82 protein-coding genes, 3 tRNA genes and 1 pseudogene (1 of these 86 running past the window's edge) are annotated in these 81,164 nt (G+C 56.7%); 41 read left to right on the top strand and 45 right to left on the bottom strand.

Going from position 1 to position 81,164, the window contains the following annotated elements; genetic code table 11:
• The 4 genes and pseudogenes from J2T55_RS04160 to J2T55_RS04145 all read left to right on the top strand — a co-directional run.
• A pseudogene (locus J2T55_RS04160) lies at positions 1–120 on the top strand (IS5/IS1182 family transposase); the annotation flags it as partial.
• A gap of 225 nt (positions 121–345) precedes the next feature.
• A complete protein-coding gene (locus tag J2T55_RS04155; RefSeq protein ID WP_259054424.1) occupies positions 346–615 on the top strand; it encodes a hypothetical protein in 270 nt (89 codons plus the stop codon).
• 611 nt (positions 616–1,226) lie between these two features.
• Entirely contained in the window at positions 1,227–1,817 is a 591-nt protein-coding gene (locus J2T55_RS04150; RefSeq protein ID WP_259054423.1) for a PEP-CTERM sorting domain-containing protein, read from the top strand.
• 259 nt (positions 1,818–2,076) lie between these two features.
• Entirely contained in the window at positions 2,077–2,388 is a 312-nt protein-coding gene (locus J2T55_RS04145; RefSeq protein ID WP_259054422.1) for a BON domain-containing protein, read from the top strand.
• A gap of 102 nt (positions 2,389–2,490) precedes the next feature.
• On the opposite strand, the gene J2T55_RS04140 is transcribed toward J2T55_RS04145, so the two are convergent.
• Positions 2,491–2,676: a hypothetical protein gene (locus J2T55_RS04140; protein ID WP_259054421.1), complete on the bottom strand. Its 186-nt coding sequence runs from the start codon at positions 2,674–2,676 to the stop codon at positions 2,491–2,493.
• Positions 2,677–2,926: 250 nt separating this feature from the next.
• On the opposite strand from J2T55_RS04140, the gene J2T55_RS04135 reads away from it, so the two are divergent.
• A complete protein-coding gene (locus tag J2T55_RS04135; protein ID WP_259054420.1) occupies positions 2,927–4,183 on the top strand; it encodes a DUF2254 domain-containing protein in 1,257 nt (418 codons plus the stop codon).
• A gap of 181 nt (positions 4,184–4,364) precedes the next feature.
• Here J2T55_RS04135 and J2T55_RS04130 read toward each other — a convergent pair whose 3' ends face one another.
• Entirely contained in the window at positions 4,365–5,435 is a 1,071-nt protein-coding gene (locus J2T55_RS04130; protein ID WP_407660025.1) for a fatty acid desaturase, read from the bottom strand.
• A 525-nt stretch (positions 5,436–5,960) separates the two neighbouring features.
• Here J2T55_RS04130 and J2T55_RS04125 point away from each other — a divergent pair.
• Together J2T55_RS04125 and J2T55_RS04120 are read left to right on the top strand one after the other, a co-directional pair.
• A complete protein-coding gene (locus tag J2T55_RS04125; protein WP_259054419.1) occupies positions 5,961–6,125 on the top strand; it encodes a hypothetical protein in 165 nt (54 codons plus the stop codon).
• Between the two features lie 232 nt (positions 6,126–6,357).
• Positions 6,358–6,981, top strand: a complete 624-nt coding sequence (locus J2T55_RS04120) for a PRC-barrel domain-containing protein (RefSeq protein WP_259054417.1) — start codon at positions 6,358–6,360, stop codon at positions 6,979–6,981.
• 93 nt (positions 6,982–7,074) lie between these two features.
• On the opposite strand, the gene J2T55_RS04115 is transcribed toward J2T55_RS04120, so the two are convergent.
• The gene (locus J2T55_RS04115; RefSeq protein WP_259054416.1) at positions 7,075–7,983 is read right to left on the bottom strand and encodes a matrixin family metalloprotease; all 909 of its coding nucleotides are present in this window, start codon (positions 7,981–7,983) and stop codon (positions 7,075–7,077) included.
• A gap of 720 nt (positions 7,984–8,703) precedes the next feature.
• On the opposite strand from J2T55_RS04115, the gene J2T55_RS04110 reads away from it, so the two are divergent.
• The 6 genes from J2T55_RS04110 (at position 8,704) to J2T55_RS04085 (ending at position 13,256) form a co-directional block, all read left to right on the top strand.
• Positions 8,704–9,429: a peptidase gene (locus J2T55_RS04110; protein WP_259054414.1), complete on the top strand. Its 726-nt coding sequence runs from the start codon at positions 8,704–8,706 to the stop codon at positions 9,427–9,429.
• 11 nt (positions 9,430–9,440) lie between these two features.
• Positions 9,441–10,193 (top strand): N-formylglutamate amidohydrolase, encoded by a 753-nt coding sequence (locus tag J2T55_RS04105; RefSeq protein WP_259054413.1) that lies wholly within the window; start codon positions 9,441–9,443, stop codon positions 10,191–10,193.
• 43 nt (positions 10,194–10,236) lie between these two features.
• Positions 10,237–11,082 carry a transglutaminase-like domain-containing protein gene (locus J2T55_RS04100; RefSeq protein WP_259054412.1) on the top strand — a complete coding sequence of 282 codons (846 nt, stop codon included), beginning with the start codon at positions 10,237–10,239 and terminating at the stop codon, positions 11,080–11,082.
• Between the two features lie 116 nt (positions 11,083–11,198).
• On the top strand, positions 11,199–11,378 hold the full coding sequence (locus J2T55_RS04095) for a CsbD family protein (RefSeq protein ID WP_259054411.1): 180 nt from the start codon (positions 11,199–11,201) through the stop codon (positions 11,376–11,378).
• A gap of 469 nt (positions 11,379–11,847) precedes the next feature.
• Positions 11,848–12,063, top strand: coding sequence for a DUF3185 family protein (locus J2T55_RS04090; protein WP_259054409.1), 216 nt, complete (start codon positions 11,848–11,850; stop codon positions 12,061–12,063).
• Positions 12,064–12,077: 14 nt separating this feature from the next.
• On the top strand, positions 12,078–13,256 hold the full coding sequence (locus tag J2T55_RS04085) for an AI-2E family transporter (RefSeq protein WP_259054408.1): 1,179 nt from the start codon (positions 12,078–12,080) through the stop codon (positions 13,254–13,256).
• Positions 13,257–13,551: 295 nt separating this feature from the next.
• Here the strand turns inward: J2T55_RS04085 and J2T55_RS04080 are convergent, their stop codons facing one another.
• From J2T55_RS04080 to J2T55_RS04075, 3 genes are all read right to left on the bottom strand, one after another.
• Positions 13,552–13,839 (bottom strand): hypothetical protein, encoded by a 288-nt coding sequence (locus J2T55_RS04080; protein ID WP_259054407.1) that lies wholly within the window; start codon positions 13,837–13,839, stop codon positions 13,552–13,554.
• 478 nt (positions 13,840–14,317) lie between these two features.
• Positions 14,318–14,506 (bottom strand): helix-turn-helix domain-containing protein, encoded by a 189-nt coding sequence (locus J2T55_RS13225; RefSeq protein WP_407660029.1) that lies wholly within the window; start codon positions 14,504–14,506, stop codon positions 14,318–14,320.
• Positions 14,507–14,512: 6 nt separating this feature from the next.
• A complete protein-coding gene (locus tag J2T55_RS04075) occupies positions 14,513–14,731 on the bottom strand; it encodes a helix-turn-helix domain-containing protein (protein ID WP_259054406.1) in 219 nt (72 codons plus the stop codon).
• Positions 14,732–15,154: 423 nt separating this feature from the next.
• On the opposite strand from J2T55_RS04075, the gene J2T55_RS04070 reads away from it, so the two are divergent.
• On the top strand, positions 15,155–20,530 hold the full coding sequence (locus tag J2T55_RS04070; RefSeq protein WP_259054404.1) for a diguanylate cyclase domain-containing protein: 5,376 nt from the start codon (positions 15,155–15,157) through the stop codon (positions 20,528–20,530).
• A gap of 525 nt (positions 20,531–21,055) precedes the next feature.
• Here J2T55_RS04070 and J2T55_RS04060 read toward each other — a convergent pair.
• Positions 21,056–21,469, bottom strand: coding sequence for a plastocyanin/azurin family copper-binding protein (locus J2T55_RS04060; protein ID WP_259054403.1), 414 nt, complete (start codon positions 21,467–21,469; stop codon positions 21,056–21,058).
• A gap of 509 nt (positions 21,470–21,978) precedes the next feature.
• Here J2T55_RS04060 and J2T55_RS04055 point away from each other — a divergent pair.
• The 3 genes from J2T55_RS04055 to J2T55_RS04045 all read left to right on the top strand — a co-directional run bounded on the left by J2T55_RS04055 (position 21,979) and on the right by J2T55_RS04045 (position 26,095).
• Positions 21,979–23,982, top strand: coding sequence for an AsmA family protein (locus tag J2T55_RS04055; protein ID WP_259054402.1), 2,004 nt, complete (start codon positions 21,979–21,981; stop codon positions 23,980–23,982).
• A 69-nt stretch (positions 23,983–24,051) separates the two neighbouring features.
• Positions 24,052–24,387, top strand: a complete 336-nt coding sequence (locus J2T55_RS04050) for a 4a-hydroxytetrahydrobiopterin dehydratase (protein WP_259054401.1) — start codon at positions 24,052–24,054, stop codon at positions 24,385–24,387.
• A gap of 340 nt (positions 24,388–24,727) precedes the next feature.
• Positions 24,728–26,095, top strand: coding sequence for a nicotinate phosphoribosyltransferase (locus tag J2T55_RS04045; RefSeq protein ID WP_259054400.1), 1,368 nt, complete (start codon positions 24,728–24,730; stop codon positions 26,093–26,095).
• A 9-nt stretch (positions 26,096–26,104) separates the two neighbouring features.
• On the opposite strand, the gene J2T55_RS04040 is transcribed toward J2T55_RS04045, so the two are convergent.
• Entirely contained in the window at positions 26,105–26,644 is a 540-nt protein-coding gene (locus J2T55_RS04040) for an isochorismatase family protein (protein WP_310521972.1), read from the bottom strand.
• A 382-nt stretch (positions 26,645–27,026) separates the two neighbouring features.
• Between J2T55_RS04040 and J2T55_RS04035 the strand changes: the two genes are divergently transcribed.
• The 3 genes from J2T55_RS04035 (at position 27,027) to J2T55_RS04025 (ending at position 28,813) form a co-directional block, all read left to right on the top strand.
• Positions 27,027–27,416, top strand: a complete 390-nt coding sequence (locus tag J2T55_RS04035) for a phasin family protein (protein WP_259054399.1) — start codon at positions 27,027–27,029, stop codon at positions 27,414–27,416.
• Between the two features lie 11 nt (positions 27,417–27,427).
• Positions 27,428–27,832 (top strand): Hsp20/alpha crystallin family protein, encoded by a 405-nt coding sequence (locus tag J2T55_RS04030; RefSeq protein ID WP_259054398.1) that lies wholly within the window; start codon positions 27,428–27,430, stop codon positions 27,830–27,832.
• A gap of 246 nt (positions 27,833–28,078) precedes the next feature.
• Positions 28,079–28,813 carry a helix-turn-helix domain-containing protein gene (locus tag J2T55_RS04025; RefSeq protein WP_259054396.1) on the top strand — a complete coding sequence of 245 codons (735 nt, stop codon included), beginning with the start codon at positions 28,079–28,081 and terminating at the stop codon, positions 28,811–28,813.
• On the opposite strand, the gene J2T55_RS04020 is transcribed toward J2T55_RS04025, so the two are convergent.
• Positions 28,810–31,485 (bottom strand): bifunctional acetate--CoA ligase family protein/GNAT family N-acetyltransferase, encoded by a 2,676-nt coding sequence (locus J2T55_RS04020; protein WP_259054395.1) that lies wholly within the window; start codon positions 31,483–31,485, stop codon positions 28,810–28,812. The two genes, J2T55_RS04025 and J2T55_RS04020, sit on opposite strands and share 4 nt — an antisense overlap.
• Before the next feature lie 213 nt (positions 31,486–31,698).
• On the opposite strand from J2T55_RS04020, the gene J2T55_RS04015 reads away from it, so the two are divergent.
• On the top strand, positions 31,699–32,925 hold the full coding sequence (locus tag J2T55_RS04015) for a GGDEF domain-containing protein (protein WP_259054394.1): 1,227 nt from the start codon (positions 31,699–31,701) through the stop codon (positions 32,923–32,925).
• Here J2T55_RS04015 and J2T55_RS04010 read toward each other — a convergent pair.
• Complete coding sequence (locus J2T55_RS04010) at positions 32,910–33,290, bottom strand: MAPEG family protein (protein WP_259054392.1); 381 nt, start codon at positions 33,288–33,290, stop codon at positions 32,910–32,912. The two genes, J2T55_RS04015 and J2T55_RS04010, sit on opposite strands and share 16 nt — an antisense overlap.
• 39 nt (positions 33,291–33,329) lie before the next feature.
• The gene (locus J2T55_RS04005) at positions 33,330–33,791 is read right to left on the bottom strand and encodes a hypothetical protein (RefSeq protein WP_259054391.1); all 462 of its coding nucleotides are present in this window, start codon (positions 33,789–33,791) and stop codon (positions 33,330–33,332) included.
• A 226-nt stretch (positions 33,792–34,017) separates the two neighbouring features.
• Between J2T55_RS04005 and J2T55_RS04000 the strand changes: the two genes are divergently transcribed.
• Together J2T55_RS04000 and J2T55_RS03995 are read left to right on the top strand one after the other, a co-directional pair.
• On the top strand, positions 34,018–34,221 hold the full coding sequence (locus J2T55_RS04000; protein WP_259054389.1) for a hypothetical protein: 204 nt from the start codon (positions 34,018–34,020) through the stop codon (positions 34,219–34,221).
• The gene (locus J2T55_RS03995; RefSeq protein ID WP_259054388.1) at positions 34,211–34,585 is read left to right on the top strand and encodes a hypothetical protein; all 375 of its coding nucleotides are present in this window, start codon (positions 34,211–34,213) and stop codon (positions 34,583–34,585) included. The genes J2T55_RS04000 and J2T55_RS03995 overlap by 11 nt, the downstream gene beginning before the upstream one ends.
• Positions 34,586–34,598: 13 nt before the next feature.
• Here the strand turns inward: J2T55_RS03995 and J2T55_RS03990 are convergent, their stop codons facing one another.
• The gene (locus J2T55_RS03990; protein ID WP_259054387.1) at positions 34,599–34,856 is read right to left on the bottom strand and encodes a hypothetical protein; all 258 of its coding nucleotides are present in this window, start codon (positions 34,854–34,856) and stop codon (positions 34,599–34,601) included.
• A gap of 335 nt (positions 34,857–35,191) precedes the next feature.
• Between J2T55_RS03990 and J2T55_RS03985 the strand changes: the two genes are divergently transcribed.
• Positions 35,192–36,604, top strand: a complete 1,413-nt coding sequence (locus J2T55_RS03985; RefSeq protein WP_259054386.1) for a hypothetical protein — start codon at positions 35,192–35,194, stop codon at positions 36,602–36,604.
• Between the two features lie 221 nt (positions 36,605–36,825).
• Here the strand turns inward: J2T55_RS03985 and J2T55_RS03980 are convergent, their stop codons facing one another.
• The 18 genes from J2T55_RS03980 to J2T55_RS03895 all read right to left on the bottom strand — a co-directional run bounded on the left by J2T55_RS03980 (position 36,826) and on the right by J2T55_RS03895 (position 53,528).
• Complete coding sequence (locus tag J2T55_RS03980) at positions 36,826–37,014, bottom strand: hypothetical protein (RefSeq protein ID WP_259054385.1); 189 nt, start codon at positions 37,012–37,014, stop codon at positions 36,826–36,828.
• 48 nt (positions 37,015–37,062) lie between these two features.
• The gene (locus J2T55_RS03975; RefSeq protein ID WP_259054384.1) at positions 37,063–37,473 is read right to left on the bottom strand and encodes a hypothetical protein; all 411 of its coding nucleotides are present in this window, start codon (positions 37,471–37,473) and stop codon (positions 37,063–37,065) included.
• A gap of 1 nt (position 37,474) precedes the next feature.
• Positions 37,475–40,456 (bottom strand): phage tail tape measure protein, encoded by a 2,982-nt coding sequence (locus tag J2T55_RS03970; RefSeq protein ID WP_259054383.1) that lies wholly within the window; start codon positions 40,454–40,456, stop codon positions 37,475–37,477.
• 285 nt (positions 40,457–40,741) lie between these two features.
• The gene (locus tag J2T55_RS03965) at positions 40,742–41,089 is read right to left on the bottom strand and encodes a hypothetical protein (protein WP_259054382.1); all 348 of its coding nucleotides are present in this window, start codon (positions 41,087–41,089) and stop codon (positions 40,742–40,744) included.
• Between the two features lie 34 nt (positions 41,090–41,123).
• Complete coding sequence (locus J2T55_RS03960; protein WP_259054381.1) at positions 41,124–42,059, bottom strand: major capsid protein; 936 nt, start codon at positions 42,057–42,059, stop codon at positions 41,124–41,126.
• 18 nt (positions 42,060–42,077) lie between these two features.
• Complete coding sequence (locus tag J2T55_RS03955) at positions 42,078–43,133, bottom strand: S49 family peptidase (protein ID WP_259054380.1); 1,056 nt, start codon at positions 43,131–43,133, stop codon at positions 42,078–42,080.
• A gap of 341 nt (positions 43,134–43,474) precedes the next feature.
• On the bottom strand, positions 43,475–44,056 hold the full coding sequence (locus J2T55_RS03950) for a hypothetical protein (protein ID WP_259054379.1): 582 nt from the start codon (positions 44,054–44,056) through the stop codon (positions 43,475–43,477).
• Positions 44,057–44,090: 34 nt separating this feature from the next.
• On the bottom strand, positions 44,091–44,720 hold the full coding sequence (locus tag J2T55_RS03945; protein ID WP_259054378.1) for a hypothetical protein: 630 nt from the start codon (positions 44,718–44,720) through the stop codon (positions 44,091–44,093).
• A gap of 126 nt (positions 44,721–44,846) precedes the next feature.
• On the bottom strand, positions 44,847–45,638 hold the full coding sequence (locus J2T55_RS03940) for a hypothetical protein (protein WP_259054377.1): 792 nt from the start codon (positions 45,636–45,638) through the stop codon (positions 44,847–44,849).
• Between the two features lie 264 nt (positions 45,639–45,902).
• Positions 45,903–46,154 (bottom strand): hypothetical protein, encoded by a 252-nt coding sequence (locus tag J2T55_RS03935; protein ID WP_259054376.1) that lies wholly within the window; start codon positions 46,152–46,154, stop codon positions 45,903–45,905.
• Between the two features lie 129 nt (positions 46,155–46,283).
• The gene (locus tag J2T55_RS03930) at positions 46,284–47,876 is read right to left on the bottom strand and encodes a hypothetical protein (RefSeq protein WP_259054375.1); all 1,593 of its coding nucleotides are present in this window, start codon (positions 47,874–47,876) and stop codon (positions 46,284–46,286) included.
• A 21-nt stretch (positions 47,877–47,897) separates the two neighbouring features.
• Positions 47,898–48,077: a helix-turn-helix transcriptional regulator gene (locus tag J2T55_RS03925; protein ID WP_259054433.1), complete on the bottom strand. Its 180-nt coding sequence runs from the start codon at positions 48,075–48,077 to the stop codon at positions 47,898–47,900.
• A 105-nt stretch (positions 48,078–48,182) separates the two neighbouring features.
• Positions 48,183–49,397, bottom strand: coding sequence for a tyrosine-type recombinase/integrase (locus tag J2T55_RS03920; RefSeq protein WP_259054374.1), 1,215 nt, complete (start codon positions 49,395–49,397; stop codon positions 48,183–48,185).
• Positions 49,398–50,059: 662 nt separating this feature from the next.
• Positions 50,060–50,133 (bottom strand) — tRNA-Cys (locus tag J2T55_RS03915).
• A gap of 77 nt (positions 50,134–50,210) precedes the next feature.
• Positions 50,211–50,286 (bottom strand) — tRNA-Gly (locus J2T55_RS03910).
• Positions 50,287–50,355: 69 nt separating this feature from the next.
• Positions 50,356–50,913 (bottom strand): CDP-diacylglycerol--glycerol-3-phosphate 3-phosphatidyltransferase, encoded by a 558-nt coding sequence (gene pgsA / locus J2T55_RS03905; protein WP_259054432.1) that lies wholly within the window; start codon positions 50,911–50,913, stop codon positions 50,356–50,358.
• Between the two features lie 120 nt (positions 50,914–51,033).
• The gene (uvrC, locus tag J2T55_RS03900; RefSeq protein ID WP_259054373.1) at positions 51,034–52,881 is read right to left on the bottom strand and encodes an excinuclease ABC subunit UvrC; all 1,848 of its coding nucleotides are present in this window, start codon (positions 52,879–52,881) and stop codon (positions 51,034–51,036) included.
• Positions 52,881–53,528: a uracil-DNA glycosylase gene (locus J2T55_RS03895; protein WP_259054371.1), complete on the bottom strand. Its 648-nt coding sequence runs from the start codon at positions 53,526–53,528 to the stop codon at positions 52,881–52,883. The genes uvrC and J2T55_RS03895 overlap by 1 nt, the downstream gene beginning before the upstream one ends.
• Positions 53,529–53,658: 130 nt before the next feature.
• Between J2T55_RS03895 and J2T55_RS03890 the strand changes: the two genes are divergently transcribed.
• The 4 genes from J2T55_RS03890 (at position 53,659) to J2T55_RS03875 (ending at position 55,584) form a co-directional block, all read left to right on the top strand.
• Positions 53,659–53,961: a hypothetical protein gene (locus J2T55_RS03890; RefSeq protein ID WP_259054370.1), complete on the top strand. Its 303-nt coding sequence runs from the start codon at positions 53,659–53,661 to the stop codon at positions 53,959–53,961.
• 245 nt (positions 53,962–54,206) lie between these two features.
• Positions 54,207–54,428, top strand: coding sequence for a hypothetical protein (locus J2T55_RS03885; protein ID WP_259054369.1), 222 nt, complete (start codon positions 54,207–54,209; stop codon positions 54,426–54,428).
• A gap of 135 nt (positions 54,429–54,563) precedes the next feature.
• Positions 54,564–55,160 carry a tetratricopeptide repeat protein gene (locus J2T55_RS03880; RefSeq protein WP_259054368.1) on the top strand — a complete coding sequence of 199 codons (597 nt, stop codon included), beginning with the start codon at positions 54,564–54,566 and terminating at the stop codon, positions 55,158–55,160.
• Positions 55,161–55,305: 145 nt separating this feature from the next.
• Positions 55,306–55,584 carry a hypothetical protein gene (locus J2T55_RS03875; RefSeq protein ID WP_259054367.1) on the top strand — a complete coding sequence of 93 codons (279 nt, stop codon included), beginning with the start codon at positions 55,306–55,308 and terminating at the stop codon, positions 55,582–55,584.
• A 187-nt stretch (positions 55,585–55,771) separates the two neighbouring features.
• Here J2T55_RS03875 and J2T55_RS03870 read toward each other — a convergent pair.
• Positions 55,772–55,861: transfer RNA gene (locus tag J2T55_RS03870), tRNA-Ser, on the bottom strand.
• A gap of 297 nt (positions 55,862–56,158) precedes the next feature.
• Here J2T55_RS03870 and J2T55_RS03865 point away from each other — a divergent pair.
• The 3 genes from J2T55_RS03865 (at position 56,159) to pntB (ending at position 60,039) form a co-directional block, all read left to right on the top strand.
• Complete coding sequence (locus tag J2T55_RS03865) at positions 56,159–56,830, top strand: Bax inhibitor-1/YccA family protein (RefSeq protein ID WP_259054366.1); 672 nt, start codon at positions 56,159–56,161, stop codon at positions 56,828–56,830.
• A gap of 236 nt (positions 56,831–57,066) precedes the next feature.
• The gene (locus J2T55_RS03860; protein ID WP_259054365.1) at positions 57,067–58,623 is read left to right on the top strand and encodes a Re/Si-specific NAD(P)(+) transhydrogenase subunit alpha; all 1,557 of its coding nucleotides are present in this window, start codon (positions 57,067–57,069) and stop codon (positions 58,621–58,623) included.
• Positions 58,624–58,638: 15 nt separating this feature from the next.
• Positions 58,639–60,039 (top strand): Re/Si-specific NAD(P)(+) transhydrogenase subunit beta, encoded by a 1,401-nt coding sequence (pntB, locus tag J2T55_RS03855; protein ID WP_259054430.1) that lies wholly within the window; start codon positions 58,639–58,641, stop codon positions 60,037–60,039.
• A gap of 72 nt (positions 60,040–60,111) precedes the next feature.
• Here the strand turns inward: pntB and J2T55_RS03850 are convergent, their stop codons facing one another.
• From J2T55_RS03850 to J2T55_RS03825, 6 genes are all read right to left on the bottom strand, one after another.
• Positions 60,112–61,422, bottom strand: a complete 1,311-nt coding sequence (locus J2T55_RS03850) for a sensor domain-containing protein (RefSeq protein ID WP_259054364.1) — start codon at positions 61,420–61,422, stop codon at positions 60,112–60,114.
• 58 nt (positions 61,423–61,480) lie between these two features.
• Positions 61,481–62,752, bottom strand: coding sequence for a serine--tRNA ligase (gene serS, locus J2T55_RS03845; RefSeq protein ID WP_259054363.1), 1,272 nt, complete (start codon positions 62,750–62,752; stop codon positions 61,481–61,483).
• A 42-nt stretch (positions 62,753–62,794) separates the two neighbouring features.
• Positions 62,795–63,175 carry a fluoride efflux transporter CrcB gene (gene crcB, locus J2T55_RS03840; RefSeq protein WP_259054361.1) on the bottom strand — a complete coding sequence of 127 codons (381 nt, stop codon included), beginning with the start codon at positions 63,173–63,175 and terminating at the stop codon, positions 62,795–62,797.
• Between the two features lie 45 nt (positions 63,176–63,220).
• A complete protein-coding gene (locus tag J2T55_RS03835) occupies positions 63,221–64,552 on the bottom strand; it encodes a replication-associated recombination protein A (protein ID WP_259054360.1) in 1,332 nt (443 codons plus the stop codon).
• Complete coding sequence (gene lolA / locus J2T55_RS03830; protein ID WP_259054359.1) at positions 64,549–65,127, bottom strand: outer membrane lipoprotein chaperone LolA; 579 nt, start codon at positions 65,125–65,127, stop codon at positions 64,549–64,551. Before lolA ends, J2T55_RS03835 begins: the two co-directional genes overlap by 4 nt.
• Positions 65,128–65,286: 159 nt before the next feature.
• Positions 65,287–67,614: a DNA translocase FtsK gene (locus tag J2T55_RS03825; protein ID WP_259054358.1), complete on the bottom strand. Its 2,328-nt coding sequence runs from the start codon at positions 67,612–67,614 to the stop codon at positions 65,287–65,289.
• A gap of 295 nt (positions 67,615–67,909) precedes the next feature.
• Between J2T55_RS03825 and J2T55_RS03820 the strand changes: the two genes are divergently transcribed.
• The 5 genes from J2T55_RS03820 to J2T55_RS03800 all read left to right on the top strand — a co-directional run bounded on the left by J2T55_RS03820 (position 67,910) and on the right by J2T55_RS03800 (position 72,496).
• The gene (locus J2T55_RS03820; RefSeq protein WP_259054429.1) at positions 67,910–68,908 is read left to right on the top strand and encodes a zinc-dependent alcohol dehydrogenase family protein; all 999 of its coding nucleotides are present in this window, start codon (positions 67,910–67,912) and stop codon (positions 68,906–68,908) included.
• 20 nt (positions 68,909–68,928) lie between these two features.
• Positions 68,929–69,765, top strand: a complete 837-nt coding sequence (locus tag J2T55_RS03815; protein ID WP_259054357.1) for an alpha/beta hydrolase — start codon at positions 68,929–68,931, stop codon at positions 69,763–69,765.
• Positions 69,765–70,502, top strand: coding sequence for a metallophosphoesterase (locus J2T55_RS03810; protein ID WP_259054356.1), 738 nt, complete (start codon positions 69,765–69,767; stop codon positions 70,500–70,502). The genes J2T55_RS03815 and J2T55_RS03810 overlap by 1 nt, the downstream gene beginning before the upstream one ends.
• Before the next feature lie 106 nt (positions 70,503–70,608).
• On the top strand, positions 70,609–72,111 hold the full coding sequence (locus tag J2T55_RS03805) for an AbgT family transporter (protein WP_259054355.1): 1,503 nt from the start codon (positions 70,609–70,611) through the stop codon (positions 72,109–72,111).
• A 55-nt stretch (positions 72,112–72,166) separates the two neighbouring features.
• Positions 72,167–72,496, top strand: a complete 330-nt coding sequence (locus J2T55_RS03800) for a DUF1820 family protein (RefSeq protein WP_259054354.1) — start codon at positions 72,167–72,169, stop codon at positions 72,494–72,496.
• Here the strand turns inward: J2T55_RS03800 and J2T55_RS03795 are convergent, their stop codons facing one another.
• Entirely contained in the window at positions 72,497–73,477 is a 981-nt protein-coding gene (locus J2T55_RS03795; protein ID WP_259054353.1) for a histone deacetylase family protein, read from the bottom strand.
• 141 nt (positions 73,478–73,618) lie between these two features.
• On the opposite strand from J2T55_RS03795, the gene J2T55_RS03790 reads away from it, so the two are divergent.
• From J2T55_RS03790 to infA, 5 genes are all read left to right on the top strand, one after another.
• Positions 73,619–74,167 (top strand): hypothetical protein, encoded by a 549-nt coding sequence (locus tag J2T55_RS03790; protein ID WP_259054352.1) that lies wholly within the window; start codon positions 73,619–73,621, stop codon positions 74,165–74,167.
• A 33-nt stretch (positions 74,168–74,200) separates the two neighbouring features.
• Positions 74,201–75,355, top strand: coding sequence for a GNAT family N-acetyltransferase (locus J2T55_RS03785; protein ID WP_259054351.1), 1,155 nt, complete (start codon positions 74,201–74,203; stop codon positions 75,353–75,355).
• Positions 75,355–76,077: a leucyl/phenylalanyl-tRNA--protein transferase gene (aat, locus tag J2T55_RS03780; protein ID WP_259054349.1), complete on the top strand. Its 723-nt coding sequence runs from the start codon at positions 75,355–75,357 to the stop codon at positions 76,075–76,077. Before J2T55_RS03785 ends, aat begins: the two co-directional genes overlap by 1 nt.
• 12 nt (positions 76,078–76,089) lie before the next feature.
• Positions 76,090–76,809 (top strand): arginyltransferase, encoded by a 720-nt coding sequence (locus J2T55_RS03775; RefSeq protein ID WP_259054348.1) that lies wholly within the window; start codon positions 76,090–76,092, stop codon positions 76,807–76,809.
• Between the two features lie 87 nt (positions 76,810–76,896).
• Positions 76,897–77,115, top strand: a complete 219-nt coding sequence (gene infA, locus J2T55_RS03770) for a translation initiation factor IF-1 (RefSeq protein WP_259054346.1) — start codon at positions 76,897–76,899, stop codon at positions 77,113–77,115.
• Here the strand turns inward: infA and J2T55_RS03765 are convergent.
• The 7 genes in view from J2T55_RS03765 to J2T55_RS03735 are tightly spaced (at most 33 nt apart) and all read right to left on the bottom strand, a layout consistent with a single transcriptional unit that may run on beyond the window.
• A complete protein-coding gene (locus J2T55_RS03765) occupies positions 77,096–77,590 on the bottom strand; it encodes a low molecular weight protein-tyrosine-phosphatase (protein ID WP_259054345.1) in 495 nt (164 codons plus the stop codon). The genes infA and J2T55_RS03765 overlap by 20 nt on opposite strands.
• 21 nt (positions 77,591–77,611) lie before the next feature.
• On the bottom strand, positions 77,612–78,337 hold the full coding sequence (gene kdsB / locus J2T55_RS03760; protein ID WP_259054344.1) for a 3-deoxy-manno-octulosonate cytidylyltransferase: 726 nt from the start codon (positions 78,335–78,337) through the stop codon (positions 77,612–77,614).
• 14 nt (positions 78,338–78,351) lie between these two features.
• Positions 78,352–78,564: a Trm112 family protein gene (locus J2T55_RS03755; RefSeq protein ID WP_259054343.1), complete on the bottom strand. Its 213-nt coding sequence runs from the start codon at positions 78,562–78,564 to the stop codon at positions 78,352–78,354.
• 33 nt (positions 78,565–78,597) lie between these two features.
• Positions 78,598–79,599 carry a tetraacyldisaccharide 4'-kinase gene (gene lpxK / locus J2T55_RS03750; RefSeq protein ID WP_259054342.1) on the bottom strand — a complete coding sequence of 334 codons (1,002 nt, stop codon included), beginning with the start codon at positions 79,597–79,599 and terminating at the stop codon, positions 78,598–78,600.
• A 7-nt stretch (positions 79,600–79,606) separates the two neighbouring features.
• Positions 79,607–80,035: an ExbD/TolR family protein gene (locus J2T55_RS03745; protein WP_259054341.1), complete on the bottom strand. Its 429-nt coding sequence runs from the start codon at positions 80,033–80,035 to the stop codon at positions 79,607–79,609.
• Between the two features lie 11 nt (positions 80,036–80,046).
• Positions 80,047–80,670, bottom strand: coding sequence for a MotA/TolQ/ExbB proton channel family protein (locus tag J2T55_RS03740; RefSeq protein WP_259054340.1), 624 nt, complete (start codon positions 80,668–80,670; stop codon positions 80,047–80,049).
• Positions 80,671–80,703: 33 nt separating this feature from the next.
• Positions 80,704–81,164: the final stretch of a DNA internalization-related competence protein ComEC/Rec2 gene (locus J2T55_RS03735; protein WP_259054339.1), read on the bottom strand. 1,867 nt of this gene lie beyond the right edge of the window; 461 of the gene's 2,328 nt are visible here — the last part of the coding sequence; its start codon lies off the right edge, out of view — the gene reads right to left on this strand; it ends in the stop codon at positions 80,704–80,706.

Below are 81,164 nucleotides of genomic sequence, written 5' to 3'. Positions count from 1 at the left end.
GAAAACGCTTTTGCCCGGCTCAAGCACTTCCGCGCCATCGCCACGCGCTATGACAAACTGCAGCGAAACTATGCCAGTATGATTGCGTTGGCCTGTGCAATCATGTGGCTGCCCATGTGAAAGATCAACAGGCCCTAGTCTCGCTGATCCATAAATCAGCCTACACAGTCAGCACAATAGACCGCCGTCTTTATGAGGCGGTCTTTCTTTTTTCTGGTCATAGTATTCTTTCAGTAAAATCTTTGGATAAGTGAGCTGACGCACTTACGCTGCGGTTATTTACCGTTATCGTCTAATGTATCCTGAGCTTTTCGCATTCAGGCAGAGATACCACGGGAGGTTTGCATGGGCAGATTGAGCGAAAATAAAATCAAGAAAACTTTTAAACAGTACCTCTTAACGCTTGCCAGTAATACTTTACAATGTGCCAGCATGGTCGATGATGATGTTATAAGCCAAAAACCTCCGCAGCAACAAGCCATACCCGGCGTGGATGTTCTCAAGAGCAAGTGGAAACAGCATGCCAGCTCTTCCGGAATTGCCTGGGACAGGTTTAGCGAGGACGAGACAGCGAAGTCAGTAGGGCATGGACAAAAAACAACCAGTTCGGTCTAGTAATATTATTCTATTTTTGGCCGTTAGCTAAGAGGCCGTTTTCAACGGCACGTCAATCTACTCGCAATATTCTGCCATACGCTTAAGTATGCCGTGCAGGTCATAGCGGTTTACAGTATTTGATTCAAAACCATCAACGCGGCGATCTGCGCTGCATCCCGTTCAGTGCAAACTGCCATATCCAATAGCCAATGTGGTAGGCAGTATTCGTGCACTGTCCGCATATGGTTTTTCTTCTAGTCATGATCCTTGATTAATTGATCATGAAGTATCCGGCCGGACCTGAAACCGGACACACTCTCTGCTTATGGACTTCCCTCTTGTCTTTGTCGGCAATTTTTACAAAAGGAGAATGGAGCAAGAGAATAGTGTTCAACCTAATTAACTGATTTAACTGTAGTTTTAAAACATGGCACTTGTCAGTGCAAAATTTAATGTTAATGGCGCAATTATCTGTAAAGCGTCCCTGACAAATATCCCGCCAGCAGTTAAAGGTTTATCATATAATTCATTGTTTTATATACAAAATAATTTAGTGGCATAGTATGTGCATCTAATTTATACAGCAGGCATCTTGCCTGCAAAAAGCTATATAAATGAGGGAACATATCATGAGTACTTTTAAAACCAACATTTTAAGAATGTTTGCAGTGCTGACCGTGAGTGCCTTCTCACTGACAGCCGTGCAGGCGACACCTATTGAAGGTGAAGTCCTGTTCGGTGGTACAGTGACAGCAGATACGGCCAACATTAAGGACGCGACTATGCTGACATTTGGAAATGCCGTCGTTACAGATGCCTTTGGTGCCCCGGCACTCGACAATGTCGGTAGCGGCGACGCAGCCTCGTTCAATAACATGAACCTGGATCCCTTCAGCGCAGTGGAACCCCTGTGGACCGTCCTGGCTACAGATAGCGGCGGTACCTACGACTGGATGTTTGATCTGACCAGTATTAATGCTATTGACAGAAGCACCAGCAGTCAGCTTAATGTTTTCGGTACAGGCGTTTTGCGCAGCAGTAATGGCGACCTGGAAGATACCATTGCTAATTTCTCGTTATCGGCTGATTCGTCCGGTGGCAGGATTGCTTTCTCCTCCACGACTTCCGTTCCGGAACCGGCTACTCTCGGGTTGTTAGGTCTTGGTCTGGTGGCGCTGGGTGCGACACGTCGTCGCCGTGGAACAGCTGTTAGCGCCTAAAAGCATCTACAGAGTAGTAGTAGTTTGAAGTTAGTATGGAAAAACCCGCCTTTGAGGCGGGTTTTTTTTGCATATCCGTTTTTCTTATCGTTTAAATATGTAATTAATTATGTTCTATAACGTACAGATGCTTGTGCTTTCTGTGCTTATTCTGAATACGCTGAGTCCGGCTTTTAATCTATTCTCGAGAAAATGGATCCAGCCTGGATGCGTTAATGTACGCAATTAATAGTTATTGCACCGATTAAGGATATTGAACATGAAAAGTCTGAAATATTTATCATCATTTGTTGCGATTTTCGCATTACTTGTTATGTCAGGTTGTGCATCGACGGATACGCAGTCGGGAACGGGTGAATATGTTGATGATACTGTGATAACAACCAAGGTTAAGGCCGCCATATTCAATGAACCAACATTGAAATCTGCCGAGATTAATGTTGAAACCTTCAAAGGGGTCGTTCAATTAAGTGGCTTTGTTTCTTCTCAGGACAATATCAATAGGGCGGTTTCTGTTGCGCGTAATGTTGGTGGCGTTGTCTCAGTTGAAAATGACATGCAACTCAAATAATATCTTGGACGGTTATTAACTCATCAGTTGGCCGTTTTGAAAGGAGTGAGTACGAAAAAGCTTCAAATCTCACTACATCACTTTCTTGTAGACTAAATAGATTTAGTCCTTGATCCGATATATGAGCTCTCCATGCTTGTCTATTTCGGCACGGTTTTCCAGGAGATCCTCGGCAACATGTAGCGGCAGGTCTGTGAAGCAGATTGCCAGCCGTCTCGGTGTCCAGTGCTTGCGTCGGGCCAGAACGACAATGTGCTCCGGGTGGATGTTGTAAGGATGAACATACATTGCGCTTCTGTCACATCAACGAGTGATGGTTTATATATACATGTAGTCTGCTATTACAGTCAGACAGGTTCGGTTCGTTGACGCACACTTCTAGACAACTTGTAGGTTAAATTGATCCTATGATTCTATATTCTTGCGACGCGATCGATAATTATTTCGATTGTTAGCACGGCTTTATGGCGTAATTATCTGACCGGCAATTAAGAAGTTGACCCCGGCCCGCGAAGCGGGGCATATGAAGGTGACAGAAATGGACTCGAAACCCCTCTGGATTATTCGCCAGTCACTCAAGAAAGTCTGGGTACGGGTTGTCAGTATTGCCTTACTGGCCATTCTAACGGTCGGACTTGCACCAGTGCTCGCGCCGTATCTGCCGACAGGGTTAAGTACCAGCCTCGGCACTGTTGCAGTGGATCAGATACTTACTATCCTGGCCTCTTCAATGCTCGTCGTTACTACGTTCTCGCTCTCGATCGCCGTATCCGCGTTCTCGGCGGCAGCCAACACTGCAACACCCCGGGCAACGGCACTCCTGCAGGAAGATCCGACGACGCAGAATGTACTAGCAACTTTTCTAGGAGCCTTCCTGTTCAGCCTTATCGGTCTGATCGCCCTGCGTAGCGATATCTATGACCGGGCAGGGCGCATGCTCCTGTTTCTGGCTACGCTAGCCGTGGTCGCGCTCGTTATCCTGGCGCTGCTGCGATGGATCAGTCATCTCATGACCTTCGGTAGGATGGACGATACGCTCGACCGTGTAGAGCAGGCTGCCGCTCACTCGCTTGAAGGACGGCTCGCCCAACCTTATCTCGGCGGTCAGCCGTTATATGGCGCTGTTCCCCAGGACGCTGTACCAGTCTTGGCACTCAATACGGGTTATATCCAGCATATTGATATCAATGCACTGGCCGAATGTGCAGAAGCAATCGACGCGGAACTCTATATCGACGCATTGCCTGGCAGCTTCGTCCACGAGGCGGTAAATATGCTGCATATACGGGGCGCCAAAGCCAGCGAGGATCAGGTATCCGAGTTACGCCGCGCTTTCACGCTCGGCAAGGAACGCACATTCAGCCAGGATCCGCGGTTTGGGGTGATCGTACTCTCCGAAATCGCCTCAAGAGCGCTATCGTCAGCCGTGAATGATCCGGGAACAGCGATCAGTGTGATAGGGCGCCTTGTTCGGATATTGTCGAGCTGGACTGATTACACTGACTCTGCCGTTGATTATCCGGCCGTGCATGTACCGCCCGTGCTTCCTGCCGATATTATGTACGATGCCTTTCGACCGATCGCCCGTGATGGCGCCGCCTTGGTCGAAGTGCAGATACGACTGCACAAGGCGCTCAAAGCGTTGGGCCAAATAGCGCCGAGAAACTTCGCTCCGGCGGCGGCATCACTATCCGACTATGCACTTGAGCGTGCCAGGTCTGCGGGACTGAATCCGGCTGAGCTGAGCACTTTGGAAGCGGCGGTAGTCGAGAGCAAAGCTATCATGCCGTCATGAGAGACAGACGCCTCCAGTAAGCGAGAGTCGTGGCGCGGCTGCCCCCGGCCGCCATGGATGTGAGTGACTTTGCATGGACAAACCCTGATTGTGGAGCCGCGATGGCCGCCACGGTCGTTTAGTCCTGATTTCTCACCCGCTCGTCGTAGCTGCGAATCTGGCGGGCATTCCTGCGTTGTGCTTAGTCGATAGGCTCAACGTACTGGCGAATATGCTTCTGCGCCCGGATCGAGTCGCGCCGAGCCTCGCGAAACGACACCAGTCGGCGCTTGTCCTCGTCCCACAGGGCGAGGCGCACCGCGGCGACGCTCTGGCGCAGGCTGATGCGGCTGATATTGGCGAGCTCGGGATGGTCACGCAGTACTTCCGACAGCCGGTACGACGGAATTCGGCAGCAGAGGTGGTGCAGGTGATGGACGCCGATGTTGGCACTGAACCAGCGCAGGAGCCCCGGCAGGACGTAGTGTGAGCTGCCGTGCAGAGCCGACTCGTCAAACGTCCAGTCTTCTTCGTGCGCCCAATAGGTGTCCTCAAACTGGTGCTGGACGTAGAACAGCCACACACCGATCGATGCCGCCAACAGCGTGATCGGCAACTGCACGAGCAGGAAAGTGGACACCCCGACCGCCACCATCAGTCCGCCCCAGAGTGCCACAATGACCGCATTGGTCGCCATCGTGCTGGCCCAGGGTTTCCAGCCGACGCGCATGAACCCGACCGGCAGACGATAGTCCAGCAGGAACACCCAGGCCGGTCCGATTCCGAACAGCACGATCGGATGGCGATACAGGCGATAGCGCCAACGCTGCCATCGCGGCAGACTCTGGTATTCGCGCACGGTCAGGGTATCGACGCCACCGATGTACGGGCGGTCGAGGTTACCGGAGGTCGCGTGATGGGTATTGTGCGTGTGGCGCCAGAAGTCGTGGGGCGTCAGCGTCAACACGCCGATGGCCCGTCCGACCCAGTCATTCGCGCGTTGCGAGGCAAAGAACGAACGATGGCCGCAGTCGTGCTGGATCATGAACAGGCGGACGAGGAAAGCGGCTGCCGGGACGGCGAGCGCGAATCCGGCCCAGTAGCCCGCGCTCAGCGTGTACCACAGCAGGATCCAGGTCGTGGCGAATGGGATCGCCGTGACCAGGAGCTCAAGCACACTGCGCCGGGTGTGCGGGGCGCTGTAGCCGCGCAGGACCCCGCGCAATGCCTGCGGCCTGGCGGCGAGATCGAGATCGATGGTTTGTGCTTGCAAGTCGGGACTCCGAGCGCCGGCAAGAAGGCGTGCGCCCGTAGTTGCGATAGCTGGGCGTGGGCCGGCTCCGGCGCGAATCTGGATTTTTTATGCTGTGCCTCTGCGGCGCGGAGATCGGTACGACAACGCACACTTGCCCAGTCTTCCTAGATTGCGCATAATATATATTATGTTAAATAATGCAGGGAGGGGTGCTACCCTGAGAAATTCAATGCGAGTGGCAGGATGAACTGCTTGATTACAAAGGATTGTCACTTCTGATTGGTCTAGGTATGCCTATCTTGGGGCCCTGGCAGCAATTCACGTTGGCCGCCTGACTAACCTCTCGAGCACGGCCACCTGTCATGGTTTCCTGGCTACGCCCGATGGCTGCCATCGATGCGTGCTGGTCGGCCCCGTCTAGCAGCATTCAGGCATCAGCGCCCGACATGCCTATGCGGCCGCATCAACAACCGATTCGGCCGCTTTACGGCGCAGCCCAGCCCCGCGACTGGGACGAGATGTTTACCGGTCAAGCTCGTCCGCATGGAGACAGGGCCCGCCTGGGGATCGGATCATTTTCCCGTTTTTATCGAACATAGTCTTGAACCTGGAGCAGAAGCCGCGCAGGAAGAACCCGATGCGGACGTGGCAGAAGAAGAGCAGGTAGATAAGATGATCGAAAATGGGAAGCAAAAACCGGACGAATAAGCCTATCGGAGGTATCGATTCCGCTAGAAGGCAAAAAAATATAGCCGAACAAGTCCTACCCTTTCTGCTCCCGCCTTAGTGTGTCAGCGAACCGACAGACCAAGTCCCCTGGCGTACTTTAGAACCTCATCTCAGTCGTTCCCCGGTAAGGATGTCGGGAAAGAAAAGCTGTGATTAAGCGAGTAAAAGGACAATTTGTCCAACTAACATTCCCGAGTTGAAGGAGCTTTATATGAACAAGCTACATTCATTTACATTCTATGCATTGATTACGCCAGCTATGACGTTAGGTGCAAGTTCTGTTCTGGCTGAAAAATCTGCTGACCAGGATATGGATAGTGAACAGTGGAGTACTATTGAAGAGTCTAGTACTATGGATCATAAAAAAAAGAGCGACGACAAGCACACTGATTCTGGCTCGCATCCAGCAGTAGAACACTCCCAGCGTGATAAGAACCAGCAATCCATTAGTGAAGACGGCAAACAGCGAGCCATGAATTCAGGCTCGCATCCAGCGGCAGAAAACTCCCAGCGTGACAAGTCACACACGAAGAACCAGGGCTATACGGCTTCTGCTGCGGCTAATGGCATGCAGGCGAGCGACCTGATCGGTGCTGAGGTTAGCACCAGTAGTGATGAGAAAGTGGGCTCGGTGCGTGATCTGATTCTTGACGAGAACGGACAGGTCGTGGCTATTGTAGTCGGTGCCGGTGGCTTCCTGGGCCTGGGTGAGAAGGACGTAGCCATTGGCTGGGACAACGTAACGCGATCAGATTCTTCTGATGAGCAGGAACTGCGGATTGATATGACCCGTGATGAACTGCGCGATGCGCCGAAGTTTGAAATGCAGGATTAAATTCCGGTAACCACATTATTTATTTATAGTTGAATGAATAGACGGCAGCGGCGAAAGTCTCTGCCGTTTCCATACTCGTCCGGCTAAAACATTTTACCAGATGCCCACATCGGCATCCCACGCCAGTTCCACACTGTCCCAGAACAGTGCATCACCCTTCTCTCCGATACCCAGGAAACCGCCTATAACGGTTACAATACCGCCGTCCTTATCAATGATGAAATCGCTGATGGATTCAATCTCCTTGTCCTCGGTCATGCTTATCAAGGAATGACCGATTAGATTGTTGGCGCGATATGCCTCGGTCGGCTTATCGGCCAGATGGGTGTCGAAGCCATTGGCTGGTCCTCCGTCATCGGTGGCACGCCCATAGAGCCGCCGGACGCCGCGCAAATCGCCGGGCTGCAAATCATCGAAGGACTCGGTGTAGCGAAATGCCATCACCTGCCCAGATGGCCCGGGATGGTCCAGACCGATGGCGTGGCCGATCTCGTGAATCAGTGTATAGCGGATGTCGTAGATATCCTCATCACCGTCGAACCCGACCTTCCACTTGTGGTCGGGATTCAGGCATACAAGCCCCTGCTCGATGGCGCGTACATCCGCCTCTGGCTCGGGCGCGTAGGATACGTCGGCGAATGCCCGCCCGCGCGGCCGGCCCTGGGCGCCGAGGACAATATCTGCATCCCGGACATCGCTGACCTCATGGAATGACAGACTGGCGGCGCGTTCCCAAACTCGAAACGCCGCCGCGGTCTCGCGCGCCAACGTCTCCATGGATAGATTCTCACCCAAAAGCGCTTCAATCGGCGCCAAATCCCGGCAGTTACGCGCGTCATCGAACCGTAGCGTCTCAACGGCAAAGGCATAGCTGACGCTGGCCCCCACTCCCAATCGCCGGTCTCCCCACTTCACCTTGTAGCCGTCCAGCTCGAGTAGCCGATACCCTTCTTCGCCGGCATGGGCAGACAGCGGGAACGCCAATGACAGAAAACAGGCCATTATTAGCGCTAGCCTGGGAAGGTGTACACGCGTGACTATTCGCACCGCAGTCTCCTAGCCTGGATACCTGGAAGCATTTGGAATCGACTCTGCAAGAGCACTTAATAACGAACAACGAATAAGTGCGCCACCGCACCGACAAAGCGTGTTTTTATGCCCAAACTAAAAGTGGGCATCTTTGTCCTAGCGAACTGTATTCAAGCCGAACTGGCTAACGCTAGCGGCAATCCTGGTAGAAGTCAATTAATCAAGTAGCCGGGAGTAGGTGCTGGTGACGAACAATTGTGCTCGTGATTCCCCCCTGAAACTGGCGCAGGATTATCGGAGAAGCGTTCGCTAACGCACCGAAGCAGAATTCTTGCAATGGTAAAAAGGATTATACATAGCAACAAAAGGAAACGAACCGTGAACCAAATAATCTGGATTGTAGGTGCAGTTGTCATAGTGTTGTTTATACTGGGTTTCCTGGGCATGCGCTAAATAACGCGAAAAATGTGCCGACGCGGGCATCGCCGTTCCGCAAACTGTGGCAAAGCTAGCGCCTTAGTAGGTGCTTCTACAAATGGACGAACAACGATTCCTTGTTATTTTAGCGGCTCACCATTTAATTCTATAACAGACCTGTTTTTCTGGGCGCCTATGTCTTTGCCCTACCATCGGTTACCGTGAGCTTTATGAGGTAACCGCACCTTTGACTAATCCACGTTTCCGGCGGGTGCAATGACCTACTGTGTCGGTGTAATGCTAGAGAGCGGCATGATATTCGCGTCGGATTCCCGCACCCATGCCGGCGTCGATAACTTTGCCAGTTTTTGCAAACTGAATCTCTTTGAGCGGGCTGGGGACCGGGTTATCGTGTTGCTAAGTTCGGGTAACCTCGGTGGTACCCAGGCGGTCATCAGCATTCTCAGGCAAAACGGGAAACGACCTGACTGCCCTAGCCTATGGAACGCCGAATCCATGTTTGACGTTGCGTTACTGGTCTCGGATGCCATGCGATTAGTGGACAGACGCGACGGTCAACACTTGAAGAAAAATAATAATGGGTTTCACGCCTCGTTCATACTAGGCGGTCAGATCAGGGGCGAGCCGCCGCGTCTCTTTCGTATCTATGCCGAAGGCAATTTTATCGAGGCTGGAGACCAAACGCCCTATTTTCAGACTGGTGAAACCAAATACGGGAAGCCCATTATTGACTGGGCAATAACCCGTTCTACAACACTCAATGACGCCACGAAGTGTGTCCTTGTATCTTTCGAATCTACCATGCGCAGCAATTTGTCCGTCGGCATGCCGATTGATCTGATCTGTTACAAGCTCGACAGTTTCGCAGTCACCATGCGTCGACGATTCGATCCGGACGATGCCTATTTCACGACATTGGGCAAGGAGTGGAGTGCAGGTACCCGAGAAGTCTTCGGTCGGTTGCCTGACCTGGACTGGTAGAGCTACCGAACATGCAGTCTGAATGCGCTACTCAAGAACAAAAAGCAACGTCAACAGCGACTTCTCTGATGATAACCTGCGAGCATGGCGGCAATCGGGTCCCGGCACCCTATCGCCATCTATTTCGTAGCTGCAGCACATTACTGGAAAGCCATCGCGGTTTTGATCCGGGGGCACTGGTCATGGCCACTGCCCTGGCTAGAAATTTCGACGCGCCACTACAGACTTCCACGGTAAGCCGTCTGGTGGTGGATCTGAATCGTTCCATCGGACATCGAAACCTGCATTCGGATGCAATTCGCGCGCTACCTACCGCAATTCGGCAAGAGATAGTAGAACACTATTATCAACCCTATCGCACGCAAGCCGAACGCCAGGTCGCACAGGGGATTGCCCAGCGGGGCAGAGTGATTCACATCTCCTGCCACAGTTTCACAAACAACTTCAATGGCATGGTGCGCCACGCAGATATCGGCCTGCTCTATGATCCGACCCGGCAAGGAGAAAGCACCCTATGCGCAAACTGGAAGTCTGTACTCAATTTGTCTGCACCTGACCTTAAAGTTCGTCGCAACTTCCCCTATGAAGGCCGCAACGATGGTTTCACTGCAACGTTGAGGAAGAAATTCCCGTCCGACAACTATCTGGGTATCGAGCTGGAACTAAACCAGAAAAATCTTCTGTTTCCTGCAAAGCAGTGGACTGTCCTGAGGAACTCGATCATCACCTCTTTGGATACAGTACTCAGGGGCTATCATTCATGACAGCCCAACCTGCAAAACATGACTACAGCTCAGGACCCAAATTATGAAGATACGTATTGGCTACGAACTGGTATTCGATTGCCCCAAACCAACTCCGATGATCCTCACACTGAAGGTGCACTCCACTAGGGTCACGGATCTGATTTTTTCGGACCCAATTGTTGCAGATCCACTAGTGACCGTTGATACCTTTTTCGACAGCTACGGGAACCAAAGCGCACGTATCGTCGCGCCCAAAGGTATTCTGCGTCTATCCACGGATGCCGTCATCAATGACAGCGGCTTGCCCGATGCGGTGAATCCGCAGGCGCGACAGACACCGGTTGAACAACTTCCAGACGATACATTGCAGTTCCTGCTTGGTAGTAGATACTGCGAAACGGATCTACTGGGTGATACGGCATGGCAATTGTTTAGCAATAATGTCACAGGCTGGTCAAGAGCCCAGGCAATATGCGATTACGTTCACCATCATATTGCCTTCGGCTACCACGATGCACGAAACACAAGAACCGCGTGGGAAGTCTTTCAGGAGAAAAAGGGCGTATGCCGCGACTTCGCGCATCTCGCCATCGCATTCTGCCGCTGCATGAATATTCCAGCCCGTTACTGCACTGGTTATCTGGGCGACATGGGCATTCCACCACCCTATGGAGAAATGGATTTTGCGGCTTGGTTTGAAGTCTACCTCGACGGCAAGTGGTACATATTTGATCCGCGTAACAATATGCCGCGTATCGGACGTATTCTTATCGCCCGTGGCCGTGATGCCGCTGATGTAGCCATCAGCACGGCGTTCGGGCCTAACACACTGAAATCCTTCAAGGTGCACACAGACGAGAGCGATGAGAGCTGCTCCAGCTCGACAACCCGAATCAGCATAAGTTAGACAACACACCGACCAGAGCTCAAGTTTCAGTTATATTAGGATACCTAACCCTGCATCTACATGAGTTCATGGTAAGAGGCAGAACCCAAACGAAATAAACATCTGGAGATCAGCTCATGAACAAGAATCAGGTCAAGGGTCGTGCGAAAGAAGCAAAGGGAAAGGTTAAGGAGGTTGCCGGCAAGGTAACCGGTAACGAAAGCATGGAACACAAGGGTAAAGCCGAGAAGCATGGCGGCAAGGCTGAAGCCAAGTACGGAGATATAAAAAGCGATGTCAAGAAAGCGACGCAATGAACTATTCAACGACACAATAGAAGAGTAGTTACGCTGCCGTCGATGATATACAGCCCGGATCTACGTTGCGGATTGCCACCTCTATTAGCGGCTATGAGGTCTGTAACTTTCAGGATGAGAGGTTCGGCAAGATTTAAGACGTCATACTCGACATGACTGAGGGCAGGATACGTTACGCAGTCTTGGCATACGACGTTTTCTGAACATGATTGAACGCCTTTTTGCTGTTCCATGAATGGCCTTGAAGCAAGATATTAAATACAAGCGTTTCATGCTCGACGTAGATGTCTAGCGCTAGAAAAACGCGTCGGAATTTGACAAGGAAAAATGGCCAAATATTACCGCTTATCCGAAACAACTGTGCCAACGAGTTCATATATCATGATGAATTAGAGTGGCGGTCAGGGCACCATTCTTTTAACAATAGAATACTGTTGCCTCGCATCACATCAACCAGAAGGGGATTTAAATGGCAAGTAATAGAATTCTGGCTCTTGTATTGCTAGTTGTGGGTTTAATCCTACTTTTCTTTGCGTACCAGTCGTCCCAAAGCCTGGGCGATCAAGTGTCCGAGGCCGTTACCGGCCGCTTCACTGACTCCACCACCTGGCACCTGATCCTTGGCGCGGCTTCTACGACGGCCGGTGTTGGACTGCTGCTGTTCGGTAAATCCGTAAATAACTAACGCAGAGATTCCCAATGCCCCACGACACGCAGGAATCCCTGTTTGGCGGGGCGAAGGATACCGGTCAAAACCCGGCCGCGTTACGTCCGGATAAACAACTATTCAACGCGGTTGAGTTACGCCTGTTTCGCTACACAGCGATTCTGTTGTGTCTGGTAGCAATGACCGCGCTGATCGGAATTATCGTGTGGGCATTCGGCTGGTTACTAAATGTATTCTACAACTTGCTCTTGCCACTGTCCCTGGCCGGTATACTGGCGCTAGTGCTATATCCGGTGGTGGAGTTTCTCGAGAGCCGGCTTCGCCTACCCCGCATGCTGGCCATCATTCTTCTGCTGGTGGTCTTCGTCGTGGGTATCTGCGGCCTGATCTTCTTGCTCGTTCCTATCCTGGCCAGTCAGACCGTCCAGTTGATGACTGTTTTGCCCGACATACTGGCAAGCTGGCAGGCCTATTTCTCCATTCACTTCCCGGTACTCAGTTCCATGATCTCCACTGGCATGGAAAGCAGTGATGGGGAAGAGTCCCGGCCAGTCCTGGAAGGCACAGGCAGGATCATCATGTCCTCTCTGGGACTGTTGGCAGGTATCAGTTTCGTGCCCCTGTTCCTGTTCTTCACTCTGCTCTCCGGGGATTTACTCCGGGGACAGGCGACCGAACTGTTATCCGTTTTCCAGAAGCGCACCCAGCAGAAAGTGCTGTATTTCATGGATGTGTTCGTGGGATACGTTACCGCCTTCTTTCAGGGCCAGCTGATCATCGCCGTGTGCATGGGTACCTTATATGCCCTGAGCTTTACGCTTGTCGGCTTGGAGTTCGGCGTGCTTGTCGGCCTAGTGCTAGGGTTACTGAATATCGTCCCCTTTTTGGGCACCCTGATCGGACTGCTGGTGGTCCTGCCCATGGCCTATCTGCAACCGGGTGGCGGCATTGAGTTACTGCTCCTGACCGGACTGGTATTCGCGGCGGTGCAACTGCTGGAAAGCTGGTTACTGACACCGAGAATAATGGCCAACCGCTCGGGCCTGCACCCCGCACTTGTAGTTATTTCACTGTTCTTCTGGGGCACAGCCCTGGGCGGCATTATCGGCATGGTGCTCGCGGTTCCCCTGACGGCGTTCTTCGTAGCCATCTGGAGCGAGATTAAGACCAGTCTGAAACGCTCGCTGAGCAGCCAGGATGATAGGCCATAAAGCAAGCGAGCCACTACCGACGCGGCCGACGGGAACGACAGCATCCGGGACATCACGCGCATCCTGAAGACCCTGTCGTTGACATGGTACGCCGTGTGGTGTGGAGGCGCGGCTGTTCGGGCACACGGTGCTAGTGATGGAAACAAACTTGATGGTTGCGCTGCTGCTGCTGGGTAACTGACTACTTATCGGGGCGGCTGGCGATGGTGCTGCCAGCCTACAAGCCTTCAGCATGATAGACGCCCTGCTGACGGTGGCTCTGGCACACCTGATGCCTGCGAGCCGCAACGAGATACTATGACCGACGTCTTAAAGCAGACAGCAAGGTCCCTGCGGCAAAGGCAAGACCCAGGGAGGTCAAGGGCTTATCCTGCACAAAAACGCTAATGGAGTGCAGGGTTTCGTCAGAGCGTTTCCTGGCTTTTTGCCCGACATCTCTGATACGGGCCTCCGCATCGATGGCGTCATGGCGGATCCGTTCCTCGGCCTTGCCCGCCGTCTTGGCGAATTGGTTCACCGACTCGTGGGCGCGCTCAGAGAGACGGTCTGTGGTGGCATGGTCGCCACGTGCTTGTTTACTCATTTTATTCTCCATTGCTGTAGTGGACATGGGCGGACACCGTTCGGCATTCACGGGTAAGTACTGGGGAGTCTCTCGCAAATGCCAACACCTGTCTGCGTGGCAACGAACGAAGGCGCAAATTCATCACTGCAATTGACCAACGCGCTCATCCACTCTCACAGCGTAAAGTGGTCAATGGACCGAGGAAGCGCAGTTTCAACGGCGTATACGCCACCGAACAGATCATTCCGTGAGATGCTGTCATGATGTGATCCAACCATACTGGTAAATAGAGATGAATCACATTGCGCAAGCGTTGCAACTGATATTCCAGTACAGCCCGGAACCGCCCTTCTCCGCCGGCCGGCCTGAAACCACCCCGGCGCATATAATCCAGATCGTTGAATCCAAGGTTAGCCAATAGAAATCGAACGGTATTGTCGAGTACTGCCGCAATAATCAGGAGCGCTTGCCCGAAGCTGTGATCTGAGGCATACGCTTAGAACCGGGAACGATATTCCTGGGGAGTGACACAGAGCTCCCGCAGAAATGTCCTGCGCATCTGCTCCTCACTCCTGAATCCGCACTGGCCGGCAGTTTCCTTCAAGTCCGCGGTTTTGTTTTCGAGCAGTATGCGGGCATGCCGAAGTCGCAGTTTCTCAATGAATTTACCCGGCGTATCATCCAGTTCTTTCTAGAACAGCCGGGTGAAGTTGCGCGGGCTCATATTGACCCTGTCGGCAAGCTTTTCAATGGACAGATCCGCAGTCAGGTTCTGCATGATACAGTCTATGAATTCGCTGAATTGTTTCTGCCCGCCCGGCCGCTTGTAGAAAAGCACCAGCTTGCGGGCGATGCTCATAGCCAGTTCCTTGTCTTCATCCTCCTCGACCAGTGCCAATGCTAGGTCCATGCTGGCTGTTATTCTAAATAGCTGATCCGAATTGTGCTATAGAATGGCCGGCGCCGGGGAATGGCTGCACGGCTTTGATCAAGCCTTCTGGCTTTCTTTGACCGGTGGTTCCAGGGTGTTCCCTTACAAATATGCAAGGAGCCTTTTCTACGTTACCGACGCAACCGAGCGCTCTCTAACATATTGATTATTCTGTAGAACCTGGAGCTTGGGAAATTTTTCCAACACTTAGTCAGGAGACTCCAATCGCGAAAGCGATGTCGAATTCGGACGAGTTATGCTAGAAACTGCGGACATATTACGGTTTGAGACCCATGTTCTGGTCGTGGAAACATAAACTGGCCGTTTTGGCCACTTTATGTCCATCAGGCGGATAGGCGAGGGATCTCAGCTCAGCGCCCTCACTCTGCACGGGAATCGTTAATGCAGCAGCGCTTCGAAACCTATCACGTAATATCGCAAATCTACGCCAGCGCCCGAACGCTGGTGGTAGCGGCCCGCAGGCGCGACAACGACGCGACTGTCGTGCTCAAGGTTCCGCAACCGGGGCAGCGTGGCGACGAGCTGGCGGCGAATTACGCCAAGGAAGCAAAATACCGGCGTGCCCTGGGCCAGGGTGAAGTCGAGGTGGATCGCCACATGGGCTTGCCGCTGCTAGTCATACCGGGTTTGGGGGAGGTCGCCCTACGCGACTTGTTGCGGTCATCAGAGACCTTGCAATTAGGTACCTGGCTCAAGATAGCGCGGGCGGCCAGCCAGCAGCTCAAGGAACTACATGCGCTGGGTGTGTTGCACCGGGATGTGCACCCTGGCAATTTGTTGTGGAATTCTTCGACTGAGCGCGTTGCGCTGGTCGATTTCGAGCTGGCCGTGCCCCTCATTCACGCTGGTGCCAAGCCCATCGATCAGCAGCGTCTGGGAGCTATGCTGCCCTATATGGCACCTGAAACGACCGGGCGAATGAATGTCGGGGTGGACGAGCGCAGCGACTTATACGCGCTGGGCGCCACGCTGTATGAAGCGCTGCTCGGTGAGCCACCCTTCACCGCAACCGATCCGCTGGAACTAGCCCACCAGCACATGACGCAGGCTCCGATTCCTCCGCATCAACGCCGGGCGGACATCCCGAGCATCGTTTCGGCGATGATCCTGAAGCTTCTGGATAAATCACCGGACCGACGATACCAGAGTGCACGAGGTTTGGAATTTGACCTGAGTCTTGCGCAGGAGCAGTTTGCGGGTGCGGGTCAGGTAGACCATTTTGAGCTGGGTCGCCACGATATCCCCGATCGCTACCAACCGGGTACCGGGCTGTACGGACGTGATACTGAGCGCATGGCGCTTTTGCAGGCTTTGAATCAGGTTCGGGGAGGCGGGCGCATGGTCTACATCATCGCCGGCTATTCAGGAATCGGCAAAACGAGTCTTGTACACCAATTGCGAGAGCCAACGCTTTCGGCGGGCGGAATTTACGCCGAAGGTAAATGTGATCAGTACCAGCGGCTGCAGCCCTACTCGGCGTGGGCCCGGGCTTTAGATTCCATCGTTGCGCAAATTCTGGCGCGACCGCAAGCTCAGCGTGATGTGGTCGCAGAGAAGGTTCTGGCGGCGGTCGGCAGTAACGGCGGCCTGCTAACCGCTATCGTGCCGTCGTTGGAGCACCTGATCGGCTCCCAGCCTGTCGTCAACGAATTGGGGGTCCGTGAAGCCCAGAACCGTCTGGACTATGTATTTGTTGCTTTTCTTGGCAGCCTGTCAGCCGAATTGACGCCGCTGGTGATTTTCCTCGACGACCTGCAGTGGATGGACCGCCCCTCACTGGACCTGCTGCAGGCGATTGCGCAGTCCCAGGAGGCTCGAAAACTGCTGGTTGTCGGCGCCTATCGGGATAACGAGGTCGATGCGGCGCACCCGCTGCAAGAGGTATTGAGGGTGATGCGTAACGAAGCGCCAGAGGTGTTGCGTATCACGACGCTGGGTAATCTCTCGGCTGCCGACATTGGCGCGATGATCGCCACCAATCTGAATATGGCTCGCGAGGCCGCCGACGAGTTGGCCGCCACGGTATACGCCAAAACGGGTGGTAACCCTTTTTTCAGTCACCAGTTGCTCAAGCGGATGGCGGACCTGCGCGTTTTGCGTTTCGACGAAGCCAAGCTGCGTTGGTTGTGGGATTCCGAACAGCTCGATGCAATGCCACCAGCCGATAATGTAATCGACCTGCTGCTGCAGCGATTGCGTGAGCTGCCGGAACGAACTCAGGAAATGCTGCGACTAGGCGCTTCCATCGGTGTTCGGTTCGAACCCGCTGTGCTGACTACGGTGGCGGACTGCTCTGGCCAGGATGCCGAAAAGGCCTTGAAGCCGGCGCTGAAGGAAGGCTTGTTGATCTGGGATGCGTATAGTCTGAAGTTTGCGCACGACCGGGTGCAACAAGCGGCCTACGATCTGATCGCTCCGGATGCCCGCGCCGCACTGCACTTGCGCATTGGCCGCCAGCTCGTGGCCGCCCACGACGGATCGTTATCGGGGCGGCAACTATTCGACACCATTGCGCACTTCGAGCGCGGCCAAGCCTCATTGCACGAGCCCGCTGAGCGACAGCGAATCGCCGCCCTGTCTGCGGAAGCCGCGCATCGAGCCCAGGCCGCCAGCGCACATGACGTCGCCTTGCGTTATTATCGCCTGGCTCTGACGCTTGCCGGTGAAGATGCCTGGCGCGATGACCCGGAAAAACACTGGGACCTTTACCTCGATGCTCTCCGGAGCGAATTCAACAACGCCAATCACGATAGAGTCGAGAAGATGATAGCGGTGGCGGCGGCACACGCTCGTACCCGACTGGATCGTGTCGTACTGTTCGAACTCGAATGCCAGTTTGCAGTCGCGCGTAATGACCAAAATGCAGCGATCGATCTGGCTCTCCAGGCGCTTGAGCTGCTGGATATCCGCTTCGCGCTCGACGCACCGGGACTCGTCGAACAGGCCGCCCGGCTACGTGCGGAGATCCGGTTGCCGTCTCAAGGCATATCGACACTCGCCAAGATGGCCGAAATGCACGAGCCCGAGCATCTGGCTGCGGTTCGAGTCATGGTGAGTGCCGCTGGTGCAGCATATGTCATGCGACCCAAACTTTGGGAGGTGCTGACGCTGCAGATGGTCAAGACGACCTTGGCACAGGGTCGTTCACCGCTGGCAGCTTTCGCCTACGGCTTCTACGGCGTTCTATTAGCCGGTGTCTATCAAGACATAGACAAGGGCTATGCCTTTGGCCGTCTATCGATCCAATTATTGGATCACTACGGCGTAGAACCCTTGCGGGCCAAGATCATCAATCTATTCGACGTGTTCGTGCGCCACTGGAAGGAGCATTTGCGCAAGTCTCTCGAAGAACTCCCGCGCGGCCTGCAAAGCGGCATTGATTATGGTGACTTCGAGTACGGCAGCTATAACGCCATTCAGCATGGCAAACACCAGGTGATTTGTGGTTGTCCGCTCGATGAGGTCCTCGAGCAACAAAACGCCTATATTCGCATCATCGATCGCCTGAAGATGGGCTATCACCTGGACTTTGCGCATATCTGGCGGCAGCTGGCGATCAATCTCAGCGGGCGGGCCAGGGATCCGCTGGCCCTGGCCGGTGATGAGTATGACGCCGACGCGCTGATTCCGCGCCTGATCGCGCAATCCAGCAATTTTCTGGTTTTCAATATCTACTGTACGCAGACCATGCTGGCCTATTTGCTGGGACGCAACGAACAAGCGCTGGCGGCGGCCGACGCGGCGGCCCAATACAGCAACTACGTGTCGGGCATGGCGGAAATTGCCGAGCACAATTTTTACCACTCACTGTGCCTGTTGGCTGCCCTCGAGTCCGGCGCCGCGCTCCACAATCGCCGTTTGTTGCGCCAGGTTGCGAGAAACCAGCGTCGTCTCGATGTTTGGGCTCGGCATGCGCCGATGAACTTCCTGCACAAATACAAGCTCGTCGTGGCGGAGCGTCTGCGCCGATCTTCCTCGCCGCATCGAGCTGCCCGTTTTTATGAACAATCGATTCAGGGCGCGCGCGAAACATACTATTTGAACGATCAGGCCCTGGCCACTGAGCTTTACGCTGAGTACATGCTGGAGCGGGGGAGCACCCTTCTCGCGGCCGGTCTGATTCGCGAGGCAATGGTCCTGTATGGCCGTTGGCAGGCGTACGAAAAAGTGCGCCAGTTGAGCAAACGCTATGCGCATGAACTACAGGTGGTCGCCGAGAGCGATACGAAACCGACGAACAACTCTTCTGACGCGGCGGTGAATTTCGATGTGCAGTCGGCACTGCGTGCCTCAGTGGCGATTGCCAGCGAAACCGATGTCGACGCGCTCAAGTGCAGGCTGATGCTGATTCTGGCCGAAAGTGCCGGTGCCGAGCGCGGGCTGCTGGTGCTCAAAGACGATTCCGAGTGGGTGCTGGCTGCGGAGTTCGATGAAGCCGGCACGCAAACCACGGAATCAGCGTTGCTGGGAGCATCCAACGTGCCCCAGGTCGTGTTCGCCCAGGTCATGCGACGACAACAGAGCCTGGTGCTGGACGATTCGGCCGATTCCGACGATGTCTGGGAGGATCCGTACTTCGAGGCCCATGATGTTCCTTCGCTACTGTGCCTGCCGCTCTTGCACGGTAACGAGGTACGCGGCTTACTCTACCTGGAAAATCGACAGATGCCGCGGGTTTTCTCTCCCAACAGCGTCAAGGTCATAGAAATCCTCGCGGCACAAGCGATCGTAGCCATCGAGAAAGCGCGGCTCCTGACCACGCTCGAGCAGCGGGTTGAAGCACGTACCCAGGAGCTGAGCCGGGCCAAGTACGAACTAGAACAGGCGAATACTTCATTAAGGGTTTCCGAAGAGCGGTTCCGGTTAGCCATGCGGGCCACCAGCGAAGGGTTATTCGACTGGGATCTGGTTTCGGGCGAGATATTTTTCTCGCCTGGGTGGAAACGCATGCTGGGCTATGGCGATCATGAGCTCGGCAATTCTCGTGACACCTGGCTGGGCTTGATCGACACGGCTCAGCGCGATGCCGTGTCTTCTGATATGGATGCTCATCTTGCCGGAGAGCGTCACAACATCGAGCTCGAGTACCGGATGCGTCATCGGGACGGGCATAGCGTTGAGGTGCTTACGCGCGCGTCAATCGTGCGTGCGCAAGACGGTACAGCGCTGCGCATTGTTGGCTGCAATGTCGATGTTACTGCCGAACGGGAGGAACAGGCTGCGATCACCTACCAGGCGCTGCACGATCTATTGACCGGGCTTCCCAATCGCGTACTTTTTACGGAACGTCTCGACGCGGCGCGCAAGGCCCTGCAGCGCAACGGCACACCTTTCGCACTGCATTTGCTCGATCTGGACAGGTTCAAGAAGTGCAACGACACGCTCGGCCATTCAGCCGGTGACGAGGTGCTACGGCAGACCGGCGCGCGGATTCAGGCGGTTTTGCGCGAGACCGATACGGTCGCCCGGCTTGGCGGCGACGAGTTTGCGGTCATTCAGGCTGGCGTGAGTCGGTCAGAGGACGTTCATATGGTTGCCGATAAACTTATCGCCTCGATCGGCCAACCCATCTTGCTCAAGGATGGGGTCGTGACTGATGTGGGATGCAGCATCGGTATTCGCATTGTTGAAAACTCGGCATTGTCCGCCGACATGCTGATACGCCAGGCCGACATCGCTTTGTATCGCTCGAAGAATGGCGGGCGGGGGCTGGCTACAGTGTTTTCCGATGAGCTAAACGGCAGCGCCGACCGATAGGGAAACCGGAAAATCAGGACACCCGAGTGACTGCTTATAGGCTCGAAATCAATGGACCAATGAGGTACGGCAACAGAGGTGGATTAGACCGCGATTTTCCACCAATCTCCCGTATCGCGCGGGCGACCCAGGTATCGTGCGTGGCCTGCGAGTGTTTTGATTGAACACTTGCAGAGGAGACGGGGTTGCATGGCGCTCCACTGCATGAAGTGCGCGCCGAGCGTCGACTTACCCACACCGATACGGCCGATACTCGCGCGCGCTGTCGTGGACCTTCTGCAGAATCTGAACGACCCAATCTCCGACTCTCAGGTGGTCACTGTCGAGCTGGTTTCGACAACCTCTTTGTACCGTTCACCGACGGTCACCCGGCCGGTTCAATGCGGGTCGTGCTGTCCGGTTTCGTGGACGCAGAAGGCAACGCCCGCGGCCGGCCTGCGGGGGTATCATTGCTTGGTTTGAAATAAAAAAGCCCGGCACCAAGGCCGGGCTTTTGCATCGTTAACGGGAAACGTTAACTGATGTTTACTTGACCTTCTTGGCCTTGATCAGGGCGCGCTTGTACATGCCCTTGGCATTTTTCTCGACGGCGTCCATGTTCTTCGGTTCACCGACGATGATCGCACCGACCATGCCCATGGCGAAGTGCGGGTCGCACTTGTACAGATACACGCCTTCCTTATCAAAGGTCTTGGACACGTTGTCACCCAGCGAGGAAGCGAAAGCTTCGGCGCCTTCCGGAATGTTGCCTTCCTCAAAGTTGACATTATGGCCGCTCATGTTGCTCCAGCGAACCTTGTCGCCCGGCTCAATCTTCAGGGCCACCGGGTCGAAGGCGGTCGCCTTGGCATTAACAGTATGCTCTTCGGCCAGCGCGGAAGCACTCACACCGAGCATCAGCAGAGACAGAACACCTGCATAAAGCTTATTACGTAACATTGTCTACACCTCTGTTTTGGACTTAAGTTTTATTTAGTTACTACCAGCCATTGCGGTATTCCGAGCTCCCGCAATGGCCTATGCCTATAAGAAAGGCAAAGTGCCAGGAAGTTTCCCATCTATTTGATGGAATTCTCACTATGCAAAAATTAAGGAAACGCATATTCCAGGCGACGGGGTGCCATTTGGAAAATGGCAGGCGGTCATTCGAACTGCCCCTGTATGTCAGGCCTGGGATTTTTGAGAACTGTTCAAGTTTGTAGCTCACCGCTCCTTACAGGATGGTAATCTGCAGAACTATTTAAGTCTCGGCGTTACACATAATTTGTATGGTGCTGATGATTGACGCCTGCGCGGACAAACCGCTGAGCCATGTGGCATTCTTTTGACATCAGCAACAGTTACGTTGGATATGCGCTGCTTGATCGCTACGGGATCTCTAACGCATAAGGTCCCATATTAACATAATTTCTGACCCGGGTGCATGCCGCCGGTTCAGGCGTAAGGTAATGAATAAATTACTGAAAATTTCCCTTTTTTTGCTGGTTTTGTTCCCGTGTGCCGGGCTTCTGGCAAGCCTGTTTCTGGCGCTGACGCTGGACCCCGAGGACTACAGGCAGGAACTTGTCGCGCTGGTCGAGACCCACACCGGCCGTGATTTTTCGGTACAAGGCGACATACGGGTAGCGGCCTCGCTGTTCCCGACTCTGGTGCTGGAGGACGTGTCGCTGGGTAACCCGGACTGGGCGCAGCAGCCTGTGATGCTGGCCGCGCGCCGAATCGAGACTCGCATTGCCCTGCTCCCTCTGCTGACTGGCGATCTGTCGATACGGCGCATTTTGCTGCACCAGCCCGTGGTCAACCTGGAAATCAGCGCCGACGGTGTCGGCAACTGGCAGTTGCCGCAACAGGCGGCGGAAACCGCGAAGGCGCCGGCAGATAAGCGCGCCTCGCCGGCGCTGAATATTGATGAACTGGTCATTGAACAGGCCCGGATCAGCTATCACGGTGCACCGGAATCGCCGCCCCTGGCGTTCAACATCGAGTTGCTCGACGTACGCGCGGCCAACCAGCCGTCACGGCTGGCCATCGAGCTGGAGGCCAGTCATGGCGACATGCCTATCCAGCTGCACGGCACGGTGGGTTCACTGGCTCGATTGCTCACCGCCGACGGCCCCTACCCGCTGGCACTCAATATTCAGGTTGGGGCGGCCAGCGGCGAACTCACGGGTGAAATCGCGCAGCCGGACAGACTGGCGGGCATCGATGCAGACCTGCACCTGTCGGCGGCCTCGCTGGCCGACTTCAACAGCATCGCCGGCCTCGACTGGCCGGCCGTCGGACCCTTTGAACTCAGTGCCGCCATTCGCGGCGCCGCAAATGAACTGCATATCGAGGATTTTGCCGCCCGGCTGGCCGATTCACACCTGACCGGCGAGGCGTCGTGGCGCGTTAGCAAACAGCGCCGCCATCTCAAGGCAGTGCTACATGCGGAACTGCTGGACTTGGTGCCGCTGCAGCCCCAGCCTGAACAGGCGGAGCGGCTGTTTTCGCGCGAAACATTCGACCTGACCGTGCTGCGCGCCCTCGATGCCGACATCCTGTTGAACGTGGATGCCTTGCGCTCGCGTAATGTGAACATGCGCGACGCGAGTCTCAAGGCGGTGCTGCAGGATGGTCGGCTTACCCTGACACCGGCCGGTCAGCTGGCTGCCGGCAAGTTTTCTGGCAGCCTTATGCTGGATGGCAGCCGTGCCACGCCGCATCTACAGGTAGACCTGCGCATTCGCCAGCTGTTGCCGGAACAGCTGCCGGCCTTGCAGGAAAAGTCACTGATCCGCGACGGCCGAACCGATATCGATTTTAACGGCCGCGGCCACGGCAACAGCGTTGCGGCCCTAGCGGCCAGCTGGAACGGCGGGCTAGTGGTGAACATGGGCCGTGGCCAGTTGCTGAACAATTTCGCCAACCTAGCCGGCGCCGATCTGCTCTTTTCGGCGTTCCAGATGCTGAACCCGCAGACCGAGGCTGACAGGGATTCGGAACTGGTCTGCGGGGTACTGAACTTTGTAATCGTGGACGGCATTGCGACAGCTGATAACGGCATTGCCCTGCAGACCGCCCGGGCCAATGTGCTGGGCAGCGGCCTGATCGATCTCGGCAGCGAGGCGATCGAAATCCGCGCCAGACCGAAGGCCCGCGAAGGCGTCGGCGTGAATATGGCGCAGTTCAGCGATTTCGTGATGATCGGCGGTACCCTCATGGCGCCACGACCGGTCACCGATGTCAGTGGCGTCCTCGGAACCGCCGGCACGGTCGGCGCGGCATTCGCCACCGGCGGGCTGTCACTGCTGGCCCAGGGACTGTTCAGCCGTATCTTCTCCAGCGACGATCCCTGTGGTGTCGCGCTGAGCCAGGCATCGGCAAGCGCACAGTCAGACGGCGGGCGCGGTACGCTGGACAAGGCCGGGGATACGGTCAAGGGCCTGTTTCGGGATCTGTTTGGCGAGTGACCGGCGTGGAACGGGAGCGCCTGGCCGGCGTCCGAATCCCTGCAAACCCATAACGACGGAGCCCAAGCCATGAGTACCGCACTCAGCGAAAAAACCTGCTCCGCCTGTCGCGGCGGCGTACCCAGTCTCGATACCGATGAAGCCGGCAAACTGCTGGCCGAGGTGCCTGAGTGGCAGCTGAACGATGACGCCACTTTGCTGAGCCGTGAATTCCGTTTCGACAACTTTCGCCAGGCAATGACATTTGCCGGCCAAGTGGGCGAACTGGCTGAAGAGCAGGGTCACCATCCCGTCATCACCTTTGGCTGGGGCTTCTGTCGCATCGAAACCCAGACCCGGAAGATCCATGGCCTGCACGAGAACGACTTCATCCTCGCCGCGAAGATCGATGAGCTCCTGAACTAGAGAGGCGCGGCCATGACCGTACCCCAAGGGCGTTTTTGTTTTGTTCTTAGTCAGTTGTTAACCCCTATAGTGTTGAGATAATACATTAAGTAATTTTATAACTTTTAATTAAATCTTATTGTTTTTATTGTATTATTTCTCGCAACCAATTTACCATACAATCGTGTGTTGCCTGGATGACTGGGTGCGAAGGGCTCTATGTAGTTGAACGATTACTGCTTCATATAACAAAGTATTCTTTGGGCCTGAAAACGCACCGATAGATAGGATTTATCATGCAATCTCCCCTGCCCTGGCGTCAGTCGACGGTATCGCGGTGCAGGCAACGCTGGAGCCATCCATGAAAGAACACCGAGCCGCCGGTCTTGAACAGGTAAATCCGTTACTCACGGATCTGTATCAATTGACCATGCTGCAGGCTTACTACAGCAGCGGTATGGAAGAGACCGCGGTGTTCGAGTTCTTTGTTCGCAAGCTGCCAGCGGGACGACGCTTCCTGCTGGCCGCCGGTCTCGAACAGCTGCTCGCCTATCTGCAGGAACTGCAGTTTACGGAGACCGAGCTGCAGTGGCTGCGCGACAGCGGCCGGTTCAGTGATGCGTGTCTCGAGCGCCTGGCGGACTGGCGTTTCAGCGGCGACGTGGCGGCGATGCCGGAAGGCAGTGTGTTCTTTGCCAACGAGCCGATACTGCGGGTGACGGCGCCACTACCCGAGGCGCAGCTGATCGAACCCATCGCGATCAACCTGCTGCACTTCCAGACCCTGATCGCGAGCAAGGCCGCGCGTTTCCGGTTGGCGGCGCCGGACGGACTACTGGTGGATTTCGGCCTGCGCCGTGCCCACACCCCCGATGCCGGCCTGCTGGCGGCGCGTGCGGCGGTTATCGGTGGCTTCGACGGCACGGCAACGGTGGCGGCCGGGGCCGCTTTCGACGCCGCACTGTACGGCACCATGGCACACTCCTATATCCAGGCCTGGGGCGATGAATATGCCGCCTTCGCGCACTTCGCCCGTGTTCATCCCGACAACGCAGTGCTGCTGATCGACACCTACGACACGCTGGCGGCAACCGACAAGGTGGTTCGGCTGGCGCACGAGCTGCAGCAGGAAGGTATCGCCATACGCGCGGTGCGCATCGACAGCGGCGACCTCGACAACCTGTCGAGGCAGGTGCGGGCGAAACTCGATGCCGGCGGCTGTCAGGCCATTCGGGTGCTCGTCAGCGGCGGTCTCGATGAACACGAAATCGCCGGTTATGTTGCCGCCGGCGCACCCATCGACGGTTACGGTGTCGGCACGCAGCTGGATTGCTCGGCCGACCACCCCTACCTGGACTGCGCCTATAAACTACAGGAATACGCCGGCCGGCCCTGCCGCAAGCGTTCCACCGGCAAGGCAACCTGGCCGGGCCGCAAGCAGGTTTACCGCAATCTGACTGACTCGGGATTGTTCGACGATGACGTTCTGGCGCTGGAGAGCGAGTCACAGGCGGGAAAGGCGCTGCTGCAGCCGGTCATGCGACAGGGACAGCGCCTGCATGACAGCGAAACCACAGAAGCGATTCAACAACGGGTAGGCGACGGCCTGGCGCGGCTACCGGCTTCGCTGCGCCACCTGCAGGCGGATACCGATGCGTCCGGCTACGAAGTCCGCATCAGCGAAGAGTTGCGGGCACTGGCCGAAAGCGTTGATCGCGAGGCTGACTGAGCCGGCATTTCAGCGCGTAATCTGGTCCAGGGTCACGGGCCGGGCGCCACGTTCGTGCATTGTCGCGATCGCCCGTTCGCCGTCACCGGGATTGACGTTGACGGCGCGGATGGCGTCGTCGAGCAGACATACTTCAAAACCTTCATCCAGCGCATCGCACACCGTATTCAGCACGCAATAGTCGGTCGCCAGACCGCCGATGAACAGCCGCGTCACGCCGATCAGCCGGCACTGCTCGGCCAGGTCCGCGCCCGCGAAGCCCGAGTTGGCATCGCGATCCTCACGGGTCGCCTTGGATATGATCCGTGTCTTCGCGGGCAGTTGCAGGTCGGCGCTGAATGCCGCCCCGGCACTGTCGGCGATGCAGTGCGGTGGCCACGGACCGCCCTGTTCCACGAACGAACAGTGCTTTTGCGGATGCCAGTCACGGGTGGCATAAATCGGCAGTTGACGCGCCGTGAACAGGCGGATGTCCCCATTAAGTAGCGGGACAACAGCATCGCCGTCGATAACGGCGAGACTGCCGCCGGGCAGAAAGTCGTTCTTCACGTCGACGATCAGCAGCGCATCCTAGTTATTGAGTTTCACAGTAAAGCACCATCGGTATTGAGGATTCTTTTAATACGCTCTCTCGTATTCGTTGTGTTTAATTCTGCGATAGTTCCGAGAATGCGCTTTTTTGACTCGAGGCGACAAGAACCATACAGGAAATCAATATAGGCGAGAGCGTGATTAATAAGCGCTACCGCAGGCCACGGCTCCGCCCCCCCCTTGCCCACGCTGCCCTGCCCTATCAAGTATAGGGGGACAGGAAAGACGCATAGGCCATTCTATTGATCCGGATCAATGTTTTATGGTTGCTGATCTCCTATTCTTCGATAGCAAGGGCAAGGGAGGGAAATTCCAAAACATATACCCCCGGAGAAAGAACATGACTACAGAGACCGAGAAAACACCTGATAGCAGGAATCTTTCCAATTCAAACAACGGACTGGATCAGATGCTGGACGATTACCGGAAATTCAGTACCAACGCACTAAAAATATTCATGGATGCACAGATTGACTTCATGCACACATGCCTGGATTGCAGCAACGATCAACGGCATCGGCTGATGGATGCAAAATCACCGGAGGACTTCATCAACGGAGAGTCCGACCTGGCTGAAGAGTATATGAAACGCTTTATTGATAGCTCCCGAAAACTCATGGATGCTTCGGCCAAAACCCAGGAGATGATGTTTTCCCTGTGGCATATCAATGATTTTCTGCCGGCAAAAGACAAGGTGGAAACGAAATCATTGGCAAAACGTTCGAATTAAGGATGCTGACAATGGTACAGATGACGACAGCTTTTACCGGTGAGGAAATCAGCGTTCACCACACACTGCCTACCAATATAAGAATACAGCATCTGGATGAAGAAGTGGTGGTGAAAGAAGAACTCACTGAATATAACAGTTTTCTCATGACGCCGATGGTTCTCTATGATGCAGACCAGGAATATATCGTTTATATTTATGTTAATAATTGCATTTTGAGTGACCTGGAGGTCACAGTTAATAATCAGCTATTGCAAATCAAGTGCAGAAAAAACCGGAACACGAACTCAGCAGGCTGGTTTCGCTGGTGCAGCAACATGAGTCTCGGAATATTGCTGCCCCACGACGCTAATGCCGCATACATCAAGGCCTGTCACAGCAATGGACTATTGAAAATAACGATCGACAAGATCTGAATTGCAACAGTCATTTCACATGCCTAGGCCGGCGCTTCCTCGGAGACGTCGGCCGACCCTGTTCGAGTCTTTATCCTATCCAGCTAATGACAAAGTTGTTTCATTCATGAAACAGTTTTGTTCATCTATTTGATTTCATTAGAAATAAAATCTATTCTTCCTGTGTTGTGCATATGATACTTTAAAGCATGGTCTATTTGGCTAGGTCTTGAAACACTTCCCTGGTGGAGTCCTTTAGGAACGAAAATGAGTTACCAGCGGATGGCCAGCGATTCTCCGGTCGCAAGAGCTTCATGCACACAATGTCATTTGCCCGAACTGTGTTTGCCGCGCAGCCTGCCATGCGGTGAATTGCTTGAGCTCGCGGACATTGCGCTAGTTTCAAGTCCTATCCAGCGCGGCGGTATAATCTTTAAAAGCAATAGTCCTTTTCGGGCGATTTATGCTATTCGTTCAGGCATGGTCAAACAGTACTACGAGTGCTCAGACGGACAGCAGAAAATTCTTGGTTTTTACCTTCCGGGAGAAATGCTAGGTTTTGATGGCATAGCCAAAGGCAGGCATCAGTATTCAGCAGCAACCCTAGAAACGACAACCATCTGCGAGCTTAACTATGAAGAGCTGAAGTGGGTTTGTAGCCGGACAGAGAGACTCGATGAACGGTTCCATTGCCTGATGAGCCAGGAGATCAGTAAAGAAAACGAATCTCTGTTACTGCTGAAGAGTAAAACTGCAGAACAGCGACTGGCCATATTTTTGAACAGCCTTTCCTGTCGCTACAAGCAACTCGGCTATTCAGCCAATGAGTTCAAATTATCCATGTCACGCGCTGAAATCGGCAGCTATCTGGGTTTGACCATTGAAACAGTCAGTCGCCTGTTCAGTCGTATGCAAAGAGAGGGACTGATTGAAAGCCATCATCATACGCTTAGGATACTTGACCCAACCCATCTGCATGCTCTCTGCAGTGAACAATGTTAGCTATCTTGAAGCGTCAACCGTAAATCAAAGGTTCCGTCATTATTGTACTTCATTTCAAACCCGAATGTTTCAGCCAGCCGGCACATTCTGGAATTATCGGCCAGCGTCTGGCCGACCATGTAGCGTGTACCGCGTTCGCGGCAATAACGGATCATCTTCTCAAGCAAGCGGTAGCCGAGTCCCTGCTTCTGCAGATCGCTGGCGACGACAATGGCGAACTCGGCAGTCTGATTATCGGCATCCGTCACCGTACGCACGACGCCATGGCTGTGTGTCTCGCCGTTGCTACCCTCTTCGCTGGCAATAAATGCCATCTCCCGGTCATAGTCGATCTGGGTGAAACGCGCCAGTTGATCGTGTTCGATGTTTCCCATAGCGCGGAAGAAACGGAAGTAGCGATCCTCGGGCGAGAGATGCTCGAACAGCTCGCGGTGCGCCGCTTCATCCTCCGGCCGTATCGGCCTTAACAGCAATCGCCGACCGTCCTTGAGTTTAACCGGCTCTTCCAGCTCCTGCGGATACGGGCGAATGGCCAGCCGTTCACTCCCCTTGTCACCACCGGCCTTGACGCGAATACGCGCATCGAGGCCGAGCACACCCTGACTGTCGGCAAACAGCGGGTTGATATCCAGTTCCTGCACGGCCGGGTGATCGATAATGATCTGCGAGACTTTCAGCAGGGTCAGGCGGATGGCGTCCAGATCGGCTGCCGGCGTGTTCCGATAGCCCTGCAGTTCGCGATAGATGTTCGTGCGTGCCATAAGCTCGTCCGCCAGCATCATGTTCAGCGGCGGCAACGCCACGGCCTTGTCGTCGACGACTTCCACCGCGGTGCCGCCCTTGCCGAACAGCAGTACCGGGCCAAAGATGTTGTCGGTAGTGGCGCCGACGATCAGTTCGTGCGCGCCGGGACGATCGGCCATGCTCTGGACGGTGAAACCCTGCAATCGGGCGTCGGGCTGCAGTCGTTGTAGGCGGCTGCGCATGCCCTCGGCGGCATAACGCAGCAGATGGCCGGACTCGATATTCAACAACACGCCGCCAACATCGGACTTGTGCGTGATGTCCGGCGACAGGATCTTCAGTGCCACCGGGTAGCCGATTTCGTCGGCAATGCGCACCGCCTCGTCGGCGTCGGCAGCGACGCGCGTGTCGATGACCGGGATGCCGTACGCCTTCAATACGGACTTGGCCTCGGGTTCGGTCAGCAATTCGCGGCCATCGGCCATGACCTGGTCGAGGATTTGCTCTACCGCCTGGCGGTCGGGATTGAATGTCTCCGGTAACGACTTCGGTGTCTGCATCAATGCCTGCTGGTTGCTGGCATAGTCGACCATCTGCAGGAACGCATGGATGGCCGCATCTGGTGTTTCGTAACTCGGCACACCCGCCGTCTCGAAATGCTGGCGTGCCTCGGCTACGGCAGCCGCTCCCATCCAGCAGGTGAATACCGGTTTATCGGTGTTGCCGATGGCCTCGGTAATGGCACGCGCCACCGCAGCGTTGTCGATCACTGCAACCGGCACCAGCATGACCAGTACGGCGTCGTAGCTGTCATCCTTCAACAGTATATTCAGGGCATTGACATAACGTTCGGCGCCGCCGTCGCCAATGATGTCCACTGGATTGCCATGCGACCAGGTTGCCGGCAGCGTTGCGTTGAGTTCAGCGATGGTTTTTTCACTCAGTTGGGCCAGGTGCCCGCCGCCACTGATCAGGGCATCCGTTGCCAGTACACCCGGACCACCGCCGTTGGTCAGGATCGCCAGGCGATTGCCGTGCACCTTGCGTGCCCGCGCCAGCGTCTCCACCGCGCTGAACAGATCCTCGATGGAATACACGCGCAGCATGCCGGCACGGCGAATTGCCGTATCGAAGACATCATCGCTGCCGGCCAGCGCGCCGGTATGCGAGGTCGCCGCGTCGGCACCCTCCTTCACCCGACCCGACTTGATGACGATGACCGGCTTGTTACGCGCCGTGGCCCGTGCAGCGGACAGGAACTTGCGCGCTTCCTTGATCGATTCGATATAAAGCAGTATGCCGCTGGTGCTGCGATCGTTGCCGAGGTAATCGAGCAGATCGCCGAAGTCGACATCAGCGCTGTTGCCCAGGGAGATGAAATGCGAAAAGCCGATGCCGCGTGACTTGGCCCAGTCGAGTATGGTCGTGCACAGCGCGCCCGACTGGGATATCAGTGCCAGCTTGCCCGGCAGCGAGTTGGTGTGGGCGAAACTCGCGTTAAGCCCCAAGTTCGGCAACAGCAGACCGACGCAGTTGGGACCGAGAATGCGCAGGCCGTGCTTGCGGGCGGCATCGAGCATGTCCTGCTCAAGTGTCTGGCCATTGGCCTCCTCGCGGAAACCGGCGCTGAGCACGACGGCGGCACGACAGCCGCGCGCACCCAGCTGCGCAATAATGCCGGGCACCGTTTTCGCCGGCGTTGCGATGACCGCCAGGTCCGGCGTTTCCGGTAGCGCCTCGACGTCGGCGTAGCATGATTGCCCAAGCACCTGTTCGTATTTCGGGTTAACCGGCCAGACCGGGCCCGCAAAACCGCCGTCCAGGAGATTCTTCAGCACCAGGCTACCGAGCGATTCCGGTTTATCCGAGGCGCCTATCAAAGCCACCGATCGCGGTTTCAGCAGATGGTCCAGATTCAGTACGCTCAAGCTTGAACTCCTTTTTGCTCGTGGCGATATAGGACAATGACTATCGTGCATCATAACAGAGTGCTGCGCCGCAACAAGCTATACCGGGTTCGTCTCACACCCATTTAATTCTGGTAAAACCGGTCACAAATCAATACGCTGGAAGCGGCCGTTAAAGTACAAGTCATCTATAATCGCGGCCATTACTTGGAGGGGGATACGGCAATCATTCAGTTGCTCAGAGCACTACCCGGCCAGCTGGCGGCTGCCTTGCCCTATGCACTGCTGCTGGCGCTGCCGGCCTGGCTGGTGAATCATGTCGCGCGCATACCCGCCGGCCTGCAGCTGTTCGTTGATAACCTGCCCCTTCTGCTCAGCGGCATCTGTGTGCTGCTTGCCTTCGGTTTTCATCGCGGTCGCACGCTGGTCGTGGCACTGGCCGCAGGCCTGGCTTACTGGGGCATGTCATTGGCCGAGGCGGTATCCGACAATCGCGGGGTATTGCTATTCAGCCTAGCTCAGCTCGCCCTGTGCCTGAACCTGACCCTGTTCGCTTTCGTCCGCGAGCGCGGCATGCTGTCGAAATTCGGTCTGACGCGGTTGGGCTTTATCGCGCTCCAGGTCGCTGTCATTGCCGGACTGGTCGCATTGGATTCCAGTCTGCTGGCGGCCGTGCTCGAGCTTCAATTGGTCGATATTGTCTGGCTCGAGCGCCTGTATATTCCGCAGGTCATTCTGCTGTTACTGCTCCCGGCACTGGTGATCCTGATCGTTCGCAACCTGTTGCAGCCCGGTGCCACGCACGCCGCTTTCCTGGCCGCATTTCTTGCCGTCGTGTTCGCTGCCTTCCGCCCGGACCTGCCCTACTGGGACAGTTTTTACATGAGCGCGGCGCTGGTGATCCTGACCTTCGGCCTGCTTCAGGATTCCTACCGCATGGCGTTTCGCGATGAGCTGACCGGTCTGCCGGCACGACGTGCGATGCAGCACAAGCTGAATACACTCGGCAATGAATACGCCATCGCCATGCTCGACGTCGATCACTTCAAGAAATTCAATGACACGCATGGTCACGAGGTGGGTGACCAGGTACTGAAAATGGTTGCCAGCCATCTGGGTGCGGTAACCGGTGGTGGCACCGCATATCGCTATGGGGGCGAGGAATTCACGATCATCTTTCCGCGTCGGAACATCAAGCAATGCATCCCGCACTTATCCAAAGTGCGCGAAAACATCGAAAATTACACACTGGTGCTGCGTCGCCGGGAACGCCCGCGCAAGGCGGAAAAGGGGCGGCGTCAACGCGGCCGCAACCCGCCGACCAAAAGAGTCAGCGTGACCATCAGTATCGGTGTCGCGGAAAGAAACCAGAAATGGACTACGCCCCGGGACGTCATGGAAGCCGCCGACAAGGCCCTCTACCGGGCCAAGGAAAAAGGCCGCAATCAGATCAGCCGGTAGACGAGTATGCCGAGGCTGGCAACTACAATGACTGCAAATGTGCCGGACATGCCGGCGACGCGGAAACGGATATCCTCGTCAATCTGACTCACACCGTAGGCATGCACGATGCGGCTGGCCAGAAGAACGATCCCCAGACCGTGCATCAGCCCGCCCGGAGCCGGACTGAGTTCGAGAAAGTACAGCAGCAGCAGGGCCAGCGGCACGTACTCGGCGAAATTGGCGTGTACCCGGGCGGCGCGCACCAGGTCGGGGGCGTCGCCGTAGCCCAGGGCAATGTTGTTGCGCCGCCGTGACTTGATGGTGCGTATGCTGAGAATGACAAACAGCAGGCCGAGCAAGGCGGCGTAAATTCCGGTAATCATGTATTAAGATATCGTCCGGTTGGCGGAAATTCGGCCAGACTACCTGCCGGTTTCCCAGTTGTCAGCTGCCTCGGCACAGGTGCGAATATTCTTTGCACGCTCGGCCGGATCACCGGTCAGTCGTACCTGCGGCTCACGGTCTTCATCGGCGAGGAAGTCGACAGCCGCCCTGACCTCGGCGACAGGCGCGTTACGGGCCGCGTAACAGTCGGCCGCGTCTTCGTGCGACTGTGTATACGATGCCGGCGACAGTATCTGATGATTCAGCATTAAGTGGGCAAACGCATGGCTGCGGAAAAAGCCGCAGGCCTCGCCGACCGCCTGGCATAGTTTCGGATTGTAAACGACGACAGTGCCGGACCTCGGAGCGGTCCTGATCAGAGCAATGTAAGACAGGTTTTCATCGGGCAGTTCCCAGAAATGCTTGTCGGCCGCTGCGCAGGCGGCAAGCAACAGCGGCATCGTGACGATGAAGCAGAATATGATGAGGCCATGTTTCATGATGGATCCTCTCTTGGCTGCGACTGTAACCGGGTTACGCAATGGTTAGAGTCACGGATTCAGAACTGGTGCCGGGGCCTCTCTAATATTTCGCCCTGAGAGGCCTGTATAACGGGCATTTCGAAAATAAAGCATTGGTATATACCCCCAATTGTACCCCCAAGGCACGAGGCCCTAAAAATCGGGTGTGCAGGGATTATCGTAACGTTTCGGAGGCTCTACCGCCATGCGCCTTACCATCGCTCCCTCAGGCCACCGCGCCGGCGAATCTCACCCCAAGGCGAAGCTCAGCGACAATGATGTGCGGCTGATTCGCGAGCTGCATGAGAACCATGGCCTCGGCTATGGCACCATCGCCAAGAAATTTGATTCTTCCAGATCGACTATCATAAGCATCTGTAACTACAGATGCCGAATTTATGTCATCTGAGCTTACAGAAAGCCAGCGGGCTTATGCGCAGCGCTGCCTCGAGGCCTGGGCGGAGTGGTCGGCCCGGCTCGAGGTCAATGGTCTGGGCTGGAATCGACGCGTGAACTGGATCAGCAATCATCGTCGCGGCACTGATCCGGGCTCAACCCCGCCCATATACAACAGCGATGAGCAGGCGATGCACACCGAGCGCTGCGTGCTGAATCTGCCCCAGGTGCTCAGGGCAGTGGTACTGGCCGAATACTTGAACCAGGGCGGCCGGCAAAAGAAGGCGAAGGAATGCCAGTGCACACCGGAAACATTCAAGAAGCGGCTGGAGCGAGCCTACGCTTATATCTATCCGGGTTTACGCAGCAAGCGCTAAGGCTTCACAACGGTCAATCCGTGCTGTCGTTGATATAGGCATCACGGATATTCTGCGAACTGTGGCGCTTGGCTGATGCCGGCTGGCTGGCATTGCGCAGGTTGCGCGCCTCCCTCAGCTCAGGCTCCAGGGCATCTGCTATCCGTTTGACCTGCCTGTACGTCTGATGCGCCCATTTCTGGGCGGCATACAGTGCCATCAATACGAACACGGCGACCACTAGGTTAATGGCGAAGATGATTAAAAATAGCGACTGTTGATCGGCTGCCATTGCTGGCTCTCCCCTTCTCTGGGCGTTTCCCCGGAAACATCCACTCTCAATGCCAGCTTGCCACACCGCCTGAATTGCGGGCCAGCAACTTTACACGATGACAGGGCCACGGCATAACCGACTGATTCGGATACGGGTTCTTTCGGCGTAAAGTGCATATGCCATTAAGTCCTGTAAATCTCAGTATAATATCTTGCACCGCAGCACGGCTATTAGACTTACATCCGCGCCATGGGCATTCTGTATTACTCAGGTATCAATCCAATTACGGACCTACCAGAGGGCAGCGCAGTTGATTCTTGCGATGATCGACAATAAGGAGTCACACGCGCCCAATGACAGGGACTGACCCAACAATAGTTGACGATATGAAGCCGCTGTCGCAATGGGAATTCGATATCTACGCATTGTCGTTGCCGAGAGGTCACAGTTTTGGAGAGCAACCACCTGTCGGCGCCTGGCAAAGCTTTGATGGGCTTTCGTGCGGGATCCTAACCCAGAATATAAACGATCGATCATTTGGATTGATTGTTATAAGACGGCGCACGGATCACGTTTGGACGGTAATTGCTGAGCGCAATGATTTTGTCGCACGAGAAGAGGCCCTCTCGCTATTGCAGCCACTTTTAAAGGAAGGGGAACAACCCGAATCTGTGCCTCCTGGTGTCACCCAGCGGGCGGCACTTTACGATCTGCAGGGGAGGCAACCCAGCGAGGTGTTTGCGACGCTCACATCTTTGTCGCATCACCCAGCAGCGTGGACACTTAACCAACTCTATCTCGCGCTCCCTAAGCCCGATCAGAACTGGGCCAGTGATTGCCAGACAAATAATTTTCATACGCGGCTGTGGGAAGCGCAGTTGTTGGCGGCGTTTCGGGAGCAAGGGTTACGTGTAACGCAACCCCATGAGTCTCCAGACTTCCGTATTGAAAACAGGCTTGGAGGGGTCGCCTGGGTAGAGGCCGTAACGGCCAATCCGCCAGTAGCTTACAATCATGTCAATACACCTCGTAGCGCTGCACCGGCTGATCGAGAGGAAATCTTTTTCGGGTCGGCCGCAGAGCGTTTTGCAAAGACTCTCGGAAATAAGCTCGGCCGGCACTATGAGCAGCTTCCGCATGTAACGGGCCATCCATTCATGATCGCGATCGCAGATTTCCAAGCACCGGCATCGATGTTGTGGAGCCGTGAGGCCTTGATCGGCTACCTCTATGGAGAGGGCTGGCGGGAGGTAGAAATTAATGGGCGCAATCAAGTTGAAAGGATAGCCGCAGCACAATTGATCGGTGACTCATCATTTCCGGCCGGCTTGTTTACTGATGGGCGCCAGGCCGAATTATCTGCTGTAATTTTCACGAATGCCTGTTCCATTGGAAAACTCAATAGAGTAGCAGTGTCCGGACAAGGAGCCCCTAAGGGTCTTCGTTATACACGGATGGGCAATTTTTTCGACCGGACGCCGGGCGCCCTGAGAGGGGCTCCCTTCTGCCTAGACATAACAAGCGAAGAATATCGGGAGCTTTGGCCGCAACGCTACGAACCTTGGTCAGCCGAGCTAGAGGTTTTCCATAATCCCTTTGCTCGCTACCCTGTATCATTTGAACTTCTTCCCGAAGCAACCCATTGGTTCGATCAGGGAGGCGAGAAAGTCTGCCGGAGCTTCTATGAAACCTCTATCCTGTGGTCGCAGACCTTAATTACAAACACCGAGGATCCGCCGCCGCGTTTGGAGGACTTTCTGAAGTAGCGGCTATATAACCAGGCCGTCACATAAAACGTGACATGCATTAAACACCTAGATCTACAGGCAAACGCTGCAGTTCGACTTCTTCGTTATTGTAACGATCACTGTGCGCCAGTTACGCGAAATGATCATCATCTGAGAAAAACGAATCAGTGCTAGAAGAGGTTCCCGACGATGCTAGGAGCGCATTAACTCAGCCATCCGATGATGAGAGCTCTGAATAGCTAATTGCTGTCATCCTCAGCGGAATCAGACGCCTGCCCCGCCTTGGGCTTGTCAGCTGCATGACCAATCACGCCAGCGGCGCGCCAGGCTTCCAGATCTGCATTGGATGCAGACGGTGCCGGATCACCGATGTTGTACACTTTGCCGTTATGCCTTAGCTTCATCAGGCATTGTTCTGTTTTACTCATAGCTCACTCCATATGGTGGTTTATATTTCGGACACTGCCTATGGCTTCTTACATCATAACTTGGTTGTCGCTGTCAAAAATCCCTCTTCCCGTAAGTTTTAAGCAATAAAAGTCCATGCACGCGAGCCTTACTTCAAATGGATTGCGGACATGCTGGACCCGGCATTTCTCGCACACCCAAAAAGTGAAGTGCCATCCTTTCGGCGGACTCTTGAAACCAATCGGATACTGCCGGTTGGCATCCTGATTAATTTGATCACTGATATCAAAAAAGAAATAAACGAGCCCGTCAGGCTCTTTTTCTTGTTGGCAAGCAGCGCATTGCAGACCCTGCTTTTCTATAAAATTAACACGTCGCTCTTGGCTCAGTTTAATTAACCGCTCCACATGGTTAATGGGTATTACTGCTCTTGCCTTCTTAATGAGCTCGTCCAAGCTCAGATGATCATATTTTCCCATATTAATTCCCCTTTCCGGCCTGCAGGGCGGCCTTGCCAAAGACTTCCCGAATTTCACGGGCGGCGTTTTTGTCTGCCTTGACCTGCGTGCTTCTGCCATCTGGCCAATATAGATTGATTGGTGTTTCGTTACTGCCACCGGCGGCGGACATCGCTTCGTGCGACAGGCTCGGTATGTCTATCTGGCTGATCAGTCCACCGGAGGCAAAGCCAGGAATGCGACCAGTGGCGTTCAGCTGATCCAGAAATCCGCGGCCGTACTGGCTCATTAAACGCTTTACGGCTGCAGCCCGCAAAACGTATTCATTGTTGCTGGCGGCAATCAGTAAACTGTCGCTCGTATCGGTGCCCGGGCCCTTGAGCATGCCGCCGCCGGCGCGGCCCTCGACCCGGCGTAGCAGCTCATCAGCGACACTCAGCTTCGGCGCATCGGGAGACGTGATCTCTACCGGGATCTGCACTGGCGACTGGTTCAGCTGTTCCTGAATGGCCTTGAGGATGTTATCCGCCCGCTGCCTGGCATTGTCCTCGTCAAAGCCAATTTCAATGGTTTGAAGTGCCTTGAAACGCTCGACCAGTTCATTGATGGTGGTTTGTATCTGGTCGACTTCCGCCTGTTGCGCTTCCTCACGGGCGGCCGCGGCATCGTTTGCGATACGCCTGATCGCCTCGGCCACGCCGGAGAGCGCCAGCCTGTTACTATCACCCGCCTGCTGTAGGGCCTCGAGGCCCTCGCCGGCGCGGCGCGCAAGTTGTATGGAGCGCTCGAATTCGCCGGCATTCAGCGCCTGCTGAGCCTGATTTTGAATGCTAGCAATATCAATAAAATCGAGCGTATCTGCGCCCTGGTCGCCGCCACTGCGGATACGTTCAGTGAGCTCCCTGAATTCCTGCTCAATAGCCTCTCTTTCATCGACTACGCGCTGTAGTTCTTTCTGGGCGTCTTTGTAAAGACTGACCTGTTCGGCCAGGGAGCGACGAATCGCATTATTCTCATCGGCCTTGATGCGTCGCACCTTGTCGGCGTGCTCTTCCTGGAGCGCCTCACGCTGTTTCAGCTGGGCGTCAAGCTCTCGCAAGGCCTTGTCCCTGACGCGCGCCTGCCGGGCTGCCTCGAGTTCCTCGTCACCTGGAGACCACACTTCGCGTGGCTCGATAGATCGGCCCATGATCGGATCGAACGTATCTGGATCTTCGTTTCTATCAATGATTTCGCGACCCAGGACAGGGTCAAGCCTTGTCCGTGAGGCTCGTTCCGCCTCACGTGAAGTCAGTTCACGCTGCTGCTTCCAGTAGCGCTCTGAATTGCGCAGCCGCTCGGCATATTCACGTCGCTCGGCATCAGTCAGGCTTTGCAGCTGGGTCTCGGTCAAAATCTGCACATCCTTGTATTGCTCGAGATCGTCAATGTTCTGCTGCGCCTGTTCCTTGAAGCGCTCATATTCATCGGCGAGCTTTTGCACCTCGCGCCGGTGATTCATTATTTTCGTGCCGACCTCTACAGCCAATGAGCCCAGCAGTAAAAGCGGGACGCCCTTGATCGCGAGACTGAGGAAGTTCACGCCTGCTGCGGCCGTATATGCAGCCCGGGTCAAGCTGCTCAGGCCAGCGACCCACAGCAGCTTGCCGGCTGCAGCGGTACCGAGAACGCCCAGCAGGGTCTGCATGGACGGGTTTAGATTCTCTACAGCTTCCAGAACGTCTGCAAAGGCCTCAGCAACAGGCAGCGCCCCATCGACGGCCAGTGCGCCTAACGAGGTCTGCAGATCGTCTACAGTCGATTTGAAGCGGGCCATGCGCTGCTGCGGCGTGTCTTCGATGCGACCATAGGCATTCTGTGTGGCGCCGGCCGCATCAAACATCGCCTCTAGGGAGGTCCTAAGCCCGTCCAGGTTGTCCGTCAATGCCAACACGGCCGTGCGGGCCTCGGTTTCAGGCACAATCTCGCGGATCTGTTGGGCGGTAAGGTCAAGATTGGCGATCTGGTCCAGTGTGCCGAACAGACCATCAAACTCGATGCCGAGCTCGCGCATGGCCTTGGCAGCGCTGTCCGTCGGCGTCTGCAGGGCCGTTATGGCCCCGCGCAGTGCTGTGGTCGCCTGGGGTGTGTTCACGCCGGCCTTGGTCAGCTCGGCAATTGCCGCCGTTAATTCTTCTATCGGCACCTCTGCGGCACTGGCAATGGGCAGCACCTGGCCGAGATTCTGCGCCAGCTCCGGCAGCGTGGTGACACCCTGTTTAACAGTACTGAACAGAACGTCATAGATACTCTCGAGGTCGCCAACCTCACGGCCGTAAGCATTCAGTACCGCCAGGCCGGCACGTGCGGCTGTATTCGTATCCGTCACGCCGGCCACAGCAGCACGTGCGGATTGCTCGAGCACCTCGATGGCGTTGCCCTCTGGCACGCCTGACGAGATGATATTGTAAAGCGCCTGGGTCGATTGGACGGCATCCTGGCCGAGCGCTACGCTCACCTCGCGCACGCCCCGGCGCAGCTCTCTGAGATTGTTTCCCGCCTGTGGCAGCAGGGTCGATACCTCGGCCATGCCCTGGCTGAATTCCAACGCCCGCCGGCCGGCGCGGCTGAGTGCGAAGCCCACGCCGGCAGTAACCGCAGCCAGGCCCAACAGCCCACTACGGGCATCCGAGATAATCTGGTTGTAGCCGGATTGCTCGCGGCGCAGCTGACGGACACCGTCACGCAGCCGCTGCTGGGCGATGACCTGCTGTCGCGCTGACAGCTGGCTCGAATTGGCCGCAATGCGATAGCTGTTCTGCAGCCGGCGGATTTCCTGGTTGATTTCACGGTAGGAACGAAGGCCAAGCCGCTGCGCGGCCTGTTGGATCTGCTGGCCGCTGGTCTGCGCGGTGCCAGCCATGCGCTGGAAGTCGGACTGGAACTGGCGCGTGAAGGCCCGCGTCTCGCGCCGTGCCTGCTGGGTATCCGCTCGTATCGCGGTTTCGATGACGGTCGTGGTCATTCTGGCCCCCTATAGCCGTTTCCGGGGAAACGGAAACCCGCCGATTCATCGCGCCCGGCCCTCACTCGCAGATTGCTCTCACGGCGCATTTCATTGAATCGGCGGGGTTGAAAAATGGTAGGGCGGAAGCGTTTCCGGGGAAACGTGCGATAACTACCCGTGACTACTTGCAGTCTCGCGTGCCTGAACGGGGAAAGAGCGGTGGAATTCATGTTTTGCCTAACTGGCACAGTGATTTCATTCCTGTCTATCAATCTGGTCTGTTTCAGCCGACAGGTCACACTCTCAATCCTGATCGATTTGTTTGCGAACGTGATTAACCGCATCGACCATGCTGATATTGATGCCCAGGTTGGCCTGCTGCCCTTTGTACTCAAGCGCCTGTTGGTAAATAGCTTTTGCCTGCTGGCGTGCATCAGCGTGAATCTTGCGCCTTTCGGTTTTATAGTCTGCTGCTGACTGCGAGCGCAGCGAATTAGCATGCTCGCGTATAACAATTGCTCGGGCTTCATGGAATGTTACAAAAAATCCTTGTTCGTCTTGGGATTTTCTATATTCTTCAGCCCGCGCATCCAGCTCTTCATTGCTGAGCTTGATAGTGTCAGTTTGATTGCCGTTAGATGTAATGCCCATGATCGTGTCCTCGTTTCAAAATGAACTACGTGTACTAGGCCGCCGCATTTTGGATGAAATAGCCAAGATCCTTGGCTGTGATAAGCTCCTTGAGGCTTTCACCAACACGCAGACGGATCCCGCCCATCAGGCCTATATCGGGATCCTCCTGTTCTCCTGCAAGACGCTCGCCAAATTGGGCGGTAAAACCAAAAGTAATGCGACCATCTCGTGGTGAGCTGATCAGTCTGTCTCTTACTGTTAAGCTGGCATGGTTCCCCCAGAGACGCGCCAGGGTCACCGGCTGTCCCTTTTTGGCGATATTGGTCCTGGCCTCGCCAACAACCACTTCATCCAGCTCAAACAGTTCGGTTATAAAATCACGTGTTGCGATACCTGTGTCACCCGTATTGCCGTGATAAGCCTTGACGATCTGCGGATTCCGGATGAGAGCGCTGAATGACTTGCGCCCCAGCACCAGCACATTGGGTCGCATGATCATGCTGTCCATCGCGTCCATGATAATGTCAATCGGTCTGGATGCCGGATCATGCCATTGATCTGAACCTGATAATGTCATCCTGTTGGATGCAGAATAACTATCGGCATCAAATACTAGATTAGCGACCCTCTGTTCGCGATCTTGCATAACGATATCAATGAGCGATTCACTGCTATTCGCCAATGGATCGTGATTTTTCGGTGCGTTATCAATATCGCGATTGGGCACAGGGTCCTCAAGACCATAATCCTCAGTGGACTCAACTTCCTCATCGGCAGAGAAACTGATCTCATTCGTACGGCTACGTCGACCTACAAAAGTGGTTGGAATTGTAAAATGCTGTTCCAGGTTCATCTTGATATAGGCAAAATCCTGCCGGCCGACATAGACGCGTGGCAGAACCTGATCCGCGATATAACGCTGATTGGTGTAAGCGACCACAATGGCCGTGTATACCGGGTTTATGATGAATGGCGCTCTTGTCTGCATTGTTGTTTCAGATAAAGGTCAATCCTTGCTTGATAACGATTTGACTACACGGTCAGCTGCTGCAGCATAACTCAGAGGATAGCCGCGCTCTTTAGCCTGTTTAACCTCACGTTTGCACTCGGCTGCCAGCCATCGCCAGTCATTCAGTTTGTCCACTTCATCATTGGCATCGGCCTGCTGCGCACTATCTATCATCCTGGCTTGTGACACTTTCCTGTAATTCGAACTTTTGCTGCTGATGCCGGCAACCAAGGATTCAAGCGACCCGAGTGCATCAGCCATACCGGCATTGACCGCTTGCTGCCCTACAAGTAAAGCACCCTGCCCGTAACGGGCCAGAACGGTTTCGGTATCCACGCCGCGATAGGTCGCGACAGTCTGGATGAAAACCTGCGCGAGACTGTCGACCATCGCTTGGTAGCTGTCGCGGCCAGAGTCCGACGCGGGATCGGCGTGTTTCCTGGGCGACTGACTGGAGATGAACTTAATCGAGCCGTTGTCCTCATCACGAAATACACGGGAGACCACACCGATCGACCCCAGAATGGCTGTATCACGCGCAATGACGCGATCGGCTGCCGAGGCAATCCAGTAAGCCGCAGAGGCACCGGTACCGCTGACATAGGCATCAATGGGTTTTCCGGAGTTGCGAACCTGTTCGGCAAATTCACTGGTGCCGGTCACCTGGCCGCCCGGCGAGTCGATATCCAGGATGATGCGTGTAACGCTGGGGGATTCGATGGCTTGCTGCAGATCCGTAGCCAGTACCTGTATCGACGTGGCGCCACTGATCTCAGTAAACAGATTGGCGTAGCGGAATATGGGACCACGCACCGGTACAATCGCGGCGTTGTCACGCAGAATGACACGGTGAGTGCCTACCAGCGGTCGGCCGATGCGGCTCAACACCGCTTCGTTTGCCTGCTGCTTTTCCTTGAGCTGCGACAGCAAAGACTCCGGAACGTCGTTCAGGCGCTGGGCGATGCTGACTATCGTGTCGAGATAGTTGCGCTGTATCAGCCAGGGCTCACTGGTGAGCGAAGCTAATATGCGTTGATTGCCCGAAAACTCCATAAATCTGTTTGTTCCCAGTATATCCAATTTTTAAAAATGTGCTGACCCCGGAGAAACTCCAGCGTGGATAAAGTATTAAACCTCCGGGGCAGCACAAATATTTCATGACTACTGATACGGTTACTATATTCCGCCTTATGGCGGATTAAGAAAAGAACAACAGATGCAAGATAATATTATTACCTTGCATAAAGCATTATGGTTGGGGTTTGGGTGACAGCGCCCTGAGATACTGTAGCTGCGCACGGCTAGTACGAGGAAATGGCGTTGGCCTGCTTATGCCTGCAGGGTCGTAACGATAAATGTCACCTTCAGCAGACCTCGGAGCTCACGCTGTCATTTCAGTGATTGTCTTTATCGGGCGGGTCGAGTGGCAGCGAGCCGCGACGGGTGAACTGCTCGTTTTCGTAGACATATTCCTGTGTTTGCAGGGCGTGGGTCGCATCAAAATAGGTGATGCGGAATACCAGCGGGCCCTCATGGCCGGGGAACAGGTCAGGCCATGGGATGGCCCAGAGCTCAAGATAGCCAAATAATTCCTTCTTGTGAATTTGCTCGGTTTCCGAACAAGTGATTTCCACCTGTGTTGCCGGCACGCCGTGGTTTCTCAGCTCTAGTTTGTGATCGGTATATCTACCGGGTGGTTTTATCATTTCGATTACAGGTTGTACGGATCGCAGCCTAGCCCGTTCAGCGCGTTCGGACAGTTCCAGTGCTCGCCTAGTATCGCGGATTGCCTCGCGCTGCTGGTAGAAACCAGCAACAACCCAGATTAATGCCAGCGGTGTAAAAAAACCGGTGAATAGCGCCACGCGATCGGCCACGGTCTGGGGGCTGGCGTCATAAAATACAAAGCCGTACAGGCAAAGGTAGAGCAGTGTCGCCGCTATCGCGATCTGGTGAATCCGTGTCAGCCGCGGCATTTAAATCCCCCTGATTAAACCGACGGACTCAGTATTATAACAAGCCTTCTTCGATCAGCCGTTCCTTCCTTTTCTTGATAGAACGGGCTTTTTTGGGTGATTGATTATCGTTCGTCTCGGCCATTTCAAAAAGTTCATCACACATATCCACCAACCTAGAGTCTTTATTTACAAAATCAGAAAATTTATCAATGTAGCCATCATTGATGTAGTGCATGATCAACTCTATATCATTTTCTGAATAGCCATAGGAAAACAATTTCAAATAGCAGTCCCTTATTTTTTCTTCCTGCTTTCTGCCTGACTTAGCATACCTAAGTGTAAATCTGTGCTCTCCAGGTCCGGGGAGATATCGATAAATGTACTTGAACATTAGCCGTTCAAAATCGCTACTCTTTTTTCCTGTTCGCTTGCCATCTTTTCCAAAACGGTAATTGACCACATGATCATCAATGAGGCCTATCATCATGGTTCCTAACCATCGTTCATCTGGGTCACCAGATGCAAGCATGGTCAGTCCTTTATTGCGCCATAGTTCTTCCCTTCTAAGCGCCTCTTCGTGACCGTCCTTAATTATTTCTACCTGTCGCGCATCAGTGCTATCAATCGGCGTTAATGAATTGTTGCGTGGTTTCGGGCTGCGAGAGACATTGTTTTTGTGCATTTAATTGGCCTCCATGTGAATATTAAGATTAATAACAAATTGCATGTCTCTTATCACCAAAGAGTTCTACAAGGAACGATAGATTTGAACGTCGCGCAACTTTCCGCGTCCATCTCTAATCGCTTGTCAGGTATCCTTAGGATACTTTCCACTTGTAACTCCAAAACCACCGGAGTTAGCATCATAGTATATTGTCCAGTCTGCTTCCGGCTCTTGTTGTAGCCGTGCTCTGATTGTTTTCGGTGGGTCATAAGATCGAATATATTCACTAATTATCTCGCGCAATATGTGAAAAAAATTGACGCCTCGATCGAAGATAATAGTGAACTCATCCCATGGGATCTTCCTGGCATACCCACCATTTCGCTTGGGAAGGCGTAGCCCATCATTCCATACGACATAGTCGGCATGAACATAAGCATTCCGCACATCTGGATCAAAGGCATCTCTAAATATTTCTGCGAGATCGTTTAGACCTAACTCTTTAGCATGTCCGGCGAGATCCTTCAGAACTTTATTTGCGTTTGGCGCAATCTGAGCGCCCGTTTGTTTATGCGATTGGACAAGCTCCATAAATGGCCACAATACATGGCTTTGACCACCTGCTATTCGCAGCATATTTTTTGGTACTTCATAAAAGCCGCTCGCTTCAGAGATATGGCTATAGAAACTTAAAGCGATACGACACTTCATCCTTCCATCTTCGAGTGTGCTTAGAAATTCCAGATACTCATCGAATGCATGCTGGGTTTCAGCTGCCGTATTCCAACCGGCGTCCTGCATACCACGCATTTCCGGCATAAGCGCCATAGCGAAGTGCAGTTCGTGTTTTGTGCAAGCTGTATCAAAAAGGCTACGAAAAGCCTGTTCAGCCTTTTTATAAAAGGCGTCATTCGGGTTCGGTTTAGATTTTTCCATGGAAACCACCTTGGTGGCTTAAGCGTTTAGTGTCAGCAACGAATGATGAGTCCACCGGCGGTACATTTCTGCCAAATTCCAAACGCCGCTATGCATCACGTATGCATGGACCCATTTTTCTGGCCGCATCCTTTACGTTTCCCCGGAAACGCGATCACTGATCTCACCACTATTCATGCGATCACCATGCCCGGTACCCGCCGACTACACACATGCCGCGGTCGCGATTACCGCAGCGCGCGCAGGACCAGAAGGACCCGCTAGCTAGGCGGCCTCCGGCTTACGCTCCTGTTCCCTGAATTGATGGTGCGCGTATTCAACAGCCTTGGCACAGTGATTAGCTAACATGCTATAGGCCGTTGCTGCCCTACCATCGCTGATATGTTCCGGTTCTACTGCAGCCAAGAGTCGCATCATGTTGGCTGCGTGCTCGAGCGTAAAATATGGGCTACCTGAATCGATGATTAAATCACCAGGCTTTTTACCGAATTCAAACTCATCGTTGTCATTGTGCATTGCACTTCTCCTTACCCAGGTTGGTTTGGGGGTTTAGGGGGTTTCAGGGGTCAATTTCCCTCTATATATATAAAATGTCTTTATCCTGACATTTTCCATGCGTAGAAGGAAATAAATACATAAAACCCCCTAAACCCCCTGTAGCTCTACTGACCACTGTGAAACTTTTCCTGAAACACCTTTCTTTAAGATTCTGTACCCATTGATAATACGGCCCTGATTGCGCGCCAGGAACTTTCCGAGCCGGTGACGATTGAGACCGACCTTATCCCCGGCTATGTCCTGCAGTGCATCTCCCAGGTTCTGCATCTCGGGCGACACCATATCCGTGTCTAACTCACGCAGGATTTGAGCAACACTGATCCGCTCGCTGCCATACACGTTGTGCCAGCTGGTTAACATTGCCTCGAGCTTCTCTGTCTCAGGGTCACCTATCATGAGGCGGGTGCGCGTCTCCAATGGATCATTCAAGCCCACCCAGCCCAGCGGCTCACGTACAAGCCGAGACCAGTGTTCGAAGCGTCCGAACACAGATAGGCCGTTAGGTGTCGGGCAGCCGCTCAAATGCCAGGCCTTGTATATGGTCAGAATGTCCCGCACCAGGTTCGCACGGTTATTGAGTACGCGCTCTCTGAGATCAAAATCGAATGACCGCATCTCCGGTCGCTCGGTATCGACACTCAGCTCGCAAGATAGCGCCCTATTATTTAGGTCTCCGACCAGAGCCAAGTTGTTTCCGTTGGCAAACATAATGAGATCGGCCTTGGCATGGACCTCGGTGTTACTACCCAGCACACGTTGCTTGAGCGATCCAGAGGTCAGATATGTACACAGCGAATTGGACTCGAGCGGATGATCCACGTTATCCAGTACTACAATCGAATCCTTGGCCAGCAAAGCGGAAAACAGTAACTTATCCGCTTCTTCATGCGTCGCCGGTGGTGGCATCATGGCTGCACGCTGACCAGTGAAAATGAGTGACGGGATATCGCAGATCATTGACTTACCGGTCCCGCTGGTCGAAGCACTCACGGCAAACAGCGGCGCGGAGACAACCAGGTGCCGGATGAACGGCGTCATTAAGGCAGCTAGGAATACCGATCGGTCACCATCGGTCGAGAATGGCAGGGTCTCGAATATGTCAATGATGCGCCAGACTGCCGCCCTGGCATCAACAAGCTCAGGTTTGTTTGGTAACTCCCAAGCGATCTCGTCATCATCGAAAAAATATAAAGCCGTGTTGGGATCATAGCCTGGTGTTGCAAATATCGAGCCATCCGAGCGCATCACGGGCGCACCCACGATGCCTTGCAGCGGCGGCACCTTCGGGTAACTCTGCGCCGCCAGCAATGCAGAGATCAGCTCACGCGGTGGCATTGTGGGTTTGTATTCTTTCTCTTTCGCGTTCCATTTTTCAAAATGGACGCCGGCGCGCGCCAATGCCTCTGGCAATGAATCCCGCGAATGCGGCGACACAACCTTGGTGATCTGCTGACGTTTTATTGCAGCGGACTGCCGGCGCAGCTCTCGCTGTTCGGCGATCCTGACCAACTGGCCGTTGGCCTGGTACACGTTCGCTGCAGGGCTTGCCTCGAGGCATTCGAGCACCTGGTCCATCATTCTGGCCACATCCGATCCAATCTGGATGGCCTCGCCGCGCAGCGCTTCATGCTTGGCTTGTTCATACTGCTCCCCACGCAGCCCCCTGACTTTTTTTGGCATATCCGTTTCCCCGGAAACGGATTAGGCGTTAATCGTATCGTCGCGCTCCGCCAAGCGCTGGTTGATCCACTCATCAACCTCCGCTTCAGACCAGGCGACATACCGTGACGACAGTCGCACTGGCCTCGGAAATCCTTTGTGCTCCATAAGGTCATAAACAGCGGTCCGCCCCATGCCAATTTTTTCGCACACCTCTGGCATCCTGATAAGTCGGTTAGTCATTGTTTGCACCTGTTGTCTTGTTAACGTGCAAACAAGCTATCCGCTAATCAAAATGCCCTCAATAGTTTTCACTGCAAGCAAATATTATTTGCCTGCACTAATGGGTACTATCTCGGCGCCCTGCTTTATTGCATCCAAATAATCTGCCCATGCCTGCATCATCTTTCTGCGCTCCGCCAGATACTGCGCTCTGTTGTACGCAGCTCGTACTTTGTTCCTTTCAGCATGAGCCAACTGGCGTTCTATCACGTCGGGCGGCCAGCCTTGTTCGTTCAGTATCGTGGAAGCTGTCGCACGAAAACCGTGAGCCGTTGCACGCGAGTGATACCCCATTCTGTATAAGGCATAAGTCAGGGTGTTCTCTGACATTGGCAACTTCGGCCGGGATTGATTCGGGAAGACAAAACGCTTGCGACCGGTTAGCGGCTCCATGGCTTCAATCACTTCCATGGCTTGAACAGACAATGGCACGATATGTTCGGTTTTCATTTTTGTGCGTTCAGCCGGGATGCGCCATTCTGCATCTTTCAAATTAAATTCAGACCACTCGGCAGCGCGCAATTCACCAGGTCGGACAAACGTAAGCACGATCAACTGTAGACCGTATTTGGTTTCCGGCCGGCCTTCGTAGGCATCTAGCTTGCGTAGAAAATCAGGAAGATCGGCGGCACTCATCGCCGGCATGTTGGTAGCTTTCTTGGTTTTTATGGTGCCGCGTAATTCTGAGGCGGGATTCTGAGTGCACAGGCCGCTGGCAATGCCATAACGGAAGATCGCGCTGGTACGCTGCATGACCCGCTGGGCGGTTTCCAGGGCACCCCGCTTTTCAATCTTGCGAAGCGCCATCAACAATTCCGGCGGGGTGATATCGGTCAGGGGGCGTTCCCCGAGATCCGGGAATATATCTTTCTCGAGGGATTCGCGGACGCGCTCCAAATGCCCCTCTGTCCACTGGCCCCTCTGGACATCAAGCCACTGGCGAGCGACCGCCTCCAGTGTATTCTTGCTATTCTCGTGCTGAGTGCGCCGGGCTTGCTTTTTGAGCTGGCTGGGATCCTGCCCATTCTTGAGCAGTTTCTTGGCTTCCTCACGGCCCTCTCGGGCAGTGGCGAGACTGACATCAGGATAGACCCCCAGGGCAAGGGTCTTTTCTTTACCGTGGAAGCGATACTTCAGTCGCCAATACTTTGATCCATTGGCATGAACGAGCAGGTACAACCCGCCGCCGTCACTCAGCTTATAGGAACTGTCGAGTGGACCGGCTCCGCGAACAGCCTTGTCGGTCAGTTTACCGGCCACGATTTGTACCCCCAGGGCATTTATACCCCCAATTCTCAGGATATGCCCCCAAATGTACCCCCAATGTACCCCGGTTGCAAGCGAATTATTGCGAACTCAAGAGAACAAAGAGGCGGCCTGAAATGCCTGTGTGGCGCGGGTTTCGTGGACCTATGCGGATTTTTCTGTATACTTAACTGGTGCCCGGGGCCGGACTCGAACCGGCACGGAGTCGCCTCCGAGGGATTTTCTTACTACTACAGTTTTCACTGCTGCCGTGCAGGCATTTGTAGTCTGGACTTTCTCTTTACCCTGTTCCAATCATGCATTGGAAAGTAGGCAGGAACCGTCAAGTCTCTACACTTTCCCCTGAATCTGTTTAGGAAAGCACTTATTCAGTGGATCCTAAATATTCATCTCAGTCTTCTGCATCGGTATAAATCAAGCTTCGATCGGTGATCGACAATAATGGATACAACAGAAGACGGGGCTTAGCTCGGGATTATCACCATCCTGTACAAAATCTCGTATAGAACAGAAGCTGAGACTTCCCCGAATTTGGCTCCATTCACACCGCGGGTTTCCCTCACGGGTGCTCAAATTAATTTAAGTCCCTTGCGTCTACCAATTTCGCCACCCGGGCATATCAGGCAACGTAACTATACAGATAAACTTCAGTAAAATGGAGGCTGGGGTCGGAATCGAACCGGCGTACACGGATTTGCAGTCCGCTGCATAACCACTCTGCCACCCAGCCATCAGGAGGGGGATTGTAACTGCACTGCCTATAAAAACGAAAACCCCGGTGAGCCGGGGTTTCACGTCAATCGAAATTGGAGCGGGAAACGAGATTCGAACTCGCGACCCCAACCTTGGCAAGGTTGTGCTCTACCAGCTGAGCTATTCCCGCGTAGAGAGCCGATATTGTAGCGATAGCGGCTCGTCTGTCAACAACCAGTCACGCAAATAAGCCGCCGAATTATCGGGACTTTTCCATCAGCTTCGGCCACGCTGAGGCGAGGTACTGGCACATCGAAACCAGCGTCAGGATGGCGGCAATATACAGCAGTATCACGCCGATTTCATACACCGGCAGGCCGTAGGCCGGCACCTGGTAGACCAGCAGCGCCAGCGCCACCATCTGTGCGCTGGTCTTGAATTTGCCGAAAACGGACACGGCCACCTTGCTGCGGGCGCCGAGTTCGGCCATCCACTCGCGCAGCGCCGAGATGGTGATCTCGCGACCGACAATAATCGCCGCCGGCAGCGCGATCCAGGCGGACGGATCACGCTGCACGAGCAGGATCAGCACCACCGCGACCATGAGCTTGTCGGCGACCGGATCGAGAAAGGCGCCCAGCGGCGAGACCTGGTCCAGACGGCGTGCCAGGTAGCCGTCCAGCAGGTCGGTCAGCGCCGCGATGATAAAAATCACGCTGGCGATGGGATACTGGTACGGAATCGGTGCGTAGAAGACGAGTACGAACACCGGGATCAGGGCAATCCGCAGGAAGGTCAGCGTGTTCGGTATATTCATCGTATTCATTGTCGTTATGGCCGCGGGCAGCCGTGTCGAACCGGATACCCGCCGTCCCTTGATTGTCGGTTTGACTGAGTCTGACAGCCTACCAGATTGGCTGTCCGCACGAGACGCGCGCTAGGCGCTGCCATGCAGCGAGTCATAGATGCGCCGCGCCAGGTTCTTGTTAATGCCCGGTACTTTTGCCAGTTCCTCCACGCCGGCGCGGGCAACCCCCTGCAGGCCACCGAAGTAACGGATCAGCTCCTGGCGGCGGCGGGAGCCGACCCCCTCGATCTGCTCGAGCTGCGACACCGTACGCGCCTTGCCGCGCGCCGCGCGGTGGCCGCTGATGGCAAAACGGTGCGCCTCGTCGCGGATATGCTGGATCAGGTGTAGCGCCGGCGAGTCCGGCGACAGGTGCTTGCTGGCCTGGCCGTCCTCCAGGATCAGCGTTTCCAGCCCCGGCCGGCGGCCCGGTCCCTTGGCCACGCCGAGCACGTACATGCCGGGCACCTGCAGTTCTTCCAGCACATTCAGTGCCTGTTGCACCTGGCCCTTGCCGCCGTCTATCAGCAGCACGTCCGGTAACCGGCCCTCCTCTTTCTTGACCCGGGTATAACGGCGCTGGATGGCCTGGGCCATGGCGGCGTAGTCGTCGCCCGGGGTGATGTCCTTGATGTTGAAACGCCGGTAATCGCTCTTGATCGGACCTTGCGGCCCGAAAACCACGCACGAGGCCACGGTCGCCTCGCCCTGGGTATGACTGATGTCGAAGCACTCCATGCGCTCCGGCGGCTCCGGCAGTTCCAGCGCCTTTTGCAGATCCTCGAGCCGGCGCTGCAGGTTCTGGTCTTTGGCCGTTTGCTGCGCCAATGCCAGGCCGGCGTTTTCCTGGGCCATTTCCAGCCAGCGGGCGCGCTCGCCCCGTGGCCGGGTGACGATCTGCACCTTGCGCCCGGCGCGCTCGCCGAGCACCTGTTCGAGGACGGCCTCGTCGGCGGGCGCGTCGCTGGTCAGGAACGTGGCGGGAATCGCCTTCTCGACGTCGCTGGCCAGGTAATACTGCTGTATGAACGCCGCCAGTACATCGTCAACGCTGGCATCGCGGGCATGCTGGGGAAAATACGAGCGATGGCCGATATTCGTGCCGTTGCGTACGAAAAACACCTGTACGCAGGTCAGCCCCTCGCGCTGGGCACAGGCGATCACGTCGAGGTCCGCATCCGGATCGCTGCGGTGATGCTCTTCCTGTACCTGGCGCAGGTTCTGTATCTGATCGCGGTACTGTGCCGCACGCTCGAAATCGAGCCGGTCCGAGGCTTCCTGCATCGGCTGGCGCAGCGCCTCGATGACTTCCTCGTTGCGCCCCTCGAGGAACATGACCGCGTGTTTGACATCGCGGGCGTAGTCTTCCGCACTGATATAGCCGACGCAGGGCGCGGTACAGCGCTTGATCTGGTACTGCAGGCAGGGCCGCGAGCGGTTGCTGAAGAAGCTGTCGCTGCACTGGCGGATCTGAAAGAGTTTCTGCATGAGGTTCAACGTCCGGCGCACTGCGCCGACACTCGGGTACGGACCGAAGTAGCGACCTTTCTGTTTGCGTGAGCCGCGGTACAGACTCAGGCGCGGATACTCATGCTCGCTCAGCTGAATATACGGATAGCTCTTGTCATCGCGGAACAGGACGTTGTAGCGCGGCCGCAGTTCCTTGATGAGGTTGTTTTCCAGCACCAGTGCTTCCGCCTCGTTGCGCGTGATCGTGACCTCGATGTCATGGATCTGGCGCACCATGCTGCGTATGCGCGGGCTTTCGTCCGCCTTGCTGGTGAAATAGCTGGCAACGCGCTTTTTCAGGTTCTTCGCCTTGCCGACGTACAGCACCGTGCCGTCGGCATCGAGCATGCGATAGACACCGGAGCGCGAGGTCATGTCGCGCACTTTGCTCGCGTGGTCGAAGGTTTTGTCGTTGCCGGTCGTGCTCATTACTGCTGGCTCAGAGCGTGTGCCTGTCTGAGGACATCGAGAAACATCTTTTCGGTCAGGCGCCGTGTCTGGGTGTTGTAACGGCTGCAGTGATACGAATCGACCAGTTGGCGGCCGTCACTCATTGTGTGGCTGGCGCCGTGGGCAAATTTGTAGGCTGACTGGCGTTCGCCCTGCGCCTTTAGAACGGCGTTATGCGCGACCAGCCCGAGTGCCAGAATGACAGTACGTTTCGGTAATCCCGCCAGTTCGTTCGCCAGAAAGCCATTACAGCAGTTGATCTCGTCACCGGTCGGCTTGTTGCCCGGCGGCAAACACTTGACCGCGTTGGTGATGCGGCAGCCTTTCAGTTTCAGACCGTCGTCGGCGCTGACGGATTCCGGCCGGTTGCTCAGACCAAGCTTGTATAATGATTCATACAGCAGGATACCGGCATAATCGCCCGTGAATGGCCGGCCGGTCGCATTGGCCCCGTGCATGCCCGGCGCCAGCCCGACGATCAACAGCCGCGGCCGCGCCGCGCCGAATGGCGGCACCGGGGCGGCGTGATAGTCCGGGTGCTGCTTGCGCACGTCCTGTAAAAACCGGCTCAGGCGCGGGCAGCGGCGACAGCTGGCGTCAAAACTGCTGGTGTGTGTATTCGACATGCTGCAAATTGTATCCGATCGGTCGTGGTTAAAGGCAGGGGCCTGCCAGCCGGCGGCCCTGGCTCTTGACTAGGAACCTGTAAATCTGTTGCTGTTCTATACAGTCTTTAAATCAATGTTCAGATAGCCCATGAAAGCACCATCGACCCTGTCTTGCCTCACCGTCGCCGGCGGCTTGCTCCTCATCAGTAACGGCCTGCCGGCCCAGGACGTCCAGATCGACGAGAAGTCGATGCAGGATGCCTGGTCGGATGAACAGCCTGAATTCGAATCGCTCGACAATGCGGATTCCTATGGCTCCGATAGCGGCGGTTATTACGGTTCGGGTGGCTACTCCGATTATCCGGATGACGGCTACGACCGGCCTTCGACCGGAACAGAGACCTACGAGTCGGAATGGGAAGACGACGACGTCGAATCGGACGAACGTTAAGGCGCCAGTGAGTCAGAGTATGTCAGTCAGGCCGTCAAACGGGATACATGTGCCTGAAAGACACATACGTACAATCCCGGCTGCCCCGCCCTTTGTCTTTATAAGTTATTGATAAAAAATATATTAATTTTGAAATCCGGAGTTGGCATCGTTTTTGAATAATTAAAATTGCAGCAATAAAACAGGCGTTGCCTGATTCAGGCTTGAACGTCTCTGCAATAAAACGCTTTTAGGAGGTAACTACGATGCGTAATCTGAATTTCAAGAATCTCTTTGCCACTCTGCTGACGATCCTCGGTCTGACCTTTGGCGGTGCCGCCATGGCCGGTGACGACGGCTGGGACGACAAGAGCGGTGAAGACAGCTCTTCTGGCGACAGCTACCAGACTCCGCATGCCGGTGGTGATTCCGGCGGCGGTGATGACGGCTGGGATGAAGAGGATTCGGAGGGTGACAGCGGCTGGTAAAAGCCAGACCCTCTCCTCCTCCTCTATTAAAACCGCCGGCCCCGTGCCGGCGGTTTTATTTTGGCACATGGAAACTGCAACCCAGGAAGTGAAAATTTGTCACAGGGACCAACATTCAACTTTCAGGATATTATCATGCCAAAAATCAAGCTCCTGTTTTACCTGCTGGTTCTCTGCATTGCGCTGCCGTCGCTGGCGCTGGCTGACAAGGGCGAAGAGGCTTTCGAAAAAGCGCGTGAATACGACCGCAGCAACGAGACCGATAAAGCCGTGGCAGCACTGAAGGAGGCCGTCGATGCCGGTCATCTTGAGGCGCATAACAAGCTGGCTTACTGGTACTGGAAGGGAAACGGTGTCGAAAAGGATGTCGAGCGGGCGCGCGAGTTGTTCACAGCCGCAGCTGAAGAGGATCTGGCCATTGCCCAGTACCAGCTTGCGGAATTAATCATGAGCACCGATGGCGATGCAGAAGCAGCGGTCAAATGGTATGAACGTGCCGCCCACCAAAAGCATGTGCCTGCCATGAGCAAGGCCGCCGCTATTTATGCGGACGAAGACAACGATGTTGAGACCAATCTACCCCTGGCGCAGGCCTGGTACCTGGTTGCCAAGGAGGCCGGCGGTTATGTCTCCGAAGGCAAACTGGAGTTCATTGAAAGGAAGATGTCCCATAATGAAAAGGATGAGGCTAAAAACCTTTACAAGGAACTGCTGGAAAAGTTGACTTCTTAAAGCCTCGCACTTGCGGGCATTATACTATTGAAGGCCGCCTGCGGGCGGTCTTTTTGTGAACGGCTCCGCAAAGCCTGCGACCGGCGGCCAGTGGCAGGCTGATAATGCTAGAATGAGGTTCATACCTTACCGGAAGCTTTGCGTCATGAGAGCGATCATTCTAGTGCTGTTTTTTCTGCCGGGCCTGCAGGTTATGGCCGACACCCTGGAACAGCCATCACTCAGCGACATTCAGGCTTGTACTGGCGACTGTCCCAGTCGTGGCATGAGCATGGAGAGCGTGAAAAGCCGCTTCGGTGAGCCGGCGCAAACCACTCCGGCAGTGGGTGAACCGCCGATCACGCGCTGGTTATACGAGGACTTCACCGTCTACTTCGAGCATGACCAGGTGATCCATGTGACAGCGCCGAGGTCGGAAGGCTAATCGCTCTGCATCGCGCCCCGGACGGGATGCGAACTCTTAATAATACGAGGGAGGGATGACTCGGCGCTGCGCGCCTCGCCCTACGAGCCGCCGCCGCTGCCGCGGCTGTCGAACCCGGATTGTTGATTCGAGGGTTCGAATTCACATTCAGCAAATAATACCCCCCCGCAAGGGGGTTTTTATTATTTGGCGGAGAGGGAGGGATTCGAACCCTCGAGGAGCTTGCGCCCCTGCCGGTTTTCAAGACCGGTGCAATCAACCGCTCTGCCACCTCTCCTAACAACTGCTTTTTCCGGACCAATGACGCTGACGCGTCATACCCCTGCCTATTTGACCGCGGCCCTTCAAGGCGCTACAAAAGCGCGGGCAGAATAACCGATCAGGGCCGTTCAGCAAAGCCTGGCGGGCATGCCCGCCAGGCGCCGTGGTGCAGCTGACGGTGTCACCATCAGGGCCGACATGTTTTTGAAATAATTATGCTTTTCAGGCTCGCCGGGCAAGAACTCTGCTTGCATCTGCCGGTCATATCTCTAGAATTAGACCCAATTACCATTTTATCCGGAGGTAGATGTCCATGAGTCAGTCCAATTACGCCGTTGCCGGTCGTTCAGAATCCGTACTGGCGACAAACAAGCTGATTCGCAACACATATATGCTGCTGTCGCTGACACTGCTGTTCAGCGCCGCGATGGCGGGCGTGTCGATGGCGATGAATCTGCCCCACCCCGGTCTTTTGATCACGCTGGTCGGCTACTTCGGCCTGCTGTTCCTCACCAACTATCTGCGCAACAGTATCTGGGGACTGGCCTCCATTTTTGCCCTGACCGGGTTCATGGGCATCACGCTGGGTCCGATCCTTAGCACTTATCTGAGCGCCTTCAGTAACGGGGCCCAGCTGGTCATGATGGCACTCGGCGGTACCGGTGCGATATTTGTCGGCCTGTCCGCCTATGCGATAACCACCAAGAAGGACTTCAGCTTCATGGGCGGTTTCCTGATGGTCGGCATCCTGGTGGCCTTCCTGGCCGGCATCGGTGCGGCCGTCTTCAGCCTTCCAGGTCTGTCGCTGGCCGTTTCCGCCATGTTCGTGCTGCTGATGTCCGGGCTGATCCTGTACGAAACCAGCAACATCATCCATGGCGGTGAGACCAACTACATCATGGCCACGGTGACGTTGTATGTGTCCATCTACAACCTGTTCCTCAGCCTCTTGCATCTGCTGGCCGCTTTCGCCGGTGAGCGCTGATCAGCGGCGGTTATAGCCCGGTTGTTCAACCGGGTCCATGAAGACCCCCAAACCCCGGCCATGCCGGGGTTTGTTTTTTTCCGACGCGGATTTGTGCACAGCAATATTTTCGTTATATCTTAGGCCGACATTATCTATGGCGCGAATTTGAGCGCGTGCTAGCATCAATAGCGTCTTTTGCGGGTCGAGTTTGACCCGAAATCTGTACTGAATCCGACAACCAAGGGAGTTTGGCGATGAAGATTGTTGTGCCAAAGGAGGTTCATGCGGGTGAAAAACGCGTCGCCCTGACGCCGGAGTCCGCGAAACAATTACAAAAACTCGGCTTTACACTGGCGCTGGAAAGTGGTGCCGGTGCTGCCGCCAGCTTCAACGACGACGACTACCGCGCGGCGGATGTCGAGGTCGTCGAGGACACACGCCAGCTCTGGCGTGACGCCGATATCGTCATGAAGGTCCGGCCCCCCGAGCAGCATCCGCAGCTGGGCGTGGACGAATCGGAACTGCTGGAAGCCGGCAAGACACTGATCAGTTTCATCTGGCCGGCCCAGAACCAGGATCTGATGCAGAAACTCTCCGAGCGCAAGGTCACGGTGCTGGCCATGGACAGCGTGCCGCGCATTTCCCGCGCCCAGAAACTCGACGCCTTGAGTTCAATGGCGAACATCGGTGGTTACCGGGCCATCATCGAGGCGGCCGAGCACTTCGGCCGTTTCTTCACCGGCCAGATCACGGCCGCCGGCAAGGTGCCGCCCGCCCGGGTACTGGTCATCGGCGCCGGTGTCGCCGGCCTCGCCGCCATCGGTACGGCCAAGGGCATGGGCGCGATCGTCCGGGCTTTTGACACGCGTCCGGAAGTGCGCGAGCAGGTGCAGAGCATGGACGCCGAATTCCTCGAGGTGGAAATGGACGAGGACGGCGGCGGCAGCGGTGGTTACGCCAAGGAAATGAGCGACGAGTTCATCCGCAAGGAAATGGCAATCTTTCAGCAGCAGGCCGAGGAAGTCGACATCATCGTCACCACCGCCCTGATCCCGGGTAAACCGGCGCCGAAGCTGATCACCGAGGCCATGGTGAAGTCGATGCGCAACGGCAGCGTCATCGTCGACCTGGCCGCCGAACAGGGCGGCAACTGTGAGCTGACCGAACCCGGCGAAGTGGTCGTCCGCCACGGCGTGACCATCATCGGTTATACCGACCTGCCGAGCCGGCTGGCCACCCAGGCGAGTCAGCTGTATGCCACCAATCTGCGGCACCTGCTGACCGACCTGACGCCGGACAAGGACGGTGTCATCAACGTCGACATGGATGACGAGGTCATCCGCGGCACGACGGTTATCAAGGACGGCGAGATCACCTGGCCGCCGCCGGCACCGAAGATATCGGCAACACCCAGGGCGGAGAAAGCGCAACCGGCCGAGCCGCCAAAACCGAAGCAACCACTGATATCTCAAGCACTGCAGCCGGTGGTGGCGCTGATTGTCGGCGGCCTGGCGCTGTTCGGTGTCGGTTCGGTCGCGCCGGAGTCCTTCATGGCGCACTTCACCGTGTTCGTGCTGGCCTGCTTTGTCGGTTACATGGTGATCTGGAACGTCACGCCCTCGCTGCATACGCCCTTGATGAGCGTGACCAACGCGATCAGCAGCATCATCATTATTGGTGCCCTGCTGCAGGTGTCGTCGTCGAACATCCTGCTCGCGGGACTGGCGACGTTCGCGATTTTCATCACCAGCATCAACATCGCCGGCGGCTTTGCCGTGACCCGGCGCATGTTGAACATGTTCCGCAAATAAGGAGGCCGCATCATGTTGAATCAGGGATTAGTGACTGCGGCTTACATCGGCGCAACCATTCTGTTCATTCTCGCCCTGGGTGGCTTGAGCCATCAGGAAACGGCGCGTCGCGGCGTGCTTTACGGCATGATCGGCATGGCCATCGCCGTGCTGGCGACGGTATTCAGTGCCCAGGTCACTAGCTATTGGGCGCTGGCCATCGCCATGATCGTCGGCGGCGCCATCGGCCTGCGGCTTGCCGCCAAGGTACAGATGACACAAATGCCGGAGCTGGTCGCCATTCTGCACAGCCTGGTCGGTCTGGCCGCCGTGCTGGTCGGCTACGTCAGCTTCTTCGGTGACAGCGGTTACTACACCGGTGTCGAGAAGACCATCCACTCAGTCGAGATCTACGTCGGCATCTTCATCGGTGCGATCACGTTTACCGGCTCGGTGATTGCCTTCGGCAAACTGTCAGCGCGCATCGGCAGCAAACCGCTGATATTGCCGTTGCGTCACCTGCTCAACCTGGCCGGACTCATCGTCACTATCTGGCTCGGCAGCGTGTTCCTCAATGCCGACAGCACCATGGGGGCATTAATACCATTGATCCTCATGACGCTGATCGCACTGGCTTTCGGCGTGCATATGGTCATGGCCATCGGCGGTGCCGACATGCCGGTCGTGGTGTCGATGCTGAACAGCTACTCCGGCTGGGCTGCGGCGGCGACCGGTTTTATGCTGTCCAATGATCTGCTGATCGTGGTCGGTGCGCTGGTCGGCTCCAGCGGTGCCATCCTCAGTTATATCATGTGCCGGGCGATGAACCGCAAATTCCTGGCCGTGATTGCCGGTGGCTTCGGCGGCGGTGGTAGCAGCAGTGCAGCTGCAGCCGGCGATGAAGCCGGTGAAGTCAATCCGATCGAGGCTGACGAAGTCGCCGCTCTGCTGTCCGATGCCAACGAGGTGATGATCGTACCCGGCTATGGCATGGCCGTGGCCCAGGCCCAGCACACCGTGAACGAGCTTACCCGCTACCTGCGTGACAAGAACGTCAACGTCCGCTTTGCCATTCACCCGGTCGCCGGGCGTATGCCGGGGCACATGAACGTGCTGTTGGCCGAGGCGCATGTCCCCTATGACATCGTCTACGAGATGGACGAGGTCAATGAGGACTTCCCGGACGTCGACGTCAGCATCGTCATCGGTGCCAATGACATCGTCAACCCGTCAGCAGCCGAGGACCCGACCAGCCCGATCGCCGGCATGCCGGTGCTCGAGGTCTGGAAGAGCAAGACCACGATCGTGCTCAAGCGCAGCATGGCAACCGGCTATGCCGGCGTCGATAACCCGCTGTTCCTGAAGGACAACACGCGCATGCTGTTCGGTGATGCCAAGGAAAGCATGGAGGCTGTCTTCAAGGCCTTGTCGATCTAAATATACTTGCTGACTGTTGAAACGAAAAATGCCCCTCAATCGAGGGGCATTTTTTTACAGGACCGTCTATTCCTATTCTGTCCGTTTGTATGCATACATGGCCATATCGGCATATTGTACCAATTGTTCCCTGGTAGCCCCTTGCTCCGGATAGATCGCCGAGCCGATACTGGCAGAGAGCGACACGGAATTATCCTTGATCGAATACAGAGCGGATAACGTGGCATGAATCTTTTCAAGGACTGTTTCAACATCGCCCTGTCCCTTGATATTCGTTAACAAAATCGTGAATTCATCGCCACCCAGGCGGCCGACCGTGTCCGACTCCCGTACACACTGCAACAATCTATGCGCCACCTGACACAGCAGCATGTCTCCCGCTTCGTGTCCCAGTGTGTCATTGACCGTCTTGAAATCATTCAGATCCAGATAAAGTACCGCCAGCTGTTCCCGGTCCCGCCGGGCCCGTTTGAGCGCCATGTCCAGACGGTCGAAAAAAAGCGTGCGGTTGGGCAAATCGGTTAGCGCATCGTGACGCGCCATGTGTTGCAGCTGTGCCTCTGCCTGTTTGCGCTCTATCGCGCTCGCAATCTGCGTTGATACGAACTGCAGCAGTTCCACGTCCTCATTGGTGTAACGCATATCACTGGCATAGCTCCTGACGATCAGGGCACCCATGACGCCAATATCTGCAGACATCAGTGGCACGCCTAACCAGTCCAGCGATTCATTGACAGCGTTTAGTGATATCTCCGACGTTGTCAAATGCGCCTGCCCTGATTGAATTATTCCGGTAATGAAATTGTGACTATCGAATGAATCGGCTTCAGATATATGTGGATTTTCATCAACACTATAGGGAAAGGATAGTTGATCGGTGGAAACGTCATATAGCGCTACCGAAAAATTGCGTGCCGGCAGGAGCCGGCCGATAATCCGGTGAATATGCTGATAAAGATCGTACAGGCTGGTTGTCGCATGCGCGGCTTCCGATATCTGGTACAACGCACTCTGCATGCGCTCGGCACGCCGGAGCTCGGTAACATCCCGGGCCACTGCCAGTCTGATGCCATCCGGCTCCGACCAGCGTGCCGACCACATGACATGGACTACCCGACCGTCCTTACGCACATAACGATTTTCAAAATGACTAACAGGCTTGTCCTTCATGATCTCGCCTGCTGTATGTAAAGTGCGGTCTCGGTCTTCAGGGTAGACCAGATCAATCATGTTAGTGCCAATCAACTCATCCGGCGTATATCCGAAAATACGTTCACAAGCGGCACTGACGAAAATGAAATGACCATCGACATCCACAACACAAACGGCATCAAGCAGCAGATCCAGTATTTTGGGGACATGCGCCCGGAAGTCGGTTGTCATTCAAAAACCACTTGGCGGATTGATGGCATGACCCATTAAGGCTCCTGAAACTGCCGCACTAACAGATGAACTCCATACCGGCCATATAGGGCGTCAGGGCTTCCGGGACTCGGATGCTACCATCGGCCTGCTGGTAATTTTCCATGACAGCAATGAGGGTACGGCCGATGGCCAGTCCCGAACCGTTGAGCGTGTGGATCAGCGCCGGTTTTTTCATATCGGCCGATTTGTAGCGCGCCTGCATGCGGCGCGCCTGAAAGTCCTCGAAGTTGCTGCAGGAAGAAATTTCACGGTACTTGCCCTGGCCCGGCAGCCAGACTTCTAGGTCGTAGGTCTTGGCGGCGGAAAAGCCCATGTCACCGGCGCACAGGGCCATGGTGCGATATGGCAGTTCGAGTTTCTGCAGGATGGTCTCGGCATGGCCGGTCAGTTCCTCCAGCGCGTTCCAGGATTCGTCCGGGTGCACCATTTGCACCAGCTCGACCTTCTCGAACTGGTGCTGGCGAATCATGCCGCGAGTGTCCTTACCGTAGGAGCCGGCCTCGCTTCGAAAGCACGGGCTGTGACAGACGTACTTGTGCGGCAAGGTCTCGCCGTCGAGGATTTCATCACGCGCCAGGTTTGTCACCGGTACTTCCGCCGTCGGGATCAGGTACAGGTCCTGCTCGGTGACGTGGAACTGGTCCTCGGCAAATTTGGGTAATTGACCGGTCCCGTACAGGCTCTCCGGATTGACCAGGTACGGTACGTTGATCTCAGTATAGCCGTGTTCGGCCGTATGCGTGTCGAGCATGAACTGGATCAGCGCGCGGTGCAGGCGCGCAATCGGTCCCTGCATGACGACGAAACGCGAGGCGGCAATCTTGGTCGCGGTCTCGAAGTCCATCAGCCCGTTGCGCTCGCCCAGGCTGACGTGGTCCTGTGGTTCAAAGTCGAACGCCTGCGGCTCGCCCCAGCGCCGCACTTCAGCATTGTCGTCCTCGTCGCTGCCGTCGGGCACGGACGCGTGCGGCATGTTGGGAATGCCCAGCGCCAGCTCGCGCAATTGTTCCTGTACCGCATTGAGCCTGTTCTTCCGGTCTTCAAGCTTGTCACCCAGGTCGGCGACTTCATCCAGTAACGGCTGGATATCCTCGCCCTTCGCCTTCGCCTGGCCGATGGCTTTCGAGCGCGTGTTGCGCTCGTTCTGCAGCTGTTCGGTCTCGACCTGCAGCGACTTGCGCTCGGACTCGATCCGTTTCAGCTGTTCAATATCCAGCTTGTAGCCGCGCCGGCCGACTGCGGCGGCGACATCCTCGGGGTTGGTTCGTAACAGATTCGGATCCAGCATTACTCGTCCTTAAATCGAAAATTTTTATTGTCCTGAAATCGCTCAGAGCGGGAGTTGCCTGGCCAGCGCTACGCCCAGCCAGCAGACGATGATGCAGACACTGACGCTGATCAGGATATTCAGGCCGGCTTTTAACAGCGCGCCCTGCTCGATGAGGGTCAGCGTGTCCATCGAGAACGTCGAGAAAGTGGTAAACGCACCGAGCAGACCGACCAGCAGCAATGACTTCCACTCCGGCGCGGCATCCAGTTTGTCGTTCAGGAGGATGAACAAAAAGCCCATCAGGAACGAACCGATGACGTTGACCGACAGCGTGCCGTAGGGAAAGCCCTTGCCCAGCAGTGCGTAGACGCCGTTCGAGCACCAGAAACGCAGCAACGAACCAGCGGCGCCACCGCCGGCCACGGCCAGAATGGTTGTCATGACGAGATCCCCGTGAGCCAAAGTTCGGCCCATTGTAACCGACCGTCAGCGTTTTTTGGCCTTGGCGTCCAGCTCGCGCAGGTGTCTCAGCTTTTCGGCGATCTTGATCTCGAGGCCGCGTTCGACCGGCTTGTAATAGCTGCGCCCCTTGAGCTCATCGGGAAAGTAATTCTCGCCAGCAGCGTAGCCTTCCGGCTCATCGTGGGCGTAGCGGTAGTTCTTGCTGTAGTCGAGATCCTTCATCAGCTTGGTGGGCGCGTTGCGCAGATGCAGCGGCACCTCCAGCGAGCCGTTGTTCTGCGCGTCCTTCATCGCCGTCTTGTAGGCGACGTAGGCGGCATTGCTCTTGGCGGCGCAGGCCAGGTAGACGATCGCCTGACCCAGCGCCAGCTCGCCTTCTGGCGAACCCAGGCGTTCCTGGGTGTCCCAGGCGCTGAGCGCGATCTGCATGGCACGCGGATCGGCGTTGCCGATATCCTCGGTGGCCATGCGCACTACCCGCCTGGCGACGTACAGCGGATCGCAGCCGCCGTCGATCATGCGGCAGAACCAGTACAACGCGGCGTCCGGCGACGAACCGCGTACCGCCTTGTGCAATGCTGATATCTGATCGTAGAACGCCTCGCCGCCCTTGTCGAAGCGGCGCAGGCTGCCGCCGGCCATAACTTCCTGCAACAATTCCGGCGTGATGCGGCCGTCAGTGGCCAGATCAGCAGCGATCTCAACCAGGTTCAGTGCCCGGCGGGCGTCACCGTCGGCGGCGGCGGCAAGCTGCTGCAGGGCCTCGTCGTCGAGTTGCAGGCCGCGGCCGCCAAGACCGCGTTCGCTGTCTTCCAGCGCCACCTGCAGCACGCGCTCGATGGCCTCGCCGGTCAGCGCTCGCAGCACGTAGACGCGCACGCGCGACAACAGCGCGTTGTTGAGTTCGAACGACGGGTTCTCGGTGGTCGCACCGACGAAGGTGACGGTGCCATCTTCGACGAATGGCAGGAACGCGTCCTGTTGTGACTTGTTGAAGCGATGCACCTCGTCGACAAACAGCACGGTGTCCTTACCGTAGGCCTCGCGATAGTCACGCGCCTGGTCGATGGCGGCGCGGATGTCCTTGACGCCTGCGAGCACCGCGGAGACCGACAGAAACTGCGCATCGCAGGCCGACGCCAGCAGTCGCGCCAGCGTCGTCTTGCCGGTGCCGGGCGGCCCCCAGAACACCATCGAATGCAGCTGGCCGGCCTCGATGGCCTGTCTTAACGGTTTGTCCGGGCCGAGGATGTGTTCCTGGCCGATGTATTCAGCGATCGTGCGCGGCCGCAGCCGGTCCGCCAGGGGCCGGTAATCATGGCCGTCCGGTACTGGTGCGGATGCGGCCGGGCTCACTGCGCGCGGTCGTCGATCACGTCGACGCCATCGGGCGGGGTGAATTCAAAACGGCTGGTATCCAGGCCAGGATTCAGCTCGACATTGCTGAAGTCGATGCGCGTGGTCTGGCCGAAGTTGTCGGACAGGATCATCATGCCGAGTTTCCGCCCATCAAAACCCAGCCGCACGTCGCTGTACTGGCTGTCTTCATCACGCGATTCCAGCCGCACCCAGTCATAGCCTTCCAGTTCGCCCAGGTCGACGATGTCATAGAGCTCGTCGATATCGGCAGAGCCGCCGAGGATCGCCGCGGGCGTGGCCTGCATGCCGGCTTCCATGTCGCGGATGGTCACCTGTTCCAGATCCTCGTCGTAGATCCACAGCGTGTCGCCGTCGGTGAGTATGCGCTGGGCGTAGGGTTCGTTGTATTGCCAGTCAAAGCGGCCCGGTCGCTGCAGGTACAGTTTGCCGCGCGAGGTTTCCAGCAGGTCACCGGACTCGTCCCGCAGCTGCTGTTCGAAGTCGGCCGTCAGTGAGTCCAGATCCTCCAGAAAGCTGCGCAGCTTGTCTTCCCCAGACGCTACCGAGGCCACGGGGAAAAGACAAAATAAGAATAATATAAACAGTATGTTGTAAGTTTTTCTTGATAAAATCTTGAGCATTGTGTGTTCCGTTGGATGAGCGTTCCGGGTACTGATCAAGACCCTTTGCGACCGGTTTGATTCCGGCGTGCGCAGAATATCCACGATTGCTCAGTTCTCCGGCGGTTTGGGCGCCAGCACTTCGCGGTTGCCGTTGGTCTCCTGGGCACTGACCACACCGGCGCGTTCCATGTCCTCGACGATGCGTGCGGCGCGGTTGTAGCCGATGCGCAGGCGCCGCTGCACTGACGAGATCGATGCACGGCGCGATTCCGTGACGATGCGTACCGCCTCGTCGTAGAGCGGATCCTGTTCGCCGCCGTCGCCACCGGTTTCGATACCGCTGACCGCCTCGGCGCCGCCCTCCTCGGGCCCGCGCAGCACGTCTTCGCGGTATTCCGGCTCGCCGCGCTTGCGCAGGTTCTCGACCACCTTGTGGACTTCGTGATCGGCGACAAACGCGCCGTGCACGCGGGTCGGTACCGGCGTGCCGGTCTGCATAAACAGCATGTCGCCATGGCCAAGCAAAGTTTCCGCACCCATCTGGTCGAGGATCGTACGCGAGTCGACCTTCGACGACACCTGGAAGCCGATACGGCACGGGATGTTCGCCTTGATAAGGCCGGTGATGACGTCCACCGACGGCCGCTGTGTGGCCAGAATCAGGTGGATGCCGGAAGCGCGGGCCTTCTGCGCCAAGCGAGCGATCAGTTCCTCGACCTTCTTGCCGACCGTCATCATCATGTCGGCCAGCTCATCGACCAGCACGACGATGAATGGCAGCTCTTCGAGCTCCGGTGCTTCATCTTCCTCGCCGATCGGCTGATAGAACGGGTCACGTATCGGCTCGCCCCGGTCGCGGGCTTCCTTGATCTTGCGGTTGTAGCCGCTGATGTTGCGTACGCCCAGATGCGCCATGAGCTTGTAGCGCTTCTCCATCTCGGCGACACACCAGCGCAGCGCGTTGGCGGCCTCCTTCATGTCGGTCACCACCGGTGCCAGCAGGTGCGGAATGCCTTCGTAGACGGACAATTCCAGCATCTTCGGGTCGATCATGATCAGGCGCACATCCTTGGGCACCGCCTTGTAGAGGATGCTCAGGATCATGGCGTTGATCGCCACCGACTTGCCGGATCCGGTCGTGCCGGCAACCAGCAGGTGCGGCATCTTGTTCAGTTCGGTCACGATCGGCTGGCCGCTGATGTCCTTGCCCAGCGCCAACGCCAGCGGCGACTGGACGTTGTCGTATTCCTTGCTGTTAAGGATCGCGCTCAGCGAGACCAACTCACGGTTCTCATTCGGGATTTCCAGGCCGATGACCGATTTGCCGGGAATCACGTCGACAACGCGGACGCTGACCACCGACAGCGAGCGGGCGATGTCCTTCGACAGATTGATGACCTGGCTGCCCTTCACGCCCGGCGCCGGCTGCAACTCGAAGCGCGTGATCACCGGTCCCGGATGTACGGCGACGACCTCGACCTCGATGCCGAAATCGCGCAGTTTGATCTCGACCTGGCGCGACATCGCCTCCAGCGCTTCATTCGAATACTGTCCCTTCGGCGGCTGCGGCGGATCCAGCAGGTTCAGCGGCGGCAGCGTCGTCTCCGGCGGCGGTTCGAACAGGAATTCCTGCTTCTCCTTTTCGCCGCGGGTGCTGGTCGGCACATTGGATATCACCGGCTCGATGCGCGGCGGCTCGCGTTTCTCGGTTTTCTGCTTGATCTCGCGGGCAACATTCTCGCGTTCCTGGCGCGCGCGGGCGCCCTCGCGACGATCCCGGTACTCATCACGCTTGTACTGCAGCCATTCGACAAACCGCAGGGTGTAGCGGCCGATCTGGTCCATGAGCCGGAACCAGGACAGCCCGCTGTACAGGGTGATGCCGGTGAGGAACATGGCCAGCAGCATCAGCGCGCTGCCGGTCGAGCCGATCAGCCCCAGCAGACTGCCGCCGACGGCATCGCCGAGAATGCCACCGGCGCCGGCGGTCTCGGCCGGAATGGCGTTGCTGACTACGAAATGGTTTTCCGCCAGACCGCAGGCACCCATCAATGCGAGCACGAAACCCGCCATGCCGAGGGAAAAGCTCAATGGCTCCGGCCAGGCACCGCGGCGCACGGTGCGGTACAACTGCCAGCCGCTGAATGCCAGCGCGAACGGGAACAGGTAACCGACATAGCCGCAGATATACAGGAGAATATCGGCAATCCAGGCACCGATCAGGCCGGTATTGTTGCGAATGCCGTCATACTCGGCGGCGTGGGACCAGCCCGGATCGGCCGGGTCAAAGCTGAACAGCGCAATAAACAGGAACAGCGACACCGCGGCCAGTGCGATCAGGGCGACTTCACGTAGAATGCGAATCAGGCGGCTGTTGGCCGCCGGCCGCGCGGGCTGGCTGCTGGTATTTTTCTGCTTGCGTTTGGCCTGTGCCACGATATTGAAGTCCGGCAATGTCGTTTATTAAGACGAATTCGACAAAAACGATGTAGTACTATGTTTATAAACTGTTATCCGGTTAGTATACAGGCTGTAGCCAGACACGCCACGGGCATGAAGGCGGTATTTTACCGATATGTATCCGGCTACGCTCGGTACATTTAACCGTCTGCAATGCGCCTGGATTGTACGGTCTGCCAGTGATCCGTAACAGTGAAAGCCAGCGCAGCCCCACATAAAAATGAATGACAGCCAGGACGCCTGCTCAATGACATCCACCCCGTTACAGACCATGCCGGCCGTGGTCATGACCGCCGCCGGTGACCCGGACAGGCTCGAGGCGCGCGACTTGCCGCAACCGACGCTGAACGGCCCGAACGACGTGCGTGTGCGGCTCAAGGCGGCCGGCGTCAATCCGATCGACACCAAGGTGCGGCGCAACGGCACGTTCCTGCCGGACAGCCTGCCGGCCATTCTCGGCTGTGACGGCGCCGGCATTGTCGATGCCGTCGGCGATGCAGTGACGCGCTTTGCCGTCGGTGATGAAGTCTACTTCTGCTATGGCGGCATCGGCACGCGCGCCGGCAACTACGCCGGTTACACCGTGGTGGCGGAGCACGTCCTGGCGCACAAGCCGGCATCGCTGGATTTCGTCCAGGCCGCTGCCGTGCCGCTGGTCGCCATCACCGCCTGGGAAGCGCTGTTCGATCGCGCCCGGCTGCAGGCCGGCCAGACCGTGCTCGTGCAGGCCGGCGCCGGCGGTGTCGGCCATGTTGCCATTCAGCTGGCCCGCACCATCGGCGCACGCGTGGCAACCACCGTCAGCACGGCGGATAAAGCGGCACTGGTGGAAAAGCTCGGCGCCGAACGGGCGATCCGCTACCGTGATAGCGACGTCACCGCCGCGATCATGGACTGGACCGGCGGCCAGGGCGTCGATGTCGGCATGGACAACATCGGCGGCAAGCTGCTGGAGCAAACGTTCCCGGCCGTCCGGTTCTACGGCGACGTGGTATCGCTGCTGCTGCCGGCGGCCGACACCGACTGGCGCGTGGCGCGGCAGCGCAACCAGCGCACCAGCCTCGAGGTCATGCTGACACCAATGCTGTTCGGCCTGGTTGAAGCGGAAAAGCACCAGGCACAGATCCTGCAGGAGTGCGCGACATTGATCGACCAGGGTGAGCTGCAGATTCATGTCAGTGAGATCCTGCCGCTGCATAGGGCAGCGCGGGCGCACGAGCTCATCGAGTCCGGTTCGACCACCGGCAAACTCGTTCTGCAAATCGACTGACGGCTACGCCAAATCCACTCATGCCCCTGTTGTCTCGAGTAAAACACGCCCTTGTCTCACTGTGCGTTATCCTCGCCCTGACCTGGCTTGGTTTCTGCCTGATCCTGTATCTGTTCCAGGAACGCCTGATCTTTCAGCCGACAAGTATGCTCGCGGCCACGCCGGAGTCGATCGGGATCGATTACGAGACGGTCGAACTGCGCATCAGTGATGAGGTCGTTCTGCACGGCTGGTTTATCCCGGCACACAACTCGCGCGGCACCGTGCTCTACCTGCATGGCAACGCCGGCAATATTTCGCATCGCCTGGTCATGCTGGAAATGCTGAATCATCTGGGCCTGTCCACCCTGATTATTGATTACCGCGGCTACGGCAACAGCAGCGGCCAGCCCAGTGAACGGGGTACCTACGCTGATGCCGAAGCCGCCTGGAACCACCTGACGCTGGAGCGCGACATCAAGCCAGACGAGATCATCATCTACGGCCGGTCACTGGGGGGTGCGGTCGCGGCCTGGCTGGCAGCCCGGGTTGAACCGGCCGGTGTCATCCTTGAGTCAACCTTTGTTTCCATGCAATCACTGGCACAAAGCATCTACCCCTATGTACCGGTGGGACTGCTGCTCAGAAACGAGTACCCGGTGCGCGAAAACGTGACCGCGATTCGTTCGCCGCTTTTGCTTATTCACAGTCCGGATGATGAAATCATTCCCTACAGCCATGCCGAGAAGCTGTTCGAGGCCGCTTCCGGGTCACGCGAACTGAAAACCATCAGCGGCAAGCATGACCAGGGATTCCTCGACAGTGGTGATAGTTACAGGAATATTCTGAATAAATTTAGCCAGCAGGTGCTGGATTGATGCGTATTCAATACTTCTCCGACATTCATCTGGAGTTCGGTGAATGTGAATTTCCGGAGACCGACGCCGATATTGTCGTCGCCGCCGGTGATATCGGTGTCGGAACCGAAGGCGTCAACTGGCTGGCCAAAGCACCCTGCCCGGTCATCTATGTTGCCGGCAATCATGAATACTACAGCGGCGACATCGAATACACGCGTCAGCAAATCGAAACCACGAGTCAGGCGGCGCAGGTGGAGTTCCTCGAAAATGTGCGAGCCGATCTCGATGACGTTCGCTTTCTCGGGACAACTTTCTGGACCGACTATGCCGGCGTCAATGAAAACGTCATGCGCGAAGCCGAACAGAGCATGAACGATTACCACTACATCCAGTATCACGGCTCACCGCTGACTGCGGACATCCTGCTGGAATTGCATCGGGAAAGCCTGGAATGGCTGGAGAATGAACTGGCCACCGCGCACAAGGGCAAGACCGTGGTGGTTACGCATCATGCGCCAACGTTGAAAAGCTGGTATCGCGATCAGGAAAACAGCACTGACCTGCGGCGCTTTGCCTATTGCAACCAGTATGAAGAACTGCTGAAAAAATACGCGATCGATCTCTGGATCCATGGCCACATTCACACCGTATCCGATTACCGTAGCGGCGGCACCCGCGTGGTAGCCAATCCACGCGGCTATCACGGACATCAGGAAATCGAGGGCTATGATCCGTACAGGATTATTGAAATATAGAGACCGCGACTGAACGCAGATGCAAATGCAAGCGTTATGTTAATAGCTCGGTGAGCCCTTAACAAAAAGTCCGAATGCATTAGCGGATACTTTGATATACACGACGATGACCTTTCTCGACCGCATCGAACGCTTGGGCAACCGCCTGCCACAGCCGGCAACGCTGTTTTTCATCGGCACCCTTGTAGTCATGTTCGCCTCGGCGCTGGCCGCCTGGGGCGAATGGTCGTTGCCGACACCGGCCGGCGATCGCACGCTGACGGCCAACAACCTGCTGGGCAGCGATGGTCTATGGTGGTTGCTGTCCAACCTGGTCGACAATTTCATCAATTTTCCGCCGCTCGGCATCGTGCTGGTCGGCATGCTCGGTATCGGTCTGGCCGAGCACAGCGGCCTGTTGCCGGCGCTGTTTCGGCGCCTGGCGCAGCTGACACCGGCGCAGTTACTGACGCCGGTCATGGTGTTTCTCGGCATCCAGTCATCGATGGCCATGGACGCCGGTTATGTCGTGCTGCCGCCGATCGCCGCGGCGCTTTACCTGGCCGCCGGCCGGCCGCCACTGGCCGGTATCGCCGCCGTCTTTGCCGGCGTCTCGGCGGGTTTCAGCGCTAACCTGTTCATCACGGCCCTGGATCCGTTGCTGGCGGGTTTCACGCAAAGCGGTGCCAGTCTGATCGCGCCGGAATACCAGGTGGCGGTAACCGCCAACTGGTGGTTTATGATCGCATCGACATTGTTGCTCACCCTGATCGGCTGGGCGGTCACCGCCTGGTACGTCGAACCGCGCCTGGTACGTGTTGCTTACCGGCCCGCTGATGATGTCGTGACAACTACCGATGAAGTCACACACAGCCAGGGCCCAAATCGCAGCCTGTGGCATGCCGGTGCCGCCTTGCTGATCACGCTGGCCCTGATCGTGACGGCCATTGTCGTGCCGGGGGCGCCTTTGCATGGTCAGGGCGACAACTTTGCCCGCTGGGTAGAGGCCACGGTACCACTGCTGTTCCTGTGTTTTTTCATACCCGGGCTGGTCTACGGTATCAGCAGCCGCAGCATTCGCTCGGACCACGATCTCGCCGGCATGCTGTACAAGACCATCGCCGGCCTCGGCTCGTATATCGTGCTGGCTTTCTTTGCCGCCCAGTTCGTCGAGAGTTTCCGCTATTCCGGCCTCGGCGAAATGCTCGCGGTCAGCGGCGGTGCCCTGCTGGCGCAACTGGCGATACCGACACCGACGCTGATGATGAGCTTTATCCTGCTGGTCGGCATGGCCAATCTTCTGATCGGTTCAGCATCGGCGAAGTATGCGTTTTTCGCGCCGATTTTCGTGCCGATGTTCATGCAGGTCGGTATCAGTCCGGAACTGACCCAGGTTGGTTACCGCGTCGGCGATTCCTTCAGCAACATCATCACGCCACTGAATCCGTACATGATCATCATCATCGCCCTGGTCCAGCGCTACGCCGTCGGCAGCGGTTTTGGCACGGTACTGTCCCTGATGCTGCCCTACTCCCTGGCGTTTCTCGTCATCTGGTGTGTTCTGCTCGGCATCTGGCTGGCGCTGGGATTACCGCTGGGTCCGGGTGGACCGCTGATCTACGACGGCTAGCCGTGGCTGTGCTAGAATCCGCCGCTCATTTTTATCAGCCGTATGCGCAAACATCATGAGCAAACAGCCGGTCTACAAGGTAATTTTCTATAATCAGGGCAAGGTCTACGAGGTCTACGCACGCTCGGTACACCAGGGTGCCATGTTCGGCTTTGTCGAAATCGAAAAACTGCTGTTCGGCGAAAAGAGCGCACTGGTGGTCGATCCCTCCGAGGAAAACCTCAAGTCGGAATTTGCCGACGTCGTGCGCAGCTACATTCCGATGCACTCGATCGTCCGCATTGACGAGGTCAGCAAGCGCGGCAGCGGCAAGATCAGCGATGCCACCGACGGCGGCAACGTCAGCCCGTTTCCCGTTTATACCCGCACCGATAGCCAATCCTGATCAGGCATCCTCCAGCAATGTCTCGACATGCGCCGCGGCGGCGCTGGCATTGCCCTTGAGGTTGTAACCGCCCTCCAGAATCGACACCAGCCGGCCGTTGCAGTGGCGCCCGGCCAGTTCCCGCATCATCGTCGTCAGCTGGCGAAAGCCGGCATCCGTGATCGCAAAGCAGCCGAGCAGATCCGACTTGCGACTGTCGAAACCGGCCGAGATCAGCACGAACTCCGGCTTGAAGTCGTCGGCTGCCGGCAGCAGCCGGTCGCTGAACGCCCGACGAATGTCAGCGTCATCGGCACCGCAGGACAACGGTACGTTGATGTTGAACCCCGCGCCGGCGCCGGTTCCCGTGCGGCTGGCGCGGCCGGTGCCCGGATAGGCGTCGACATCGTGGGTGGAAAAGAACAGCACGTCCGGATCGTCGTAGAACGCCGCCTCGGTGCCATTGCCGTGGTGATAGTCCCAGTCAACGATCAGGATGCGTTTGAGACCATGCTCTTGCTGCAGATGGCGCGCGGCGATGGCGACGTGATTGTAAAAGCAGAAGCCCTCCTCGCGGCCGGTATTCAGGGCATGATGGCCCGGTGGCCGACTGGCGCAGAAGGCGTTGTCCACCGTCCCCGCCATGACCGCATCAACGGCGGCCACCGCACCGCCGCTGGCCAGCAGCGCGATATCGTGGCTGTCCGGGTAGCGCTCGGCTATCCCGCCAATGTGCTCTGCCGTATGAATGGCCTCAAGCGCAGCGCCAGGGTGTTGGCGCGGGCGAATCGGAACCAGCCGTGACCATAATTCGCGCTCGCGAAAATGGGCACGCAGTGTCTCCAGGCGCCGCGGCGATTCCGGATGATCCGGCGTGATGACATGATCCAGGAAACGATCGTCATAAACCAGTCCGGTCCGGACGGCGGCGGCCCGTGTCGGCGCCAGCCACAGACTGGCGGCAACCAGGGTTGTATTCTGCAGAAACTGACGGCGTTGCATGGGGCTTGGGCTCCGGACACCAGTGAGCGATTATAAAGCCGGCGCCGGAGCGATGGAACGCATGGTGATGGAATAAAGCTGAAATTAATTTATACTGAAATCTTCAAGACTTAGCCACGCATTCTAAGGTCGGGCCTAGCATTGGATACCAGAGTTGTTACCCTGTTTACGGTACTCGTCCGGGGTTGCCGGCCACCAGCATTGTTCGCCGCAGGATTGCTGTTTGCCGCCCCCGCCGCCGCTGAATGGCGTGTCATCGACGAGGCAGACGACGACAGCACACTGCGTGCGCCCTACGCACGGATCAAAAATGCCGACGGCTACACGCTGACAATCTACCGCGACAGCGGTGACAACCTCCATGCATTGCTGCGTCTGAATGATCGGCTGACCGGCTTTGACACGGCCATCTGCCCCACCTACCAAATCGACAAACGCCAGCCACGCAACACGGCAGCTGACGGCAGCGGCTGCAGCATGCGCGCCGAGGTCAGCAATTATCATCTGGGCCATATCGAGTCGAACCAGGTCGCCTCGCGGCCGCTCTATGAATTAATGAATGGCACGCACATCGATTTTCGTTTCCGCCTGGCCAATGCCGACTACAACCAGACACGCTTCTCGCTTGACGGTTCCAAGCGTGCACTGTCTGCCGTGCTCGGCAGTACACTTGAGGTATTGCCCCGCTGAATTGTTTTAGCCCCTGAGTCGGTCCACTGTTCAATGATCGACAGCAAATCCCGAATCGAATGCATCGAGCGACTGGACGATGTCCCCGCCGCCGACTGGGACTCTCTTGAGCGCGGTGGTAATCCGTTCCTCAGCCATGATTTTCTTGCCGGGCTGGAACGCCATGGTTGTCTTGAGCGTCACGGCTGGTATCCCCGCCACCTGCTCATTCGCCAGCATACCCAACTGCTGGCGGCATTGCCGCTGTACCTGCGCGACAACTCGTTCGGTGAATTCGTCTTCGACTGGAGCTGGGCCGACGCCCATGAACGCGCGATCGGCCCGTATTATCCGAAACTGGTCAGCGCCGTGCCGTTCACCCCGGTGACCGGCCCGCGATTGCTGTTGCATCCGCAGGCCGAACAACCGCAGCAATTGCGCCAGCTGCTGTTGCAGGAGGCGACCGCACTGGCCGAACGCGACGGCCTGTCGTCATTGCATGTGCTGTTTCCCGACAGCGATGACCCGGCGTTCGCCGCTAGCGGTCTGCAGTTGCGCCGCGGTTGCCAGTACCACTGGTTCAACGACGGCTATGCCGACTTTGACGACTTTCTCGCCCGCCTGAACAGCAAGCGGCGCAAGGAAATCCGGCGCGAGCGACGCAGTGTGCGCGACAGCAACCTGCAGATCGAACAGCTGCGCGGCAGTGCCATCGAGGCCCGGCACTGGAACGTATTTTACGATTTCTACCGCTCGACGTTCGAACGCAAATGGGGCGAACCGCGGCTGACGCCGGATTTCCTCCACAGCCTGGGCCGCAGCGCCAGCAGCGAACCGTTGCTGATCCTGGCGCATGACGGCAGTGAATACGTCGCCGGTGCGCTGGCACTCATCGGCGAAAAGTCGCTGTATGGCCGCCACTGGGGCTGCCAGACCGGCTACCGCAACCTGCATTTCGAGTTGTGCTACTATCAGACTATAGACTTTTGCATTGAACAGGGTCTGCGGCATCTGGATGCCGGTGCCCAGGGTGAATACAAGATCAGCCGTGGCTTCGTGCCCGTGGCGACGCGGTCGTACCACTGGCTGCGCGATCGCCGCTTCAGCCGGGCAGTCACCGATTTCCTGCAGCGCGAGCGGCCGCTGGTCGACAATTACATCGCCGAACTCGGGCGACACACGGCTTACAAACGCGGGAGCAGTGATTGATGACCGCGGAAACGATTGAACACCAGATATATTGCGTGGCCGACAACCGCATCGCCGCCGACTTTCCACCGGTCGAACGGGCGCTGGCGGACCCGGACGGCCTGCTGGCGATCGGTGGCGATCTCAGCCCGGCACGCATACTCGGCGCCTACCGGCGCGGGATTTTTCCCTGGTACAGCGAGGGCCAGCCGATTCTCTGGTGGTCACCGGATCCACGCTGCGTCATAGTACCGTCGCAACTCAAGGTCAGGCGCAGCCTGCGCAAGGCCATGCGCAATCGCGATTTCCGGGTCACCTGCGATCGCGCCTTTGCCGACGTCATCCAGGCCTGTGCCGCACCGCGCGATGGCGTTCGCGATACCTGGATCACCCGCGAGGTCAACCAGGCCTACCAACGCCTGCACGATATGGGCTATGGCCACTCGGTCGAGTGCTGGCAGAACGGCCGCCTGGTCGGCGGTCTCTATGGTCTGGCGATCGGTCACATCTTTTTTGGCGAGTCGATGTTTTCGCGCGTCAGTGATGCCTCGAAAACGGCGCTGGTCTGGTTGTGTGAACACCTGAACGAAGCCGGTTTTGCCCTGATAGACTGCCAGGTGGATTCCGGCCACCTGCAGCGACTCGGTGCCGAGCTCATGCCACGACACGAGTTTGTCGCCTGCCTCGATCGCTGGTGCGAACAGCCCGGTCCGATCAACTGGCAGACGCTCGATCAGACCTGACAGGCCGATGCCATGACACACAGCACCCGGGTCAGCAAACTCAGCTTCTATGTCACGCCGCCGCACCAGTGCAGTTACCTGGATGACCGCGACGCGATCACGCTGTTCGCCGATCCGCGTTTTCCGAAGAACAATGCGCTGTACGCCGCCCTGTCGGAACGCGGCTTCCGGCGCAGTGGCGAACATTTATACCAGCCGCACTGCTCCGGCTGCAGCGCCTGCGTGCCGATCCGCGTACCGGTGGCCGAGTTCAGGCCGCGGCGCCAGCAGCGGCGTACCTGGCAGCAGAACCAGGACCTGCAGGTGCGCGTACGCCCGGCGCGCTATGAACGGGAACATTTCGACCTGTACCGGCGTTATATCGCGGCACGCCATGCCGGCGGTGGCATGGACGATCCGACGCCGGACAGCTACATGAACTTTCTCACCGCCAGCTGGGCCGATACGATCTTCATGGAATACCGCCTCGACGGCGCCCTGCTTGCCGTATCCGTCAGCGACCGCCTGCCGGACGCCCTGTCCGCGGTCTATACCTTCTTTGACCCGGCGGCGAGCCAGCGCAGTCTCGGCCGTTACGCCGTCCTCCAGCAGATCCGGATCGCCCACGAGACCGGTCGCCACTGGCTGTACCTCGGCTACTGGATCGCCGCCTGCCGCAAGATGAGTTACAAGACCGAATACCAGCCGCTCGAGTACCTGCGCCAGGGCGAATGGCGCCGCGAGCCGGACTGAAGCGGCGGCAATTTGGCGATCCATTTTGCTTCGCTCCCGGTTCTGGGGCAAAATGCGCCATCTTTAATCAATCCCAGACCAAGGTGTATGGCAAAAGAAGACGTCATTGAGATGGAGGGTACGATCGTCGATACCCTGCCGAATACGATGTTCCGTGTCGAGCTCGACAACGGCCACACGATCACTGCGCATATTTCCGGCAAGATGCGCAAACACTACATTCGTATCCTCACCGGTGACCGCGTCACCGTTGAGCTGACCCCCTACGATCTGACCAAGGGTCGCATTACCTACCGTCAGCGCTAGCCGGCGGACGCTCGCCCAACGTCGCCAGCAGTCCCGCCACGCCCTGATCAATCCGAGCGAACGCCGTCTCGAACGCGGCCAGCGGCTGGCCGTAGGGATCGGCAATTTCGCCGCCATCGGCAAAATCAAGCAGCAACCGGATCTTGTGTGCCTGGCTGGCCGGTGCCTGCTTATGCACGGCCATAAGGTTGGCCCGATCCATCACCGCGATAATATCGGCAGCGAAGAAATCCTGTCGTTCGATACGGCGTGCACGCAGTGCACTGATGTCGATGCCGTGCCGGGCCGCGACTGTCACCGCAAAAGCATCCGGTGGCTGGCCCAGTTGGTAGGCATGCGTGGCCGCTGAATCCACCTGCACGCTGGGCGTCAGGCCGGCGGCGTCCAGCCGCTGTTGCAACAACCCGTGCGCGGTGGGTGATCGGCAGATATTGCCGGTACAGACGAACAGAACGCCGGTTATGCCGTCCGTCATGCTGTTCTCCACTGCTGACCGTTAACCGGCGCGTTGTCGCGCCCGCTCCAGATCCGCCGCGGTATCGATACCCAGCCCCGGTTTTTGTACCGCGGTCGCCAGCTGAATTGTTGCCCCCGCATCCAGTGCACGCAGTTGTTCAAGCCGTTCACTCTGTTCCAGCGGGCTTGCCGGCATTTGGACATAGCGGCGCAGGAAGCCGCTGCGATAGGCGTACAGACCGATGTGGCGCATTGCGCCAAGCGCACTGCCATCCGACCACGGGATCGGCGCGCGACTGAAATACAGTGCCCGGCCCCGGCGGTCCATGACGACCTTGACGATATGGGGATTGTGATAGTCGGCGTCGTTGTCGATGGGTTCGCACAGGGTCGCGATCGCTGCGTCCGTTGTTGCCGCGAGCAATTCCGCCACCTGGTCGAGTAATACGGTGGGCATGCCGAACTCATCGCCCTGCAGGTTCACGATAATCGCGTCGTCCGGCAACTGCAGTTGTTCGACCACTTCGGCCAGGCGTTCACTGCCGGAGGCATGATCGGCGCGCGTCATGCAGACCCGCGCGCCGAAACCTGCCGCTGTCGCGCGAATGCGCTCATCATCGGTGGCAATGATGACGGATTCGGCTCCGCTGGCCAGTGCGGCTTCATGAACATGCTGCAGAAGACAGCGGCCATTGATATCGAGTAGCGGTTTGCCGGGCAGCCGCGTCGAGGCATAGCGTGCCGGTATGATGATCTGGTAAGCCATGCCTGCGACGGCAACTAGCGAACGCTGGTGGGCTGCTTTTTACGCCACTGCTCGACTTCCTCGTGGCTTAAGCTGCGCGCCTCGTCCTCGATCATCACCGGAATCTCATCGCGGATAGGGTAAGCCAGCCGCGCGCTGCAGGAAATCAGTTCCTGGTTATCACGATCATAAATCAAGGGCCCCTTGGTTACCGGGCACACCAGAATGTCGAGCAGCTTTTTATCCATGCCTGTTCCGTTTTCGATAACGAGAGTGACTGATCAGTCGGCCAGCGCCTGCAGCAGGTGATTCAGGCGGTACTCGAATGTCTTCGGCAACGCCGCGATGATTGGCAGATACCAAGCGTTGCGAAGTGCCAGTCCCGTGCATTTTATCGCGTCCTTTTCCGTCATCACCAGCGGATATTCGTCGTTGAACTGCAGCTCGGCGTGACTGTAAACATGATGGTCCGGGAATTCATGCGTGATCAGGCGCAGACCCTGACGGCGCAGCAGTGAAAAAAAGCGCCCCGGATTACCGACACCCGCGACCGCATGTACGGTTCGATCACGCCACGCATCCAAGGCCTGTCGGCGTTCATCATTAAGCGACTGCAACGGTTGCGGCTGGTAGCTCATGCTGTGCTCACCGCGGCCGGCCTTGCCGCTGGTCACGACCGCGGCAACCCGACGCAGGCGGCCGCGCCCCTCGCGCAGCGGCCCCACGGGCAGGCACAGGCCGTTGCCCAGGCGGCGCTGGCCGTCGATCACCGCAATCTCGATATCGCGTCCCAACGCCAGGTGCTGCAGGCCGTCGTCACTGATTATGATATCGCAGCCATTGTGCTCGACTAGACCGCGGGCGGCGAAATAGCGCTGCCGGCAGACCGCCACCGGGCAGCCACTGCGGCGCGCCAGGATGACCGGTTCATCGCCGACCTGGGCCGGGTCGCTGTCAGCGCGCACCTGTTGCGGTTCATCCGTGGCCGTACCGCCGTAGCCGCGACTGACGATGCCCGGACGGTAGCCCTGGCGCTGCAGGTAATCGGCCAGCCATAACACCAGCGGCGTCTTGCCGGTGCCACCGACCGTGATATTGCCAACCACGATGACGGGCACACCGACCCGCTGCACCGGCAGTACGCCACTGCGGTACAGCCATTCGCGCAACAGCATGATGAGCTGATAGAACCAGCCCAACGGCGCCAGCAGCCACAGCCACGGCTGCGGCTGGTACCAGAGTCGCTGCAGGCTGGCATGCAGACGTCGGGCTGCTGCTGTCACGCCGGCGTTATTCGCTCTGTTCGAGGCGGGTGGCAAACGTCACCCGGCGCAGCCCCAGTTGCCGGGCGGCATCCATGACCCGGATAACCGACTGGTGCGAGGTTTCGGCGTCGGCATTGATGATAATGGCGGGATCATCGCGGTCGTCGCTAGCCTTTACCGCCTGGTCGAGCGCCTCGCGGATGGTGGCCGACTGCGCGTTGGCCAACGCCCGGGCATTGATGAACACCCGCCCTTCCCGATCGATATCGATCTCGACCGCTTGCGGCTTGCTATCGACCTTGTCCTGGCTGGCTTCCGGCAGGGTGATGCTGATCTCGGAGTCGCGATCGAAGGTCGTCGTGACCATGAAGAAGATCAGCAACAGGAACACGACATCGATCAGCGGCAGTATATTGAGATCCGGATCTTCTGTACGTCTGCTGCGAAAATTCATGTCGGCTGCCGTCAGTTGCCCGTGTCACGCTCGCGCTGACCGCACAGCGCCTCGACCAGTTTGAGCGCGTCCTGCTCCATGGTGATGACCAGTTCGTCAACGCGGCCCCGAAAGTAACGGTAAAACAGCAGCGTCGGGATGGCGACGATCAGCCCGGCAGCTGTGGTGATCAATGCCTCGGCGATACCGGAGGCCAGCACCGAGGCATCGCCGACACCCTCGCTGGTGATCACGGTGAATACCTTGATCATGCCGAGCACGGTACCAAGCAGTCCGAGCAGGGGCGAAATCGAGGCAATGGTACCCAGCGCGTTAAGAAAGCGCTCGAGCTCGTGCGCCACATGCCGGCCAACTTCCTCGATGGCCTCTTTCATGACTTCACGCTCGTGGCGACGGTTGACCAGCCCGGCGGCAAGAATGCGTCCCAGTGGCGAATTCCGGCGTAATTCCTTGACGCGCTCGGCGTCCAGTTCACCATCGCGGGCCCACTGCCAGATCTGGTTGACCAGGTTGCGCGGCGCGGTGCGCTTGCGCTGCAGGGACCAGAAACGCTCGACGATGATCGCCAGCGCGATCACCGAGCACAGCAGGATTGGCCACATGACCCAGCCACCTGCCTTGATTAATTCCAGCACTTAGTCATCCCCTGTTTTTTGAGAATCGCAATATTAACGGTCGCCAGCCGCGACGACCGGCTCCGGTTTGTTGTGCCAGAAGCGCCGCGCATCAACCCGCAGTCGCCTGCGCTGCAGACCGTCGTGGCGGAAATCGAACAGCAGCGCGCCGTCACTGGCGGTGCTGTAGAGCGCGGTATCACCCTGACAGCATGAATGATAGCGCCGGATTATATCGCGATCCGGGAACTGATAGCGATTACGGTAACCGGCACTGAAGACAGTGTAATCCGGGTCGACGGTACGGATAAACACGGCAGTCGATGATGTCCGGCTGCCGTGATGCGGCGCCAGCAGGACATCGGCCGGCAATTGAGCCGCTGCGCGGCGGACCAGATCGTATTCACTGGTTGCCTCGATATCGCCTGGCAGCAGTACACTGCCGACCGGACTGTCGATTTTCAGTACGCAGGACTGATCGTTATCGGCCGCGGCCTGAGTATCACGCGGATGCA

Origin of the sequence: Methylohalomonas lacus, assembly GCF_024808875.1 — a bacterium.
GTDB lineage: Bacteria > Pseudomonadota > Gammaproteobacteria > Methylohalomonadales > Methylohalomonadaceae > Methylohalomonas > Methylohalomonas lacus.
The sequence above is the reverse complement of the archived record's forward strand: the minus strand, read 5'-3'. Positions and strand labels throughout refer to the sequence as shown.

Coding starts and splice junctions, on each gene's coding strand:
- J2T55_RS03965 (WP_259054382.1), bottom strand. CDS start 41,089: ATGGGCATTACATCTAACGGCAATCAAACTGACACTATCAAGCTCAGC.
- J2T55_RS03930 (WP_259054375.1), bottom strand. CDS start 47,876: ATGCCAAAAAAAGTCAGGGGGCTGCGTGGGGAGCAGTATGAACAAGCC.
- J2T55_RS03940 (WP_259054377.1), bottom strand. CDS start 45,638: ATGGAAAAATCTAAACCGAACCCGAATGACGCCTTTTATAAAAAGGCT.
- J2T55_RS04050 (WP_259054401.1), top strand. CDS start 24,052: ATGAGTACCGCACTCAGCGAAAAAACCTGCTCCGCCTGTCGCGGCGGC.
- J2T55_RS04005 (WP_259054391.1), bottom strand. CDS start 33,791: ATGAAACATGGCCTCATCATATTCTGCTTCATCGTCACGATGCCGCTG.
- J2T55_RS03990 (WP_259054387.1), bottom strand. CDS start 34,856: ATGGCAGCCGATCAACAGTCGCTATTTTTAATCATCTTCGCCATTAAC.
- serS (WP_259054363.1), bottom strand. CDS start 62,752: ATGCTGGATCCGAATCTGTTACGAACCAACCCCGAGGATGTCGCCGCC.
- J2T55_RS03950 (WP_259054379.1), bottom strand. CDS start 44,056: ATGCCGCGGCTGACACGGATTCACCAGATCGCGATAGCGGCGACACTG.
- crcB (WP_259054361.1), bottom strand. CDS start 63,175: ATGACAACCATTCTGGCCGTGGCCGGCGGTGGCGCCGCTGGTTCGTTG.
- J2T55_RS03815 (WP_259054357.1), top strand. CDS start 68,929: ATGCCCCTGTTGTCTCGAGTAAAACACGCCCTTGTCTCACTGTGCGTT.
- pgsA (WP_259054432.1), bottom strand. CDS start 50,913: ATGAATATACCGAACACGCTGACCTTCCTGCGGATTGCCCTGATCCCG.
- J2T55_RS03975 (WP_259054384.1), bottom strand. CDS start 37,473: ATGGGAAAATATGATCATCTGAGCTTGGACGAGCTCATTAAGAAGGCA.
- J2T55_RS04080 (WP_259054407.1), bottom strand. CDS start 13,839: ATGAGTAAACAAGCACGTGGCGACCATGCCACCACAGACCGTCTCTCT.
- J2T55_RS03980 (WP_259054385.1), bottom strand. CDS start 37,014: ATGAGTAAAACAGAACAATGCCTGATGAAGCTAAGGCATAACGGCAAA.
- J2T55_RS04140 (WP_259054421.1), bottom strand. CDS start 2,676: ATGTATGTTCATCCTTACAACATCCACCCGGAGCACATTGTCGTTCTG.
- J2T55_RS03985 (WP_259054386.1), top strand. CDS start 35,192: ATGACAGGGACTGACCCAACAATAGTTGACGATATGAAGCCGCTGTCG.
- J2T55_RS03925 (WP_259054433.1), bottom strand. CDS start 48,077: ATGCCAGAGGTGTGCGAAAAAATTGGCATGGGGCGGACCGCTGTTTAT.
- J2T55_RS04055 (WP_259054402.1), top strand. CDS start 21,979: ATGAATAAATTACTGAAAATTTCCCTTTTTTTGCTGGTTTTGTTCCCG.
- J2T55_RS03890 (WP_259054370.1), top strand. CDS start 53,659: ATGAAAGCACCATCGACCCTGTCTTGCCTCACCGTCGCCGGCGGCTTG.
- J2T55_RS03765 (WP_259054345.1), bottom strand. CDS start 77,590: ATGACGGACGGCATAACCGGCGTTCTGTTCGTCTGTACCGGCAATATC.
- J2T55_RS04085 (WP_259054408.1), top strand. CDS start 12,078: ATGCCCCACGACACGCAGGAATCCCTGTTTGGCGGGGCGAAGGATACC.
- J2T55_RS04125 (WP_259054419.1), top strand. CDS start 5,961: ATGGAGACAGGGCCCGCCTGGGGATCGGATCATTTTCCCGTTTTTATC.
- J2T55_RS03875 (WP_259054367.1), top strand. CDS start 55,306: ATGAGAGCGATCATTCTAGTGCTGTTTTTTCTGCCGGGCCTGCAGGTT.
- J2T55_RS04025 (WP_259054396.1), top strand. CDS start 28,079: ATGAGTTACCAGCGGATGGCCAGCGATTCTCCGGTCGCAAGAGCTTCA.
- J2T55_RS04150 (WP_259054423.1), top strand. CDS start 1,227: ATGAGTACTTTTAAAACCAACATTTTAAGAATGTTTGCAGTGCTGACC.
- J2T55_RS04100 (WP_259054412.1), top strand. CDS start 10,237: ATGAAGATACGTATTGGCTACGAACTGGTATTCGATTGCCCCAAACCA.
- J2T55_RS04010 (WP_259054392.1), bottom strand. CDS start 33,290: ATGATTACCGGAATTTACGCCGCCTTGCTCGGCCTGCTGTTTGTCATT.
- J2T55_RS04070 (WP_259054404.1), top strand. CDS start 15,155: ATGCAGCAGCGCTTCGAAACCTATCACGTAATATCGCAAATCTACGCC.
- J2T55_RS04090 (WP_259054409.1), top strand. CDS start 11,848: ATGGCAAGTAATAGAATTCTGGCTCTTGTATTGCTAGTTGTGGGTTTA.
- J2T55_RS04035 (WP_259054399.1), top strand. CDS start 27,027: ATGACTACAGAGACCGAGAAAACACCTGATAGCAGGAATCTTTCCAAT.
- J2T55_RS04145 (WP_259054422.1), top strand. CDS start 2,077: ATGAAAAGTCTGAAATATTTATCATCATTTGTTGCGATTTTCGCATTA.
- J2T55_RS04000 (WP_259054389.1), top strand. CDS start 34,018: ATGCGCCTTACCATCGCTCCCTCAGGCCACCGCGCCGGCGAATCTCAC.
- J2T55_RS03995 (WP_259054388.1), top strand. CDS start 34,211: ATGTCATCTGAGCTTACAGAAAGCCAGCGGGCTTATGCGCAGCGCTGC.
- J2T55_RS04030 (WP_259054398.1), top strand. CDS start 27,428: ATGGTACAGATGACGACAGCTTTTACCGGTGAGGAAATCAGCGTTCAC.
- J2T55_RS04135 (WP_259054420.1), top strand. CDS start 2,927: ATGGACTCGAAACCCCTCTGGATTATTCGCCAGTCACTCAAGAAAGTC.
- J2T55_RS03885 (WP_259054369.1), top strand. CDS start 54,207: ATGCGTAATCTGAATTTCAAGAATCTCTTTGCCACTCTGCTGACGATC.
- J2T55_RS03810 (WP_259054356.1), top strand. CDS start 69,765: ATGCGTATTCAATACTTCTCCGACATTCATCTGGAGTTCGGTGAATGT.
- J2T55_RS03865 (WP_259054366.1), top strand. CDS start 56,159: ATGAGTCAGTCCAATTACGCCGTTGCCGGTCGTTCAGAATCCGTACTG.
- J2T55_RS04060 (WP_259054403.1), bottom strand. CDS start 21,469: ATGTTACGTAATAAGCTTTATGCAGGTGTTCTGTCTCTGCTGATGCTC.
- J2T55_RS04045 (WP_259054400.1), top strand. CDS start 24,728: ATGAAAGAACACCGAGCCGCCGGTCTTGAACAGGTAAATCCGTTACTC.
- J2T55_RS03860 (WP_259054365.1), top strand. CDS start 57,067: ATGAAGATTGTTGTGCCAAAGGAGGTTCATGCGGGTGAAAAACGCGTC.
- J2T55_RS03795 (WP_259054353.1), bottom strand. CDS start 73,477: ATGCAACGCCGTCAGTTTCTGCAGAATACAACCCTGGTTGCCGCCAGT.
- kdsB (WP_259054344.1), bottom strand. CDS start 78,337: ATGGCTTACCAGATCATCATACCGGCACGCTATGCCTCGACGCGGCTG.
- J2T55_RS03880 (WP_259054368.1), top strand. CDS start 54,564: ATGCCAAAAATCAAGCTCCTGTTTTACCTGCTGGTTCTCTGCATTGCG.
- J2T55_RS03805 (WP_259054355.1), top strand. CDS start 70,609: ATGACCTTTCTCGACCGCATCGAACGCTTGGGCAACCGCCTGCCACAG.
- J2T55_RS03945 (WP_259054378.1), bottom strand. CDS start 44,720: ATGCACAAAAACAATGTCTCTCGCAGCCCGAAACCACGCAACAATTCA.
- J2T55_RS04115 (WP_259054416.1), bottom strand. CDS start 7,983: ATGGCCTGTTTTCTGTCATTGGCGTTCCCGCTGTCTGCCCATGCCGGC.
- infA (WP_259054346.1), top strand. CDS start 76,897: ATGGCAAAAGAAGACGTCATTGAGATGGAGGGTACGATCGTCGATACC.
- J2T55_RS03800 (WP_259054354.1), top strand. CDS start 72,167: ATGAGCAAACAGCCGGTCTACAAGGTAATTTTCTATAATCAGGGCAAG.
- J2T55_RS03775 (WP_259054348.1), top strand. CDS start 76,090: ATGACACACAGCACCCGGGTCAGCAAACTCAGCTTCTATGTCACGCCG.
- uvrC (WP_259054373.1), bottom strand. CDS start 52,881: ATGAGCACGACCGGCAACGACAAAACCTTCGACCACGCGAGCAAAGTG.
- J2T55_RS04155 (WP_259054424.1), top strand. CDS start 346: ATGGGCAGATTGAGCGAAAATAAAATCAAGAAAACTTTTAAACAGTAC.
- J2T55_RS03785 (WP_259054351.1), top strand. CDS start 74,201: ATGATCGACAGCAAATCCCGAATCGAATGCATCGAGCGACTGGACGAT.
- J2T55_RS03755 (WP_259054343.1), bottom strand. CDS start 78,564: ATGGATAAAAAGCTGCTCGACATTCTGGTGTGCCCGGTAACCAAGGGG.
- J2T55_RS04120 (WP_259054417.1), top strand. CDS start 6,358: ATGAACAAGCTACATTCATTTACATTCTATGCATTGATTACGCCAGCT.
- J2T55_RS04075 (WP_259054406.1), bottom strand. CDS start 14,731: ATGGACCTAGCATTGGCACTGGTCGAGGAGGATGAAGACAAGGAACTG.
- J2T55_RS04105 (WP_259054413.1), top strand. CDS start 9,441: ATGCAGTCTGAATGCGCTACTCAAGAACAAAAAGCAACGTCAACAGCG.
- J2T55_RS03970 (WP_259054383.1), bottom strand. CDS start 40,456: ATGACCACGACCGTCATCGAAACCGCGATACGAGCGGATACCCAGCAG.
- J2T55_RS03745 (WP_259054341.1), bottom strand. CDS start 80,035: ATGAATTTTCGCAGCAGACGTACAGAAGATCCGGATCTCAATATACTG.
- J2T55_RS03955 (WP_259054380.1), bottom strand. CDS start 43,133: ATGGAGTTTTCGGGCAATCAACGCATATTAGCTTCGCTCACCAGTGAG.
- J2T55_RS03935 (WP_259054376.1), bottom strand. CDS start 46,154: ATGCACAATGACAACGATGAGTTTGAATTCGGTAAAAAGCCTGGTGAT.
- J2T55_RS03850 (WP_259054364.1), bottom strand. CDS start 61,422: ATGACAACCGACTTCCGGGCGCATGTCCCCAAAATACTGGATCTGCTG.
- J2T55_RS03820 (WP_259054429.1), top strand. CDS start 67,910: ATGCCGGCCGTGGTCATGACCGCCGCCGGTGACCCGGACAGGCTCGAG.
- J2T55_RS03960 (WP_259054381.1), bottom strand. CDS start 42,059: ATGCAGACAAGAGCGCCATTCATCATAAACCCGGTATACACGGCCATT.
- J2T55_RS04110 (WP_259054414.1), top strand. CDS start 8,704: ATGACCTACTGTGTCGGTGTAATGCTAGAGAGCGGCATGATATTCGCG.
- J2T55_RS03895 (WP_259054371.1), bottom strand. CDS start 53,528: ATGTCGAATACACACACCAGCAGTTTTGACGCCAGCTGTCGCCGCTGC.
- J2T55_RS04095 (WP_259054411.1), top strand. CDS start 11,199: ATGAACAAGAATCAGGTCAAGGGTCGTGCGAAAGAAGCAAAGGGAAAG.
- aat (WP_259054349.1), top strand. CDS start 75,355: ATGACCGCGGAAACGATTGAACACCAGATATATTGCGTGGCCGACAAC.